This window comes from Rhizobium sp. O111, assembly GCF_055616315.1.
This window is the reverse complement of record NZ_JBSHXL010000001.1, coordinates 3102501-3216888: the sequence shown is the minus strand read 5'-3', so window position 1 is coordinate 3216888 and position 114388 is coordinate 3102501. Positions and strand designations below refer to the sequence as shown.

Below are 114388 nucleotides of genomic sequence, written 5' to 3'. Positions count from 1 at the left end.
GCAAGACGCGCCTCGACATTCATGTGAATGTCTTCCAGCTTGCGCGAGAATTCGAAGTTGCCGGCCTCGATCTCTGACAGGATCGTGTTTAGCCCTTCGACGATCTTGTCCTTATCATCGGCCGAAATGATAGCCTGGTGGGCGAGCATGGTGGCGTGGGCGATCGATCCGCGAATATCCTGCGCAAACAGCTTCTTGTCGAAACCGATCGAGGCATTTATCTCCTCCATGATCGCATCTGGGCCGGAAGCGAAACGTCCGCCCCACATCTGGTTGGAGGATTTGGTGTCCGTGCTGTCGGCCATGAAAGATGCCTGCCTTGAAGAACGCGTGTCCGGGAGAATGAAATGACAACAAGAACGCCCTTGCGCCTGCCATCCCTGAAACTGATCGGGATCGCGGTCGTCGCAGGCATCATTGCCGGTGCGGCAGCGGTTTACATTAAGGAGACGGGGTCTGGCAATGGCGGCGCCGATATGGCGGCGGGCGAATGCAAGGCCACGAAGGACATCGCGACCCGCATCAAGCCGTTCCTGAAGGGCGAAGTGGCCGCCATGGTCGCGCCCGAACAGCCGGTCCGGATGACATCGATCGCCTTCAAGGATGCCGACGGCAAGCCGATGACGCTCGACCATTTCGCCGGCAAGACGGTGCTCTTCAATCTCTGGGCGACATGGTGCGTGCCCTGCCGCGAGGAAATGCCGGCCTTGAACGCGCTGGAGAAGGAACTCGGCAGCGACAAATTCCAGGTCGTTCCCGTCAACATCGACACCGGCGACGACGAGAAGCCGAAGACGTTTCTCTCCGAGACGGGCGTCGATGCGCTGAAGCTTTACCGCGACGATACGATCGCGGTGTTCAACGGGCTGAAGAAACAGGGGCTGGCGTTCGGTCTGCCGGTGACGTTGCTGATCGACGACAAGGGCTGCCTGATCTCGGCGATGAACGGGCCGGCGGCCTGGGATAGCGCGGATGCCAAGGCGCTGATCAAGGGGGCTGTGGGGATTTAGTTTGTGGGGGGCGATCCCTTTTATAGATACGGACTGCTTGCGAGTTGAGCCCTACGTCGTAAAACAGCAGTTGAATGCGGGGCAGAATCAGACATGCAATCGAAGGTCGATCTATTCATCAGCCGCTGGCAAGGCCAGGAAGGCGGCCAGGAGCGTGCAAACTATGCGCTGTTTCTGACGGAGCTTTGCGATCTGCTTGATCTTCCGCACGCCGATCCGGCCTCTGCAACGACGGAAGGCAACGACTACGTCTTCTAGCGCGCAGTGAAGGAAGCCACTCGCGATGGTTTGGCCTCGACGAAGCGTATCGATCTCTACAAGCGTGATTGCTTTGTGCTCGAAGCCAAGCAAAGCCGCCTTTCAGGCGACAAGAAACTCGGCGACGCGCCCCAACTGCCCGGTTTCGAAAGCGTTCCGCGCGGCCGTCGCGCCAGCGCCAACCGTTCCTGGGACGTGTTGATGATGAATGCACGCGCGCAGGCGGAAAATTATGTTCGCCTGCTACCAGCGTCGCATGAACCGCCGCCTTTCGTGCTGGTTTGCGATGTGGGGCATTGCATAGAGGTCTATTCAAACTTCCGCCGCGACGGCAAGGCTTACGACCAGTTTCCCGACCGCCGGTCATTCCGTATCTATCTCGAAGACCTTCGACACGACGCGGTGCGTGACAGGTTGAGGGCGATCTGGTCCGACCCGCTGTCACTCGATCCCTCTCGGCACGCCGCCAAGGTTTCTCGCAAGATCGCAACGCGCATCGCCAAGGTTTCTCTAGCATTGGAGAAGGCTGGCTACGCGACTGAAGACGTCGCGATGTTCCTCATGCGGGTTCTTTTCACCATGTTCGCGGAGGATGTGGACCTTCTCCCGAAGGAAAGCTTCAAAAACCTGCTGAAAGACTGCGCGCAGAAGCCGGAAATTTTCCCTGGCATGATGGAAAATCTCTGGAAAGCGATGGACGAAGGCGGTGACGCTGCCGCGATCCGCGAGAAGGTCAGGAAGTTCAACGGCGCCTTCTTTAAGGATCGGCGCGCCCTGAAACTTGCCAAGGAGGAAATCGGCGAGCTTGCGGTGGCTGCATCCTATGACTGGCGAGATGTCGAGCCGGCGATCTTCGGTACCTTTCTAGAGCAGGCGCTTGACCCGAGTGACCGTCGGAGGCTCGGCGCGCATTATACGCCACGTGCCTATGTTGAACGCCTCGTTATCGCTACGGTCATCGATCCGTTACGCAACGAGTGGAATATTGCACGCAGCACGGCCGATCGACAGAAATCTGAAGGCAAGAATGAAGCTGCCATCAAGACAGTGCAGGCCTATCATAACAAGCTCTGCAATACGCGGGTGCTCGACCCAGCCTGCGGAACCGGCAATTTTCTTTATGTCTCACTGGAGCTAATGAAGCGCCTAGAGGGTGAGGTGCTGGAAGCCATCAACGACCTCGGTGGGCAGGAAGCCTTCGCGCTAGACCGACATACCGTCGATCCCCATCAGTTTCTTGGGATGGAGCTCAATCCACGTGCTGCCGTTATTGCGGAGTTGGTCCTCTGGATTGGTCACCTACAGTGGCATTTCCGCAATCGTGGTATTGCGCCTTCCGAGCCGATCCTAAAGGCTTTTCAAAACATACAGTGCATGGATGCGGTACTTTTGTGGGACGGTTACCCGATGCCGCAGGTGGTAGACCGCAAAGAAGTCTATCCAAATCCGCGTCGGCCAAAGTGGCCCGAAGCCGACTACATCGTTGGAAATCCGCCGTTCGTGGGCGGCAAGGACATCCGGGCTCGTATGGGCTCTGCCTATGCTGAGGCGCTGTGGAAAGCGCATGGCCACATGAACGAGAGTGCCGATTTCGTCATGTACTGGTGGGATCGTGCGGCTGAAATTCTGCTGAAGTCGAAGAGCGAGCTGAAGCGCTTCGGCTTCGTCACCACCAATTCGATAAGCCAGGTGTTTCAGCGCCGGGTGATGGAACCGTACCTCAAAGCGAAGAAGCCATTGTCGCTCGTCATGGCGGTCCCCGACCACCCATGGACAAAGGTGACACGGGATAGCGCCGCGGTGCGTATCGCCATGACTGTGGCCGAAGCCGGCAAGGAGGATGGTCTGCTTTTGGAGGTGAAGGCGGAGGAAGCGGTCGATAGCGATAGCCCAGTTATCCTGTTTGCGGAGAGGCCTGGCAAGATCAATCCGGATCTGACGGTCGGCGCGGATGTGACGGCTGCAGTCGAGCTGAAGGCGAACATGGCGATCTGTTCACCTGGTATGAAGCTTCATGGTTCTGGTTTCATCGTTACGCCGCAGGCGGCAGAGCATTTGGGTCTTGGTCGCCGTCCGGGCCTCGAACAGCATATACGGACCTATCGCAATGGCCGCGATCTGACTGATCGCCCGCGTGGCGTCATGGTTATCGACCTGTTCGGCCTTTCGGCGGATCAGGTGCGTACGCGCTATCCGGAGATATATCAGCACCTTCAAGCTACTGTAAAAATCGCCCGCGAACAGAACGTAGGATACGCTGCGAATCCAACAAAAGATGCCCTGTCTTATGCTGAAAAGTGGTGGCTGTTTGGAAAGCCGCGATCTGAACTTCGTCCAGCTCTCGCCAATCTTCCTCGTTACATCGCAACGGTGGAAACGGCAAAGCACCGCGTCTTCCAGTTCCTCGATGTCTCGATACTGCCGGACAACATGTTGGTTGCTATCGGCTTGAGCGACGGTTGCCCACTGGGCGTTCTATCCTCTCGATTTCATGTCTTGTGGGCACTTGCACAGGGCGGGACTCTTGAGGATCGTCCCAGATACTCAAAGTCATTGTGTTTCGATCCGTTTCCCTTCCCGCCTGCTGAAAAACTCAACCAGCTGGTTGATGAGGATGGATCTATCCTCTCAGAGAAGATCGCGAGCCTCGCCGAGGAACTGGACGCTCACCGCAAGCGCGTGCTCGCCGAGCACGCGCATTTGACGCTGACCGGCCTCTATAATGTACTGGAACGGCTGAAGGCCGGGGCGAAAGCTGACGATCTCGACGCAAAAGAGCGTCGCATCTTTGACGATGGACTCATTCTGATCCAGAAGGAACTGCACGAGAAACTCGATGCTGCCGTGGCTGAGGCCTATGGCTGGCCAGCCGATCTTGCCGAAGAGGAAGTGCTTGCTCGCCTCGTGGCCCTGAACCGCGAGCGGGCAAAGGAAGAAAAACGCGGGCTCGTGCGCTGGCTACGACCAGATTATCAGATCCCTCGGTTCGGCTCGGAAAAGGAAAAGGCCGAGCAGCTAGAAGCTGATCTCGGCGAGGCTGTACTTGCCGAGGCCGGGCCGCGGCCGAGCTTCCCAAGCGACGAGCGGGATCAGACGCCCGCCGTTCTGCATCAGTTGATGAATGCCGAAGAGCCGCTTGAAGCCACCGCTATCGCCGGCCGCTTTAAGCAGGGGCAGAAGGTGCGCAAATCTGTCGAGGCCGTGCTAGCCTCGCTCCATCGCATGGGTCTGGTTTCGACCACCGATAGCCGACGGTTTTCGTTCCGCCGGGCGGCTTGATGCCTGCGCCAAAACCCTACCGCGTCGGAACCGGAACCTCACCACGATAATCATAGAACCCACGCCCCGACTTCCGTCCAAGCCAGCCGGCTTCGACGTATTTCACCAGCAGCGGGCAAGGGCGGTACTTGCTGTCCGCCAGGCCGTCATGCAGCACCTGCATGATCGACAGGCAGGTGTCGAGGCCGATGAAGTCGGCGAGTTGCAGCGGGCCCATGGGGTGGTTGGCGCCCAGCTTCATGGCGGTGTCGATGGCATCGACGGTGCCGACGCCTTCGTAGAGCGTGTAGATCGCCTCGTTGATCATCGGCAGCAGGATGCGGTTGACGATGAAGGCCGGGAAGTCCTCGGCGACGGTGACGGTCTTTTCGAGCGAGGCCACGAATTCGCGGGCCTTCTTGAAGGTGGTCTCTTCGGTGGCGATCCCGCGCACCAGCTCGACCAGCTTCATGACAGGCACCGGGTTCATGAAGTGAATGCCCATGAAGCGCTCGGGGCGGTCGGTGGCCGATGCCAGGCGGGTGATCGAGAGAGAAGATGTGTTGGTGGCGATGATCGCTTCCGGCTTCAGGACTGGACAGACCGTGGCGTAGATCTTGCGCTTGACGCTTTCGTCCTCGGTCGCGGCCTCGATGACGAGATCGGAGGAGGCGAGGTCGTTGATGTCGGCGGAGCCGGATATCAAGGAGAGCGTGCTTGAGCGCTCCTCGTCGGTCATCTTGCCGCTGGTGACGTGGCGGGCGAGGTTGCCGTTGATGGTGGCGAGGCCGCGCTCGATGCGATCCTGGGTGAGATCGTAGATGTGGACCTTGTAGCCTGCGCTAGCCGAAACCTGCGCGATGCCGCAACCCATCTGGCCCGCGCCGATAATTCCGATTGTCTTGAACACCGCAGTCATCTCCACACCCCTGCTCGGCCTTCGCCCCCGCGATTGCCGTACCTATTCAACAAAACTGCCGGACGAATGATCGCCCGGCAGCAGTAGTAGCCCCTAAAAAGATAATTTTCCAGTCGCTCGCATGTGCGAAAGATGACACGCGATCATGGAAGCCCGGCGTCGCATGCGAAACCGGGCATCCACCGACTTAGAGAGCCTTCTGCAGCTCGGGCAGGGCGTCGAAGAGATCGGCGACGAGGCCGAAATCGGCGACCTGGAAGATCGGTGCTTCCTCGTCCTTGTTGATCGCGACGATGACCTTCGAATCCTTCATGCCGGCCAGATGCTGGATGGCGCCGGAGATGCCGCAGGCGATGTAGAGATCGGGCGCAACGACCTTGCCGGTCTGGCCGACCTGCCAGTCGTTCGGCGCGTAGCCGGCATCGACCGCCGCACGGCTCGCACCCACTGCAGCACCGAGCTTGTCGGCAACCGGCAGGATGACTTCCTGGAACTTCTCGGACGAACCGAGCGCGCGGCCGCCGGAGATGATGATCTTGGCGGATGTCAGTTCCGGACGGTCGGAGGTCGACAGCGCATCCTTGACGAAGGTCGAGAGACCCGGATCGGACACGGCGGGGATCGCCTCGACCGAAGCCGAACCGCCCTCGGGGGCAGCGGCGAAGGACGCGGTACGGACGGTGATGACCTTCTTGGCGTCGGTCGACTGCACCGTCTGGATGGCGTTGCCGGCATAGATCGGGCGCTTGAAGGTGTCGGCGGAGACGACTTCGATGATCTCGGAGACCTGGGCGACGTCGAGCAGGGCGGCCACGCGCGGCAGCACGTTCTTGCCGACCGAGGTGGCGGCCGAGATGATGGTGTCGTAGCTTGCGGCCAGCGAAACGATCAGGTCGGCCAGCGGCTCGGCCAGATTGTTGGCAAGCTCGTCGCTTTCGGCGAGCAGGACCTTGGAGACGCCCGACAGCTTTGCGGCGGCATCGGCTGCGGGCTTGGCGCCCTTGCCGGCGACCAGCACATGCACGTCGCCCCCGATTTTTGCGGCCGCTGTCAGCGTCTTGGCGGTCTGGTCGGAAAGGGTTGCGTTGTCGTGATCAGCCAGAAGAAGAATGGCCATGATGATATCTCCTTTCTCGAACCTTAGAGGGCGCCAGCGGACTTGAGCTTTTCGACGAGCTCAGAAACCGATGCGACCTTGACGCCTGCCTTGCGGCCGGAGGGTTCTTCTGTCTTCAGCACCTTGAGCTTTGGCGCGGTGGAAACGCCGAAATCGGCGGGTGCCTTCTTGTCGAGCGGCTTCTTCTTCGCCTTCATGATGTTGGGCAGCGAAGCGTAGCGCGGCTCGTTGAGGCGCAGGTCGGTGGTGACGACTGCAGGCAACTTGACCTCGATGGTCTGCAGGCCGCCGTCGACTTCGCGGGTCACGGTCGCCTTGCCCCCAGGGCCAGCGGAGTCGATCTCGATCTTCGAAGCGAAGGTGGCCTGTGCGGTGCCCAAGAGGGCCGCCAGCATCTGGCCAGTCTGGTTCGAATCGTCATCGATCGCCTGCTTGCCGACGATGATAAGGCCAGGCTGTTCGGCGTCGGCGACGCCCTTCAGGATCTTGGCGACGGCGAGCGGCTCGACCTGGTCGTCGGTCTCGACGAGAATGGCGCGGTCGGCACCCATGGCGAGCGCGGTGCGCAGCGTTTCTTCAGCCTTGGCCGGACCGATCGAGACCACGATCACTTCCTCGGCCTTGCCGGCTTCCTTCAGGCGAAGCGCCTCTTCCACCGAGATTTCGTCGAAGGGGTTCATCGACATCTTGATGTTGGCCAGTTCGACGCCCGTGCCATCCGGCTTCACGCGGATCTTCACGTTGTAATCAACCACCCGCTTTACTGGGACGAGAATCTTCATGTGGTCCTTCCTTCAACTCTTTCGCCAAGAAAATGCGCGTTTCCGCGCTGCTCCGATTGTCGAATGGCGACATGGATACGCGTTTTTCCTCCAAAGACAACGCTTCCATGACGCAGACAGGCAAATTCCATGGGGATTATATTACCTTTACGTTCACGTCAATATTTTCGGCTTCATTTGTCCCAGGGCAAGCGCGGGCGGGGTGGCTGGCCAGGGACGGTGATCATGGCGGGATTGGGCGTCGGCCGGTCGCGCACGGCCTTGGGCGTCACCACCTCGCTGTCGAAGAGCGGCACCCCGCGCCGGCGCATGACGAGCACCAGCAGAGCGCCTGCGATAATGCCGCCGACATGGGCGCCCCAGGAGACGTTGCCGTCAGGCTCCAGCGCCAGCATGACAAATTGCTGGCCGGTCCAGAGTATCAGCGGAACGAAGGCTGGAAGCGGCAGCGGCACGCGCATGAAGACCAGCACCCAGACTTTCACGCGCGGATGCAGCATGAGATAGGCCGCAACGACGCCCGATATGGCGCCGGACGCGCCGATCAGCGGTGCCTGGGAGGTCATGCCGATCAGGCCATGCACCAGCGCGCCCGATATGGCGCAAAGGAGATAGAAGACGAGGAAGCGCAGATGGCCCATCGCATCCTCGACATTGTCGCCGAAGACCCAGAGGAACAGCATGTTGGAGGCGAGGTGCCAGAAGCCGGAATGGACGAAGGCGTAGCTGACATAGGTCAGCGGCTCGGGCGTGATTGCGAGCGCCGGTTCGAGATGGGCGTAGTGGAAGGCGACGGCCGGGATATAGCCGAGGCCGACGAAGGCCGCCTGCGCGACCGATTCTGTCGCTATGACGCCGGTAAACAGCCAACCGACGATGTTGACCGCGATCAGCCCCATCGTCACCCATTGCAGCTTGATATGCTTCAGCGTGTTGGCATCGTGCAGCGGTATGAACATATGGGCCGGCGGTCCAGTTGCTTGATATCAGTCAAGCCTAGCGGTTTTTTCCGGGAACCCAAAGCACATCCGCATGGCCGCGATCATTGGCGTGGCGGGCGGCGACGAAGAGGAAATCGGAGAGGCGGTTCACGTATTTCAGTGCTGCGGCGCTGACGATCTCGCCCTCGCTGCGCGACAGCGTCACCATCAGCCGTTCGGCCCTGCGGGTGATGGTGCGCGCCAGATGCAGGTGGGCTGCGGCGGAGTGGCCGCCCGGCAGCACGAAGGATTTGAGCGGCTGCAGATCGGCGTTCAGATTGTCGATGTCGTTTTCGATGCGTGTCACCTGGCTTTCGACGATGCGCAGCGGCTCGTATTCCGGCGGCGTGCCGGTGTCGGGCGTGGCGAGATCGGCGCCGAGATCGAAGAGATCGTTCTGGATCGACATCAGCATCGCATCGAGCTCGGGCATGCCCTGCATGTGCAATCTCGCGATGCCGATCGCCGAATTGGCCTCGTCGATGGTGCCGAAGGCCTCGACGCGCAGATCATCCTTCAGCCGGCGCGGGCCGGCGACTAGCCCGGTCGTGCCGTCGTCGCCCGTCTTGGTGTAGATCTTGTTGAGCTTGACCATGCTTTATCTCCTCCTCTGTGGGGTGATCAGCTGGGGCGACCGCCGCCGGTCAGCCAGAGCGTCAGCATGATCAGGAGCACGGCCACCGCCTGCAAGAGCACGCGCAGCTGCATCAGCTTGTTGGACAGATTGGCGTCGCCGCCCTTCATCATGTTGAACAGGCCGCGGATCAGAACGATGGCGACAAGGCCCATCACGATGATGGCGAGAACGTAGACGACAGTTGACATTGGGTTTCCTCCTCCTCAATCGAACCTGCGCAGCAGCCGGTAGAAGAGGTCCGCGGGCAAGAGCTTTTTCAAGAACATGCCCTGCTTGGCCGGCCGCGTCACTGGGTAATGTGGTCGCGGGCGCGGGGCGTTCAATGCGTGCTTCAGGACATCATAGACCGCCTCGGGGCCGAGCTTGTGGCGGTTGGCCGGGCCGGAGCCATCGAGCCTTGCCAGCTGGCGGCGATAATCCACGGCATGTGCCGAGCCTCTTACATCGATGTGCTCGTTGATCTTCGCGAGCGAATTGGCAACGAAGCGCGAGGCGATCGGGCCGGGTTCGATCAGGCTGACATGAATGCCGCTGCCTTCGAGCTCCATGCGGAGCGTGATGCTCAAGCCCTCGAGCGCGAATTTCGACGCGGTATAGGCGCCGCGATAGCGGTAGGGCACGACGCCCAGAATGGACGAGCACTGGACGATGCGGCCGCGGCCGTGCTTGCGCATCAGCGGAATGATCTGCCGCGTCAGCTCGTGCCAGCCGAAGAAGTTGGTCTCGAACTGTTCGCGCAGCACGTCCGTCGTCAGGTCCTCGACAGCGCCCGGCTGGCCATAGGCGCCGTTGTTGAAGAGCGCGTCGATGCGGCCGCCGCTGAGCTCCGTGACCTCCCGGACGAAGTCGGCGATCGAATCGCTGCTGGTGTAATCCATGCGGAAGGCTTCGATGCCATCGGCCTGAAGCGGCGCCAGATCGTCGAACTTTCTGACAGTCGCGAGGACGCGCCAGCCGTCGGCCTTCAACGCACGGGCACAATAAGCACCGATCCCGGACGAACATCCGGTAATGATGATAGTGCGTTGATCCGACATGGAATGATTCCTGTACAAACTAGGACTCGTTTCCCATATTCGATCGGGCGACACAATGAGGAATGCCGGGAGCCGGAATGCCGAAAATTTTTCGCATCTTGTATGATGTGCTTTACGATGCGATCTGGCATTTCCTTGAAGATGACGGCTTCGCCATGGCAAGCCATGTCGCGCTTTCCACGCTGCTTGCCGTCTTCCCATTCCTGATTTTCGGCACCGCGCTTGCGAATTTCCTCGGCGCTGACCAGTTCTCGATGACCGCCGTGCACCTCGTCTTCGATACGTGGCCGGAGGCGATCGCCAAGCCGCTCGCCGATCAGGTGCTGCAGGTCTTGACCGTGCCGCGCGGCGGGTTGTTGACGATCTCGGTGCTGGCTGCCGCCTACTTCGCCTCCAACGGCGTCGAGGCGCTTCGCATCTCGCTCAACCGCGCCTACCGTGTGCAGGAAACGCGGCCGTGGTATTTCACCCGTCTCGCCAGCCTCGGCTTCGTGATGATCGCGGTAACGATCTTCGCGGCGATCAGCATCTTGCTCGTGGCGGTGCCGCTGGCGCTCGATTATGCCCGGCAATGGTTTCCGCTGTTTGCCGACACGCTCGACATCGTCTTCAACTGGCGTATCTACGGCACGCTGTTCGTGCTGACGGTCGGCCTGCTGGTCGTGCATCTGTGGCTTCCGGCCGGACGCAGGCGGGTGTTCGATGTCGTGCCGGGCGTGCTTCTGACGCTGATCCTGTGGTTCATCGGCGCGCTGATCTTCGCCTATTATCTCGCGACCTTCGCCAACTACGCCGCCACCTATGCGGGCCTGGCATCGGTGATGATCGTGCTGATCTTTCTCTACATGATCGGGGTGATCTTCATCATCGGCGCCGAGCTCAACGCGGCGCTTCTGAAATTCCGGGTGCGGGCGATCTTTTCGCACAACTTCCTGAGCGGCCAGGGCCAGAAGCCATCAAAGCCCGACGAGGTGACGAATATTGTCCGCCGGGACGCCTCGGGCTCGTAGGTCCGAGAGGCCGGTATCGCCGCTGCTTTTCGAGAGCTTGCGGCCGGCCGCGTCGGTGACAAGGCGATGGTGATGATAGGTGGGTGCCGGAAGATCAAGCAGCGTCTGCAGCACCCGGTGCACCGAAGTCGCGTGGAAGAGATCGAGGCCGCGCACGACATGGGTGACGCCCTGTAGCGCGTCGTCGACCACCACGGAAAGATGATAGCTCGACGGCGCATCCGAGCGCGACAGCACGACATCGCCCCAGGATGCAGGGTCGGCGGCGATCACGCCCCGGTCGCCGTCTCCAGTCTCCTGCCAGGAGAGCGGTTCGTCGATCAGGTCTAGCGCCTTTGCCATGTCCAGCCGCCAGGCGTGTTTCAGGCCGGAGGACAGCATTACCTGCCGCTCGGCTAAGGGGCGGTCGCGGTCGTCAGCGGGGTAGAGCGGCGAGCCATCGGGATCGCGCGGCCACGCGCTGCCTTGTGCCTCGGATGCCGCGACCCTGGTCTTGACCTCGCCGCGGGTGAGGAAGGCGGGGTAGGCGAGGCCGCGGTCGATCAGGTCGGCCAGGGCCGCTTGATAGGCCTCGAAATGCTCCGACTGCCGGCGCACCGGTTCTTCCCAGTCGATACCGAGCCATCTGAGATCGGTATAGATGCTCGCTTCGAATTCGGGTGTGCAGCGGGTGAGATCTATGTCTTCGATGCGCAACAGGAAGCGCCCATCGGCGGCGTCGGCCATGTCGCGGTTCAGGAAGGCCGAGAGCGCATGGCCGAGATGCAGCGCGCCGTTGGGGCTCGGAGCAAAACGGAAGACCGGCTTTTGACGGGGAATCGCGATCATGCTTTCTTCTGCCACGGATTCTAGAGCGCGTCGCGATCTTTCAGATTCGCTCATTGCGCTCTAGGTCTTTGTTTTTCCGCATGTCTTGATCCCGAAACCGGCGGCCACTTTCGGGAGACATGCTCTAAGATCGCGAGGAAGCGTGCATATCATTCGCAACGACGGGGACGTGGCCCAGGGACTGGCCGAACTCATCATCATCGACCCGCGTCTCGTTTCGATCGCCGCCGATGCCGGTCCACTTCCCTTGCGGCTCAGGGAACCCGGCTTCGAGGGGCTGGCGCATATCATCGTGTCGCAGATGGTGTCGCGGGCGAGTGCCGAGGCGATCTGGCGGCGGATGCGGCCTGGCGATGTCGTGTTGACGGCCGAGGCCTATGCAGGCCTACACCCCGAGGCATGGCGCGAGGTCGGCCTGTCGCGGGCCAAGGCGGAGACGCTGACACGGATCGCCGAGGCTGTCGCCTCCGGCGGGCTCGACCTGCAGGCTCTGTCCGGCCTGCCGCCGCAGCAGGCGTTGGCGGCGCTGACGGCGCTGAAGGGCGTCGGGCCATGGACGGCGGAGGTTTATCTGATGTTTTGCGGCGGCCATGCCGACGTCTTTCCATCCGGCGACGTGGCGCTGCAGAACGCGGTGGCGGCGGCCTTCGGTTTGGATGCGCGGCCGGGGGCGCGACAGCTGGCAAAACTTGCCATGGACTGGGCACCGTGGAGATCGGTGGCGGCGCGGCTTTTCTGGGCGTATTATGCAGCGAAACTGGGCCGCGGTCTGGTTCCGGTCGGCTGAACGGCAACACATACAAATGCCATTGTGTGGCTTGAATTTATTGGACTTCACAATGCCGTCACAACCGGCCTAATATAAGAGTGCAGATGCCGAATCGATCAGGAGAGTGCCTTGACGATTGCTGTTTCACCTCAGGCCCTGCCAGCGCTCGTTCTGAACGCTGACTATCGGCCGCTGAGTTATTATCCCTTGTCGCTCTGGTCCTGGCAGGACGCGATCAAGGCGGTCTTCCTTGACCGTGTGAATATCATCGCGGAATACGAACATTCGGTCTCCTCGCCGAGCTATTCGATGCGGCTTCCGAGCGTCGTGTGCCTGAAAACCTATGTGCAGCCTTCGCGCAATCCGGCTTTCACGCGCTTCAACGTGTTCCTTCGCGACAAGTTCGAGTGCCAGTATTGCGGCGATCATAACGACCTGACCTTCGATCACGTCATTCCGCGCGCCCATGGCGGCGAGACGACGTGGCAGAATGTCGTGGCGGCCTGCTCTCCCTGCAATCTCAGGAAGGGCAGCAAGCTCCCGAAGCAGGCAGGCATGTTCCCGCACCAGAAGCCCTACCAGCCGACCGTGCAGGACCTGCACAACAATGGCCGGCTTTTCCCGCCGAACTATCTGCACGACAGCTGGCTCGACTATCTCTACTGGGATAGCGAACTGCAGCCCTGATCTCCAGTCCGGCCCGTTTCCGGGCAGGACTGCTTCACGCTTCGATGGATCAGCCCGACTTGGTCGGGCCGACTTCTTTGATCAGGCAGACTTGCGCACGCCGATAAAGGCGAAGGCGGCGAGGATCAGGCTTGCGATCACGTTCCAACCAGCCATGGAGAGGCCAGCGACGCGAAGGGCTGCTTCCGTGCAGGAGGGGCCCTTGATGGTGTTGAGTTCGGTCAGGAGATCGCCGGCGTTCTGCGTCATGCTGCTGGCGCTGGTCGAGCAGGCGGTGGGGCCAGCCCAGAAGTGCCATTCGACACCGGCGTGATAGACGCCCATGCCGGCGCCGACGACCATCAGCAGGCCACCGGCGAGCAGGAAGGTGCGGCCGATCCAGTTGGGAAGGCCGAGCGCCGATGTGATGGCGCCGATGATGACCAACGGGATGCCGTAGTAATAGGGCTGGCGCTGCATCAGGCAGAGCTCGCAGGGAATATAGCCGCCGATATACTGGAAGCCGAGCGCGGAGCCGATGACCACGGCCATGCCGATCGCCAGCACGATGGAATAGATGAAGGTGGGACGGCGGACAGAGAAGGTCATGCGGGGGCTCCGGGCAAATGGCGCATGGGGACTATGGTGTTAGCGGATAATCAGTGGGCAAGCAGCTTGTAGCCGACACCTGCCACGATCAGCACGCCGGCAACGATCGCGGTGATCTGGCCGAGGCGCTTTTCGATGAAGTGGCGGATCGGTTCGCCATAGCGGCGCAGCAGCCAGGCGAGAAACAGGAAGCGTGCGCCACGGGCGATGATGGCCGAGATGATGAAGAAGCCGAGGTTCATGTGAATGACGCCGGCGAGAATGGTGACGATCTTGATCGGCGGCAGGTGCGCGAGACCTGACGTCACCAGCAACAGCAGCAGAATTTCCCATTCGTCGTGGATGTAGGTTCGCATCTGCTCGAAGGCATCGAGCTTGCCGTAGAATTCAAGGACAGGGCGGGCAATCGTGTCATAGGCATAATAGCCAAGCGCCCAGCCGGCGATGCCGCCGAGAACGGAGGCGACGGTCGCCACCAGCGCGTAGCGATAGGCGCGCTCGGGCTTGGCAAGCGCCATCGGCAGATAAAGGACATCGGCCGGAACGAGAAAGACGGAGCTTTCGACGAAGGCGATAACGGCAAGCCAGACTTCGGCCGATTTGCGAGATGCCAGCGACATGGTCCAGTCGTACAATCTGCGAAGCATTCCGGTCCTTTCAGGTTGCGTGCATGAGCTTTATGGGCCTGATATCGGCCTGTAAATGGCTGCTGTGTCAGTCATGCGGCAGTGCGATAAAAAACTCTTCGTGATCGTGTGAGGGAATTGTGCCGTGATCGCGCGGGATCAGGAGGCGACACCTGATGAGGGCACGCGCTTCTGGCGCATGACGTTCATCTCGGTGCGTTCGCGCGCCATCTCGCTCACCATCTGTCGGAGCGCCGGATGCTTGGCCGTGAACATGTTGAAATCGCGTCGTTCCAGCACGAAGAAATGGCAGAAATCGACGGCGACCACATCGGCATTGCGGCGCCCGCCGCTCAAAAGCGCCATCTCGCCGAAGAAGGCGCCGGGCTCCAGCCTTATCGCATCATCCGGCAGCTGCACTTCGACGGCGCCCGCCGACAGGAAATACATGCCGCCGCCGCGATCGCCCTTGCGCATGACGCGCTCGCCTGGGAGTGCCGATTTCGGGCGGAACAGCAGAAGCAGCTCTTCCTGCGAGTTCTCGTCGACATTGGCGAAGAGCGGGAAGGTTTCGCTGAGCTCGCGCATTTCCAGCTGATGCTGGTGTTCGCGCGCTTCGGTGATGGCGCGGATCTTGTCGAGCTCGTCGTTCAGCAGGTCGAAATTGGCGTGGCCGTGGCGCGCACTTTGCGGCCAGCGGCGCTGGATATAGCCATGCAGCGCTTCTGCGCCGGCGCAGACGATGGGGTTGAGCGTGATCGAGATGATGGCGCTGGCGAGAATGATGTCCTGACCGTCGGTCGGCAGCAGGCCGAGCGTGACGCCAAGGCCGGCGAGGATAAACGAGAATTCGCCGATCTGAGCCAGCCCGCCCGCCACCGTCAGGCCCATGCCGATCGGATAGCGCAGCAGCGTCACGACGACGAAAGAGATGATCCCCTTGCCGACGATGATGAGCAAGAGCGCGGAGAGAACGCCGAGCGGCTGGCGCAGGAGGATCGATGGATCGAACAGCATGCCGACCGACACGAAGAAGAGCACCGAGAACGCATTCTGCAGCGGCAGGGAATCGGCGGCCGCGCGATGGCTGAGGCTGGATTCGCTCATGACCACGCCGGCGAAGAAGGCGCCGAGCGCGAAGGACACACCGAAGATCTGCGCCGAGCCGAAGGCGATGCCGAGCGCCAGCGCCAGGACCGTCAGCGTGAAGAGCTCGCGCGAGCCGGTGCGGGCGACGCGGATCAGCAGCCACGGCACGACCTTGGGGCCGAGGAAGATCGCCATCGCGGCAAAAGCGCCAACCTGCAGAAGCGTCAGCGCGATGGTGAGCGGCAGCGGCATGGCGGCGCCATGCGCGCCTGTTGGCGCGTGGCCGCCGAGCAGCTCGGCCAAAGCAGGCAGCAGCACCAGCGCCAGCACCATGGCCAGATCCTCGACGATCAGCCAGCCGACGGCGACGCGGCCGCTGGCGGCATTGACCAGATTTCGCTCTTCCAGCGCCTTCAGGAGCACCACGGTGCTGGCGACCGAGAGGCTCAGCCCGAAGACGATGCCGGCGCCGAGGCTCCAACCCCACCATTCCGCCAGCCCGACGCCGAGCAGCGTCGCGACCAGGATCTGCACGATCGCGCCCGGAATGGCGACGCCGCGCACGGCAAGCAGGTCACGCGCCGAGAAATGCAACCCGACGCCAAACATCAGCAAGATCACCCCGATCTCGGCCAGCTGGCTCGCAAGCCCGGTATCGGCCACGAAACCCGGCGTGATCGGCCCCATCAAAATCCCGGCCAGCAGATAGCCCACCAGCGGCGGCAGCTGCAGGCGATCGGCAAGATAGCCAAGGATCGCCGCGAACCCGAAACTGACGGCAATGGTGGCGATGAGGGGGACGTCGTGATGCACGCTTATGTGTTCTCCTTTTGGGAGCCGGCACTTTGACCGATGTGCGGGGGAAATTAAACTGCTGATTTAAATTGAGCTATGTATGGGCGGGCGGAAAGCTGGAAAGCACCGTTTTTGCGCCTGCTTCTCTACAATCGAGCCGTAAGTCGGCGGCGTGGCTTTCGGGAGCGCCCGAATAACAGGGCGATGATCGTTCTCAACTTTAGATGATAGCGAAATGCAAAGGCCGGTCGGGTCTGCAGCAATCCAGTGGTGCCCCATGCCGGAGTCGAACCAGCACTTCTTTCGAAACTCGATTTTGAGTCGAGCGCGTCTACCAATTCCGCCAATGGGGCAACGGATACCGACGAGGCGGGTGTCTAGCATGCGTTTGACTGATGGCGCAAGACGGGGATGCGGGTATCGGGCTGATTTCGTGGGGCTTCCGGCCGAATGGCTTCGGCCGGAAGGATCTCTTCAGTGAGCGGCGGAGACGGCCGGGGTTGCTAGGCCGGATTTCTTGATCGTGATCGCCAGGATGGAGGCGAGCAGGCAGAAGGCGCCGGCGATGAAGAAGGCGGGGAGATAGCTCTGCAGCTCGGTGCGCGACAGGCCGGCGCCGTAGGCGGCCGTGGCGGCGCCCAGCTGGTGGCCGGTGAAGACCCAGCCGAAGACGATGCCGACCTTCTCCTTGCCGAAGCGCTCGGCGGCCAGCTTCACCGTCGGAGGCACGGTGGCGATCCAGTCCAGCCCGTAGAAGACGGCGAAGATCGACAGGCCGTAGAAGGAGAAATCGCTGAACGGCAGGAAGAGCAGCGACAGGCCGCGCAGGCCGTAATACCAGAAGAGCAGCCAGCGATTGTCGAAACGATCAGACAGCCAGCCGGAGCCGATCGTGCCGAAGAAATCGAAGATGCCCATGACGGCGAGCACACTGGCGGCGGCCACCGGCAGGATGCCGAAATCGCCGCAGAGTGTCACGAAATGTGTCTGGATCAGGCCGTTGGTGCTCAGGCCGCAGATGAAGAAGGTGGCGAACAGGATCCAGAAGGTCGAGGTCTTCGAGACCTCCTTGAGAACGACGATCGGGGCTGCAAGCATGGTGAGCAGGCCGCCGGTCTGTACGGGCGGCGGGGTGATGCGGTCCTCGCCGAAGGAGGGGAGGTTGAGATCCGACGGGCGGTCGCGCATGAAGGCGAGCACGACCAGGGCTGCGAAAAGGATCATGCCGCAGACGAAGAAGACGGTGGCGCGCCAGCCGTAGCTTTCCGTCAGCTGCGCCATCAGGGGCAGGAAGACCAACTGGCCGGTGGCCGAGCTCGCCGACAGCATGCCGACGACGAGGCCGCGGTGCTTGGTGAACCAGCGGGCCGAGACGGTGGCGGCGAGCACCATGGCGGTCAAGCCCGTTCCGAGGCCGACGACGATGCCCCAGAGCAGCAGCAACTGCCAGATCTCGGTCATGAACAGCGAGCCGACGAAGCCGCTGGAGATCAGGATCATGGCGAAGACGATGACCTTGCGGACGCCGAAATAATTCATGAAGGCGGCGGAGAAGGGGCCCATCAGGCCGAAGAGCAGCAGGCGGACGGCGAGCGCCGACGAAATCTGCGAGGTCTCCCAGCCGAACTCGTCCTGCAGCGGCTTGATCAGCACACCCGGCGCGCCCATGGCGCCTGCCGTGACCAGCATGGTGAGAAAGGTGGCGGCGACGACGACCCATCCGTAGTGGATGTTGCGCCGCGCCAGCGTGGAGGCAAGTGCAGTGGAGACCATGGGGGCTGTTCCGTTCGGGGTTGCCGGAAGGCTAATACAAATATTTAGATGACGATCATCATCATTGTTGATTATTGATGATGCGCGTCATATAAATTGTCAAGCGGTGTTTTTTAGGAGCCTTGGTATGCGCGTCAGCCGGGAGAAATTCGCGGAAAACCGGGAGAAAATCCTCGGTGTCGCGGGCGTGCTGTTTCGCGAGAAGGGGTTCGAATCCACCGGCGTGGCCGAGATCATGAAGGCCGCGGGGCTGACCCATGGCGGCTTCTACGGGCATTTCCAGTCGAAGGAAGATCTGGCGCTCGAAGTGAGCCGGGCGCTAATCGAGCGGGTGAAGATCCGCTGGAACGAGATTATAACAAGTGCCCCGAACGCGCCGCTCGATGCGCTCCTCAATCATTATCTCTCGCGCTGCAGCGTCGACGATCCCGGCGGCAGCTGCGTCTTCGCCTCGCTGGTGCAGGAGGTTAGTCGCAGCCAGGGTGCCGTGCGCTCGACCTTCAATGACGGGCTGTCGGCGCTGGTCGATATCCTCTCCGAGATCGTGCCCGGCGACAGCGCGCAAGAGCGCCGCGCCAAGGGGTTCACGACGCTGTCGGCGATGATGGGCGCGGTCATCCTGGCGCGCGCGGTGGAGAGCCGGGAGCTATCCGACAATTTCCTGTTCACGACGCGTGACGCTCTTTCGCCGGCTAAGAGCTAGCTGCGACGGGCGATCAGGCCGCTGATCTCGACCGTCTCGGCGAAGCGGCCATCCGGCGATAACCTTGCTAGTGCTGCGCGCAGCTCCGTTTCGAACGCTTCCGCTTTGTCTCCCAGCGTTTCCGGTGACGTCACCGAGGTCGAAAAGGCGCGGCCGATGATGTTGTCCGCGGTCAGCTGGCGCTCGCTTACGATGCCGATCCGCTCGAGATGGTTGAAGGGCGATTGCAGCAGCATCGTTTCGTGGGCGACCCAATCCGGGCCCTTGCGGCGCTCGCGGTCGGCGTTGCGCTCCGGCGCGAAGGTTTCCGACAGCGCGTTAACGGCTGTACGCCAATCGGGCGTGGAGGCTATGTGGCGGTCGCCGAAGAGCACGACGCAACCGTCGTCGACGGTGATCGCGTCGAGTGCCTTGAGCGTCGCCGGGCGGTCCATCCAGTGGAAGGAGCGGCCCATGACCGTCATCTTCAGCGGCGCAAGCGATGGGCTGAGATCGTAGGACGAACCCTGGATGAAATCGACGGCGACACCGGCCTTGTCGGCATCGGCGCGTGCGGTCTCCAGCATCTCCGGTTCGGGATCGATGCCGGTGACCTTTGCGCCTGTCATGCGGGCGAAGGCGATGCCGAGTTGGCCGGGGCCGCAGCCGAGGTCGAGCAGGCGCTGGCCAGCTTGCAGGCCGGCGTGCTCGGCGACGCGGGCGATCAGCTCGTCTGGATAGGGGACGCGGTAGCGGGTGTAATAGGCGGCCGTCGAGCGGAAGCGGCGGGCCTCGAAGGGGATGACGGTCATGGGGATATCCTCAAGGGGCGATATCTTGGGAAGGGTGGTCGGCCTGCCTGAGTGAGGCAGGCCGGTGTCCCGGCGACCTTACTTGAAGCCCTCGACGCGGTGCGGCACGTAGGGCTCTTCCAGCGCCGCGACATCCTCGGCCGAGAGCTTGACCGAGAGCGCGCCGACAGCGTCGTCGATATGACCGGATTTCGAGGCGCCGATGATTGGGGCGGTGACGGCGCTCTTTTGCAGGATCCAGGCGGTGGCGATCTGGGCGCGGGAGACGCCGTGCTTCTTGGCGAGATCGCCGACCACGCCGATGATCGCGCGGTCCGCATCCTCGGCCTGCTGGTAGAGCGTCTTGCCGAACTCGTCGGTCTCGCTGCGGGCGGTCTTTTCGTCGTAGTCGCGGGTCAGGCGGCCGCGCGCCAGCGGGCTCCAGGGGATGACGGCGATCTTCTGGTCCTGGCAGAAGGGCAGCATCTCGCGCTCTTCCTCGCGGTATAGCAGGTTCAGATGGTCCTGCATGCTGACGAAGGGCGTCCAGCCGTTGGCCCTTGAGGTGTAGATCATCTTGGCGAACTGCCAGGCATGCATGGATGAAGCGCCGATATAGCGCGCCTTGCCCGCCTTCACGACATCATGCAGCGCTTCCAGCGTCTCCTCGATCGGCGTCGTCGGGTCGAAGCGGTGGATCTGGTAGAGGTCGACATAATCGGTGCCGAGTCGACGCAGGCTGTTGTCGATCTCGTCGAAGATCGCCTTGCGCGACAGGCCGGCGCCGTTGGCGCCCGGGCGCATGCGGTTGAACACCTTGGTGGCGAGCACGATCTCGTCGCGCCGCGAAAAATCCCTTATGGCGCGGCCGACGATTTCCTCGGACGAGCCGTCGGAATAGGTGTTGGCGGTGTCGAGGAAATTGATGCCGGCTTCGAGCGCCTGTCTGATCAGCGCCCGGCTCGGCTCTTCGGCCTGCGTCCAGCTATGATTGCCGCGGCCGGGCTCGCCGAAGGTCATGCAGCCCAGGCAGATCTTCGAGACTTCGAGGCCGGTGCCGCCGAATTTGACGTATTCCATGAAATCGCTCCGTGATGTGAAAAGAAACCCTGGCGCTACCCCTATCTAGGGCGGTACCCGCCAGATTGGCAGCGGCTGCAGCAAACAACCACGCGTTCCCTGGGGTGGGAAGGGCGATCCGGGCTTCACGCTTGCGTGAGCCGCGCCCAGGGTGTTAGCTGCTGCAGCATAAACGGACTTTTGCCCCGAGACCGAGACTGGGACCCCATCGATGATCCTGCGCCCATGAAGCTGCCGCCGCGCGCTCGCTATGACGATCTCTACCGCGATTTCGCCTGGACGATCCCTGAGGATTTCAACATTGGCCGCGTGTGTTCGGACGATTGGGCGGCGCGCGAGCCGGAGCGGATCTGTCTCCAGCATTTCAGCCCGGATGGCAATCACCTGTCGCTGAACTATGGCGCGCTTGCGGCCCGCTCGGCCTCGCTTGCCAACGGGCTCGTCGCGCTCGGTCTGACAAAAGGCGACCGGGTGGCGCTGCTTCTGCCGCAATCCTTCGAGACCGTGATCGCCCATATGGCGATCTACAAGATGGGCGTGATCGCGGTGCCGCTGGCGCTGCTTTTCGGCGTCGAGGCGCTGGAATACAGGTTGAAGACGTCGGGTGCGGCCGCTGTCGTGACCAACGGCTTCGGCCTCGAGCGTATCCGTGAAATCCGTGACCGGCTGCCGGAGCTCAAGACGGTGATCAGTGTCGATGCTTCTGACGACAGCGATGGCGTCGTCTCCTTCGCCGGCCTTGTCGAACGCCATGCGCCCAGTTTCGACGTGCCGCCGACTGGGCCGGACGAGCCGGCGCTGATGATCTTCACCTCGGGCACAACGGGCGCGCCGAAGGGGGCGCTGCATGGGCATCGAGTGCTCGCCGGGCATATTCCGGGCATCCAGTTCGCGCACGATAATTTTCCGCAACCGGGCGACCGGATGTGGACGCCGTCTGACTGGGCATGGGCGGGCGGGCTGCTCAACGCGTTGCTGCCGAGCCTGATGCTCGGCGTGCCCGTCGTCTCGTCGCCGGCGCAGAAATTCGATGCCGACATGGCCTACAGGATCATGGCCGAGATGAAGGTGCGCAACGGCTTCATTCCGCCGACGGCCTTGCGGCTGATGAAATCCGTGCCCGATCCGCGTCAGCGATACGATCTCAAGCTGCGCACCATTGGCGCTGCCGGCGAGGCGCTGGGGGCGGAGACGCATGATTGGGCAAGCCGCACGCTCGGGATCGAGGTCAACGAATTCTACGGGCAGACGGAGTGCAATTTCGTGCTGTCCTCGAACGCCGCCCTCGGTGTGAGCAAGCCCGGGGCGATCGGCAAGGCGGTGCCGGGGCATCGGGTGGCGATCGTCGACGAGGCCGGCGCGGTGGTGCCGCCGGGCTCGGTCGGCCAGATCGCCATCGCGCGGCCCGATCCGGTGATGTTTCTCGGCTATTGGAACGACGAGGAGGCGACGGCGCGCAAATTCGCCGGCGACTGGTTGCTCACTGGCGATCTCGGCCGGCAGGACGAAGACGGCTACATCACCTTCCTCGGCCGCGACGACGACGTCATCACCTCATCCGGCTACCGCATCGGCCCGGCCGAAATCGAGGACTGCCTGACCGGCCATCCGGCCGTGCAGATGGCGGCGGCGGTCGGCAAGCCCGACGCGCTGCGTACCGAGATCGTCAAGGCCTATGTGGTTCTGGCGCCCGGGTTTGCTGAAAGCGACGCGCTGGCGGCGGAAATCCGCGACTGGGTGAAGATGCGGCTGTCGATGCACGAATATCCGCGCGAGGTGGCGTTCGTCGACGCGCTGCCGCTGACGACATCGGGCAAGGTGATCCGGCGCATGCTGCGGGAGCGGGCGGTGGGGGAGGGGTAGTACGGGGATAATAATCTTGCGCGGTGAAAGAAATCGCCTTGATATCAGCCGCTTGCTTATTCGGTTTTCCCCATCCATCCCCGCTGAAACCATCCAGCCGATACTGATGGCGTCATTGGACAGGGAGCCGGGTCGCGAACCGGATCTGACACATCAGGGCGCAAGCCCGGCGTCCGGTGATGGTTGTTGAGAGGTGGATGTTGAGGTCGTCAGGACCTCTCATCCATTCGGAAGCGAAAGGCCGAGAGACGCTCCTGTCGGCCTGGATATCCGGAAACCTCGATATGATCGGGCAGGCGATATTGCCTGACATTCCTATCTTACATCGACCGTCGCCTGCCCATTCCCAGTCTGTCATGCCGTCGCGGAGAGGTCTCCGGCGCGGGGATTTGGGGTGTGTGGTTGGCGCGCCGTCTGTGGCCGACGCCTTTCGTTCAGATTTTACCGCGTGATACCCCCCTCTGCCCTGCCGGGCATCTCCCCCACAAGGGGGGAGATCGACTCGTGGAGAGGTCTTCGCAAAACTTTGAGGCAGGAGCGAGCGGGTAAGCCTAGCCAATCTCCCCACCTGTGAGGGAGATGCCCGGCAGGGCAGAGGGGGGTACCACACGGCACAACATCAACGACGGCTTACTGTCGGCATCAGATGGGGCCGCTCTCGAGGCCGGCACCTCACCCCCGCCCAGCCAGCGACATGATCTTCTGCCGCAGCATCTTCGCGACATTGCGGGTGCTGCTGTAGAGGTGGAGCTGGGTGGCGACCTGGCGGACGTCGCGGTCGGCGTTTTGGTTGAGGCCGATCACGACGGTGCCCATCTCTTCGCGTTCCTGCCAGAAGCGGCTCATGATCGGATGGTCGGGGACGGCGCAGCTGTCGGAGCGGACGATGTTGGCGTCGTCGAGGTGCCATTCGGTGAGTTCGCCCATCAAGAGCTTGCCCGGCGAGTAGCGGGCGTAGGCCTCGTCATAGGCGGTCTTCCAGGTATAGGCCTCGCCACCCATCATCAGGACGACGGTGGAGGCGATGGATTTGCCGTTGAAGTCGATCGAGTGGATACGAACGGCATCGACGGCGGCCAGGTTGGAGATTGCCTCGCGGGCAAAGGCCATGTGCAGGCGGTCGGTCACAAGCGCGCTGCGCTTCTTGCCCTTCCAGCCGCCGGCTTCGAGCGCCAGGAACTCCTCGAAGCGCATATGGATGTCGCGCGGCTGGCGGGCGACGTTGTAGACGACGGTACCCTTTTCCTCCAGCAGCCGCCATTGCCGGCGCATTTCGCGCATGTGCGAGGAGGAGACCGACTGGCGCAGATAGGCGACGGCGTCCTCGTCGCTCTGCAGCATCGGGCGCAGATAGGGGTTGGTTGTCGTGATCGGCAGGTTGCGGCCGATGGCGACGGCGCGGATCATGCGGGCGAAGATGCCGTTCAAGCGGAGATCCGGCAGCACCAGGATGCCGGGCATGCGCAGGTCGCGGGCGGTCAGGCCCTCGAGGAAATTGTCGAGCGTTTCGGCGGCATCCTCGCCGTCGAGCAGCGGCGTACCCAATGGCGCGAAGCTGTTGGCCCAGACACGAATGATCGAGGGGCCGACGGCAAAGCCGGGCTTTTCGACCGAAAACGGCATCAGCACGCGCAGGCGGCTGCGGGTCTCGTTCTGGTCGCGCAGCAGCGCGAAGTTGACCTCGCGGTCATCGAGGCGCGGCATGGCGGGCGCCAGGAAGCGGCCGGTGAAGAAGACATTCGGCTCCAGCGCGCGGTTGGAGAGGAAGTCCAGCTCGTCCTGCAGGTCGTAGCCGAGCTTGCCGGAATAGACACAGAGCTCGCGGCCAGCGCGGCCGATCTCGACGCGGGCTTCGGCCTGCGGTGCATCGAATTCCAGAGATGCCAGCTCGTGGACCATGCGGTTGGCGGTCGAGTCTGTGGTCTGGGTTCCGGGAGGATTGCGCACCATACTGTCAGGCTTCCATATCGTTGCCGGCACTGGCCGGTCTGGCGAAGGCGAAGAGGGCGATGCCGAGCGTGCGGCGGACTGCGAGATGCAAGAGCACGGCCTCGACGCCCATGGCGGAGGCCGTGGCGATCGCCGCGCCCTCGATGCCGAAATGGGGGATGAGGAGAATGTTGAGGGTGACGTTTGAAGTCAGCGCGCCGGCATAGAGCGCGACGCAGATATTCTGCTTGCCGGCCATCATCAGCAGCGTTTCGGCAGGGCCCACCAGCGCCTTGGCGAGAATGCCGGCAAGCAGGATCGCCATCAGCACATAGCCTGCCGTAAAGGCGCCGCCGAACAGCGACAGCAGCAGATGTCCGGCCGCGAGCACCACGAGGCCGACCGCCAGTGCCGGCCAGAAGGTCCATCTGGCGGCATCGAAGGCGGCGGCGGCAAGCTCGGCGCGGGTGCCCTCCGCGATGATGCTGGAAAAGCGCGGGCCGGATGCGGCCTTGACCGAGAAGTTGATGAAGTGGACCAGCGCCATGGTTTTTGCGGCGGCGAAGTAGATGGCGACCTCGTGCGGCTCCAGGAAAATGCCGACGACGACGACATCGGAATTGGTGAGCAGGAAGCTGACGCCCTCGATCAGGAAGATCGGGAAGGCAACGCTTAGCCAGCTCAGGAAATCGACCTTGCTCGGACCCTGGTGATAGTGCCGGCGCAGGCGGATGAGGGTCGCGACATACTGGCCGAGCGCGGTGAGATAGGTTGCGACCAGCGCCGCCTGCATGGCGGTGACAGCCGTGTGCGGCGCGCCGAGGCCGATCGCAACCAGCATGCAGGTGATGATCAGGATCGGGCGGATGATATAGACGGGGCTCAGCGCCATGACGGGCCAGTGGTTGGCGCGCGAGGTGCCTTCCAATATGTCGCCCAGCGCGATCATCGGCATGGCGAGCAGGCCGAGGAAGATCGGCACGACATAATAGCTCTGGATGCGATCGCCGAAGAGATGCAGGCCGATCATGCCGATGGCGAGCACCGCGGTGCCGGACAGCAGGCCGAAGATCCGGGCGGTGCCGGTCAGGCCGCGAATTTCCTCGAAGGCGCCCGATGCCTTGTACTGCGGCAGGAAACGGACGATGGCGGTGTGAAAGCCGAGGCAGGAGAGGTCACCGAAGAGAACGATCAGCACCCAGACGAAGACGAAGATGCCGTATTCGTACTCGCCCATCAGGCGGGCCAGGATGATTTGCGAGAGAAAGGCGAGGGCGGCGCTGATGACGCGGATCGCAAATGCGGTGAGCGCCATGCGCTGGGCGGCGGCCTTTTCGCCACGTTTGGTCATGATATCGCCGAGCATGCGAAGCAGGCGACCGCCCGCAGGACGCAGGCTCGCCGGTAGCATCTTCTCCGCCGTCTCGATGACCGCCATAATGGACACGCAAAACTCTCTGGCAAATCGTGCCTAGAGTAGTGGCATGACACGGTTAAGAAACGGTTGTGACGAGGCCCTCAGGCTTAACCTGTCCCCAAGTCAGAGCGTCAGCCGCCACCGCGCGTCAACGCCCTGTCTATCAGGACATCCAGCACCTCGGCGTAGCTGACGCCCGATGCGGCCATCGCCTTGGCGTACATGCTGATATTGGTGAAGCCTGGGATGGTGTTGAGCTCGTTGACCACGAAGGACATGTCCTGCATCAAGAAGAAATCGACGCGCGCCATGCCGTCGCAGCCGAGCGCCTTGAAGGCCTGGCGGGCGGTCTTGCGCAGCTCGTCCTCGATCTCCTTCGGCAGCTGCGCGGGCACGCGGAGCGCTGCACCTGCCTCGTCGATATATTTCGCTTCGTAGCTGTAAAAACCGTGGCTTTCGGCCGGCGCGATCTCGCCTGGCAGCGAGACGGTGATGTCGCCATTTGCATGTTCGAGCACGCTGAACTCGATCTCGCGGCCGGCGATGAATTCCTCGGCGAGAAGCTTGGTGTCGTGCTTGAAGCCCTCGGCAAGCGCGGCGGCGAAATCCGCTTGCGTCCTGACCTTGCTGACGCCGACCGAGGAGCCTTGGCGGGCGGGCTTGATGAAGAGCGGTAGGCCGAGTTCGCGTGCGGCTGTTTCGAAGGAGGGAACGCTGTCTTCCTCGATGCAGAGCGCTTTCGCCACGGGTAGCTCAGCTTCCCGGAGCAGGCGTTTGGCGATGTCCTTGTCGATGGCGGTCACCGATCCGAGCAGGCCGCAGCCGGCGAGCGGCACGCGGGCAACGGAAGCCAGGCCCTGGATCGAGCCGTCCTCGCCATGCATTCCATGCAAAACGGGGAAGAGGACGTCGATCGCGGGGACTTCATAGGGCTGCGCGCCTTGCGGGATGGCGAGCATTCGGCCATGGCCGCCAGGCAGGAGGCTGACCTCGACGGCTTCCTCGACCTTGGCGGCGGAAGAAAGTGTCGTGTCCTTGGGCAGAAGCCGCCATTGTCCTTCCCTCGTTACGAAGATTGGCAGGACGTCGTAGCGCTCGGCATCGAGGGCTGCCACGACATTGGTGGCGGAGAGGATGGAGACATCGTGTTCGGGCGAGCGGCCGCCGAAAAGGATGGCGATGCGCGGGCGCGACGATGTAGGACGGGTGGGCTGTGTCGGCATGGCGGATGGGTCCCCCTGGATTGTTGTTATCGGTCGAGCCGGATGGCGACGCCGCGATTGGCGAAGAAGCGGTCGAAGATCTCGATCGGCAGCTCGACATCGGCCTGGCTGGCTTCGTCATGGCCGGATGGGTTGTGGAAGCGGATGGTATCGGCGCTTGCCGCCGTCACCAGCACAAGGTGGCCGCCCTTTGTGGGTGGCTGGCGGTCCGGCCAGCGGATCTGGCTGTTGACCGAGGCGATGAAGAAGGCGTTCTCCTTCAGGATATCGGCGATATCAGGTGTCGGAAGGCCTGTGATCGTTTTCGCGTCGAGGCCGAAGGTTTCGCCGACATAGGTGACGAAGGGCGCGTAGATCAGCCCCTTGATCGACTGGTCTTCCTCGTTGATTACATAGCCGCCGAAGCGGGTGCAGCCGCGCGCGAGATCGATGATGGGGTGGTGTTCACCCCTGGCGGCAAGGATCATTTTCAGGCAGGCCATGCCGCAGATATTGACGGCCCAGCGTGCATATTCCTCGACGGTGTCGGCGCCGGATCGCTGCCAGAGCGGATCATCGAGCAAGGCGGAAGTGCCGCGCTCCAGCACGGAGAGCGTCATCGATGCCGTTTCCCACTGGCTGAAATAGGGGGCCTTGCAGGCGGTACGGTTCATCGCGTGTCCCTGAAATCAATTCTGATATCGGCGCAAGCTCGGCGAACAAAGCGACTGTTTTGCGGCTGAATTTCGAGCGGATCATGAAATTGGAAGTTGTGGGCGGGTTCTGCTCATGGGCGGGCACGGGAGCGTGCTGCACACATGAAAAAGCCCTCGCGACGTCCAGGTCGCGAGGGCTTCGATCTCAGGTCTCGATCAGGTCTCAGGCCTGCTCGAAGGCACCGTGGCAGTGCTTGTACTTCTTGCCCGAACCGCAGGGGCAGACCTCGTTGCGGCCGACCTTGCCCCAGGTTGCGGGGTCGTCGGGGTTGCGGTTTTCGGGCGCAACGATGACTTCCGATGCCTGGTAGACCGAGCCGAACTCGTCTTCGCCGGTATTGGGGTCGATGTGGTGCGCCTGCATGGCCGGCGGTTCCGGCTGCTCCTGCTGCACCAGTTCGACACGCATCAGCTGGGCGGTGACGGCCTGGCGGAGGCTGTTGAGCAGCGTGTTGAAGAGCTCGAAAGCTTCCGACTTGTATTCCTGCAGCGGGTCACGCTGGGCGTAGCCACGGAAACCGACGACGGAACGCAGGTGGTCGAGATTGACGATGTGCTCGCGCCACAGCGCATCCAGCGTCTGCATGACGATCGAACGCTCGACGTAATGCATGATATCGTCGCCGAAGCGCTCGGCCTTTTCGGTGAAGACGGCGTTGGCCGCTTCCGTCAGGCGTTCGCGGATATCGTCTTCGCCGATGCCTTCTTCCTTGACCCAGTCCTCGATCGGCAGATCGAGATTGAGGAGCGCGTTGGCCTGCTCCTTGAGGCCGACGGCATCCCACTGTTCGGCATAGGCGCGCTCGGGAATGTGCTTTTGAACCAGATCCTCGATCACTTCGCGACGCATGTCGGAAACGGTCTCGGAAATGTTGGTTGCTTCCATCAGCTCGAGGCGCTGTTCGAAGACCACCTTGCGCTGGTCGTTCAGAACGTCGTCGTACTTCAGGAGGTTCTTGCGGATGTCGAAGTTGCGGGCTTCGACCTTCTTCTGCGCGCGTTCCAGAGCCTTGTTGATCCAGGGATGGACGATTGCCTCGCCTTCCTTGAGACCGAGCTTGGTCAGCATCGAATCCATGCGGTCCGAGCCGAAGATGCGCATCAGGTCGTCCTGAAGCGAGAGATAGAACTTCGAGCGGCCCGGGTCGCCCTGACGGCCGGAACGGCCTCGCAGCTGGTTGTCGATACGGCGGCTTTCGTGGCGTTCGGTCGCGATGACGTAGAGACCGCCGGCGGCCAGCGCCTTTTCCTTGAGTTGCTTGATCTCGTCGCGGATCGCCTCGATCCTGGCGTCGCGCTCCGGACCTTCCTCGACCTCGCCGAGCTCGCGCTCGACACGCATGTCGAGGTTGCCGCCGAGCTGAATGTCGGTGCCGCGACCCGCCATGTTGGTGGCGATGGTGACCGCGCCGGGAACGCCGGCCTGGGCGACGATATAGGCTTCCTGCTCGTGGTAGCGGGCGTTCAGAACCTGGAAGTTGTTGAAGCCCTGCTTGCGCATGAGGTCGGCGAGCAGTTCGGATTTTTCGATCGAGGTCGTACCGACGAGAACCGGCTGGCCGCGCTTTTGCGCATCCGCGATCTCGGCGATGATCGCCTTGTACTTCTCTTCGAAGGTCCGGTAGACCTCGTCGTCTTCGTCGATACGCTTGATCGGCAGGTTGGTCGGTACTTCGACGACGTCGAGACCGTAGATGTTGCCGAATTCTTCCGCTTCCGTCTGCGCGGTACCGGTCATGCCGCCGAGCTTGTCGTACATGCGGAAGTAGTTCTGGAAGGTGATCTGCGCCAGCGTCTGGTTCTCAGGCTGGATCTTCACATGTTCCTTGGCTTCCAGCGCCTGGTGCTGGCCTTCCGAATAACGGCGGCCCGGCATCATGCGGCCGGTGAATTCGTCGATGATGACGATCTCGTCGTTGCGGACGATGTAGTCCTTGTCGCGGGTGAAGAGCTTGTGGGCCTTCAGCGCGTTGTTGACGTGGTGAACGATCGCGACGTTCTCGATGTCGTAGAGACCGGCGCCCTTCAAGAGGCCGGCTTCACGCAGGAGATTTTCGAGCTTCTCGGTGCCTTCTTCGGAGAAGTTGGCCGAACGCTGCTTTTCGTCGATCTCGTAATCGCTTTCGACGAGCAGCGGGATGAAGGTGTCGATCGTGTTGTAGAGATCGGAGCGGTCGTCGAGCGGACCGGAGATGATCAGCGGCGTGCGCGCTTCGTCGACGAGGATCGAGTCCACTTCGTCGACGATGGCGTAGTTGTGGCCGCGCTGAACCATCTGGCCCTTCTCGTACTTCATGTTATCGCGCAGATAATCGAAGCCGAGTTCGTTGTTGGTCGCGTAGGTGATGTCGCAGCCATAGGCCGCCGCGCGTTCCTCGTCCGACAGGCCGTGGACGATCACGCCGGTGGTCAGGCCGAGGAAGCCGTAAAGGCGCGACATGGTGGCCGCGTCGCGCTGGGCGAGGTAGTCGTTGACGGTAACGACGTGGACGCCCTTGCCCGACAGCGCGTTCAGATAGACGGGAAGCGTTCCGACCAGCGTCTTGCCTTCACCCGTCTTCATTTCCGCGATGGCGTTGGAATGAAGGATCATGCCGCCGATCAGCTGGACGTCGAAGGGGCGCATGCCGAGCACGCGGCGCGATGCTTCGCGCACGACGGCAAAGGCCGGGACGAGGATGTCGTCGAGCGTCTTGCCTTCGGCGAGCAGCTTGCGGAATTCCACCGTCTGGGCGGCGAGCTGTTCGTCGGACAGCGCCTTGGTCTTTTCCTCAATCGCATTGATTGCGGCGACGTTCGGCTGGAAGGACCGCACGCGGCGATCATTGGCGGAGCCAAATAGTTTGCGGGCGATGCCGCCAAAGCTGACCATACGACTGGTCCTTTCTGAATATTCATCCCGGGCTTCTCGTAAGGGCGGCCCGGCCGAATTTCGGGCGCACGTATCGAAACGCCAGGAAACTTTTCTGGACGCGAGGTTGCGTGACAGATAAGAGGGGGGTCGAATGATGTCAACGGATTTGGCTGATATAGAAAGGCCACATTCCAGTGTTGATGCCTGTTTCAGGGCAGGATTCAAGAAGTTGAAGCCGGTGGGTTAACTGTGAAGGAATGTTTGATGTTGAACTACAACAGAATCGCCGTGATGGCACTCGCCACGTTCGTCGCCTTCCAGGCGCCGGTGCGGGCACAGGACGGCGCTGACGCCGTCGTTGCCAAGGTCGGCGATGTCGAAATCCACCAGTCGGAACTCGACCTGGCGATCGCCAACCTCGATCCGCAGCTGGCGCAGCTGCCTGACGACCAGAAGAAGGTCGCTGCACTTTCCGCCGCTATCGACGTGAAGCTGCTCGCCAAGGACGCGGCTGCTGAGAAGCTCGACCAGTCGGCTGAGTTCAAGAAGCGCATGCAGTACCTCGCCGATCGCGAACTGCACAACGCCTACTTCAAGAAGCACGTCGTCGACACCGTGACCGACGCTGAAGTCAAGGCACGCTACGACAAGGAAGTCGCAGCCCTTCCGAAGCAGGAAGAAGTTCACGCCCGCCACATCCTGGTGAAGACCGAAGACGAAGCCAAGGACGTCATCAAGCAGCTCGACGCCGGCAAGAACTTCGCCGACCTCGCCAAGGAAAAGTCCACCGACCCGAACAAGGCTGACGGCGGCGATCTCGGCTATTTCACCAAGGGCCGCATGGTCAAGGAATTCGAAGACGCGGCTTTCGCGCTCGACAAGGGTGCCTACACCAAGACCCCTGTTAAGACCGATTTCGGCTACCACGTCATCCTCGTCGAGGATAAGCGCGACGCCGCTCCTCCGGCTTACGACCAGGTCAAGGATCAGGTTCGTCAGCTCGTCATGCGCGACAAGTATCTTGCGCTTCTCGCCTCCGCCAAGGAAAAGTCCAAGATCGACATCACGGACGAGGCGCTCCGCAAGGGCTACGACGACGCCAACAAGCAGCCGCAGCCGGGTGACGCGCCCGCCGCAGCGCCGGCTCAGCAGTAATAGCATCCATCGAGGGCCCGGTTTTTCCGGGCCCTTCCGTATCCCCTTTCATGCCAGGTCGATGATCATGTCCGGTTCCGTTTCCCCGCTCGCTCCCAAAACCTTCGTGTCCATGCCAGCACTACGCGGTGTCCGCATGGCGACCGCCTCGGCGGGGATCAAGTACAAGAACCGCACCGACGTCCTGATGATGGTGTTCGACAAGCCGGCGGCCGTTGCCGGTGTCTTCACCCGTTCCAAGTGCCCGTCGGCGCCTGTCGATTTCTGCCGCGCAAACCTGCCCGGCGGCGTTGCGCGCGCCGTGGTCGTCAATTCCGGCAACGCCAACGCCTTTACCGGCGTGAAGGGCCGTGAAGCGACCGCGCTCACCGCCAAGTCGGCGGCGGCCGCCGTCGGTTGCAGCGAGAGCGAGATCTTCCTCGCCTCCACCGGCGTCATCGGCGAGCCGCTCGACGCCACCAAGTTTTCCGGCGTGCTCGACACGCTCTACTCCGACGCTACCGGCGATTTCTGGTTCGAGGCTGCCAAGGCGATCATGACCACCGACACCTATCCGAAGGTCGCGACCCGCACGGCCGAGATCGGCGGCGTTACGGTCTCGATCAACGGCATCGCCAAGGGTGCCGGCATGATCGCGCCCGACATGGCGACGATGCTTTCGTTCGTCGTCACCGACGCCGATATCGCGCCCGCAGCGCTGCAGGCGATGCTGTCGGCCGGTGTCGATCCGACTTTCAACTCGATGACCGTCGACAGCGACACCTCGACATCCGACACGCTGATGCTGTTTGCCACGGGTGCCGCCGCCGAAGACGGCCAGGTTCGCGTCGAGACCGCTGACGATCCGCGTCTGGCCTCGTTCCGCGCCGCGCTCAACGATCTCCTCAAGGATCTGGCGCTGCAGGTCGTGCGCGACGGCGAAGGCGCCACCAAGATGCTCGAGATCACCGTGACGGGCGCTGAAAGCGACGCCGCCGCCAAGACGATCGCGCTCTCGATCGCCAATTCGCCGCTCGTCAAAACGGCTGCCGCCGGCGAGGACGCCAACTGGGGCCGTATCGTCATGGCCGTCGGCAAATCAGGCGAAATGGCCGATCGCGACCGTCTCGCCATCTGGTTCGGCGACGTGCGCGTTGCCGTCAATGGCGAACGTGATGCCGACTACTCGGAAGAGGCCGCCTCCAACGTCATGAAAAAGCAGGACATTCCGGTGAAGGTCGAAATCGGCCTCGGAAACGGTACGGCAACGGTCTGGACGTGCGACCTCACAAAGGAGTATGTCGCCATCAACGGTGACTACCGGAGCTGATTTTTCATTGACTGAAGCATTCCCCAAGAAGGCAAATCTGCCGCTCGTGCGCAGGCTGGAAGCCGTCGGTTTCCGGGCCTGGCCTGCCTCGTCGGTTGTTTACGACGGCAGCTGGCAGGTGCGGCTGACGGCGGGGCATCCGTCCAACCGACTGAACTCGATCGTGCCGCTCGATCCGTCCGACCATCGCGACGTCGAGATCAGGCTGGCCAAGGCGAGCCGCAAGTTCGAGGCCTATGGTCGCCCGGCGGTGCTGCGGCAGACGCCGCTGGCCTCGCCGGTGCTGATCGATCTGGTGAAGGCCGAGGGTTGGACGCCGTTCGACGAAACCATCGTCATGACCTGCGATCTCGCCAATGCCGACCTGCCGGATACGCTCGATCATTTGCCGACACATGACATCAGCCGCTTCGTGGACGCCAATCTGGCGACCGACCAGGTCTCGACGAAGCTGAAGCCGGCACTCGCCGAAGTCATCAACGCGATCAAGCCGCCATCCGGCCTGTTCATGGTGGAAGATCCGGAAACGGGGCCGCTGGCGACCGTGCTCTGCGTGCAGGACAATGATCTGGCCGGCATCATGTCGCTCTCCGTCACGCCGTCGCGCCGCCGCGAGGGGCTGGGGCTCGAGATCCTGACGTCCGCTCTGCGCTGGGCGCGCATGCGCAGCGCCCGCTCGGCCTGGCTGCAGGTCAAGACCGGCAATGTGCCTGCCATCACGCTCTACGAGCGCCTCGGCTTCGTCGAGGCCTATCGCTATTCTTACTGGCGGCGGGATATTTGCCGATGAGCGGGACTGGCCACAGCATCCTTCTCGTCGTCGCCTGCGCCCTGATCGACGCGGATGGGCGCATCCTGTTGGCGCAGCGGCCTGAAGGCAAATCGCTCGCCGGTCTCTGGGAATTTCCCGGCGGGAAGATGGAGCCGGGCGAGACGCCCGAGGAAACGCTGGTGCGCGAGCTTCACGAAGAGCTCGGCATCACCACCAAGGTTGCGTGCCTGGCGCCGCTCACCTTCGCCAGCCATACCTACGAGAAATTCCACCTGCTGATGCCGCTTTACGTCTGCCGTCGTTTCGAGGGCATTCCCGTCGGCCGCGAAGGGCAAGCGATCAAATGGGTCAAGCCGCAGGCGCTGCGCGATTATCCGATGCCGCCGGCCGATGAGCCGCTGATCCCCATCCTGCAGGACTTACTTTAGAAATTTCTATTTTATAACTTTTTCTGTGCCAATCTGGCTGTGGATATTAATCGATCGTTTAACAGATTCTGGCAAAGATCGGCCTCAATCAAGCAACTGGCGTGTGTGTAGAAGGCTTGACGCATGGACGACGATTTCTGGAAAGCAGTTCGGGAGAAAGAGCAGGCTTCGGTTTCCTCGCGCAAGACGGGGGCGCTGAACATCGCCTTGCTGTTCGGCACGGCCGTCGTGGCACTGACGCTGATCCTGACACCGATGCTCGCCGACAAGTCGAAGTCGAGCGTTTTCGCCAGCGCGCCGTCTGAATTCGATTCCATCACGACGGGTTCAATTCCGAAGAGCGAGAACGGCCCGAAGAGCGAAAACGGCAAGCGTTATACGATCCGTCGCAGCATTCTGCAGGATACGCCGGGCTCCGTCTGCGTGGTGCAGGGCTATGGAAGCGGTGTTGGCTGCTGAGGGCTCGAGGCCTGAGGCAACGCAAGGAAATCGACTGTGATGTCGAGCGACGAGGGACGAATGACGAGACTTCTGAAAGCATTTGTCGCCGATCGCAACGGCGCTACCGCCATCGAATACGGCCTCATCGCCGCCCTGATCGCCACCGCGCTTATCACCGGCGTCGGCGCGCTCAGCGGACAGCTGAACAACGTCTTCACCATCATCGCAAGCAAGATACCGTCGCTCACCTGAGCGAGGTTAGAGCGAAAAGCTCTATTGCTTGAGCTTGTGCTCCTCGACCTTCAACGCGTCGGCGAGCCTGACCTTCGCCGAGCCCGGCCGCAGCGGCTTCTGCTGGCTCTCATGCGGCGCCCATCCCGAGACATAGATGATCGAGAAGGTGGCCCGGATGCGGCCATCCGGATCGGAATAGCGCTCCGCGTATAGCTCGGCGGCGCGCATGAAGAAGGCGCGCGTCAACGGCTTGCTGCTGCGCTCGGCAAGCGGGTTGGTCATGCCCATGGCGCGCAGGTCGCGCATCAGCGGAAAGATGGAATCGTAGCGGACCGTATAGGTCTCGGCGTCGATGACGGGCAGCGCGAAACCGGCGCGCTGCATCAGGCCGCCGACATCGCGGACATCGGCGAAGGGAATGACGCGCGGGCTGGCGCCGCCGGTCATTTCGATCTCGGTGGCGAGCAGGACCTCGCGCAGTTCCTGCAGCGTGCCGGAGCCGGGAATGGCGGCGAGGAACAGGCCGTCGGGGCGCAGCGCACGGCGGATCTGGATGAAGACGCCGGGTGTGTCGTTGGTCAGGTGCAGGCTGAGCGGCGCGATCACCAGATTGGCCGATTGCGGCTCCAGCGGAACCATCTCCAGCGGCGCCTCGATGAAGGCATCGTCGGAGGTGGCGTAGGCCTGTTCGCTTTCGACGCGGGTAAGGCTGCCGATCTTGCCCGTGGCCTTGGCGGCGCGGGCGGCTGCGCCGGTCGCGCCATGCAGTTCGACGGCATGCTCGAAGGTGCGCTCGACGACGGCGAGGCGTTCGCCCAGTTCGTCCGCTGCGATATCGAGCAGGAAGCTTGCCTTCGGATCGTTGTTGCGAAGCGCGCGGTGCCGGTTCGCCGCGATCCTGTTGGTATCGAAGATGATGTCCATGCCGACGTCAATAATCCTGCGAGGCCGGAGCGGCAAGGCGATTTTCCTGTTGCGCGAAATGCGTTATCGTTTCGCCATGGGGTTGCGCGGGTGGCAAGGTTTGGCGGGAATCGACCGGGCGCTGAGGCGTCCGCTCTCGGCTATGGTCGACCTCATCTACCCGCCCGCCTGCGCCGTCTGTGGGGTGTCGACGGGACAGCATCGCGGCGTCTGCCCAAAATGCTGGTCGGCGCTGCGCTTCATCGAGCGACCCTATTGCGAGGTTCTCGGCATTCCGTTTTCGCATGATCTCGGCCCGGGCATTTTGAGTGCTGCCGCCATCGCTAACCCGCCGCCTTTCGACCGCCTGCGCACGGCGGCCTTTCACGACGAGGCGGTGCGCAATCTCGTGCACGGGCTGAAATATCGCGACCGCACCGATCTGGCGCCGATGATGGCGGCGTGGCTGCTTCGGGCATCCGATGGCGCCGTGGAGCGCTGCGATGCGATCCTGCCGGTGCCGCTGCATCGCACACGCATCCTGTCGCGCCGGTTCAACCAGGCGGCGGAGCTGGCGCGCCACATGGCGAAGCAGGCCGAGCGGCCGCTGCTATCCGCGACGCTGCTGCGCGTTCGCCGAACGCGCCAGCAGGTCGGCCTCGGTGCTAAAGCGCGGCAGGAGAATGTGCGCGGCGCCTTTGCGATCGCTAAGGGGCGCGAGGGCGATGTGTTCGGAAAGCGGCTGGTGCTGATCGACGACGTCTATACGACGGGCGCGACGGTAGCGGCGGCGGCCAGGGTGCTCCGCCGCGCGGGTGCCGCCGATATCACGGTTTTGACCTTTGCAAGGGCCCTTTCCGAAACTATATGACAGGGAGATTACTGCCTTGTCTGGAGTTACGATGGTACCGGTTACGATCTATACGCGCGATGGCTGCGGTTTTTGCGTTCGCGCCAAGTCTCTTCTTTCCGAGAAGGGTGTCGATTTCGTCGAGCACAATGCGACCTCCACCCCTGCCTTCCGCGCCGAGATGATTGCGCGCGCCAATGGCGGCTCGACGTTCCCGCAGATTTTCATAGGCGACAAGCATCTCGGCGGGTGCGATGATCTCTATGCGCTGGAGCGTGCGGGCAAGCTCGACCCGCTGCTGGCCGCTTAGGATAAGCAGATGACCTTCAAGGCCGCCGCCATTCAGATGTGTTCGGGTATCGATCCGCAGCGCAACGCGGCCGCCATGGCGCGGCTGGTGCGCGAGGCCGCCGCCTCGGGCGCCACCTATGTGCAGACGCCCGAGATGACCGGGATGCTGCAGCGCGACCGCGCCGCCGGCAAGCTGCATCTGCGCGACGAGGCCAGCGACATCATCGTGCGCACCGCGCGCGAGCTCGCCGGCGAACTGCAGATTTACGTGCATGTCGGCTCCACCGCGATTGCGCTCGAGGACGGCAAGCTTGCCAATCGCGGCTATCTCTTCGGTCCCGACGGCAAGATCCTGAACCGCTACGACAAGATCCACATGTTCGACGTCGATCTCGACAATGGCGAGAGCTGGCGCGAGAGCGCTGCCTATCGGCCGGGGCAGGAGGCGCGCGTGGTGTCGCTGCCGTTTGCCGAGATGGGCTTTGCGATCTGCTACGACGTTCGCTTCCCGGCGCTGTTCCGCGCCCAGGCGGTGGCCGGAGCGCAGGTTATGACGGTGCCCGCCGCCTTCACCCGCCAGACCGGCGAGGCGCATTGGGAAATCCTGCTGCGGGCGCGTGCCATCGAGAACGGCATGTTCGTGATCGCCGCCGCGCAGGCCGGCGTGCATGAGGATGGGCGCGAGACCTTCGGGCACTCGATGATCATCGATCCCTGGGGCAGGATCCTGGCATCCGCTGGTGGCACCGGCGAGGCGATCGTGATCGCCGAGATCGATCCAGCCGCGGTGAAGGCCGCGCGCGACAAGATCCCGAATTTGAAGAATGCCCGCGAGTTCTCGATCGAGACGGTTGGCGGCGATGTGTCCGGAGGCGTGGCCGCTTGATCCGTTATTCGCTGCGTTGTGACAATGCCCATGAGTTCGAAGGCTGGTTTTCCGAAAGCGCCGATTTCGACCGCCAGGTCGCGTCCGGTTTTCTCACCTGTCCCACCTGCAATTCTGCCGCCGTCTCCAAGGTGCTGATGGCGCCGTCGGTCTCGACCGCGCGCAAGAAGGACCAGATGCAGACGGTTGCCATGGATGCCGTGCGCCGCGAGGCGTTCCAGAAGCTGAAAGAGGCGGTGACCGCGATCAAGGCCAATTCCGAGGATGTCGGCGAACGCTTCCCGGAGGAGGCGCGCAAGATCCATTACGGCGAGGCCGATGCGCGTGGGATCATCGGCCAGACGACGCCCGATGAAGCGCAGGCGCTTCTCGACGAAGGCATCGAAATCGCGGCATTGCCCGTTCTGCCCGACGACGTGCACTAGAATGGTTTTAGAGGCGCGCCTTGCGATGTATAACTTCGGTTTGCACGTGGCGCCCTTCGAGAGCGATGCCGTCGAGGGTTTTCGGCTGCGCGAACCGGCCAATTTCGAAGCGGCGCGGCGCGCCTGCGGCTTTGTCGGCCGCTCCGGCTATGCCGGCACGCCGGGCGTGCGAAGCTGGGGGCCGCAGGTCTTTCCGCGTTTCATCGAGGGTAGCGGCTTCGATAGCGCGCCATCGTCCCTGTCGCTCTGGGCCGATCTCGAATCGCTGATGGCGTTCAGCTATGACGGCGTGCACGCCGATGCGCTGAAGCACGCGCGCAACTGGAACGTCAAGCCGTCATGGCCGCCGCTCGTTCTCTGGTGGGTGGGGCCGCATCATCGGCCTGATTGGGCCGAGGCGGTCGAACGCTTCGAACATCTGGCGGATCACGGGCCGCGCGCGCGGGCCTTCACGTTCAAGATACCCTTTGGCCCTGATGGCGCGGCGGTCGAGATCGATCGCGGCCGCGTCAAGGAACTGGCGGCGCGCAATGCCGAGACGCAGGCCGATCTGCTTGCGCATGTCAGGACCTTGAAAGTCTAAAGCGTGTTGCGATCCTTCGGATTCGCTCGTCACGCTTTAAGTTCTTGTTCTGTCGCATGTCGGTGCCGCAAAACCGCTGCACACTTTTGCGCGACATGCTTTAGGCGAAATGCCGGCGGGTGCGCTTACGCCCCGCGCTTGGCGAGCAGCATGTAGTTCACGTCCATGTCGCGCGACAGGTTCCACTGGTTGGACAGCGGATTGAAGAACACGCCGGTGCGGTCGATGATGGTGAGGCCATCCGCCGTGACCGGCTTTTCGATCTCTTCCGGACGCACCAGCTTCTCATACTGGTGGGTGCCGCGCGGCAGCCAGCGCAGGACGTTTTCGGCGGCGAAGATGGCGAGTGCCGCTGCCTTCATCGTGCGGTTGATCGTGGCGACGAACATCAGCCCGCCGGGGCGGACCATTTTCGCGCAGGTGGTCATGAAGAAATCGACGTCGGCGACGTGTTCCACCACTTCCATGTTGAGGACGATGTCAAAGGTCTCACCGGCCTCGGCCAGCTGTTCGGCCGTCACCGCGCGGTAATCGACCGGGACGCCGGAGGCCTTTGCATGGGTCGAAGCGATGCCGATGTTCTTCTCGGAAGGATCGGCGCCGATAACGGTTGCGCCCATGCGGGCGACCGGCTCCGACAACAGGCCGCCGCCGCAGCCGATATCGAGCACCCGCAGGCCTTCCAGCGGGCGGGCCGAGCGCGGATCGCGGCCGAAGGTCTCGGCCGCCTTGTCTCTGATGTAGGCGAGGCGGACGGGGTTGAACTTGTGCAGCGGCTTGAACTTGCCGGTCGGGCTCCACCACTCGGCGGCCATGGCCGAGAAGCGGTCCACTTCGCTCTGGTCGATGGTGCTCTTCGCCGCTTCCGTCATGGTCCTGCTCCTTGATTGCTCAGGAGTGAAGTCGGACGAACGGTGCACGAAGTCAAGAGCCTGGGGCGGTGTCGCTTGGTCGCGGTAGTGCCCGGCTTTCCCGCTTGGCTACTACAAGTGGATAAGGCGACATACATCAACACATTGTGATATACTTAATATATTGTTGAGGGTAAGGGCGATGTTGCGTGTGCGTAATGCATTGGCCGCCATGCTCGGCCTGTCCATGTGTTTTCCATTGTGTTTCCCGTTTCCGGCGTACGCGGAGGTTGCGGTCGGCGAGGCGACTCTCATCAAGACAGAGGTGGCTGGGGAAAACGGGCCTCTGGTGGTCAAGGACCCTGTTCATCGCGACGAACGCATCCGCACCTCGATCGGCGGGCTTGGTCAATTCGTCTTTAGGGATGGTACCAAGCTTGCCGTCGGCGCCGGCTCGTCGGTGGTGATCGACAGCTACGTCTATGACGATGCCAACTCGGTCAAGAAGCTGACGATCAAGGCGGCGAAGGGCACGTTTCGCTGGATCAGCGGCAATTCCTCCTCATCGGCCTATTCGATCGTGACGCCGGCGGGAACGATCGGCGTGCGCGGCACGGCGTTCGATGTCTATGTCGCGCCCAACGGCACGACGGCCATGGTGCTTCTCAACGGCTCGGCGCAATTCTGCGGTGCCGGTGGGTGCAAGCAGCTGCGCGAGCAGTGCGACTGCGTGATCGCATCGCGCGGCGGAGGCGTGTCGGATCCGCGCAAGGTGGACGAGACGACGCTCAGGACACTGAGGAACAACAAGGCGCTGCCGTTCCTCTCGGGAAACCAGCAACTGTCGGGGCCGCTCGGCAATATTCGCACCAGCTGCGGCCTGCGCAGCATGCGCGCCGAGCGTCAGGACCGGCCGCAAGAGAGCACACCGGTGCCGACGCTGTTTCCACCGCGGGAAGAGGCGCCGCAGCAGACACCGCCAAAGACGCCGGACCGGCCACAGAAGCCGGACAAACCGCAAAAGCCGGACAAGCCGCATCATCATCGCCCCGACAAGCATCACCATGACAGGGACGACGATCATCACCACCATGATCGCGACGGGCATCACGGCCATTGGGGCGGGCGCGGAGGGGATCGCGACGGGCATCACGACCGGGGTAGTGACGGCGGCGGATGGGGTCAGCGCAGCGGGAATCATGACGGCCAAAATGGGCGTGGCTGGCGCGACGGTTGGGGCAACCGGCACGAGGGGGCGCGGGATCGTGGTGGGGACAATCACGGTGCGCGGGATCACGCCGATCGCGGCAGTGCCACTCGCGATGGAGGTCGCGATCATGCCGATCGAGATCGCGGAAGTCGGGACAATGGGGGCCGTGATCATGGCGGCCGGGATCGTGGGGGCCGATCCGATGACGGCAATGGCGAGCGCAATGGGCACGGCGGGCATCAGGGCGGTGCTTCGGCGGCGAATGATGGTCAGGCACAGTCCGGCGGGGCAGGGTCCGCTGCCGGCGATGGTGATCAGGGCGGTGCCGGGACAGGGGCTGGCGATGGGACCAGCTCGGGCGGGCATCGTGGCGGGTGGCGTGGTCGCAACGGCGACCAGGATGGTGGCTGGCAGGGCGGAGGTGGGCGCCATATGCGCGACCGCAGCGGCGGCGATGGCGGCAGCAGCGACTAGGCCGGCTTTATCCTGATATGGACGTCCTCACGACGCCTGCTCCGATAGCGGGGCGGGGTCTTCGGTCGGTGTTTCCCTGAAATGATCGGCGCGGCGGGCGAGGCGGCGGTAGAATTCCGGCAGGGTCGCCGGGTAGGGCTGTGCCCGCTGCCGGACACGAGCGAGCAGCTTGCGGCTGTCGGCGGAGCGGGTGGCGAAGGCTTCGACCAGGGCCTGATGCGCGGTCTCAAGCAGCGCGAAGGTCGCAGACAGGCCGACGGTCTCGTCGCCCAGCGTGGCGTAGAGGCGGGTGCGCGTGCTCTTGCCCTTGAGGCCGAGCGAGCCGGCATCGAGCAGGGCGAAGTGCGGCAGGGCCGCGGCTGTCGTCTCGGAGACCAGGATATCGAAGCCGACTTCCTTGCAGCAGCCCTCGATGCGGGCCGAGACATTCACCGCGTCGCCGACGGCGGAATAGTTGAAGCGGCTTTCGGCGCCCATGTTGCCGACGCAGGCAAGGCCCGTGTGGATGCCGATGCCGATCCCCACCTGGTATTCTTCGCCGAAGCCGAAGGCATCGGTCGCGTTCAACGTCGCCAGCGTCTCGCGCATGGCAAGGGCGGCGCGCACGGCCTTGGCGGGATGGTCGGCGACATCGACGGGCGCGTTCCAGAAGGCCATGATGCTGTCGCCGATGAACTTGTCGAGCGTGCCTTCATTGGCCACCACATGGCGGCTCAGCGCATCGAGCAGCGTGTTGAGGAAGCGGACGACCTCGGCCGGCTGGAGGCGCTCGCTCAGCGTCGTGAACCCGCGGACGTCGACGAACATGACCGTCAGCTCGCGATCGTCGCCACCGAGGCGCAGCGCATCCGGATTGTGCTCGATGCGGTGGAGCAGCGAGGGCGAGAGATATTGCCCGAATGCCTTGCGCACCTCGCGCCGCTCGCGGTCGATGACTAGGATGCGGAAGGAGGTGGCGGCGAAGTGGATGATCGAGGCGGCGACGATCGGGGCCAGCGGATCGAATAGCAGGCCCCATCGCGAAAAGGCGAACCAGGAGCTTGCGAAGGCGAGCGCGGTGACGATCAGGCCCCAGGCGAGGCCGACGGCGGGGCTGACGAAGGTGGTGACGATGACGAGGCAGGTGCCCAACACCGCGATCAGCAGGATCTCCATGCCATCGGCCCAATCCGGCCTGGAGAGGAAGTGGCCGGAGAGGATCTGCTCGACGGTCTGCGCATGGATGGAGACGCCGGGCACGTTTTCGCCGAGCGCTGTGGTGCGGATATCCTGCAGGCCGGCGGACGAGGTGCCGACGAAGACGATGCTGCCTTGCACGGCTGCGGCGACATCCGGCGCGAGGCCGTCGGGCGCCAGCACCTTGCCGGCGGAGATGTAGCGATCGGCGATATCGGGGCTGGTGTAGAGCCAGAGCTCGCCGGATGAGGTGACGGGCACCACGAAATCGCCGACCTTGATCGAGGTCAGCGTGTCGGGAATATCGGGTGCGGCCGCGACGATATAGGTCGAGGCGCCCTGGGCGACGCGCAGTGCTTCCAGCGCGAGGTTCGGATAGAGCTGTTCGCCATCGCTGAGCAGCAGCGGCACGCGGCGGACGGTGGCGGAATAGGTGCCGGGGTTGAGGCTGATATGGCCGAGGCCGGTGGCGTTGATCTGCAATTGCGGACGCACCGGCGTTGCCGCCGTCATGCGCGGCGGGGCGTTGAACGGGCTCTCGCCGGTGAAGGCGAAGCCCGCCTTGACAGGCGGCTTGTAGCTGCCGTCCATGGAGAGGCCGAAGCCGAGGACCACGGGCTTGTCGGCGATGGCTTGCGCGAAGAGCTGATCGTTGTCAGGTAGCCGGCTAAGAAGCGTTGGGTCGATGCCGGCGACATCGCGCATGATGGAGCGCGGCGACAGGCGGTCGGCCTCGGCGAAGAGCACGTCGAAGGCGATGGCCGCCGCCCCCATATCGGACAGGCGCTGCACCAGAAGCGCCAGCCGGTCACGCGGCCATGGCCACTGTCCGAATTCTCTCAGCGACGCCTCGTCGATATCGATGACGCGGACGGGGGTGTTTTCGAACTTGCGTGGGGTGATGCGCTGGTATTCGTCAAAGGTGATGTCGCGGATCTGGCGCAGCAGCGGCGGATCGGTGGCGCGCAGCAGCGTGAAGCTCGCGACGAGCGCAAGGCCGAGAACCACGCCGATTTTCTGCATGCGTGTCATGATCGGCCGGCCCCCGCGCCTGCAACCGCTTCACACTTTCGCGCGACATGCTCTAGGCTGCCCGTTTCCCAGGCGTGACGCAACTGCGTCTTTCGGGCGTTCGGCGTTGCTAGAGTTCAGTGCATGTCAGTTCGACTGCGCCGGAGTTGTTCCAGTACATGATGGGAATATCGTTGGCGAAGCAGTAGAGGACGCCGTTTTTCGGCGCTGTCCACGACGGATGGGACGCGCCGATCAGAAACGCCGTATCCGTGTCCTGATCGATTGACCCGATCAGAGCGAACCACTGCGCCTTGGGCATGACTTTCAATCCGGCAAACGGTCGCAGCCAAGCCCGGTCATAGCCGTTCGCGTCCTCATCGATCTTCCAATCCTGCTATCGGCCCGACGCCGTGAAGGCGTAGGTCGCGCCTTGCCTGATGTCGCAGACGCGCGTCCAGCGTTCTCTGGCCGGTATGGATTTCGTTATTGTGAATGGCATGATGACATCTCCCCACGATGCGCAGCCGCAAGCGGGAAGATTAGTTGCATTTTACAGTGTTGCAACAAATAATTGTGACGGCGTTCAACTCGCCATCATTACGCGACACTCAGCCCTGCGGCATCGCGTCGTTCTTGCTTGAGGCCGCGTGGGCTTCGAGTATTGCCGCCGCGATCACCTTGCGCAGTTCGTAGACCAGCGATCTGGAGCGCTTGCGGTCGAGGTCCTGCGCCGCCTTCGCAAGGTTAAGTCCCTCGTTCAACACAATGTGATGGGCGCGGGCCAGTGCCCAGGTTTCGATATCAAGATTTCCCATTCGGAATCTCCGCCAAATCATTCAGCATCAAAGACATTCGCGAATCAATCTACGCCGCATACTTACGATTGAAGAAGAATCACAGTTACCTATGCTTGGAAATATACGCGACACCCGAATTTTAGTGGTGTGACAAAATTGTTGCGCCGTGGCAGCGGGGGTGCCGCGCCACGGTTGTGCCCATGCCCAATCGATATCAGTGCAGGTTGATCGCTGTCGGATCGTCAGTCGTTGGCGGCCATCATCCGGTTGCTGGGACGTCCCGAAGACCAGCGCATCCATTGGTCGGGGCTGCCGTTGAAGACGTTGAGGTCGATCCTGCCTTCGACGCCATGCGACAGGCCAGAGCCGGAATACTGCCAGAAGAGCCACTTGCGGCCCGGATAGCGTTTGGACGGGTGGGCGGCGACGGAGCGCAGCCAGAAGGGATAGTTCTGGAAGGCGCCCTGCAGGTTATCGGCGTAGAAGTCTGGCGCCGTGTAGATCACGGGACGCTTGCCATAGTAGCGCTCGAGCTTGTCCATGAAGACCTGCATCTTCTCGAGCACGTTTTCGGTCGAGGGGCGACGCTTGCAGGCGGATTCGCCGTTCCACTCAACGTCGATGACGGGCGGGAGCGCATCGGGATCGCGCGGCACGTTGCGAATGAACCAGTCGGCCTGTTCGCCGGCTGTGCGGCACCAGTAGAAGAAGTGATAGGCGCCGCGCTTCAGGCCGGCTTCCTTGGCCTTGCGCCAGTTGGTGCGAAACATCGGATCGAGATGGTCGCCGCCGTCGGTGGCCTTGATATAGGCGAAGTTGGCGCCCTGGGTGCGCAGCCTCGGCCAGTCGATATCGCCCTGCCAACGCGAGACGTCGACGCCGTGAACGGCGAGCTTGTGCGGCGAGGAGCGGCCGAAGTTGATCGGCTTGGCGTCGCGGAACTGGCGGCTGTAGAGCTTGCTGCGGGTGCGCGGCTGCGCCGTCTCCTCCATATCGGGAAGATCGGGGCGCTGCATGATCGGGGCGGCAACCGGCGTGACAACGGGCGGGCGGGCCGGCGGCGTCATCATCGCGACCTCCGTAGCTGCCATCGGGCGCTCGGCGGGAAGCGGTGCGCCGACGGCGCGGTCGGCGGACTCGAAGGCCTTCGATTCCGGGATCGGACCGGCCCATGCCAGCACTTCCTGGTGTGGCGCGGCCTGCTGGCCCGCGGCGATATCGGCGGAGGGTACCGGTGCGGATGGAACGGCTGCGGGCGGGGCCACCGAGCTTGTCGTTTCTCGTGAGGGGGCGGCTGATGCCAAGACGTCGGGGCCAGACGTCGACGTGCAGCCCGCAAGGGTCAGACAGGCAAGGAAGATTGCTGGCACAGCCGAAAAACGCATTGGGAACCCGTTACTCATTACAGGCCGGACGCCGAACTTAGGTGGCGCCAGGAACATCAAAGGGTATTGCTAACGGGAAATTACCAAAAAAAGCTGAATCTAATCTTTACGCCGAAAAATGTGCGGGGACGGGGCAGCGTGCTTTGATGGGCCGGCGCCTCGCGGGATTGTCATAGTCATGTCACATGTGGTTCGGCGCTGCCTCGCGCGGCCTGCAAATTACACGCGCAATTGAGGCCGTCATTCTCCTTTCCCCACCTTGCCACCCCCTCACAAACTCGTTAAGAGACGCCGCAACTTGGGCCCTTGGGCGCAGGGCTTTAGAAGGGTTCCAGAACCTCCCAATTCCGGCTCTTCGGCCCGTGGCTTCCAAGGCTTCGTCGTGCCGGGTCTGGCGTTCGTCTCTCCCGGCGGTTTGCTGTGGTAGAGGCTTATGGCACGCATCGTAATGAAGTTCGGCGGAACATCCGTCGCTGACCTGGACCGTATCAAGAACGTTGCCCGCCACGTCAAACGCGAGGTCGATGCCGGTCATGAAGTGGCCGTCGTCGTTTCCGCCATGTCGGGCAAGACAAACGAGCTGGTCGGCTGGGTGCAGAACACGCCGAAGGTCGTCGGCGCAAGCTCGCCTTTCTATGATGCCCGCGAGTATGACGCCATCGTCGCCTCCGGCGAGCAGGTGACATCGGGTCTTCTGGCGATCGCGCTGCAGGCCATGGACGTCAACGCCCGCTCCTGGCAGGGCTGGCAGATCCCGATCCGCACCGACAACGCACATGGCGCCGCCCGTATCCTCGAGATCGACGGCTCGGAAATGATCAAGCGCATGGGCGAGGGCCAAGTGGCCGTTGTCGCCGGCTTCCAGGGTCTCGGCCCCGACAACCGCATCGCGACGCTCGGCCGTGGTGGTTCGGATACGTCGGCGGTCGCAATCGCCGCAGCCGTCAAGGCTGACCGTTGCGACATCTATACCGACGTCGACGGCGTCTACACGACCGATCCGCGCATCGTGCCGCAGGCGCGCCGCCTGAAGAAGATCGCCTTCGAGGAAATGCTCGAAATGGCATCGCTCGGCGCCAAGGTTCTGCAGGTTCGCTCGGTCGAGCTTGCCATGGTGCACAAGGTGCGCACTTTCGTGCGTTCGTCTTTTGAAGATCCCGATGCTCCGGGCATGGGTGATTTCTTGAATCCGCCCGGAACGCTGATTTGTGACGAGGAAGAAATCGTGGAACAGGAAGTAGTCACCGGCATCGCCTATGCCAAGGATGAAGCGCAGATCTCGCTTCGCCGTCTCGCCGACCGTCCGGGCGTCTCCGCCGCGATCTTCGGACCGCTGGCCGAGAACCACATCAATGTCGACATGATCGTCCAGAACATCTCGGAAGATGGCTCGAAGACCGACATGACCTTCACCGTGCCGTCGGGCGACGTGGACAAGGCCATCAAGGTGCTCGGCGAGCACAAGGATACGATCGGCTACGACGTCGTGCAGAACGAATCGGGCCTGGTGAAGGTGTCGGTCATCGGCATCGGCATGCGCAGCCACGCCGGTGTCGCGGCGACCGCTTTCAAGGCACTTGCCGATAAAGGCATCAACATCAAGGCGATCACCACCTCGGAAATCAAGATTTCCATCCTGATTGATGGTCCTTATGCGGAACTCGCTGTCAGGACTTTGCATTCCTGCTACGGTCTGGATAAGAATTGATTCCCAGCAGGGCCGCCGCGCGTACAAGTTGATTAGTGGCGCGGTGATCTGCCGGGCCACTTTGCCTTCTGTTTTTGGAGCTTGAGACGCAATGAGAGACCTTTCCGGCGGTCCGCGCGTGCTGCTCAAGCGGCTGCGCGAGTTGATGGCGGAGCCGCTGGAGCCACAAGAGCGTCTTGACCGGATCGTTCGCCAGATCGCCAGCAACATGGTGGCGGAGGTTTGCTCCGTCTACGTTCTGCGTTCCGACGGCGTGCTCGAACTCTATGCAACCGAAGGTCTGAACCGCGAAGCTGTCCACCTGGCGCAGCTGAAAATGGGGCAGGGCCTCGTTGGCACGATCGCCGCATCGGCCGCCCCTCTCAATCTCTCCGACGCGCAATCGCACCCCGCCTTCCGCTACCTGCCGGAGACGGGCGAAGAGATCTATCATTCGTTCCTCGGTGTGCCGATCCTGCGCGCCGGCCGCTCGCTCGGCGTTCTCGTCGTGCAGAACAAGGCCAGCCGCAACTATCGCGACGAGGAGCTGGAAGCGCTCGAAACGACGGCGATGGTGCTGGCCGAGATGATTGCCACCGGCGAGCTGAAGAAGCTCACCAAGCCGGGGCTCGAGCTCGATCTCACCCGCTCTGTCACCATCGATGGCGACACCTATAATGAAGGCATCGGCCTCGGCTATGTCGTGCTGCACGAGCCGCGCATCGTCGTCACCAATCTGCTCAACGACGATGCCGACAAGGAAATCCGCCGGCTTGCCGAAGCGCTGGGTTCGCTGCGCATCTCGATCGACGATCTCTTGTCGCAGCGCGACGTCTCGATGGAGGGTGAGCACCGCGAGGTGCTTGAGACCTACCGCATGTTCGCGCATGACCAGGGATGGGTGCGCAAGCTCGAAGAGGCGATCCGCAACGGCCTGACGGCGGAAGCCGCGGTCGAGAAGGTGCAGAGCGACACCAAGGCGCGGATGATGCGCCTGACGGACCCTTATCTGCGCGAGCGGATGCATGATTTCGAGGATCTGGCGAACCGCCTGCTGCGCCAGCTGACGGGCTATACCGGCCGCACCTCGGGCGATGGCTTCCCTGGGGACGCGATCATCCTGGCGCGCGCCATGGGTGCCGCCGAACTGCTCGACTATCCGCGCGCCAATGTGCGCGGCCTGGTGCTCGAAGAGGGCGCCGTGACCAGCCATGTCGTCATCGTCGCACGTGCCATGGGTATTCCCGTCATCGGCCAGGCGGCCGGGATCGTGGCGCTGGCCGACAATGGCGACGCCGTAATCATCGACAGCGATGGCGGCCATGTGCATCTGCGGCCGCTGCCGGAGCATCAGCGCTCCTACGAGGAGAAGGTGCGGTTCCGCGCCCGCCGTCAGGAGCAGTTCCGGGCCTTGCGCGCGGTCGAGCCGCTCACCAAGGACGGGCAGCGCGTGTCGCTGCAGATGAATGCCGGCCTGCTGGTCGATCTGCCGCAGCTGTCGGAATCGGGCGCCGAGGGCATCGGGCTCTTCCGCACCGAGCTGCAGTTCATGATCGCCTCCACGCTTCCGAAGGCGGAAGAGCAGGAGCAGTTTTACCGCAACGTCTTGAAGCAGGCCGCTGGCCGGTCGGTGACCTTCCGCACGCTCGATATCGGCGGCGACAAGGTCGTGCCCTATTTCCGCGGCCATGAGGAAGAGAATCCGGCGCTTGGCTGGCGGGCGATCCGCCTGTCGCTCGACCGCCCCGGTCTTCTGCGCACGCAGCTGCGCGCCATGCTGAAGGCAGCCGCCGGCATGGAACTGAAGCTGATGGTGCCGATGGTGACCGAGGTATCGGAGATCACCGCGGTGCGCGAACTGCTGCAGAAGGAAGTACAGCGTCTGTCGCGCTTCGGCCACGGGCTGCCGCGCAAGCTGCAGTTCGGCGCCATGCTGGAAGTGCCGGCTCTGCTGTGGCAGCTGGACGAGCTGATGGCGGCGGTCGATTTCGTGTCGGTCGGTTCCAACGATCTGTTCCAGTTCTCGATGGCCGTCGACCGTGGCAATGCCAGGGTCTCCGATCGTTTCGACACGCTGGACAAGCCGTTCCTGCGTATCCTGCGCGATATCGTGCGGGCAGGCGAGCGCAACAACACGCCGGTAACGCTCTGCGGCGAACTGGCGGGCAAGCCGATTTCGGCCATGGCGCTGCTTGGCATCGGCTTCCGCTCGGTGTCGATGTCGCCGGCCTCGATCGGCCCGGTCAAGGCAATGCTGCTCGGCCTCGACGTAGGCGCACTGTCCAAGGCGATGCACGAGGCGCTCGACGATACGACGACGCCGACATCGATCCGCGAACTGCTTGCCCATTTCGCCGAAACACACAACATCCCTCTGTAGCCAGAGACAAACAGAATTGGAGTGAGGGTGGCGAAGCTTCCCGTTGAAAAGATGCGCGAGCTGGAACGCCGCTTCGGCGAGATCGAAGCGCGCATGTCGGCCGGCCCTTCGGCCGACGTCTACGTCAAGCTTGCCTCCGAATATGCCGAGCTGCAGCCCGTCGTGACCAAGATCCGTGCCTACGAGAAGGCGCTGTCGGAGCTTGCCGATCTCGAGACGCTGCTCGACGACAAGTCCGTCGACCGCGAGATGCGGGATATGGCCGAGATGGAGCTTCCCGAGGTCAAGGAGCGGATCGAGGCGCTGGAACAGGAAATCCAGATCCTGCTGCTGCCCAAGGACGCGGCCGATGAAAAGAGCGCCATCCTCGAAATCCGCGCCGGCACCGGCGGCTCGGAGGCGGCGCTGTTCGCGGGCGATCTGTTTCGCATGTACGAGCGGTATGCGGCGGCGCACGGCTGGAAGGTCGAGGTTCTCTCTTCCAGCGAGGGTGAAGCCGGCGGCTTCAAGGAAATCATCGCGACGATCACCGGCAAGGGCGTGTTCGCCAAGCTGAAGTTCGAATCCGGCGTACACCGTGTGCAGCGCGTGCCGGAGACGGAAGCGGGCGGGCGTATCCATACGTCGGCTGCGACCGTTGCCGTGCTGCCGGAGGCCGAGGAGATCGACATCGAGATCCGGGCGGAAGATATCCGCATCGACACGATGCGCTCGTCGGGCGCCGGTGGCCAGCACGTCAACACGACCGACTCGGCTGTTCGTATCACCCATTTGCCGACGGGTATCGTCGTCACCAGCTCGGAGAAATCGCAGCACCAGAACCGCGCCAAGGCGATGCAGGTTCTTCGCTCGCGCCTTTACGACGCCGAACGCCAGCGCGCCGACAGCGAGCGCTCCGCCGATCGCAAGAGCCAGGTCGGCTCCGGCGACCGTTCCGAGCGTATCCGCACCTATAATTTCCCGCAGGGGCGCGTCACCGACCACCGCATCAACCTGACGCTCTACAAGCTCGACCGTATGATGGTCGGCGAAATCGACGAGATCGTCGATGCGCTGATGGCCGACTACCAGGCGAGCCAGCTGTCGCAGCTCGGCGAGCAGCAGCCATGAGCGATCAAGGGAAACAGGTCGGCGCGACGGTTTCCCAGCTTCTGGCCGAGGCGCGGCGACGCTTCACCGAGGCCGGCGTGGCCGATCCGGCCGCCGACGCGCGGGTGCTGATCTCGGGGCTGCTTGAGCTCACGACGACCGAGATGCTGACGCGGGGTGGTGATGTGGTCGAGGACGCGGCCGCCGTGCGGATCGAGGACGCGATCACCCGCAGGCTGGCGCATGAGCCGGTGCATCGAATCTTGGGCGAGCGCGAGTTCTACGGCCTGCCCTTGTCGCTTTCGGCGGAGACGCTGGAGCCGCGGCCGGATACCGAAATCCTCGTCGATACCATGCTTCCTTATATGAGAGACCTTGCGGGTAAGCATGGCGATCTCCATATACTGGATATGGGAACGGGAACCGGGGCGATATGCCTCGCGCTGCTCAAGGAATGTCCCGAGGCATCGGGCATCGGCAGCGATATATCCGTTGACGCGCTGAAGACGGCGCAATCCAACGCGGAAAGAAACGGGCTGCAGCAGCGCTTCAAGGCGGTGCGATCCAGCTGGTTTCAGGCCATAGACGGGAAGTTTCACGCTATTGTCTCAAATCCGCCCTATATAGCGTCCAGTGTCGTTGACACTCTTGCTCCCGAAGTGACAAAATTTGATCCGGCCGCCGCACTGGATGGCGGCATGGATGGGCTTGACGCCTACCGTTCCATTGCCAAGGATGCCGCAAGGTTCATGCATCCAGACGGTGTTATAGGGCTTGAGATAGGCTACGATCAGCGAACGGAAGTGACCGAAGTTTTTGAGGCTGAAGGCTTCAAATGCTTGGAATCGGTGAAGGATTACGGCCACAACGACCGTGTGCTCGTGTTCGCCCGTAGCTGATCGGCAACAAGCGGCTGAATAGACTAGTCCATTGGTGTCATTGCGAAGAAAAGGCTTGGATTTAAACGGGAAGCAATATAGGTTGCCCCCACGTATTGGAGAGATAGGTCAGAACGATTGTTCGTTCGAAGCTAGCTCGGCCTCGGGGGTCCACTCTCTTAAACGAGAGTTTCAAAGGTTGAAGACGACCCAATGCGTGAATCAGTCAAACTGACTTGAGAACAAGCGGCAGGTTGGCGCAAAGGCGCATTATGCTTGCGGCACGAATACCCTGAGTCGGACGAACGACCACGGTTGACGGTGCCATCACTCCACACAAACAGAGAATTCAGGTGAACGATCGATGAGGCCAGGACAGCAGAACAAACGCGGTCGCGGGCGTACCAACAATAACGGCGGCGGCGGCGGAAATAACAATAACAACAATAACAATTTCAACCGCAAGGGCGGCAATCCGCTGACGCGGACCTACGACAGCTCCGGCCCAGACGTGAAGATCCGCGGCACCGCGCAGCACATCGCTGAAAAATACTCGCAGCTCGGTCGCGATGCGCAGAGCTCCGGCGACCGTGTCATGGCTGAAAACTACCTGCAGCACGCCGAACACTACTACCGCATCATTGCCGCCGCACAGGCGCAGATGCAGGAACGCTTCCAGCGCGACGACCGCGGCGAATTCGACCGCGACGGCAGTGAGCGCGATGGCGACGAGATGGATGGCGGCGACAATGACGACGTCGTGGTCGTTCAGCCTCCGCGCCAGCAGCAGGAGCACCAGCAGCGCCGCAACAACGATGAGCAGCCGCGCCGTCAAAATGACGAGCAGCAGGGCCGCCGTTCGGACGAGCGCCGCTTCAACAACGAGCAGCGCCAGCGCCGCGACGAAGAGCAGCCACGCCGTCAGAGCGATGAGCAGCCGCGCAGCGAAGAGCAGCCCCAGCCGCAGCCGCGCGCCGAGGAGCAGCCCCGCAGCGAAGAGCGCCCGGCTCGCCAGCCGCGCCGTCGCGAGGAGCGTCCGGCACCGGTTGCAGCCGCAGCCCAGCCCCAGCCTGAAGTGATCGACGGTACCGGCCCGCAGCCGGAGATCGAAGGCATTCCGGCCGAGGTATCGATGGACGAGGAAAGCGGTGCGGCAACGACCCGCCAGCCGCGCCGCCGCGCAGCCACCCCGCGTCCGCGTCGTCCGCGTCGCGCCGAAGGCGAAGCGGCAGCTGAAGGCGATGCCGGCGCAGGTGAAGCGCCTGCCATGGCTGATGCGGCTTCGGAATAAGCCGTTACGGCTTGAGTAGTCGACATGTTCAAAAGGGCGTCCCTCGGGGCGCCCTTTTTCATTGGGCGGTCGCGCTGTCCCTGAAATATAAGAAATACACTATGAGTTTTCGCAGGGTTTCGACCTTAAATTAGATATTGGTTGTATACCGGGCGTTAACTCTCGCGGCATGATCATCGGTTGTGAGAGCTTCGGTGGATGCGATCTGAGATAGTTGTTATTTGCTGTCAGGATTTGCCCCATAGATCTTCGAAGGAACGCGTTCCCGATGCCTCTCCTAACAACGCGCAACGCCAATGGCTGGCGTCGCAGGCAAGGGGATGGGAATGTTCGGTCTGGCATCTGATGCGGGATATATCCTCGGTGCGATTTCAAAATCGCAAGCAATCATCGAGTTCGATCTGAAAGGCAATGTGCTGAAGGCGAACGAGAATTTCTGCAATGCTCTCGGCTACAGCCTTTCCGACATCGTCGGCAAGCACCACGCCATGTTCTGCGAGCCGGCGCTGGCGGCATCGCAGGAGTATCGCGATTTTTGGGCCCGGCTTGGCCGGGGCGAATATGATGCGGGCGCCTACAAGCGGCTGGCGAAGGGCGGGCGGGAGATCTGGATCCAGGCTTCCTACAACCCGGTTTTCAAGCACGGCAAGCCGTTCAAGGTGGTGAAGCTCGCGTCCGACATTACGGATGCCAAGAACAAGGCGGTCGAGGACGCCGGCAAGCTGGACGCGATCTCGCGTTCGCAGGCGGTCATCGAGTTCAAGCCGACAGGCGAGATCATCACGGCCAACGAAAACTTCTGCAACGGTCTCGGCTATTCGCTGAATGAGATCGTCGGCAAGCATCACAGCATGTTCTGCGAACCATCCTACGCGCGCACCGAGGAATACGCCAACTTCTGGCGCCGGCTGGCGGCGGGCGAGTTTATCGCCAACGAGTTCGTTCGCTATGGCAAGGGCGGCAAGGAGATCTGGATCCAGGCGGCCTATAATCCGATCACCGATGCCAATGGCCGGGTCTACAAGGTGGTGAAGTTCGCCACCGACGTGACGCAGCGCATGAGCGCCATCAGCCTGCTTGGGCAGGCGCTGCGCGGGCTTTCCGAGGGCGACCTGACGAAGACGGTGGAGACAGCCTTCGTGCCCTCGATGGAGCAGCTGCGGCATGATTTCAACGCGACGATCGCCCGGCTCTCCGAGACGATGAAGACCGTCGGCGAAAACGCGCATGCGATCGCGGCCGGCTCGCGGGAGATCGGCTCGACGGCCGATTCCTTCTCGAAGCGCACGGAACAGCAGGCGGCCTCCGTCGAGGAGACGGCGGCGGCGCTGGAGGAGATCACCACCACGGTCAACGATTCCAGCCATCGTGCCGACGAGGCCGGCAAGCTGGTATCGCAAACCAAGAAGGGGGCCGAGCAATCCGGCCAGGTCGTTCGCAGCGCCGTGGCGGCGATGGACCAGATCGAGCAATCGTCTCGTGAGATCACCAATATCATCGGCGTGATCGACGACATCGCGTTCCAGACCAATCTTCTCGCGCTGAACGCCGGTGTCGAGGCGGCGCGCGCGGGCGAGGCGGGCAAGGGCTTCGCGGTCGTGGCGCAGGAGGTGCGCGAACTGGCGCAGCGCTCCGCAAGTGCTGCCAAGGAGATCAAGTCTCTGATCACCAAGTCCAGCGAGTTGGTGCGCAACGGGGTCGATCTGGTCGGGCAGACCGGCAAGGCGCTGGAGACCATCGTCAGCCAGGTCAACGACATCAATGTCAATGTCGTGGCGATCGTCGAGGGCTCGAAGGAGCAGGCGACGGGGCTGAAGGAGATCAATCAGGCGGTCAACCAGCTCGACCAATCCACGCAGCAGAACGCAGCCATGGTCGAGGAGAGCACGGCGGCAAGCCACAAGCTGGCGGCCGAGGCCGAGACGCTGCGCGGGCTGATCGCGCAGTTCAAGCTCAGCGAGGCCTATGCCATCAGGCCACCGTCCAGGGCGGCGCAGAGCTCGCCGGCTCTGCATCTGGTTTCGCGCGTCGCCAGGGCGCACGGCATGGCGGCCCCGGTGGCGGACAGCTGGGAAGAATTCTGATCGTCATATCAGAATGATCGAGACGGCCGGCATCGCTTAAATGCGGTGCCGGCCGTTTCATTTTGGCGCGCGAGGTAAACGATGGAATGCGTATCATTGATTGCATAAATCGGCGCTTATATTCCAGGACGGGTACACATCGCACGCCCCTGTTTCGCCTCATTCCACCTGGCCGTCTCATCCTGCTGCAATCCGTCCCATTTGTGGCTTCATATGTCTGTGGTTGTGCCAGTATTCTCCATTAGCTGTTCATAATATGTTATCCGTCTTGCGAGGCTTACAAAACCTATACGCGAAACACATTGAAATGTTAGAATTTACGCATATGCTTGTTTTCATGTAGAGGCGGGCTGGCTTCCACTCTCGGTTACAGACCGCCGCTTCGGGAATGCGCGCTTCCCTTCATTGGTTTCGACTGCCTGGGCATTGGGTCCGGCAGCATCTCGTGGAGGTTGGAATGAACTATAGTGCATCGAAATATGCTGTCCTGGCAGTAAGTTGCGCCGCTTTGCTGGCTCCGCTGCCCGCGAGCGCCTTTGACGTCGGCGGCAGCAATGGTCTCAGCATCGGGACCAGCAATGGGCTGAGCGTATCGCTCGGCGGCGCCAATGGCGTCAATGCGAATGTCGGCGGAAACGGCAATGTTGCAACCGCATCGGTCGGCGGCGCCAGCGGCGTCAATGCAAACGTCGGTAGCAACTCGAGTGGTGGCCTCGGTGTCTCGGCGTCGGTCGGCGGCTCCAGCGGTGTCGGCACGAACACCTCTATAGGTGGTGGCAGTGGTGGCGGCCTCGGCGTCAGCAACACCGCAAGCGTCGGCGGATCGCGCGGGCTCAACACGGGCGTAAACGCCAATGTCGGCGGCTCCAGCCTGCTGGGGGCGAAGGCCAAGGTGGCGCTCGGCACCAACACGCTGCTGAACCTCAATCTCGGCCTGCCGGGTACCGATGATCCGCAGAACCCGAACAACCCGACCAATGGTACCAACGGCACCAACGGAACCAACGGGCGAAACAGCACCAACAACATGAATAGCAGGCAGCTTCAGGCCTTCAACGACATGTCATCAGGTGATCGGGCGAAGATGAAGGTGCGCTGCAAGGATATCCTCGCCGGTGGCGGTGGCGGCTTCGACGGCAGCCTCGTCAAGCTCTGCAAGATGGTCATCGCGATGCGCTAATCGGGCCTCGCCCGGCGATCCGGTTGCGAGATGTCTCCCAAGCAGCGAGTATCGCGCCGCCTCATCACCAACAGGCAGGCGTGCGCGATACGCCTGCTGGGCTTTTGAAGCCCGGGATCGTTAGGATCAGCGTTAGAAACAGAGGTGCGGCATGATTGCCGCACTTTTCATTTGTAGGCCGTTGACGTAGCCCGTAGTCGTTCCGTCAGCTTGCGCTGTATTTCACGGCCGTGATGGTCACCGGTCCGTACTGGGTCGGGATGCGAACGAAGACAGGCGCTATGACGTTGGCCGCATCGGCCTTGGCAAACCAGATTTCCATGCGGCTGCTCTTGCTCAGATACTCGATGTCGCTGCGGCCCTTCTTGTAGCCCGAGCGCGGCACGAAGCGCACGTTGCAGACGGTGGCCTTGCCGGTGAAGCCCTGGGTGGAGAAATCCTTCGATCCGCTCGGCGACAGAACGAGATCCATGCGCATCTCGCCGTCATAGATCGGCAGTTTCTGCGCGCAGACATTGGTGTTGGCTGGGAAGATCAGGCCGGAAATGGGGTCGAGCACGGCGCGCATGTCGCTTGCGGGCACGTCGACCCAATTCTGCGGCGGCTTGCGCGGGGGCTTCACGGTGGTCGAGGTGATGTTGCCGTTGGAGTAGCGGACATCATAGGTGCGGGCGCGCTTGCCGCTCTTGTAATAGAGCAGATAATGGTCTGCCTGCATGCGGTTGCCGCGCAGCCGGCCGTCGACGCTGGTCTTGGCCGATATGGTGGTGACGAGATCGGCGAGGCCGGCGGAGCTGATGTCGCCGGAGACGCGGTAGGTCTTGTCGTCCTCGATGCGGGTCATGAAGGCGGCGCGCGCGATGGTGATGATGCCGAGCGCGACCTTGTATTCCGTATGATGCACGACTTCGGCCGCGCCTGCCGGAATGGCCATCAGGCCCGCCAAGGCGGAAATGAAAATGCGTTTGCCCCAATGAGCCATGAATTGAACCTTGTTCGGTAAGCTGGTCAGGTCGCGAGATACGGTCTATACGCCTGTCGTGGCCTTTAGAGAACAAAAGCTTTTTGACGGAATTGCGAGGCTTTTGGACTGAATCGCCGGAAAGGCCAAGGTTTGGCTTGACGTGCACGGTCTGTCTGATTATAGAACCGCAACTTTCCAATCATGGCCTGATGGATTGCAAGCTCGACTTTGCGCGGGTCGGCAATCGATGGCCGAGAAAAACAAGAATAGGTGTCCCATGTCCCGCATGTGCGAATTGACCGGCAAGGCAGTCCTCGTTGGCAACAATGTCAGCCATGCCAACAACAAGACCAAGCGCCGGTTCCTCCCGAACCTGTGCCAGGTTACGCTGATCTCCGACGCGCTCGGCCAGCGTTACCGTCTTCGCGTTTCGGCTGCTGCTCTGCGTACCGTCGAGCATCGCGGTGGTCTCGATGCTTTCCTCATCAAGGCAAGCGAAAACGAACTGTCGATGCGCGCCCGTCTGCTGCGCCGCCAGATCGTCAAGAAGACCGCTGAAACGGCTGTTGCTGCCTAAGCAATAACCGACATTTAGCTATACGGCTTCAAAAGGCTTGCACGGATAATCCCGTTCAAGCCTTTTGCTTTGCCGGACTGTTCCTCCAACTGGTGGCATACCCCAGGATAAAAAAATGCTTCAGACGCGCTATACCCTTATCTACGTCGCCTTGATGACGCTTGTCGTCGTCTCGTCGAACTTCCTCGTGCAGTTCCCGCTGAACGTCACGTTCGCAGGCGTCAATCTCGCCGATCTTCTCACCTGGGGTGCTTTCACCTATCCGGTCGCCTTCCTGATCACCGATCTCACCAACCGTCAGTTCGGGCCGCAGGCGGCGCGCAAGGTGGTGTTTGCCGGCTTCCTCGTGGGCGTGGCGCTCTCCTTCTTCACATCGGTGCCGCGCATCGCGATCGCTTCCGGTACGGCCTATCTCGCCGGCCAGTTGCTCGATATCGCGCTGTTCAACCGGCTGCGCCGGCAGGCCTGGTGGCGGGCGCCGCTGGTCGGCTCGGTGCTGGGCTCGATGCTCGATACGGTGATCTTCTTCTCGCTGTCATTCGCGGCCTTCTTCGTCTTCCTTGGTCCGAACGAGCCGTTCGCGCTTGAGGCGTCGCCCGTTCTCGGCGTTTTCACCGCCGAGGCGCCGCGCTGGATTTCCTGGGCGATCGGCGATTTCTGGGTGAAGCTCCTGGTCGGTCTCGTGATGCTTCTGCCCTATGGCGCGCTGATGAGCGTGCTCAGGCCGATGCAGGGCGCCCGCGCGGCCAGCTGATCCTCGATAAAATCTAACGGCGGCGCTTCATCATGAAAGCGCCGTCGCCATTTTCGGGCGGTCGCGGACATATTGCCGGGGCGAGCAGCCCATGATCCGCTTGAAGGCCGTGCTGAAGGCCGCCTCGGACTCGTAGCCGAGCGAGGGCGCGATGACCGAGATCGGGTCGCGGGAGTTTTCCAGCCGGTTGCCGGCAAGCAGCATGCGCCATTGCGCCAGATACTCCATCGGCGAGGTGCCGACCGTTTCCCTGAATTTCTGCGCGAAAGTGGAGCGCGACATGCCGGCGCGCGAGGCAAGCGCCTGCAGCGTCCAGCGTTCGGCAGGGCTGTCGTGGATCGCCGATATCGCAGCACTCATCTGCCGGTCGGCCAGCGCGAAGAGCCAGCCGACGCCGGTGTTGGAGCGATCCGCCAGATGCAGCCGCAGCGCTTGCACGAGGATCATGTGCGCGAGGTGCTCGACGATCAGGAAGCCGCCCGGCTGCGGTGCGCGCAGCTCCTGCATCATCTGCTCGACGGCAAAGCGCAAGGCCGCCTGGCTCTGCTCGTCGCGCAGCAGGACGATGGGCGGCAGCATTCTCAGCAGGATATCGGCGTGACTGCCGGCAAGGCCGAAGCGGCAGCTGACGATCGAGAAATCGCGGCCGTCGTTCAAGGAGACGATGCCATCCTTGCGTGGGCCGAGGAAGATGGCTGCCGCCGGGAGCGGTTCGAGCGCGAGATCGGTGGCGAGCCTGAACGGCCGGCCGCGCGGGAGCAGAAAGCTGTCGCCGGGGCGCAGATGTACCGGATCCTCAATACCCTCGACGCTCAGCCAGCAGGTGCCAGAGACGATGGCGCCGCACTTGATGCCGCCTTGCTGGTCCGGAAACTGGATCGCCCAATCGCCGCCCGCCTCCATGCCGGCGGAGAGATAGTTCTGCGGCTTCAGCAGCGAGAGGACGTTTGACAGGGGATCCATTGAAAACTCCGGACGATCGCGAAGATATTCCGGACAATATAACATGGACCGTATCGCCTCAAGGTCCTAGCTTCTCCTCGACACGCCCGCACTCGACACGCTCGCATCGGCGGGCGCGTTGCAGCAAGCAAGGAGATGACCATGCGCGTTTTCGTTACCGGTGCCACCGGCTTTGTCGGCTCGGCCGTCGTTCAGGATCTCATTCAGGCCGGCCATCAGGTGCTCGGTCTCGCCCGCTCGGATGCTTCGGCTGCCTCGCTGGAGGCTACGGGGGCCAAGGCTCATCGCGGCGATCTTGAGGATCTCGACAGCCTGCGCCGGGGGGCTGATGCCTGCGACGGCGTGATCCATACGGGCTTCATCCACGACTTCTCCAAGTTCAAGGAGAATTGCGAGATCGACGGGCGCGCCATTGAGGCGATGGGCAAGGTGCTCTCGGGCTCCGGGCGGCATATGGTCGTGACCTCGGGCACGGGTCTGCTGGCGCCGGGCGCGGTCGCCACGGAAGAAATGGCTGCACCCTCGTCGTCGGCCATTCCGCGCGTCTCGGAGAAGGCCGCGCTGTCAATGGTGCCGGATGGCCTCAGCGCCTCGGTGGTCCGTCTTCCGCCCTCTGTGCATGGCGATGGCGACCATGGCTTCGTGCCTATCGTCATCGGCCTCGCGCGCGAGAAAGGCGCCTCGGCCCATATCGGCGAGGGCATGAACCATTGGCCGGCGGTGCATCGTCTCGATACCGGCAGCCTGTACCGTCTCGCTCTGGAGAAGGCGCAGGCGGGCGCGCGTTACCATGGCGTGGCGGAGGAGGGGATCCCGTTTCGCGAGATCGCCGGCGTCATCGGCAAGAGGCTTGGTCTGCCTGTCGTCTCAAAGTCGACTGAAGAGGCTGCGGAGCATTTCGGCTGGTTCACGCATTTCGCGTCAATCAACAACCGGGCGTCCAGCGCCTGGACGCGGGAAACGCTCGGCTGGGAGCCCAAGCATCAGGGGCTGATCGCCGATCTCGACCGACATGCTTACTTCGAGGGCTGACGCGCTCTCTTAATGCGAGGCGGCGGTGTCGGCCGATGGGCCGGGCCGCCGCTCGTCCAGCTTGAACTCCAGCATCAGGTTGCGCTGGAGGATCGAGTGGTTGTCGTCGGAGACGAGAATGACATGGGTGCTGCCGTCGGCGGCGGTGAAGGTGTCGAGACCTTCCATGTTGTCGATCTGGTAGCCGAAATCGCCCTGGATCAGGATCTCGCCATCCATGACGCTGCCGGGCTTGATATCGGCCGACTTGATGCGGCGGATGCGCATGCCGATGCCCTCAGCCAGATTGAAGCGGCGCTCCAGCAGCAGGAGATCGCCATTCGGCAGGAAGGCGCCGTCGGTTGCGTCGAAGTCGCCGTAATGGGCAAGCGCCAGCTTACCTTTCAGAGGTCCGTCCAGGATCGCGGCATAGGCGTTGCCATCATCGTCAAGGCTGCGCTCGGCGACGATCAGCGTGCCGCCTTTGAGCGGGCTTGACGCGGGCGAGACGGCGATCGTCTCGAAGCCGCGGTTGGCGCGCAGTTGCTTCTTCTCGAAAGGGATGGGGAGCGTGTCGAGCGCGCGCGAGGTCTCGAAACCGGGGTCGGGATAGAGATCGACGCGGTGAAACTGCTCATATGAGACCAGAACCTTGCCGTCCTTCAGCGCGACACCCTCGGCGTCCATCAATGCCTTGCCCTCGAGGATCTTGCCGACGCGGTCGCGCATCGGCGTGATCTCGACATCGGCAAGCCCGCTCAGGCTGCCGTCCGCGCCGCGCTCGATGCGGCCGGTCATCCAGTGGCCGGTATCGAGTACACCGAGGAAATGCTTCTGGTCATCGCGGAAACGGATGGAGGACAGCGAGCCGAAAAGACGGTTGGGGGAGACCATTTCCAGGCCGCCGACGAATTCGAAAGGCCCGAAGCGCTTCTCGTCTGAGCCGATCTTGAAGTTCGAGATGATGCTGCTTTTCACTTCCGCCGCCGGCGTTTCGGCCAAGGCGGGCGTGCCGGCCGCAAGTGAGGCGGCCAGCATGAGGGCTCCAGCGAAACGGGTTCGGAACGCCGGAGCCAGTTGCTTCATGGGCGATCAGCCGGCGCGGCGGGCGCGTCCGCCGCGCGGTTGCGCCGCCTGGTCCTCGAAGAGCGAGGCCAGCTGTTCGGTCATGGCGCCTGCCAACTCGTCGGCATCGACGATGGTCACGGCGCGGCGATAGTAGCGCGTGACGTCGTGGCCGATGCCGATGGCGAGGAGCTCGACCGGAGAGCGGGTCTCGATGCGCTCGATCACCGCGCGCAGGTGGCGCTCCAGATAGTTGCCTGGATTGACCGAGAGCGTGGAGTCGTCGACCGGCGCGCCGTCGGAGATCATCATCAGGATCTTGCGCTGCTCGCGCCGCGCGATCAGGCGGTTATGCGCCCACATCAGCGCCTCGCCGTCGATGTTTTCCTTGAGCAGGCCTTCGCGCATCATCAGGCCGAGATTGGTGCGCGAGCGGCGCCATGGGGCGTCGGCGGACTTGTAGATGATGTGGCGGAGGTCGTTGAGGCGGCCCGGCGTCTGCGGCTTGCCGTTGGCGAGCCACTGTTCACGCGCCTGTCCGCCCTTCCACGCCTTGGTGGTGAAGCCGAGGATCTCGACCTTGACGCCGCAGCGCTCGAGCGTGCGGGCAAGAATGTCGGCGCAGGTGGCGGCAACCGTGATCGGGCGGCCGCGCATGGAGCCGGAATTGTCGATCAGAAGCGTCACGACCGTATCGCGGAACTGCGTGTCGCGCTCCTTCTTGAAGGAGAGCGCCTGGGTGGGGTCGATGATCAGGCGCGTCAGGCGGGCCGGATCGAGATAGCCCTCTTCGAGGTCGAAATCCCAGGAGCGGTTCTGCTGCGCCATCAGGCGGCGCTGCAGGCGGTTGGCGAGGCGACCGACGGCGCCCTGGAGATGGGCGAGCTGCTTGTCGAGGAAGGCGCGCAGGCGCTCCAGCTCGGCGGCGTCACACAGTTCCTCGGCGGTGATGGTCTCGTCGAACTCCTCGGTGAAGACGTGGTAGTCGACCTTCTCGTTGAAGTCGTCGAAGGGCGTGTTGGGACGGCGGGTTTCGCCCGGCGTCTCCGAGTCGTCCTCGCCCTCTTCCTGCATGTCGTCGTCGGAGATCTCGGCGCCTTCGGTCTCGCCGTCCTCCATCTGCTCGTCGGCGACTTCGCTGTCCTCGACGGGGGCCGCATCCGAGCCGGCATCGTCCTCGACATCGTCGTCGTTCTGGTCTTCGCCGCTCGGCTTGTCTTCCTCGTCCTGCTGGTCGTCAGAGTCAGGATCGCTGTCGTCGTCGCCATACTCCTCGGCCATTTCCATGGCCGTGAGCATGTTGCGGATGACCTTGGAGAAGGCCTGCTGGTCGTTGATGACGCCCGTCAGGTTCTCGAGATCCTTGCCGGCCTTGTCCTCGATGAAGGAGCGCCAGAGATCGAGCACCTTGCCGGCCGATTCCGGCGGCTTTTCGCCTGTCAGCTTTTCGCGCACCATCATGGCGACGGCTTCGCCGACGGGCGCGTCTTCCTGGCGTTCGATGCCGGAGAAATTGGCCTTGGCGTATTTCTCCGTGGTCATCGAGCGCAGATTGCTGGCCACGCCTTCCATGCGCAGTGCACCGATCGATTCCACGCGCGCCTGCTCTACGGCATCGAAGATGGCGCGGGCGTCGGAGCCTTGCGGCGCCATCGTCGCGTGCACCTTCTCGTCATGGCAGGCGAGACGCAGCGCCATCGAATCGCCGAGCCCGCGGGTGACCGCAAGCTCGTGCATCGTCGGGCGCTTGGACAGTTCCGGCAGGCGGATGCGCTCGGCGGTCATGCCCGGCCGCTCGTTGGCGAAGGTCACCTCGACCTCGCCGTCGCCGGCGATCGCGCGCACGCTGCCGGTTATCGCCCGGCGCACCGGCTCCACGTCGACGGGCGCACCGGGCTTTGCTTTCGAATTGTCACCACGCGCTGCCATGATCCGTTAGCCTCAGGCCTCCAAGACGATGTTGGCGGCGCTTTCCTTCAGCTCGACACCGAAGGCGCGCTGATAGTGCTCGGCAACCAGCGGACGCTCCAGTTCGTCGCACTTGTTGAGGAAGGTGACGCGGAAGGCGAAGGCGAGATCGCCGAAGATCTCTGCATTCTCGGCCCAGGTGATGACGGTACGCGGGCTCATGACGGTCGAGAGATCGCCGTTCATGAAGGAGGCGCGGGTCAGATCGGCGACGCGGACCATCTTGGAGACGGTATCGCGGCCGTTCTTGTCCTTGCCGAAGCTCTTCACCTTGGCGGCCACGATGTTCACTTCGTGCTCGTGCGGCAGGTAGTTCAGCGTCGAGATGATCGACCAGCGGTCCATCTGCGCCTGGTTGATCTGCTGGGTGCCGTGATAGAGGCCGGTGGTGTCGCCGAGGCCGATGGTGTTGGCGGTGGCGAACAGGCGGAAGGCCGGGTGCGGGCGGATGACGCGGCTCTGGTCGAGCAGCGTCAGGCGGCCGGAAGATTCCAGAACGCGCTGGATGACGAACATGACGTCGGGGCGGCCGGCGTCGTATTCGTCGAAGACGAGCGCGACATTGTGCTGGTAGGCCCAGGGCAGGATGCCGTCCTTGAATTCGGTGACCTGCAGGCCGTCCTTGACGACGATTGCGTCCTTGCCGACGAGATCGATACGGCTGACGTGGCTGTCGAGGTTGATACGCACGCAAGGCCAGTTGAGGCGGGCGGCGACCTGCTCGATATGCGAGGACTTGCCGGTGCCGTGATAGCCGGAGATCATCACGCGTCGGTTATGAGCGAAGCCGGCAATGATGGCGAGCGTGGTTTCGCGATCGAAGAGATAGTCGGGATCGAGATCCGGAACATAGGCGCTGCCCTGGCTGTAGGCCGGAACGCGGATGTCGGAATCGATGCCGAAGACCTCCCTGACCGAAACGGTGGTGTCCGGAAGTTCCGAGATATCAAGGTCAATCTTGCTCATCATGTCTCCAAGGCGGGTGGCCGACACCCTGCCATACTGTCTCAGCTCGTTTCGCGATCATGGCGTTGTGGTATCCCACGCGCTCATGTCTGAACGTCGGCGATGCTTCTCCGGGACTGAAACGAAACCTCGGGGACGATCAAATCACCGCCTGCGAGCATTCTTGACGATAGTCCCGGACAAGAAACGCCGCGTCCGGAAGTGGCCGAGGCGCCTGTGAGACAAACGCGGAAAAAGGTGCCGCGGTTGCCTGCGGCCTCAGCCGATTTGGACCATACCCGATTGAAGACCAAGAGCAAGGACGGGAATTAACAAAAACCGTTCTGCTTCAATAATTGATAGGCCTGGATCACGGCGCGGAAGCGCTCTTCGGAACCGCGGTCGCCGCCGTTTGCGTCGGGATGGTGCTTCTTCACCAGTTCCTTGTAGCGGCTCTTGATCTCCGACGACGTGGCGTTGGCGGCCAGGTTCATCGTGTCGAAGGCCTTGGCTTCAAGGCTCTTCAGCTTTCGCTGCTCGGGAAAGCGCGGGCCGCTGCTCTTGTTTTCCTTGACGAAGCCGAAGGGATCGCGAACCCGTGTATAGGCGCCGGAGCGGATATCCGACTGGATCGGGCTATCCTTGGCCGACTTGTTGACGCCAACGGTCCAGGTCGGGCGGTGGCCCGTGATCGCTTCCTTCTGGTAGCGCGCGATTTCGCCGTCCGAGAGGCCGGAGAAATAGTTGTAGCCCTTGTTGTACTCTTTGACGTGCTCGAAGCAGAAGAGAAAGAACTGCCCCTCGGCATTGCGTCCGACGGGAGCGCGATGCACGCCTTTCTTGTCGCAGCCGTCCCACTGACAGGACGGGGGAGCCTGTTCGGGTTCCTGCTCGCGTTTGCGGCGGGTGCGGATGCGATCGAAATATTTGGAATCAAGTCTCATGACGGCGCTAATTATGGGGCTCAGAATGGGTGAGGACAAGAATTGACAAACGGGAATGTTGCTGGCTTGGTGGGAACCTTTTTCTCAAGGCAGCAAGATCGGCTCATGACAGTTCAATCCTCCATCGAAGAGAAGCTCACCGCGGCGTTCGCGCCGGAGCGGCTTGATGTCATCAACGAAAGCCACCTGCATGCCGGCCATCACCCTGACGTTACAGGGGAAGGCGAGACCCATATGCGGGTCAGAATCGTTTCCGCGTCGTTTGCCGGCATGACACGGCTGGCGCGTCACCGGGCGATCACGGAGCTTCTGAAACCTGAACTGGATGCGGGGTTGCATGCGCTGGCAGTGGAGCCGGCGGCGCCCGGAGAGCCGGTGCGCTGGTAAGCCGACACCGCGTCATATGGGCGCGGTGCGGCGGTTTCGCAAGGATGGCGGGTCGCCTCTAACGAATCAGAAGGGCCGTCGCATAGAGGCCGAAGCCGAAGACGGTGTGGGCGACGAGGCCGAGGAAGCGGACCTTGTTGGGGTTCGGCGTCTTCGATGCCGCCCAGCCGATGCCGAGGCCCGGCTGCAGCAGGAACCAGCCGCCGGCGATGGTGACGATGCCCCAGATCCAGGCGGGCAGGAAGGTCGGCGCGAGCAGCCAGTAAGGGCCGGTCAGGATCACCAGCATGATGCCGTAGATCGCGCCCACGACGTAGTGGAAGACCCAGCCGAGCGCGACTTCATGCTTATAGGGTTCGGCCTTGCCGATATCGTCGTGGAAGACCGTGCCCTTGGCGAAGAGATGCCAGAGCCAGCGGCCGGGCGGTCCCCAGTTCGGTATTGCGCCCTTGGCAAGCGCGATCGACCAGATGTCCATGAGAATGGTGGCGCCGATGCCGATGGCGATCGAGCGCCAGAGAAGATCAAACATATCAAATCCATAATGATGCTGCTCGCCGGGCTCCTCCCGCAGCGCGCAATGGGTGACAAGGGGATGACGGGAGATCAGGCGGGGTTGTTTTCGTTCTCCTCCGCCGGGCGGATGCGCAGTCTGGTGATGCGGTTCTTGTCGCGTTTCATGACAATGAAGCGCTTGCCGTAGAATGTGAAGGCCTGGCGCTCCTCGGGAATGGTCATGGATTCGTGGATGACGAGGCCGGCGATCGTCGTCGCCTCCTCGTCGGGCAGCTGCCAGTCGAGCGCGCGGTTCAGGTCGCGGATCGGCACGTTGCCATCGACCACTACCGAGCCATCCGCCTCCTGACGCACGCCCTGCATCTCGATGTCGTGCTCGTCGGAGATATCGCCGACGATCTCCTCGAGGATGTCTTCAAGCGTGACGATGCCCTGTACCTCGCCGTATTCGTCGACCACGACAGCGAAATGCTGCTTGCGGCGCAGGAAGGCGTTGAGCTGCGCTTCGAGATTGGTGCTGTCGGGCACGAACCAGGGCTTCTGGGCGATCTTGATGATGTCGAGCTGTTCGGGCTCGGCGTTCCGCTCGGCGAGCGCTCTCAGCAGGTCCTTGGAATGCACGACGCCGATGATGTTGTCGGTCGTGCCGCGCCAGAGCGGCATGCGGGTGAACGGGCTGTCGAGAATGGTGCGGACGACGACTTCGGGCGGATCGTCGGCGTTGATGCAGCGCATGGCCATGCGGTGAACCATGATGTCGGAGAGCTCAAGCTCGCCGAGATCGAGCACGCCGCCGAGCCGGTCGCGGTCGGCCTTCACGACCGATCCCTCGCGGTGCAGGAGATCGACGGCGCCGCGTAGTTCCTCGTGCGCCGACAACATGGACACCTCGCGCGACAGGTTGATGCCGAAGCGGGCGAGGATCCAGCGGACGATGAGGTTTACGAAGGAGGAGACTGGGCCGACGATGAAGACGAAGGCCTTGACGGCCTTGGCGACGGCGAGCGCGAAACGTTCGGGGATCGAGATCGCCCAGCTCTTCGGCAGCACTTCGGCGAAGATGACGAGAATGACCGTCATGGCGAGCGTCGCGAGCGCCACGCCCGAATTGCCGAACAGGCCGAGAAAGACGCTGGTGGCGATCGAGGACGAGAGGATGTTGGCGAGGTTGTTGCCGATCAGGAGCGCGCCGATCAGCCGGTCGCGGCGTTCGATCAGCTCGCGCACGATGCCGGCGCGTTCTTCGCCGTTGGCCTCAAGCGTGTGGATGCGGCTGCGCGATACGGCGGTCAGCGCCGTTTCGGAGCCGGAGAAGAAGGCGGACATGAGGACGAGGGCCACGATGGAAACGATTTCCGGCCAATATGCGGAAAGAAATGCCAGCGTGCCTTCGAGGGTCATTGCGGGTGTTTTTCCTTGAGGAAGCTCAATACTTCGGATGCCGGGACGTCGTTTGCGACGAAGGACTGGCCGATGCCGCGGGTGAGGATGAAGGTGAGCTTGCCACCCTTGACCTTCTTGTCCTGGGCGATCGCGTCCATCAGCACTTCGGCCGGCGGCAGCGTGCCCGGGATCTGCGACATGCGGGTCGGGAGGCCGACTTCTTTCAGATGGTGCTCGACGCGCTTTGCATCGTCAGGGCTTGCGAGGTTCATGCGGGCCGAGAATTCGTGGGCGAGCACCATGCCGATCGCGACGCCTTCGCCATGAACGAGGCGGCTGCTGTCATAGGCGGTCGCGGCTTCCAGCGCGTGGCCGAAGGTGTGGCCGAGATTGAGCAAGGCGCGCTGGCCGTTTTCATGCTCGTCGGCGACGACCACGTCCGATTTCGCCTGACAGCTTGCGGCAATCGCCTCGATGCGGGCGGCGCCGCCGGAGAAGACGGACTGCCAGTTTTTTTCCAGCCAGGCGAAGAAATCGGGCTTGTCGATCAGGCCATATTTGGCGACTTCGGCGTACCCGGCGCGGAATTCGCGTTCGGAGAGCGTGTTCAGCACATCGGCATCGGCCAGCACGAGGTCCGGCTGGTGGAAGACGCCGATCAGGTTCTTGCCGTGGCGGCTGTTGATGCCGGTCTTGCCGCCGACGGAACTGTCGACCTGCGACAGCAGCGATGTCGGAATCTGCACGAAGCGGACACCACGTCTGATAATGCCGGCCACGAAGCCGGAGAGGTCACCAATGACGCCCCCGCCGAGCGCGATCACGTAATCGTTACGCTCGACGCGGGCTTCCAGAACCTTGTCGCAGGCGGTGATCAGATGCTCGAAGCTCTTGGTCTTTTCGCCGGCCGGCAAGACCAGCGAAGACGAGGCGATGCCCGATGCCGTCAGGCTCTCGACGAGGGCGCTCAGATAAAGCGGCGCGACGTTCTCGTCGGTGATGATAGCGGCCTTGCGGCCCTTGAGGCGGGCGGCGATCTCGGCGCCGGCGCGCGCGATCAGGCCGGGGCCGATCAGAATGTCGTAGGCGCGGTCGCCCAGCGGCACGTGAACCTTGCATTCGGCAGAGGCGGCAATCGCATTCATCAGGCTGCACTTTCGGTTCTGCTGTCGATCACGGCTTTCAGCACTTCGTCGGCCATCACTTCCTTGCGCACATCGCGCGACAAGACGGTGAGGTCTGCCTGCTCGTAGATCGGGTATCTTGCGTTCATCAGGTTTTCGAGCGTCTGCTTCGGATTTTCGGTCTTCAGCAGCGGGCGGGTGTCGCGTTTGTTGACGCGCTCCCAGAGCACATCGAGATCGGCCTTCAGCCAGACCGACAGGCCGCCTCGCTTGATATGCTTGCGGGTGCGGTCGTTGATGAAGGCGCCGCCGCCGGTGGAAACGAGGCGCGGGCCGCCCTTCAGCAGCCGCTTCATCACCCGTCCTTCTAGCGCGCGGAACTCGTCCTCGCCGTAGGCCGCGAAAAGCTCGCTGATCGACATGCGCGACACGCGCTCGATTTCCGCATCGCTATCGATGAAGGGGATGCCCAGCTGGGTGGCGACGATGCGGCCCACCGACGACTTGCCGGCGCCCATCAGACCAACGAGGATCAGATTGCGCGAACCGAGCGCAGCACGAGCTCTGTCCCTCAGGCTATCGGCAACGATCAGAACTGGGTCGTTCATTGGTCCATTCACACTTTGTTTGCGAACGGTATCAACAAATGCAGGTGTAGCGTCAAGTCAGAGGTAAGGGAATCATGGTTCAAAAGCTGCTTCTTGCACTTGCAAACGCGCTTCTTCATAAAGAAGCAAAGCCATGGAGTTGTTGAATGCCGAGCCTGTTCCGATTTCTCGCCATATTGGCGGTCATCGCCGGAGCGATATACGGAACGATGTGGGCGCTCGTGACTTTCGTCGAGCCGAAGGAGCGCGACGTGACGATCCGCATTCCGTCCGAGCGGATCAATCCGCCCGCCACCGGCGCGATCAGCCCGGCGAAGAAGTGACGCGATGAGGGATCTCAGCCGCGTTCAGGTCGAGTCCTTTCTCGAAATGATGAGCGCCGAGCGGGGTGCCGCGGCCAATACGCTTTCCTCCTATGAGCGTGATCTCGACGACCTGCATTCCTTTTTGAACGGCAGAAGCGTGCGGCTGACCGAGGCGGCGTCCGCCGATCTTTCCGCCTATCTGGCATCGCTCGCCGCGCAAGGATTCAAGCCCTCGTCGCAGGCGAGGCGGCTGGCGGCGATGCGGCAGTTCTACAAGTTCCTCTATGCCGAGGGCCTGCGCACCGACGATCCGACCGGCATTCTCGACGCGCCGAAGAAGGGGCGGGCGCTGCCGAAGACGATGGGCGTCGATGAAGTCGGGCGGCTTTTGGAGAAGGCCGAAGAGGAGGCGCAGGACGAGGCGCCCGGGCAATTGCAGCGGCTGCGCATGCTGGCGCTCTTGGAACTGCTTTACGCCACCGGCATGCGCGTCAGCGAGCTGGTATCGCTTCCCGCTCGCGTGCTCGATCAGGAAGGGCGTTTCCTGATCATTCGCGGCAAGGGCAACAAGGAGCGGCTGGTGCCGCTGTCGCAATCGGCGATCGCAGCGCTGAAGCTCTATGGCCGGATGCTGGCTGAGGAGATGGCAAAAGCCGAAAATCCACAGGAAAGCCCGTGGCTGTTTCCGGCGGCCTCGAAGGAGGGGTATCTCGCCCGGCAGGTCTTTGCCCGCGACCTCAAGAATCTGGCGATCCGGGCGGGGCTGACCCCATCGATGATCTCGCCGCACGTGATGCGGCACGCCTTTGCCAGCCATCTGCTGGCCAACGGCGCCGATCTGCGCGTGGTGCAGGAACTGCTTGGCCATTCGGACATTTCCACCACGCAAATCTACACGCATGTGCTGGAAGAAAGGCTCCAGCAACTGGTCCAAACGCATCACCCCCTTGCCAAACAGGCGAAAAAGCAGGATTAGGACCGGCGACAAGGGCAGCCAAAAGACAAATGCCCCGGGCACAAGGAACGGAAACGCACCTCATGCACAATTATCTCGACTTCGAAAAGCCGATCTCCGACCTCGAAGGCAAGATCATCGAATTGAAGAAGATTGCCTCGGAAGACGAGAGCATCGACACATCCGATGAAATCGGCAGGCTCGAAGTTCGTGTTCGCGAAGCGACGGTCGAAATCTATTCGAAGCTCAACGCCTGGCAGAAGACCCAGGTCGCGCGTCATCCGCAGCGGCCGCACTTCGTCGACTACGCCAAGACGCTGTTCCAGGAATTCACGCCGCTCGCCGGCGACCGCAAGTTTTCCGAGGATGCCGCGATCCAGGCGGGTCTCGCACGCTTCCGCGGCCAGCCTGTTGCCGTCATCGGCCAGGAAAAGGGCAACGACACGAAGAGCCGCCTGAAGCACAATTTCGGCAGCGCGCGCCCCGAGGGTTACCGCAAGGCGATCCGCGTGCTTGAGATGGCCGACCGCTTCGGTCTGCCGGTCATCACGCTGGTCGATACGGCTGGTGCCTATCCCGGCGTCGGCGCCGAAGAGCGCGGCCAGGCGGAAGCCATCGCCCGCTCGACGGAAATGTGCCTCGGCCTCAAGGTTCCGATCATCTCCGTCGTCATCGGCGAAGGCGGTTCGGGCGGTGCGATCGCGATCGCCACCGGCAACCGGGTCTACATGCTCGAACATGCGATCTACAGCGTGATCTCGCCTGAAGGGGCGGCCTCGATCCTGTGGCGCGATTCCGCGCGCGCCAAGGAAGCGGCCACCAACATGAAGATCACCTCGGATGATCTGAAGGCGCTCGGTATCATCGACGGCATCATTGGTGAACCGCTCGGCGGCGCGCATCGCGATCCTGATAGCGTGATTGCTTCGACCGGCGACGTCATCGCCAATGCGCTCGGCGAAATGGCCAGCCGCACCGGCGAGCAGATCCGCAACGATCGCCGCCAGAAGTTCCTGAACATGGGCCGCAACCTCTAAGGGGGGCTGCGAAGCAGGCTTGGGTGAGGCCGCGGATTGCGGCCAAACCTTGGCCACATTAGTGTTATCAATAGCTTTTGTGCTTGCGGGGGTCGTGGGTGCGCGGCATGGTCGTTAAGGTTTTATAAACCAGATTGGGCCAATGATTCGCTTCACTTCGAACCCGTTCAACGGATTGGGTCGCATCTCGTAATTGGGCTAGATTGAATGCGCTTTCGTCATTTTGCCTATGTTTCCCTGATGGCGCTGGCTTTGGCCGGCTGCAACGACGCGTTGGAAACCACGCAGATCGACCTGTCCAAGGTCAAGAACAAGGTCGAACAGCCGCTTCCGCCGCGCATCCTCAACGAAATGGCCGCGAAGAGCATGGATCGCAATTCGCCGATCCTGATCCGCATCTTCAAGGAAGAAGGCCAGCTCGAGATCTGGAAGGCGAAGACGGACAACCGCTACGACAAGATCGCCAGCTACAAGATCTGCGCCTGGTCGGGCCGTCTCGGTCCCAAGGTGAAACAGGGTGACCGGCAGGCGCCGGAAGGTTTCTACAACCTGACCAAGGCGAACCTGAACCCGAACTCGAAATATTATCTCGCCATCAATACCGGCTTCCCGAACCGCTACGACGCCGTCAACGGCCGCACCGGCACGGATCTGATGATCCACGGCGCATGCTCGTCGTCGGGCTGCTATTCGATGACGGACGAGCAGGTGCTCGAGATTTACGCATTCGCGCGTGACGCCTTCAAGGGCGGCCAGACGGGCGTGCAGCTGCAGGCCTTTCCGTTCCGGATGACGGCCGAGAACATGTTCAAGCACCGGATGAACGAGAACTTCGACTTCTGGAAGATGCTGAAGGTCGGCTACGACAATTTCGAAGTCACCAAGCGTCCGCCGGAAGTGAATTTCTGCGAGAAGAAATACGTCTTCAACCAGCAGTCCTCAGGCGCGTTCAATCCCGGTGGCAAGTGCCCCGAGATGTCGACGCCGCCGGCGCTGACTGCAGCGCTCGCCTCCTACGACAAGACCTATGAGCTGGCCTACACCAAGGCGTCGAAGGAATTCGACGGCATGGCGTGGTACGACCCGTCGGAAGCCGAGCGCAAGGCCGTCGTTGCCAAGCAGCGCAAGGGCCGCGAGCTTGCCTATGCGCCGACCGGCACCTCGCTGGAAGCCGGCAAGATGATGAAGGTCGCCGACCTCGAAGGCATGGCTGCCGCCAAGACCGCGACCACGGTTGCGGCCAACACGGTGACCGGCTCGACACCTGCCGATGCGACCGCCGCCGTGAAGACGGCCGATGCCGCGATCGTCAACCCGGCATCCGTGCCGGTGCCGACGCCGAACCCGATGGAATCGGCTCCGACCACCGCGACGGCGTTCGCGCCTGTCGAGCAGCCTGAATCGGTCGAGGTCGCCTCCAAGAAGCCTTTCTGGAAGTTCTGGGGCCGGGATTAATCGCGCGTGAGCGCCACTTCCTACGATCTGCGCGGGCTGAAATGCCCGCTGCCCGTGATCAAGACACGCAAGAAGATGTCTTCGCTGCCTTCAGGCGCGACGATCCGTGTCGAGACGACCGATCCCCTGGCGGGGATCGATATTCCGCATTTTTGCCATGAGGATGGTCACGAGCTGATCGAGACCGAGAAGACCGAGAGCGGTCATCGCTTTCTGATCCGCAAGCGATAGCTCTAAAAACGCATTCCGGGGATGGCCAGCGGGTTGTCGTTGAGGGCCGTGCGGTCGGCGGTGTCGATGCGCGGCTTGCCTAAGAAGGCGTCGAACAGGTCCTTGACGAAGGCTTCCGGCAGATCCTTGGTGATCAGCACCATGCGAGTGCGCCGGTCCTGAGGATCCGGCCATGCCGGCAGGCGGATCGGCGGGTGGAAAATGCTCTGTACCCCATGCAGCACCAGCGGCCGGTCGGGACGATCCGACATCGCAACGATCGCCTTCATCCGCAGCAGCTTCTCGCCGTGCGCCGAGCGCAGGAGATCGACGAACATGTCGAGCGCCATCGGGTCGATCGGCTTGTCCTCGACGATCGAGAAGGAACGGATCGAGGCGTCGTGACGGTTCACGTCGTGCGCGTGCTGGTGGTCGTGGTGGTCATCATGATGATGGTGGTGATGCCCATGATCATGGTCGTGGTGACCGTGATGATGATGGCCGTGATCGTGCCCATGGTGGTCATGGTGATGCCCGTGATCGTGAGCATCTTCGTCGCGCAGCCAGCGACCGACATCGGCGCTCTTGGTGGCAGGATCGTAAATGCCGTTGACGAGGGTGGTGGCGGTGCCGGTCGCGGCGTCGTCGGCATCCATCAGGGCGGCGCGTGGGTTGAGCGCGCGCAGGCGGGCTTCAAGCTTTTCCAGTATGGCCGGGGAGGCGAGCGTCTTCTTCGAGATGATTACGCGATCGGCGACGGCGGCCTGCTTGACGGCTTCCACGTGGTTGTCGAGTGTCTGCAGCCCGTTGGCGGCGTCGACGACGGTGACGACGCCATCGAGCGAGAAGCTTTCGGCAATGATCGGATTGCCCATGATCGCCTGCATGACCGGCGCCGGATCGGCAAGGCCCGTGGTCTCGACGACGACGCGCTTCACCGGCTTGACGCGGCCGGTCTGGATCGCATCCATCAGGTTGGCGAGCGTATCCACCAGTTCACCGCGCACGGTGCAGCACAGGCAGCCATCCGACAGCTCGATGATCGCGTCGCCGGAGCTTTCGACGAGCAGATGGTCGATGCCGACATCGCCGAATTCGTTGATGATCACGGCCGCATCCTTCATGGCCGGATCCTTGAGGATGCGGTTCAGAAGGGTCGATTTGCCCGCGCCGAGAAAGCCGGTGAGGATGGTGACCGGAATGCGATCCGCAACTGCGCTCATGCCTGTGTGCCTTGGATGTGTCGATGCCTTAGAGGTCTGAAAGCCTTAGAAGCCGGAGGTGGGCCGCGGTGTCGGGATCGGCACGTTGGCGATGTCGCCGACGCCGGCCGCCGTTGCCAACTTGTCGGGCTGCGGCTCGTTCTGGCCGGGAATCAGGCCGGCATAGACGAAGTTCGGCTCGTGATCCATTTCCTGGATATAGGGAGAATGGATCTTCATGCGGCCCACTTCGTCGCGCGTTTCGCTGCGGATCTTGGCGCCCTTGGCGCTGCAGATCTCGGCCGTGAGGTCGGCGACTTCCTGGGTTTCGCGATAGGGCTTCAGCGAGCCCAGCGTATCGTTGCCTGTCGGCTGCGTGGTGAAGCCGCGCTGGAGCATGTCGGCGGAGGCGTCCGCACGGGCGGCGAGGCTGTCGGTGCCGAGCACGACGGAAACCAGCGTGCGGCCGTTGCGGGTCGCCGAGCTGATCTGGTTGAAGCCCGATGCGCAGATGAAGCCGGTCTTCATGCCATCGGCGCCGGCGAAGCGGCCGATCAGCATGTTGATGGCGGGGATGTTCTGCTTGCCTGTCGTGATCCCCTCCAGCGAGAAGTAGCTGGCATATTGCGGGAAATCGCGGCGCAGCGCGACCGACAGGATCGCCAGATCGCGCGCCGTCGTGTACTGGCCCTTGCCGGGCAGGCCGTTCGGATTGACGAAGTGGGTGTCGCTCATGCCGAGCTTGGCGGCTTCGGCGTTCATTCTGAGAACGAAGGCGTCCTGCGTGCCGCCGACTGCTTCGGCGACGGCGACAGCGATATCATTGGCGGACTTGACGATCAGGATCTTCAGCGCGCTGTCGAGCGTCAGCTTCTGGCCCGGCTTGAAATACATCTTGGCCGGCGGCTGGGCGGCGGCGGTCTTGCTCATGACGATCGGCGTATCGACGCTGATCTGGCCGGAGCGGATCGCATCGAAGGTGGTGTAGATGGTCATCAGCTTGGTGAGCGAGGCCGGATACCACTTGCGGAAGGCATCCTCATGCTCGAGCACGCGGCCGCTCTGCACATCGACCAGGATATGCGGATTGGCATAGGCCTGCGACGTCGCGGAAAAAGCGATGGCGGCTGCGGAAGCGGCGATGGTGATCGGCCGCAAGGCGGCAAGCAGGCGTTTCTGGCGCGTCGACACGGTTTGTCCTTAAAGATGTCCTGATGTCTCGAAAGTTTCCCCTATTTAACGTATATGGCCATGACATGGCAAAGGTCATTGTCTAACTTATTTGCGAGCCGTGGTATCAATCCCGTTATTGCCGCCGTTTTCGATTTTCATCAGGGAAGCAAGCATGCCGATTTTGAACAGAGCCGCCGAACTTCAGGACGAAGTGACCGAGTGGCGCCGGCACATTCACGAGCGGCCGGGCCTGCTCTATGCGGTGGAAGAGACGGCCGCCTTCGTGGCCGAGAAGCTCAAGGAGTTCGGCGTCGACGAAATCGTCACCGGCATCGGCCGCACCGGCGTCGTCGGGCTGATCAAGGGCAATGGCGCGGGATCGCGCACGATCGGCCTGCGCGCCGACATGGACGCGCTGCCGCTCACCGAAATCTCGGGCAAGCCATGGGCATCGAAGATAGCGGGCAAGATGCACGCTTGCGGCCATGACGGCCACACGGCGATGCTGCTGGGTGCCGCGAAGTATCTGGCCGAGACCCGTAATTTCAACGGCAATGTCGCGGTCATCTTCCAGCCGGCGGAAGAAGGTGGCGCCGGCGGCGACCTGATGGTCAAGGACGGCATGATGGAGCGCTTCGGCATCCAGGAGGTCTACGGCATGCACAACATGCCAGGCCTTCCCGTCGGTCATTTCGCCATCCGCAAGGGGCCGATCATGGCCGCGACCGACGAGTTCACCGTCACGGTCAAGGGGCGTGGCGGGCATGCCGCGCAGCCGAACCGCACGATCGACCCGATCGCGATCGGCACGCAGATCGTCACCAACCTGCAGATGATCGCATCCCGCAATGTCGATCCGCTGCGCTCGGTCGTGGTGTCGGTCACCAAGTTCAATGCCGGCTTCGCGCATAACGTCATTCCCAACGAGGCGACGTTTGCCGGAACCGTGCGCACGCTCGACGAGGCCGTGCGCGATCTCGCCGAGAAGCGCTTCCGGCAGATCGTTGCCGGCGTGGCCGAGGCGCATGACGCCGAGGCCGATATTCATTTCCAGCGCAACTATCCCGTCACATCCAATCATGCGAGTGAGACGGAGCATGCGACGGCGGTGGCAACCGACATCGCGGGTGCCGGCAACGTCAATCCCGATATCGATCCGATGATGGGCGGCGAGGATTTCTCCTACATGCTGAACGCCCGCCCGGGCGCCTTCATCTTCATCGGCAATGGCGACACCGCCGGCCTGCACAATCCGGCCTACGACTTCAACGACGACGTCATCAGCCACGGCATCTCCTACTGGGTGCGGCTCGCAGAACAGCGGCTGGGCGAATGAGCGCTGCCGCTGCGCTTTGCGGCGAAAGCCGAAATGTCGACCATTATACTTCCATTAGACTAGGCGGAAGAGCGTGAGGAATGATGTATATCTGTGAATAGTATTGCAGGGCGTTAAGCATTTCGACTTCACCAAAGATGTCTATCGCAGCTGCAGGATCGCATGTTGAAGGCATTGGGGGTAGATTTGCCAAACATTGCAGCGTTTACTCCGACATTCCGGCGCGATCTCGCCTGCTTCGGCGAATTGCACAAGTCCGTTCTGCGCTTCACGCCCGAGGAAGTCGTCCATCACATCGTCGTGCCCCGTGAGGACGTCGCACTGTTTTCCCGCTGGAAATCAAGCAGGCTGGTCATTCACACGACAAACGAAGTCTTGCCGCCCAGCTTCCTCTCGGTTTCGCTTTTGTCGAAAGCTCTTTACTCTGTTTCCGGACTTCACGATATCAAGGCGCTGAAAGCGCTTGGCCGCGGCGAGCTTTTCGTCAATCTGCGGCGCCCATGGCCACCCATTCGCGGTTGGGTTCTGCAGCAGATCATCAAGTTCTCGGCAGTCGGGGCAATGCAGGCCGATGCGGTGATCATGCTCGATTCGGATGTGGTCCTGATCAACGAGGTGAAACCCTCCTACCTGATCGAGAACGGCGCGGTTCGACATTATCGCAAGCCGAATTCCGTTTCGTCCGACATGAAAAATCACATCGCCTGGCACAAGGGCGCTCACAGGTTGCTGGGGATTGCTCCCGAGCCGGGAAGCGATTTTGCTGACTATGTCTCGTCGTTCGTTGTCTGGGACCCCGCCATCGTGCGCGCGATACAAAGCCGTATCGAACAGGTGAACGCAGCAAGCTGGCCTTCCGTTCTTGCATCTGAAATGCGGCTTTCTGAATGGACGATCTACGGTGCCTACGTCGATCACATCGGCACGCCGAGGGATCGGTCATTCACATCGGATCTGTCGCTTTGCCATAGCCACTGGGACACGAATGCGTTGGTCGCGGGCGATGTCGAACGTTTTGTCGAATCTCTCGACAGTTCCGACCTCGCCATCCTCGTCCAGTCGACGTCCGAGACGTCACTGGAGGTCAGGTCAAAGATCATCGCGGCGGCTCTGGAGAAGTTCGGCCGAGGCAAGTTCTCTGCTCTGGAGGGTGGCGTCTCACACGCATAGAAACGGTGCCTGTGGGGGCGGGGCGAGATGCCTGTCTGCGGGTAGTGCATGCGCCTTTCTGGTATGCTGCGCATGCCGCGTACCTCTGAAGAAGCGGTGGTCGAAATTGCAATTTAAGCCTAGCTTCTCAGGGGGTTCAGATATGAGACGGGGCAGGTGCCGACCGTCGCAAAAAGGATTGTCGTACCGCGATATGTTCAAGCCGCTCTCCAACGACGGGGTCATTTCCCCCAACGGCAAATGCTGATGCCCGTGCGTGAAGCACAAATGGCGAGGCGTCGTACTGCGGTTGCGATGCCGTCGCCGCGCTCCGCTGAGCCGCCTTCGCGGACCGCCGGACATGCCGAAGCCCGACCAAAGCAGCAACGTTCGGCGTCGATCCCGTTTCACATGTATTTTCTGCTGGTGCTGATTGCCTTTCTCGGGCTTCCCTGGGTCTTTCATATAGGCCCGATGCGCATGTCTTCCTATCGGATCGTTCTTTGCCTGGCGGTCCTTCCGAGCCTTATCTATTGGGTTCGCGGCAAAGCAGGCGGTATCAAGGTTGCCGACCTTTGCGTTATCGCTTTCAGTGGTTGGATCGCGCTCTCGATGATCATGCTGAACGGTTCTGTCGGAGTGCAGTCGGCCGGGATAACGGTGCTTGAGACTATCGCACCCTATTTTTTGGCGCGATGCTGCATCCGAAGCGCGGACGATTTTCGCCTATTCGGCAAAGCGTTGTTCCTGCTGATCGCGATGTTGCTGCCACTTGTGGCAATCGAGGCCGTCACCGGTGTGAACGTGATTTTCCGGGTGCTTGGATCCTTGTTTCCAACCTATGACATGGTGGGGATGACGCGCTCGGGGCTCTTCAGGGCCCAAGGACCGTTCGCGCATCCCATCTTGCTGGGATTGGTCTGCAGCACTTCGTTCTCGATCGCCTACCTCGTGCTTGGCTACGGCGCGAGCATGATGGGTCGATGCGTGCTGGCCGGCACAGTGGCACTGGCAACCATGTGCGCGATCTCTTCGGGGCCGCTGCTTGGGGTTGCCCTGCAGTGCATGCTCATCGCCTGGAAGCGCCTTGCCGACAAGATCGGACTGCAGGTGGTCTGGAGCACGACGCTGTTGCTTTATTCCGCAGCGCAGATCATTTGCTGGGTAACGGGACGCTCGCTGCTTACCGTGACGATCAGTCGTCTCACCTTCGATCCCATGTCGTATTGGTTTCGTAACCTGATCTGGGAATATGGCTGGTCGTCGGTGCTGAACAATCCGTGGCTTGGGACCGGCTTGAATGAATGGGCGCGGCCGTCCTGGATGCCCAGCAGTATCGATAACATCTGGCTATATTTCGCGGTCAAGCACGGCTTGCCGGCGTCGTTTTTGCTTGCGTTGTCGGTTATATGCTGCTTGCTGCTGGTCGGCTTGAAGCGTGGGCTGGACTGCAAGCACAAGGATTATCGATGCGCATATCTGGCGACTGTGATCAGTTGCTGCTTGGTTGGCCTCACCGTGCATTTCTGGGACGGAGCCTATGTGCTGATGTTCTGCATACTCGGCAGCGGCATCTGGATCGCTGACGTGAAAACGGTTGCGGCCAAGCCACAGAGGCTGCAGCGCCGGGTGGCGAGTGTCGGTACCGAAAAGCCAGACGTCCGGCTTGAAGATGGTCGGCGACAGCAGTTGGCTCGTCAGATGTGATATCAGGCCTATCAATTCGGAACAGGCAAGCCATCAAACAATCAGCGCTCCGTTCGGCACGAGGTTGTCACCTATGTCTTAGGTGCCGATTAGTACCTATGTGTCCGGGTCGGACAAGCAGGAAAATGGTGTCCACGAGAGGATTCGAACCTCCGACCCCAGGATTCATACCACTTCGGCTTTGGCCGCCGCCCGTGGGCGTTCGTGGTCTGGACTGTCCCTTCACCATGGACCGAAGCCTTTAGGTGCTGCCCATCCAGTCTCTACACCTTCAACGGATTTCTCCGAAGCTTGGCTCGGGATTGGCATGCTGAGAGTTCAGCGAAGCGTTCCCCGACTTTGAGCAGATCGATCGCGCCGTTTCCTTGCGCAACCCCCAATTTCATAGGAATCCTGTGCTCTATCCTGCTGAGCTACGTGGACGTGGCCCCTGCATAGCTCGACTGCTTCGCCCAATCAACAGGCTTTTCATCGCCCGCCTCAATTAGTGACGGCATTCCCGATTGAAGCCTTCGCCTCTGGGCCGGATCGCGGTGGCAAAACAACACGATCGCTCCGGTGATGGAGCCTGTCCGGAAACAGGGTAAAAAGGCGTATTTGTTGGAAATGATAATACCATTAGATGTGCGCTATAACAAATATAACCGATCTTGAAAACGAGCCTGCTTCGGTATTATCGCGACGGTCGTAGCGTTGCGTTTCCTTTTCACGACCACTTTCATCTGTGTTTGCATCGCGCTTGACGGCGGTCGGCCATCGTCAAGCGATGCGGTTGCAATTGTGCCTGGTGGGCGCCGGGCCATGTTTGAGTGCGTGCGGGACTGGGATCAGCGCCACAAGCGGGCGCAACCGAATGGGGGGCGTGCCGTGAATGTCGAAGTGAAAAAGGTTTATTCGTGTCCCGAGGTCCTTGGCGAGCGGATCGTTAAGATGGCCAGTGTGTATCCGGATTTTCCGGCCGTCTGCTCCGACGATGCAACGCTTACGTTCGGCGCGCTGCTGAAGCAGTCTCTTTCGCTGGCGCATGTTCTGCAGGCGCGCATCGGTGATGCCGGTGAAGCCGTCGCCATCCTGGGACAGAGGCGGGTGGAGACACCGCTGGCGATGGTCGCCTGTCTTCTGGCCGGCGTTCCCTTTCTGGTCATCGACGCATCCTACCCGCTGCGCCGGGTCATCGACCTGTGGCAGCTGTCCAACTGCGCGGCATTGCTTTACTGCGAACAGGGAGCTACGGCCGATCTTCCAGCGCTGGCCGGCGAGATCGATCCGGAACGGCTGATCGCCATCGATCATGCATGGCCGCCCAACGACGACGTGCCGCGGCCTTTCCACAACGAGACGGCCTACTTCCTTATGACGTCGGGTACCACGGGACAGCCCAAGCGCGTCAGGGTGGGCGAGGCACCCCTAGTGCATTCATCGACTGGTATGTCTCGACATTTCATGTGGAGCCGCGATCCCGCTTCACGATGCTTTCAGGCCTGAGCCACGACCCGATCATGCGCGATGTCTTCGTTCCGCTGCTGACCGGCGGCGAGCTTCACATTCCGCGCCAGGAGATCTTGCTCAAGCCCGACCAGCTGGCCTTTTGGCTTGCGGAAAGCCGGATTGAATATGCCCATCTGACGCCCCAGATGGTGGGCCTGCTGTCAGCCGTTCGAGGCACGAACGTTGCGCTGAATGATCTCAGATACGTGTTCTGCGGCGGCGATGTCCTGTTGCCGAGCCATGCGGAGTGCTTGAGGGCGATTGCGCCGAACGCCACGCTGGTAAATTTCTACGGGACATCGGAGACGCCGCAGGCGATGGCTTATCAGATCATCGGCACAGGCCTCGATGCGCCCTATCCGCTGGGCCTGCCGATCGACGACGTGCAGATCCACATCACCGACGAGACCCAGCAGATACTTCCGCCCGGAGAGCAGGGAGAGATCGTTGTCGAGACCCGATTTCTCTCGCTGGGTTACGCTGGCGCCGCGATTGCGCCGTCCGATGTCCTGGCCGGGCCGCCGACTGCTGCGACATTTCTCGCGTCACTGACCAGCGATGATCCCGAAGTCCGCGCCTACCGGACCGGAGACATGGGCTTCAAGGACGACGAGGGCCGGATTCATTTTTGCGGACGCCGTGACGATCAGGTCAAGATAAGAGGGTATCGCGTCAACTGCCGGGAAATCGCAGAAACGCTCGAGCGTCACGGCTTGGCCGGAAATGCGCTGGTTCTGCCGGAGAAGGACGAAGACGGGCAGACATCGCTGGTCGCCTATCTCGTCGATGCGCCGTCAACGACGCGCAACAGGATGGCTGAATGGCTGCCTTCATACATGGTGCCGGCCGAGATCGTCCATGTCGACGAAATGCCCCTTTTGCCCAACGGGAAGATCGACCGAGCTGCGCTCAGGCGCAAGCGGCAGAGTGGGACGTCCGACGTCTCCCGGGATCAGCAATCGCCCCTGACGGTGGCGTTGCTCGAGATCCTGCGCCGGCCCGGTGCAGACCCCAAGCAGACGTTTGTCGACCTGGGAGGCGATTCGCTGTCGTTCATCACGGCTTCGCTGATGATCGAGGATCATCTCGGGTTTCTTCCCGAAAACTGGGAGAACATGCCGATTGAGCGCATCATCGACCTGCGCAGGCAGATGCCGTCCGGATCGCGCAGTCTGTCGCGCTGGTTCGGCGCGCACAGGATCGAGCTGTCCGTCGCGCTGAGAGCGATCAGCATCATCACCATCGTTTTGTCGCATGCGGGTGCGGTCTATTCCAGCGGATCACCGGTGCTGTTTGTGATATCGGGAATAAGCTTTGCCCGATTCCGCCTGTCGGGGATTATCGCCAACCTCACGATCGGCCCGGTTGTCAATCTCGTGCTCAAATACGGTATTCCCGCCGGCTTATGGCAGATCTTCAGATCGTTTTATCTGAACGAGAAGCTGTGGATCCCCGACGTGTTCCTGATGGGAACCATGTGGCAGCGGGTCCCGGTCGGACATTTCACATTCTGGTTCCTCGACATATTGACCGCCTGCATTCTCATCCTGACGGGGCTGGGGCTCGCTTTCGGCTATGCGAGGCGGCGGCTGCACGCGCCGCTGCCGCTTGGGGACATGATGATGCCTTTCTCGCTGGCGGCGCTGGCCATCGCACTCGCCCTCTTTGGAGTTCAGGCCTATACCGGCTGGTGGGACGGCGAGCTTGGCGCGACCAGCACCGGGCCGTTTCGCTGGCTATGGGTCTTCGTTTTCGGGGCATGCATCCACGCTGCTTCGGTCCGCTTGCAGAAATGGGCCGCCGTCGGCGCCTTTGCCGTCACCATGGCGATCGTCGGTCTGGTGGGCGGCGACTACACCACATGGTCGTTTTTCTTCGTTGCAAGCGTGCTCGCGCTGATCTTCGTCAAATCCGTTCCCATCCCCCGGATCGCCGCCAAGGTCGTCGCGATCATCGCCTCCAACTCGCTCTACATCTATATCGTCAATGCCAGTGTCATCTCTCATGTCTTGCCCAAGCTCGGGATCGAGCATTCGCCCGTGGCCGGCCTCTCGATGTCTCTGGCGGTCGGCATCGGCGTCGGAATTTTCTGGGAAAAACTGATGGCAATCACCGGCAAGGCGGTGCGCCTTGTCAGACATGGGCGCCGGTCTTCGCAGCAAAACGACAGGGTGGCGACACTCCCGCAGACTTGAGAGGCACCTACACGCCGTAGACCCGCCTCTGGCGACGCATCTGCTTTGGTCTCCGAGGCAGATGCGCGGCTGTTGAAGTCCGCAATCGGTCGGCGTTGAATATTAAGCCTATGCTAAATAATGAAAATTTCGGCAGGCGTGCCGTTCCGGGGCGGGTGTGCGTCATAATGGAACGATCGCTAATATGGAACGAAACTCGCGTTAACAGAGAATTTTATTAGATAAAAGCAACCATAGAAAGAGCGCGACCGGAGCGATCGATCTGGTTCATGCTTGGGCAACTGGCGAACAGAATCGAGAGGCCAATTGTCCACGTCCGACACCGGAACATCCGCGCCGTTCCTGATATCAGCCGTCTCGTCCGTGCGGGGCACGCTGATCGGGATCGGAATGACGAGCTGCTTCATCAATATCCTGGCGTTGACCGGCTCGTTCTTCATGCTGCAGGTCTATGACCGCGTCATTCCCGCCCGCAGCCTGCCGACGCTGGTCGGGCTCGGCATGATCACGCTGACGCTTTTCGCCTTCCTGGGGCTGCTCGAACTTTTGCGCTCACTGGTGCTGGCGCGGCTGGGGCAATCGGTCGACGAGCGCTTCGGCCCGATCGTTTTCCGCTCCTTCGCCACCGCGCCCTCGCGGCGCAGCGTCGAGGAAAACGGGCTGCAGCCGATGCGCGATATCGACATGGTGCGCGCCTTTCTCTCCGGGCCGGGGCCGACGGCGCTGTTCGATCTGCCCTGGATGCCGTTCTACCTCGGCCTCTGCTTCCTGTTTCATGTCTGGATCGGGGCGGTGGCGCTGGCGGGTGCGCTTGTTCTCATCGGTCTCACGATCATCGCCGAAATCCGCACACGGGCGCCGACGCAGGCCGCGGCCAGGATCGGGCTGGAGCGGACGGCGCTTGCCGAAGCTACCCGCCGCAATGCCGAGACGGTGGCGTCGATGGGTTTTGCGCGGCGGCTGGAGGAGCGCTGGTCGGCGATCAATCTGCGCTACCGCGACACGCAGTTCAAGGCGAGCGGGATCACCGTGTCGCTGTCGACGCTGTCGCGTGTCGTGCGGCTGGTGCTGCAGTCCGGCGTGCTGGCTGTCGGGGCCGTTCTCGTCATTCGCCAGGAGGCGACGGGCGGGATCATGATCGCGAGCTCGATCCTGATCAGCCGGGCGCTGGCGCCGGTGGAACTGGCGATCGGCCAGTGGCGAGGCTTTGCCGCGGCGCGTCAGAGCTGGGCGCGGCTTCTTCGGTTGAGCGAGGCGGATGAGGTCAGCGACCCGGACGTGCGGCTGCCGGCACCGGTTAAGGGCCTTAAGGTGGAGAACCTGCATCTTTCAGCACCCGGTTCGGCCGTGCCGCTGCTGCGCGGCATCTCGTTCGAAGCCAAGGCCGGTGAGGCGATCGGGATCGTCGGGCCGAGCGCATCAGGCAAGTCGTCGCTGGCGCGCGGGCTGGTCGGGATCTGGGCGGCGCGCATGGGGGCCGTGCGGCTCGACGATGCGTCGCTGTCGCAATGGGAGCCGGAGGCGCTCGGGCGGCACATCGGCTACCTGCCGCAGGAGATCGGGCTCTTCGATGGAACGATCGCCGACAATATCGCCCGGTTTGATCCGACGGCGTCGTCGGATGCCGTGATCGCGGCGGCGAGGGCCGCCGGGATCTATGAGATGATCGTGCGGATGCCAGAGGGTTTCGATACCGAGATCGGTGAAGAGGGGGCAGTGCTTTCCGCAGGCCAGCGGCAGCGGCTGGCATTGGCGCGCGCGCTTTATGGCGATCCCTTCCTGGTCGTACTCGATGAACCGAATGCCAATCTCGACACTGACGGCGATGCGGCGCTGACCCGCGCCATCGAGGGGGTGCGTGAGCGCGGCGGAGTGGCGATCGTCATCGCGCACCGGCCGAGCGCGCTTGCCGGTATCGACAAGGTGCTGGTGCTGGCGGACGGCCAGGTGCGTGGCTTCGGGCCGAAGGAAGAGGTGCTCGGGAGGCCGGTGGCGGCGGTGTCGGCGGCATTCTCGCCGGTGCGCTTCGGGCGGGTGAGCGAGGGGAGGGCGGCGCGATGAAGCCTCTCGCAAATGGTGCGGGCGCGCCGATCGCCGAACGGGCCATCCGGCGGCTGGCGCTTGTGGCGCTGGCGGCGGTGCTGGTTCTCGTCGGCGTGCTCGGCAGCCTTGCGGCCACCATCCATCTCAACGGCGCGGTGATCGCCTCGGGCACGCTGGTCGTGGACAGCTATGTGAAGCCGATCCAGCATCTGAAGGGCGGGACCGTCGGCGAAATCCTCGTTCGCAATGGCGACAAGGTGGAGGCGGGGCAGGTGCTGCTGCGGCTCGACGATACGCAGGCGCGGGCGACGGTTTCGATCGTGTCGCGGCGGTTGCGGCAGCTGGCTGCACGAACGGCACGGCTTTCGGCCGAGCGGGAGGGGCGGGAGACGTTCGCGTTTCCCGATCTTGTGAAGCAAGCGCCCCCGGAGGAGCGGGAGACGCTGATGCAGGGCGAGCAGCGGCTGTTCGAGGACAGGCGGGCTTCGCTTGGCGGACAGGTGGCGCAGCTGCGCGAGCGCATCCGCCAACTCGGCCAGCAGGCGGGTGGGCTGGTGGCGCAGCAGGACGGCAAGCGGCAGGCGATCGAGATCATCGGCAAGGAGCTGGCGAGCCTCGAGCCGCTGTTGAAGCAGGGCATCATTCCGGCAACGCGGGTCTACGCGCTGCAGCGCGACGCGGCCGATCTCACTGGCGAGCTCGGCAACCTCGTGGCATCGGCAGCCGAGGTGAAGGGCAAGATCGCGGAGACCGAACTGCAGATCATCCAGCTTGGCGACGACAGGCGGAGCGAAGTCTCCGACCAGCTGCGGCAGGCGCAAAGCGATACCGGCGAGTATGCCGAGCGGCTGGTCGCGGTCGAGGACGATCTCAAGCATATCGACATCCGCGCCCCGCAGGCGGGCATCGTTCACCAGCTTTCGGTGCATGCATCCGGTGCCGTGGTGCAGGCGGGAGCAGCGATCATGGAGATCGTGCCCGATGGCGATGCGCTGACGCCGGATCTCAGGCTTTCGCCTGGAGATATCGATCAGGTCGCGGTGGGGCAGGCTGTGGTGCTGCGGCTGTCTGCCTTCAACCAGCGCACCACCATGGAGCTCAATGGCCGTGTTGAGCGCATAGCGGCCGATCTCACCACCGATCAGAAAACCGGCCAGAGCTACTACGGCGTGCGCGTTCATATCGAGGACGGCGAATGGCGAAGGCTTGGAAAGCTGACGCCGGTGGCCGGCATGCCGGTGGAGGCTTTCATCGAAACGGGGGAACGAACGGCGCTGGCCTATCTCGCCAAGCCGTTCACCGATCAGGCGGCCCGTGCCTTTAGGGAGGAATAAGGGGCCTGTGCCTGATGGCGCCTGGGAGGAGGCGCGTCGGGCAAGGGAGGAGCGTTCGGCCATCAGGGCATCGTGTGGATGCCCTTGGCAATGTTTCAATCACGAAAACCCTAGGAGATGAACCATGCCACAGTCGATTCAGAACGCAGTCGGCACAAGCCTGTTCTACAGCGGCGCTTCCACCGGCTGGCTGTCGGCGACAGGATCCGGACCGGTGCTCAACGGCACAGCCGGCAATGACAGCATTTGGGGTGACAGCTCGGTCAACGTGACCATGCATGGCGGTGCGGGTGACGATATCTATTATCTCTACTCTGCCATCAACCGCGCGGCCGAAGAGCCGGGTGGCGGGATCGATACGATCAACACCTGGATGAGCTATACGCTGCCCGAAAACTTCGAGAACCTGACGGTAACAGGCGCTGGGCGCTATGCCTTCGGCAACAGCGCCGACAACATCATCTCCGGTGCCGCGGGCAGCCAGACGATCGATGGCGGCGCGGGCAATGACGTGCTGATCGGTGGCGGCGGGGCGGATACCTTCCTGTTCACGCGCGGCAATGGCAGCGACCTCATCGTCGATTTCAGCAGCGACGACACGATCCGCTTCAACGGCTATTCGCTGACGAGTTTCGATCAGGTCGTCAGCCACTCGACACAGGAGGGTGCCAATCTCCGGATCGATCTCGGTGGTGGCGAAAGCCTCGTGCTGGCCAATACCACGGCCTCGGCGCTGCATGCCGACCAGTTCCAGCTGACGCTCGATCGCTCGGCGCTGACGATGACCTTCGCCGACGAGTTCGACAGCCTGTCGCTCCATAGCGGTGGCCAGGGAACCTGGGACGCCAAGTTCTGGTGGGCGTCCGAGAAGGGCAGCACATTGCCCGATAACGCCGAGGAGCAATGGTACATCAACCCGTCTTATGCCGGCACGGCGTTGGTCAATCCGTTCTCCGTGCATGACGGCGTGCTGACGATCACGGCGGCGCAAACGCCGGCGGCGCTTGCAGGCCAGCTCGAGGGTTTCGACTATACGTCGGGGATGCTGAACACCCACTCCACCTTCGCCCAGACCTACGGGTACTTCGAAATCCGCGCCGACATGCCGACAGAGCAGGGTGTGTGGCCGGCCTTCTGGCTGTTGCCGGAGGACGGCTCCTGGCCGCCGGAGCTCGACGTGGTGGAAATGCGCGGGCAGGACCCCAACACCGTTCACGTGACGGCGCATTCGGCGGCGAGCGGCAGCCATACGATGGACCAGACGGCGGTCAATGTCGCGAGCACCGAGGGCTTCCATACCTATGGCGTGCTCTGGGATCAGGACCAGATCGTCTGGTACTTCGACGACGTGGCGATCGCCCATGCGGATACGCCGGACGATATGCACGACCCGATGTACATGATCGTCAATCTTGCCGTCGGAGGGATTGCCGGATCGCCGGCGGATGGTCTGCCCAATGGGTCGGAAATGAAGATCGACTATATTCACGCCTATTCGCTGGCTGACAGCCCGGTTTCTTCGACCGCGCATACGGCGACGGACGACTGGCAGACCTGAGGCGGTGCTTTCGGATGCTTTTGGATACGGGCGCTCGATGCGCCCTTTTTTTTTTGCCCGTATTTTTTGGGAACGATGAAAGCCCTCTGTCGTTGACCCCATGTCGATACGAAAGAAGGAGAAGCATCATGAAAGCGAAACTGATCGCGGCATCGATCCTGGCACTTGGTCTGGCAACAGGCGGGGCAATGGCCCAGTCCAACCCGAGCCCGGCTGGATCGACGATCGGCAGCAGCACGGTCGATAGCGGCGGTGGCGCAAACGCGGATGCTCCGAATACGACTGGAACATCGCCAACGGTGGTCGATCCGAACGCCACCTACAGCACCACGCCCGGCACGATGAGCACGGGACCGAACACCAATACGACAGGGACCGTCGACCGCACGCGCTGCCCGGCGCAGCCGATGCCGGGCACGACGGCCGCCCAGGGTGGCAACAGCGGCGCTTCCGAGAGCGAGGCATGCCCTGACTTCAAGTAATCATCGCATTGCGATCAAGGATCCCGGCGCAGCCCGGGGTCCTTTTTTGTGCGCGGAAACCGCCAATTCGTCGTGCTTCAGAAGACAAGAACGCGTGATGACGGTGGAACAACAGGCCATGACAGGGATTTATTCAGGCGCCGCCTGATTGACGCCCGAAATCAGCCAGAAATCGGGATGCATGTAGCGAATCAAACCCCACACATTTGCTTTTGAGCATTTGTTAATTTTGTTCATACAGCCGGGGTTGGTAAGTTATAACAAGGCACTATGTTTTTCGTCAGGATACTAAGGAGACCACAATGAACAAGACAATCGCATCGATCGTCGCAGCAGCCTCGCTGGCTCAAGTCTTCGCTACTTCGGTGGCGGCAGCGGATCTCGTGACGACTTATGAAGAGCCGGATCAGCGCGATGGCGTCAAGATCGGCGTTCTGACCTGCGACGTCGGCGGCGGCGTCGGCTACGTCTTGGGTTCGGCGAAGTCCGTCGATTGCGTCTTCAACGGTACGCGCGGCTCCGTCGATCACTACAGCGGCACCATCCGCAAGATGGGCGTCGACCTCGGCTTCACCACGCGCGGCCGCCTCGTCTGGGCAGTGTTCGCTCCGACCGCCGGCTATCACCGTGGTTCGCTCGGCGGCCTCTACCAGGGCATTACCGCTGAAGCCACGCTTGCTGGCGGCGTCGGCGCCAACGTGCTGTTCGGCGGCACCGCCGGCTCGATCCAGCTGCAGACCATCAGCGTCACCGGCCAGCTCGGCCTCAACGTCGCTGCAACCGGCACCTCGGTTACGCTTACGCCTGCCGGCTGATTTTATCATTTGATTTCAATGGAAAAGCCGTCCCGTCTGGGGCGGCTTTTTCGTTTCGTGGGTGCCGTGTGGGTGGCTCATTTCGGGAAGGGAACCTACGGCCGATCGTCGCGTTGTTCTGGTCAAAGGAGATCAAGCTCATGACCATGAAACTCTCGATGCTCGCGGTTGCCTATCTCTTGATCGGTGGCCTTTTGATCGCCGTCAGCTATCAGCCGAGCGGCCCCATTACGACGCAGAAGACTGATCGAGTCGCCACTGGCTTCCTGACGGAACGCTTTGCCGGCTAATCGCTCAGACGGCTTCGCCGAGGTTGTCGAGCACGGATTGGGCGACGACGATCCGGTTGCGGACCGTGTGGTCGCTTGCCGTCGTCTCGGCGACGATGATGGCGCTGGCGAGGTCCGCCTTGGTGGCGACCAGTCCGGTGAGAACGATTTCATCTTGCTCGACTGACACCGCGATGTGCGAGGCGTCGAAGCCGCTGGCGACCGCCAGCGCGGTCGATACATCCGCTGTCAGCGCTGCCTCTTCGCTGATGTCCGTCTTTCGTGCGGATGGTGATATCTCGTAACTTGCCATGTCATGCCTTCCTTCCTCCCCTTCGACTAAAAAACCTATGTCGACGGCGTCGCGTTCGCGGTCACCAGCTGACCCGGTAGTTCAGGTTAATGCTTCCCGAGCGGGTGGATGATCCAGGATTGCTGATTGTTGCGCTCAAATTAAGGTCGGGGAGGATCAGCTGGTTCAGCGCCAGCGAACTCGTCACATCGCCATTGAAGCCCGACACGGTGGCTGCCGCGGAAAATGAGGTTCCTGTCCAGGGCTGGATCAGCTTCAGCGCCTGCGAGGTATCGACGAATGTCTGGCGCGTGTCGACGGCGTCGTAGCGGACCTGCACGAAGCGGGTCGAGACCATGTCCAGCGAATCGGAGAAGATCCAGCTGCGGGAACGGCTGAGCATCAACGCGCCGCTGCCCCTCAAGGTATCGACGCGCACGCTCGCCGAGCGCTCGGCGCGGGCGGCGGGTGTGACGCTGACCTTGGTGATCTTGCCCCAGAGCGAGGCCTGTTCGGAGCCGCCGAGGAGCACGCCGCCTTTCGATGCCGCAAGGCCGATATCGGCGCCGGCGCTGGTTTCCCATTCGGCCGGCAGGCGAAAGCCCATCGTTGCCTTGTAGGAGCGTTCGGACACTTTCACAGGTGTCCAGATGACGAGGTTTTCTGCGTTGACGCGCGGTGCGAATGAAATGAGCGCGGCGGGCAGAAGCAATAAACTGCTTGTCGCTTTCATGGCCATTTGTCCCTTCGTAACGGTCAGGGTCTTCTGGTCGATGCGGGTTTGAAGCGGAAACGCACGAAAGCGCGCAGGATTTCGCCTTGCAAACCCGACATCTCGTTCTGGTTTTTATCGCGTCCGGCCTTTGGCGCGGATACGGAAGCGGGCGCGAAATTTGCGCCGCCGGAGCTTGAAAATTGCAACCGATACGATTGCCAACGCTCCTATCCCTGAGGATTGTTGTCAGGATCACATCGACCGGCGGGGATGTAAACCCCTCGGGCTCAAAAATCTGCTGCACTGCACACTTGCCGGTCATTCCAATCCCCTGTAGAGCCGAGGGAAATGACGGAACGCAGGCAAAATCGCGCATGATCACGGGCAGAAACGGGCCTCGGCGCCTCTCCATCTTCGGTTCGACCGGCTCGATCGGGCAGAACACGCTTGATGTGGTGAAGCATCTCGGCGGTCTCGAAAACTTCGAAATTTCCGTGCTGACGGGCAACGAGAATGTCGATCTGCTGGCAAAGCAGGCGCGCGCGGCCGGTGCCAAACTCGCCGTGACGGCGAGTGACAGCCATTACGAAGCGCTGAAGAGCGCGCTGTCTGGAAGCGGGATTGCGGTTGCCGCCGGCCAATCCGGATTGATGGAAGCCGCCGACCTTGAGGCCGAATGGGTGATGGCGGCGATCGTCGGGACGGCAGGCCTTGCGCCGACGCTGGCCGCCGCCCGCAAGGGCGCCGATATCGCGCTTGCCAACAAGGAATGCCTGGTTTCCGCCGGCGACCTCTTCGTACAATCCGTACGGCGTGGCGGCGGCAAGCTCTTGCCCGTCGACAGCGAACACAATGCGATTTTCCAGGTGCTGGAGGAAAACCAGCGCCATGCCGTCGAGCGTATCATCCTGACGGCGTCGGGCGGACCGTTCCGCAACGCCTCGCTGGAGGAGATGGCCGGTGTGACCGTGGAGACGGCGCGCGCGCATCCGAACTGGTCGATGGGTCTGAAGATCTCGATCGACAGCGCCTCGATGTTCAACAAGGCGCTCGAGATGATCGAGGCCAAGCACCTGTTCGGGCTGACGCCCGAGCAGATCGAGGTCATCGTGCATCCGCAATCGGTGATCCATTCGATGGTGGGTTATACCGATGGCTCGGTGCTGGCACAGCTCGGCGCGCCTGATATGCGCACTGCGATCGGCTACGCGCTGGCGCATCCCCGCCGGCCGAACCTGCCGATCGAGCGGCTCGATTTCGCCAAGCTGGCGCGACTGGATTTCGAAGCACCCGACGAGACGCGCTTTCCGGCGCTGCGGCTCGCTCGCCTTGCGATGACGCGCGGTGGCGTGCAGGGCGCGGTTTTGAACGCGGCCAAGGAAGTGGCGCTCGAAGCCTTTATCGCCGGACGCCTGTCGTTCCTCGCCATGGCCGATGTGACCGAGACGGTGATGGACCAGCTGGCGCATCTGCCGGAGGCTGCGACGATGGACGATGTGTTTGCCGTCGACAAAGAAGCCCGGCAGCGAGCTGCGGTCTTGGTGGCGACACGGGAGAAGGCTGCCTGAGGGGCTGGTTGCGGACGGTCCGCGACGTACGCGAGTGTGCGGCACTGTTTTCGTCGAATAGGTTACGGCGTTCCCAAACCCACAGCCGTCATACTCGGTCTTGTGCCGAGCATCTGCTGAGCGGCCAACTTGCTCGACGTGGGTGGACACTTGGGGAGGCGGGAGATGCGGGTTGGCGATAGAGCGGAGAGCCTGCTTCACCCCTTCCATGCGCTCAGCACCGTTGCATTCTCGGCGATGTGCTTAGATCCTCGGCTCGTTGGCCGAGGATGACGTCGAGAGTGGGATTGGCGCCTTGTTTCAACAGGTTATGCCACTCTATCCGCAGCCGTTCCCAAACCCGCCGCCGTCATGCTCGGTCTTGTGCCGAGCATCTGCTGAGCGGCAAACTTGCTCGACGTGGATGGACACTTGGCGAGGCGAGAGACGCGGGTTGGCGGCGGAATGAGGAGCCTGCGTCACCCCTTCCATGCGCTCAGCACCGTTGCATTCGCGGCAGCGTGCTTAGATCCTCGGCTTCTTGGCCGAGGATGACGCCGAGAGTGGGGCGCCGTTTTCGTTCAACAGGTTATGCCCACTCTATCCGCAGCCACCCCCAAACTCACCGCCGTCATGCTCGGTCTTGTGCCGAGCATCTGCTGAGCGGCCAACTTGCTCGACGCGAGTGGACACTTGGCGAGGCGGGAGACGCGGGTTGGCAGTAGAGTGAAGAGCTTGCTTCGCCCCTCCATGCACCCAGCACCGTTGCATTCCGGGCAACGTGCTTAGATCCTCGGGACGAGCCCGAGGATGACGCGGCGAGTGGGGTTTCCGCGTTCTTTCAATAAGTTATGACTCTCGCTGCCTGCCGTCGTCTCCAAGCCGAGACTGCAGCGCCGTCGAGAGTGGCGTTACGCGACGTGCCGTGCGAGTGCGCAGCGCGACCACAGCGAATGCAGCGCTTCGACCAGGTGCTCGATGTCGGCATCGGTGTGCAGCGGCGTGGGCGTGATGCGCAGGCGTTCGGTCTTGACCGGAACCGTCGGGTAATTGATCGGCTGGACGTAGACGTTGCAATTGTCGAGCAACAGGTCCGAGATCCACTTGCACTTGGCGGCGTCGCCGACCATCACGGGGACGATGTGGCTCGGGTTCGGCATATGCGGGATGCCGGCCTTGTCGAGTTGGGCGCGGAGCAGGCGAACGCGGTCCTGGTGGCGGGCGCGCTCGAAGGGGCTGACCTTCAGGTGCTGGATCGAGGCAACGGCGCCGGCGGCGAGCGTCGGCGGCAGCGCCGTGGTGAAGATGAAGCCGGAGGCGAAGGAGCGGATGAAGTCGCAGAGCGCGGTGGATGCCGCGATATAGCCGCCCATGACGCCGAAGGCCTTGCCGAGCGTGCCTTCGATGACCGTCAGGCGGTCCATCAGGCCTTCGCGTTCGGCGATGCCGCCGCCGCGCGGGCCGTACATGCCGACAGCGTGGACTTCGTCGAGATAGGTCATGGCGCCGTACTTGTCGGCGAGGTCACAGATTTCCTTGATCGGCGCGATATCGCCATCCATCGAGTAGACGCTCTCGAAGGCGATCATCTTCGGCGCCTTCGGATCGGCAGCGGCGAGCTTGGCTTCCAGATCCTGCAGGTCGTTGTGCTTCCAGATGACGCGATCGCACTTGGCGTAGCGAATGCCCTCGATCATTGAGGCGTGGTTCAGCGCATCCGAGAAGATGATCATGCCGGGGATCTTGGCGCCGAGCGTGCCGAGTGCCGCCCAGTTGGATACATAGCCCGAGGTGAAGACCAGGGCCGATTCCTTGCCGTGCAGATCGGCGAGCTCGCGCTCGAGGAGAACGTGGTAGTGCGTGGTGCCAGAAATATTCCGGGTGCCTCCCGCACCCGCGCCACAGTGGTCAATGGCGTTCTTCATCGCCTCGATCACCTTGGGGTTCTGGCCCATGCCGAGATAGTCGTTGGAACACCAGACGGTCACATCCTTCGGCCCCTCGGGGGTGTGGCGCGTGGCACGCGGGAAATTGCCGCGGTGACGTTCAAGATCGGCGAACACGCGGTAACGACCTTCGTTGTGAAGGCCTTCCAGCTCGCTCTTGAAGAATGCTTCGAAATCCATCTCATGCTCCAGTATCGTGCAGGCGTTCTCCGCCCAATGACGACTGCACGTCAACCCATTTGGTCCGATTTAGCACCATGTGCGTCAAATCGTCCCTAGTTTCGAATTACTTTAATTTGAAATTGGCGTGCTTGACCAGATCAATCGTGCATTGCAGCCCTGCGCGCAGTGCTTCGCATGGTTCTTGGTGACCGATTTGCCAGTCGATTTTCATGGCCGCCGACCAATTGAAATCGATTGGAGCGGTTGCTTGCCCCTTTTTGCGCCATAGTTTGCGGTCTAGGTTACAAAAAAGACAGGAATCAGGGACGGCCACCGCCCGCTCGGGCGAACAATCAGGAGTTATTGATGAAAAAGATTATTGCGCTCGCCTTCATCGGCCTATCGATTGCAAGCTGCACGCCCACGCAACAGGGTGCGGGCATCGGTGCGGCATCCGGCGCTGTCATCGGCGGCGCTGTTACGGGCAATGTTCGCGGTGCCGCCGTGGGTGCTGCCGTCGGCGGCGTCTCCGGCGCGCTCATCGGCCGTGTGTCCGAACAGCCCGGCCAGTGCTACTACCGCGACGAATATGGTCGCCGCTATATCGACGATTGCCGCGGCTGATCCTTCGCCAAAACCTTTCAAATCCCGGGTCTCTGGCCCGGGATTTTTGTTTTTTTCCGCTAAATCAGCAATCATGCGGTTTAAAACGGTACAACAAAATGAATTTTGCCGCTAAGGTCGCATCAGGCCGGGGGGCGCAGAGCTTAAATCCAGTGTAACCAAAAAGCGGCGGATGCAGATTAGACGGAAGGCACCGAAACCGGGTATTGCGTATCGGCGAGCAGGCATCGTGACAATGGTCGCGGTGGCGACTGCCTTGTCACCGGCACTCGTGTCGAATGCTTACGCCTTCAAGCTTTTCGGGATCAACTTCTTCGGCAAGGACGATACGGACGCCAACCAGGTGCCCGACCCCGTTCGCTATGAGGTGACGCTGACATCGGACGCGGATGATCCCGACCTCAAGGAGGCGCTTGAGAACAGCTCACGCCTGGTCGGAGACAAGGAGCAGCCGGTTTCGGGCGATCTCGGTGTCGTCGTCAAGGCGCGCGACGATCGCGAACGGCTGATCGCGGCTCTCTATGAAAAGGCGCGCTATGGCGGCGTCGTGACCATCACCGTCGATGGCCGCAATATCGACGACCTGCCGCCGAACCCCACTTTCAATCGCTCGCGCCCGGTTCCCGTCAATGTCAGCGTTGCGGCCGGGCCGGTGTTCCATGTGCGCGAAGTGCAATTCGGCGGCGATGCGGCCAACCGAAATCCCGCCGATTACGATCTCGGGTCCGGCGCTTCGGCCGGGTCGCTGACGATCATCAAGGCCGGCGACAAGATCGTCGAGCAGTTGAAGAGCGAGGGGCGGCCGCTGGCGAAGCTGACGACGCGCAAGGTGGTGGCCGACCACAAGACCGATACAGTCGATGTCGTGCTCGCCGCCGAGGGCGGGCCGGTCGCGCCGATCGGGACGGTGGGCGTGACGGGTGCCAAGGCGGTGCGGTCCGATTTCATCGAGCGCTATTCGCGCATCAACAAGGGCGATCGCTATTCTCCGGAGGCGCTGAAGAAGGCCGGCGAGCGGCTGCGGGCGCTCGGCGTATTCTCCAGCGTCACCATTCATGAGGGCGACCAGCTGGCCGGCGACGGCAGCCTGCCGATGATCATCGAGGTGTCGGAGGGCAAGCAGCGCTATTTCGGCGTCGGCGCGCAGTATTCGACAATCGACGGTTTCGGGGTCAACGGCTATTGGGGCCATCGCAATCTGTTCGGTGGAGCGGAAGGGTTGCGCGTCGAGGGTGCCGTCGGGCGGCTCGGGGATGCGACGGCTCTGGGCGATCTCGATTTCTCGGCGGGCATCACCTTCACCAAGCCCGGCGCCTTTGTGCCATCGGGGACGTTGATCGCCAGCATTCTCGCCAAGACCGAAAATCCCGATGCCTATAGCGCCAAGCTGGTGACGGCATCGCTCGGCTATTCCTACGAACTCAACGATACCGACACGTTTACCGGTGCGGGCGAAGTCAGCTGGGAAAAGGATGACGACGCGTTCGGGGACAACACCTACCTGACCTTCGCGGCTCCCCTCCAGTTCGATCGCGACGCGCGCGACAACAAGCTCGACCCGACATCCGGTTACCGGCTGATGGGCAAGGTCACGCCGAGCTACGAGGCCTATAACGGCACGTTCTTCTCTGCGTTCGAGGGATCGGTCTCCGGTTATTACGGCCTTGGCGCCGAAGATCGGATCGTGCTCGCCGGCAAGCTTTCGGCCGGGTTCCTGCTTGGCGCCGACGATCTTGAGAACATTCCCGCCACCCGCCGCTTCTTTGCTGGCGGTGGTGGGTCGGTGCGCGGCTACGGTTATCAGGAAATCTCTCCCTATAACGCCGCCAATGAGGCGACGGGCGGGGCTTCCTTCATGACGGCGTCGTTCGAGACGCGCGTGAAGATCACCGACACGATCGGCATCGTGCCGTTTATCGATGTCGGGGTGGTTTCCGCCGATGTTGCGCCCGATTTTTCGGATATCAGGGCGGGTGCCGGTATCGGTCTGCGCTACGCCACCCCATTCGGGCCGATCCGGCTTGATTTCGCCGTTCCCCTCAACAAGTTCGAGGGTGGGACGGATTACGGCATTTACGCTGGCATCGGTCAGTCGTTCTAACGAGGTTCAGGCTCGCAGCGAGATTGCGATAGCCGCGCAGAAAACGGGATAGCTCCGGGTCCATGCTTACGCTGACGAACATCTTCAAGTGGATTGCACGACTGCTCGGTTACGGAGCCGGCGTTCTCGTCATCCTGCTTGCCGTGGCCATCGGCATCTTCGGCTTCACCGGCTTCGGCGCCCGCATTCTGGTCGACAAGGTGACGTCGACCATCTCCAACCGCGACATGACCATCCGGGTGATGGACCCGCAGGGGCTGCTGACAGGCGGCCTCGGCGCCACCCGCATCGTGCTGTCGGATACGCGCGGCACGTTTGCCGATGTCGACGGCCTGTCGATCAACTGGAATCCGCTGGCGCTTTTCACCGGGCGCTTCCATGCGACGCGGCTGGCGGCTGATTCCATCCGCGTTCTGCGTAAGCCGGTCCGCACATTGCCTTCGCGGCCGGCTGCGGAAGGGGAGGCCAGCGGCGGGTTCTCGCTACCGATCAAGATCGATATCGATCAGATATCGCTGCCGAAGATCAGCCTGTCGCAGCCCCTGATCGGGCGCGCCTTCACGCTGTCTGCGGACGGTAGCGTGCGTGCCGACTCGAAGGGCGGCGATGCAAATATCACGGTTCACCGCCACGACGTGCCGGATGCCAAGCTGACGGCCGACGTCGCCTTCCTGCCGGAAAACAGCCAGCTGACGGTCAAGGCCAAGCTCAACGAACCGAAGGGCGGGTTGCTCGCCGGCGTGCTCGCCTTGCCGAACAATCCGGCCGTCGAGATCAGCCTCAATGGCGATGGCCCGATCTCCGACTGGAAAGCCAAATTGCAGGCCTCGCTCGATGGCCAGCAGCGCGCCGCGATCGAGGCGCATCACACGCTGACGCCGGACCAGGCTCTGCATCATGTCGAGCTCAAGGGCGGCGGCGATCTGAGCTCGCTGATGCCGGCGGCGTTCCGGCCGCTTTTCGCGGGGCAGACGAACATCGATCTCGCGGCGAATTTCGACAACGCCGGCAAGATCGATATCCAGACCGGCAATGTGGCGACGGGCGCCGTCGTGATCGCCGCCTCCGGCACGCTGGACCCGAAGGGCAAGAACAGCCTGAATGCGAACGTGCTCGGCACATCCGGCCCGGTCGATTTCCGCTGGCCGCTGGCGGAAGGCGAAGCGCGCTTCATGATTTCGGGCGTCAACCTCGCGCTGACGGGGGATGCCAAGGCGTCGCGGCTCAATGCCAGCGCCTCGCTCGATACCGCCGTGCTGCCGCAGGCGACGATCGGTAACGTCAAGCTGACCGCCAAGAGCGACAACTTCAATCTCAGCGGCCGCTCCGGCGCCGTGCAGATCCGCCTTGTCGCCGGCGACATGACCTTCGCCAATCCCGATATCAACAGGGCGGTTCAGGGGCCGGTGACGATCGTTCTGCCGCTGCAGATCTCGCCGGCGGCGATCGGCTTCAACGGCGCGACGATCGAAAGCGCGTCGGCGAATGCCGGCCTCAATGGTGCGTATCAGCTCACCGACAACTCGCTCACCGGTAATGCCAAGCTGACCGTCGAGCCGCCGGCAATGCCGCCGGCCGTCGCGGCGCGCTTCAAGACGCCCGTGACGATCGAGGGCCAAGTGGCGGGCACCATTCCCGACAAGATCAACCTGTCGAACCTCAGCATCAAGTCGGACCTCACGGTCGCCACGGGCAATATCGTTCTCGACGGAACGACGCTCGATGCGACGCTTGCCGGCCGCGTGCCTGATATCAAGCCGCTGCTCGATACCGCCTCGGGTGCCGTGACCTACAGCCTGAAGGCCGGCGGCGATCTCTCGGCGCTGGCGCTTTCGGCCAATCTCAATGCACCCGCGATCGACATGGCTGGCCGTGGGCTGAGCGATCTTGCTGTCGCGCTCAACGCGACTGCCGATCCGAAGGCGCCCAAGGCGCAGGTGAAGGCGACCGGCAAGATCGATGGCCAGGCGATCGATATCAGCACCGACGTGTTGTCCGAGGGCGGGCAGACGACGCTGCCGTCGATCAAGGCCAATGTCGGCAACAACAGCCTGACCGGTCACGTCGCGCTGTCCGAAAGCTTCGCGCCGACGGGCGCTTTGACATTCGACCTGCCCGACCTCAACCTGATTGCGGCGCTGGCCGGCCAGAAGGCGGAGGGCGATCTCAAGGGATCGGTCGACATCAGCAACGATGCCGGCAAGATCGGCCTGAAGGTCGCGGCGACGGGCAGTGGCCTGAAGCAGGGCAATTTCGCGATCGTGAGCCCCAATGTCGATGTCACCGTCACCGATCTCTCGGCCTTCGCGGCAACCGGGGCAATCAAGGCCGACGAGGTCGCATCCGGCACCAACAAGATCGACAGCCTGGCGGTGAATTTCACGCAGCTTGGGAACCGCACGAATTTCAGCCTCGACGGCTATTACGACAACCACCCGCTGGTGGCGGGCGGCGGTGTCGAAACCAACGACGGCACGACGCTCGTTCAGCTCGACCGCTTCTCGGCCAAGCCGCACGATATTGCGGTGGATCTCGCCGCGCCGTCGCAGCTGTCGATCACTGACGGTACGGTCACGCTCGATGGTCTCGAGATCAAGACCGGTGACGGCGCGATCAACGTGACCGGCTCGGCCGGGCAAGCGCTTGATATCAATGCCGTGGTCAAGCAATTGCCGGCGAGCCTTGCCAACAGCTTCGTGCCCGATCTCGATGCCGCGGGCGCGATCTCGGGCAAGGTCGCGGTGTCGGGTACGCCGGCAGCACCCGTGGCCGATTTCACGCTCGACTGGAAGAACGCCGCGACCAGCCAGACGAAGGGCGCCGGCCTTTCCGCGCTTGCGATCGGCGCGGATGGCAAGTTCGCGGATAACAAGCTCGATTTCAAAACGGATCTGAGCGGCAAGGGCGGCGTTTCGCTGAAGGCGGCCGGCAATTTCGTGACAGCAGGGCCGAATGCGCAGTCGCTGCAGGTCGATGCCGATATCGTCAACATTCCGGCCGGATTGGCCAATGCCTTCGTGCCTGGGCTGAACGCCGAAGGCGCCATCACCGGCAGCGTCACCGCTTCGGGCAAGCTGCCCGCACCGGCGCTCGATTTCAAGCTGAACTGGAAGAACGCGGCCACCAGCCAGACGAAGGTCGCCAAGCTTTCCTCGCTCGGGCTGACGGCAAGCGGCAAGCTCGAAAACAACATCCTCAATTTCAACGCGAATGCCGGCGGCAGCGGTGGATTTGCGATCAAGGCCGATGGCAGCTTCGTCGTCACCGGCAATGACGCTCAGACGCTGAAGGTGGACGGGACGCTTGCCAATATTCCGGCGGCGCTCGCCAACGCCTTCGCGCCCGATCTTGCCGCGCAGGGCATGATATCGGGCAGCTTCGGCGCATCCGGCAAGCTGCCGATGCCGGCCGCGCAGTTCCAGCTGGATTGGAAGAACGCCTCGACCAGCCAGATCAAGGCGGCCGGCCTTTCGGGCGTCGGCGCTTCGGTGAACGGGACGTTCGCGGACAATACGCTCACCTTCGACAGCAACGTCTCGGCCACCGGCGGCATGTCGGTGAAGGCGGCGGGTAATCTCAAGCTTCAAGGCTCGGCGATCGGCGATCTCAAGGTCGATGCGACGCTGAGCGGAGTTCCGGCCGGGCTCGCCAATGGTTTCGTCGATGGCCTTGGCGCGAGCGGCACGATTTCGGGCACGGCTTCGGCATCCGGCACGCTGCAGCAGCCGAAGGCTAGCTTCGATCTCGCTTGGGCCGATGTCGCGACCAGCCAGACGAAGGCGGCGAAGCTGCCCTCCATGGCGCTCGCGCTGAAGGGAACGCTTGAGGATAAGGCGCTCGATTTCACCACCAAGCTTGATGGTCAGGCCGGTGCGGCGCTCGAGGCGGCGGGCAAGGTCGGGATCGAAGGGACCAAGCCGACGACGATCGAGGCCAATGCGACGCTCAACAACCTGCCGGCAGCACTTGTCAGCAGCTTCGTGCCAAATCTCGATGCCGGCGGCATGATTTCGGGCACTGCCAAGGTTTCCGGCGCGCTGCCGCTGCCATCCGTCGATTTCAAGCTCAACTGGGCGAACGCGACCACGCGGCAGACCAAGAGCGCAAACCTTTCGGCGCTCAGCCTCGATGCGACGGGCAAGTTCGCCGACAACAAAATCAATTTCGACGCCAATCTGGCCAGCAACAGCAAGACATTGCTTAAGGCCAAGGGGACGGCGGCGCTGGTTGGCGCCAACATCCAGGGCCTTTCCGTCGATGCCGATATCACCGATCTGCCGGCGAGCCTCGCCAACGGCTTCGTGCCTGGCCTTGGCGCCGAGGGCACGATTTCGGGTCGGGCGAAGACATCGGGAACGCCTGCCAATCCCATCATCGACTTCAATCTCGATTGGAAGAACGCGGCGACGACGCAGACGCGGGCCGCGGGCGTCGGCTCGCTGTCGGCCAATGCCAATGGCAAGCTCGCCGACAACAAGCTCGACTTCACCACCAATCTTACCGGCAACAACGTGGCGCTGAAGGCGGCGGGCAATTTCGTGGTCGCGGGCGCCAATGCGCAATCGCTTGCCGTGAAGGCCGACATATCGAACCTGCCGGCGGGCCTCGCCAACGCCTTCGTTCCGGGGCTCGCCGCCGAGGGCAATATCTCGGGCACTGTTTCAGCTTCCGGCAAGCTGCCGCTGCCGGATGTCGACTTCAAGCTCGATTGGCGCAATGCCGCGACCAGCCAGACGCGCGGCGCCGGTGTCTCGCCGCTGGCGATCGGCGCGAACGGCAAGCTCGCCTCGGGCAGGCTCACCATCGACACGACCGTTACCGGCGATGCGGGCCTGTCGCTGCGGGGCGGCGGCAACCTCGCCATTTCAGGGAACCGGGCGCTCGACATGCGTTTCTCCGGCAACCTGCCGTTTGCCGTTCTCGGTGCGCAGCTAGCCGCGCAAGGCTTCGTGGCGGAAGGCAACGCCAACTTCAATCTGCAGGTCGGCGGCACGGCGGCCGCGCCCGTGATCAACGGGACGGTCGCCACCAGCGGCGCCAAGGTCATCGACGTCCGGCGCAATCTGGAGATCAACAGCCTGACGGCCGATATCCGCTTCGACGGGCAGCGCGCGGTGATTTCGCGCCTGACCGGGCAGCTTGCGAGCGGCGGCAATATCGCGGTCACCGGCGATGTCGGCATTCAGCCGGCGGCGAACTTCCCTGCCAATATCGACGTCAGGCTCAACAAGGCCGTCTATGTCGACGGCACGCTCGTCGTCGCAACGGTTGACGGCACGATCGGCCTGCGCGGACCGCTTCTTGCCAATCCGACGCTGAACGGCAAGCTCACGCTTGAGAAGGCGTCGATCACCGTTCCGGAGAAGCTTCCGACATCGCTGCGCGAGATCGATATCCGCCACAAGAATGCGCCGAAAGCCGTTCTCGCCCAGATACGCGACACGACGCAGGAAGGCGCGAGGGGCAAATCGAGTACGCTCAATCTGGATATCCAGGTCGATGCGCCCTCGCAGATCTTCGTGCGCGGACGCGGCATCGACGCCGAGCTCGGCGGCAGCGTGACCATTCGTGGCACGGCATCCGTGCCTGTGGTTTCCGGCGGCTTCACCATGCGACGCGGGCGTCTCACCATCCTCAACCGTCGCCTCGACTTCTCCGACAAGAGCCGCATCACCTTTGCCGGCGATCTGACGCCGGCGCTGCAGATGGCGGCGACCTCGACCTCGGGCACGACGACGCTCACCGTCGACGTGGCGGGACTGGCGACCGACCCCGCCATCACCTTCTCCTCCTCGCCGGCGCTGCCGCAGGATGAAGTGCTGGCGCAGCTGATCTTCGGGCAGTCGATGTCGAAGCTCTCGGCGATCCAGATCGCCCAGCTCGCCGATGCCGTCAGCCAGCTTGCGGGCGGTCGCTCGACCTCGCTGTTCCAGGGATTGCGCAACCAGCTGGGTGTCGACGATTTCGATATCAGCACCGATGCCAACGGCCAGACCAATGTCGGCGTTGGCCGCTATCTCAACGAGCGCACCTATATCGAGCTGCAGCAGAACACCAAGGACGGCGCTAAGGCGATCATCAACCTCGATGTCGGCCGCGGCGTGAAGCTGCGCGGGGCAGCCGGCGCCAATGGTGCCGGCGAGGCGGGCGTGGTGTACGAGAAGGAATATTGAGGGTGGGGGCGCCCTAAGCCCCCTCCCAGCCTATCGAGCGATGCGAACGGGATATTAACCGCGCTCACCAAAAAGAGATTTGCGATAACGCAACCGAAACTGGCGGAAGCTACCTGTGTCGACAAAAGACCAGGACGCCAAAGTGACCACACGCTTCACCCATCTCAAGCTGGTAGGACCGGCTCTCATTCTCACGGCGATCGTTATTACGGGGTTGGCGGCAATCCCGTCGTTTGGCGTTGCCCGGCTGGATGCCGAGAGCCGCCAGCGCCAGGAGACCCTGGTCAAGCGCAACATCGCGGTCTGGACCTCCGACCTCGAATTCGCGCTGACGGCCTGGACGATCTGGGATGAATCAATCGCCAAACTCGACAACACGTTCGATTTCGAATGGGCCGACAGGAACATCGGCCAGTCGCTGATCGGGACGTCCAGGACGCGTTTTGCCGCGGTCCTCAACCATGACGACACCCTCATCTATTCGAGAACCGCCGACGAGATGAAGGATCGGGCATTCTTCGTGCGCGGGCCTGAGGTCATTGTCGACGATGCTCGCACCCTTGTCGACCGCGTTAGGTCCGAGGAAGCAAAGCCGCGGCCCGAGGGAATTCCCAACCCCATCGCCTTCAGCAGGGTCGAGGTCGTGAACAATGATGCGGTTCTGCTCACCGCAAGCCTGTTTCAATCCGACTTCAAGACATCCATGCCACGCGGGAGCCGGGCGCCGATCCTCATATCCGCCGTGCCGATCGCCGGCAGCCTGCCGGAATTCATGGGCAATCGTTTCGTCCTCGACGATGCGAGCGTCGGTCCGCTCAAGACGGTTGGCGCCGACCGGGCGCGCGTGGAAATAGCGACGCGACCTGACGGTGAGACCGAGGTGCTTTCATGGCGATCGCCCACGCCCGCCAGGGATCTGCTTCGCCAATCGCTGCCGTTGGCGGTGGTGGTGACCGTGGTTCTCGTTTTCGGCGGCCTGTTTTCGTTGCGGCTTTCGAGGAGGGCGATTTCTTCGATCCTGGAATCCGAGAAGCAGATGCGCCATGCCGCGACGCATGATTTCCTGACCGGGCTGGCGAACAGGTCGCTGCTTGCCCCGGAATTCGCACGACTAAGCTCGGCTCGGCCGATGACTGTCGTCTGCATCGATCTCGATGGCTTCAAATCCGTCAACGACAGACACGGGCATGCGGCCGGCGACGAGCTGCTGCAGCAGGTTGCCGCTCGCCTTCAGGGCGGATGCAAGGAAGACGACATCGTATTCCGATTGGGCGGAGACGAATTTGCCGTCCTCATGCCGCATATCTCGCTCGCCGACGCCGAATGGCACTGCCGCCGCCTGTCCTCGATCCTTTCGCAGCCATATCCATTATCGGCCGGCAAAGTGGTGATCGGTGCATCGTTCGGAATAGCGGAGGTCACCAATGGAGGCGGCGAGAGCTGCGAAGTGGCTCTGCGACGCGCGGACCAGGCGCTCTATCAGGCAAAGGGAACTGGCCGAGGGAACGTCGTTTCGGCGACCGCGAACGATCTGGCGCTTGCGGTTGGCTAGAGCGTAGCCGGCGGGCGCTGACCGTCCGCCGTCCTTGCTACTTATTCTTCTCTTGATCGCGATGCCACTTGATGGCGAAGAACATGCCCGTGCCGAGCACGATGATCTTAAGCGGAAAGAAGATGATCGGGAACCAATCCCACATTTCGAATAATCCAGGCTGTTGCGTGGCGCTTTCTAGCGTGAGGAAGTGATACTGCAAAACAGCTGTGTGCGACATCAGCCATGTTGACGCATATGAGACAAGCTATTCGTGCCTAGCCGTCGCCCCCGTTGACGGCTGATTTCCGCCCGAAGCGGCCATGGAACGCGAGGCGCCTCCCATGGCCGCTCCGGCGCGCAAACGCTGCCGTCAGGCCGGGTTCACGGCGGCAAACAGGTCGTCAAAGGTACCGTCACGCTCGGCGAAGCGACGAGGTTCATCTCGCTGCAGCAGAAGTTCTCCACGCGGGTGCTGGCCCTTCTCCAGCATCTCCATCACCGCCTCCACATAAGAAGCCAAGGGCATCGCACGAGGGTCACTCGCCTGTGCGTGTCCGGTCAGCTCGGTCTGGACATAAGGCGGCGACAATTCCAGAACGTCGACAGGCATGTTGCGCAACTGGTGACGCAGTGAGATGAGCCACGTGTGCAGGAAGGCCTTGCTCGCGCAGTATACGGGAAAATCGGCTCGCGGCACGAAGGCAAGCGCGGAGCTTGTCGCCATGATGGTCGCCGATTTCTGCAACTTCAAAATCGGCAGGAAGGCAGCCACCGTCCGCAGCACACCCAGGATGTTGGTCTCTACGATGTCTTCGCCGGCAGAGGCGTTCCAGTCCGCCGATGTCACGTCTTCGCTACGGGAAACCCCGGCATTGGCAATCAGAACATTCAGATCGGGGAAGCGGTCGCGGACGGCACTCGCGGCGACCTCGATGGAGCGGCTATCATTGAGGTCGAGATGAAGTCCCACGATGTCAGGGCGCCGATTGCAGATTTCCGTCAGCAGATCGCGACGCCGCCCTGTCACGATAACTTGGTTCCCCCGGTCGTGAAATGCTTCTGCAAGCGCACGTCCGATCCCGCTTGTGCCGCCAGTTATGAGGATGGTGTTGTCAGTCATTTGCATTGTCGGTGTCTTTCCCAAATGTTGCAGGAAAGGCCACGGCATCGTCATCCGGCCGACACGGCTCCTCGCGCGCCTGGGTTCTGCCAGCTGCGAAGATACGTGGGAAAGATGTGAACTCACCGCGCCTTCATTCGCGAGATTTCCCTGCTGGGACCTTCTTCGCAAAGGACGCGTTGGATGACGGTAACGCCTACGACAGCGTGATTGAACCGCTGCGGCGCAAGAGGTAGCTGACGCGGCATCCGGCGTCAACCGGTTCCGAAGTCACGACCGCTATTGGCGCGAAGCGGAAGACCGAAGTCGGGCCGATTGAACATGACATCTGCGACGATTAGATTTGAGCCATGGGAAACCTGCACAAAGCAATTACGATCATTTTAAGCATAATCGGGCTGATCCTCGGCGGTTGGTTTGGCTATGAACTCGCAGGCCCGATTGGGGTGTTGGTATTCACACCGCTGGGCGCTCTGGCTGGGTTGGTTGTGAGCTTTCTCAATTGGAGATTGCTCTATTTTCTGGGGTGACCGCTTCTGACGCTTTGCGCACGAGGCGCTCTCGTTTGCTCGGCCCCTTTGCGGGCACATAATCTACCTGTAGATTCAACCAGTGGGTATCGACGTAGCGGAGACTTGCATGAGCGAAATTGCCCTGACGTCCATCGTCCCGATCCTCTTTGTGCGTGATGTGCCGGCGAGCGCCCAATTCTTCAACGAGAAACTCGGATTTGAAGTCGATTTCCTCCACGGCACGCCGCCGTTTTACGGCGCTGTGTCGCGCGGCGCGGCCTGCCTGCATCTTCGGTGTGTCAGCAAACCGAATTTTGCCGATCTGGCAGCACGCGAGGTCTCGCTTATTCTCGCGGCAATTGAGGTTTCGGACGTGCACGGATTGTTTGAGGAACTGCGGGAGCGCGGCGCGGAGTTTGCGCAGGAGCCAACCAGCCAGCCCTGGGGTGGAACAGACTTCCATGTCCGTGACCCGGATGGGAACGTGATCTCGTTCGTCGCCTACGAGTGATGGAACCATAGCAGTATCAGTCGTGAAACGACTGCTTCTGGCGGCAAAGCCGCCGCCTTGAGCGCCTCTCCCGCTCCCGCCTCTAAAAGCTGGTCTTCCGCGTCTTCAGCAATATGTTCGTCTCAGTCGTGTTGATGCCGTCGATCAGTCTTATGCGGCGCAGGGTTTCGTCGAAGGAGACGAGGTCGCGGTCTTCGAGTTCGGCGATGAAGTCCCATTTGCCGTTGGTGCTGTGGAGCGCACGCACCTGTGGGAGGCCGCGCAGTTGGTCGGCGACCTTGTCGGCCAGCTTGCCGAGCACCTCGATCATGACGATGGCGCGCACGCCGGCGGCGCGGGTCTCGTGGCCGGTGCGGATGGTGAAGGAAGTGATGGTGCCGTTGGCGACCAGTCTGTCGATGCGCGCGGCGACGGTGGCGCGTGAGGCGCCGGTCATGGCGGCAAGCGAGGAGACGGGCGCGCGGGCATTGTGGCGCAGGGCGCTCAGAAGTTCCTGATCGAGGTCGTCCATGGTCTTACTTTGTGAGAGCGGGGTTTCACTTTGTATGGTTGAACTTGGCAAACTGTCAAATCATGCTGTGAAATTGGCATTTTTTCATCTTTTTGTCGCCGTGGCGATGTCAGATATTCAACCGAAGCAGTGAGCAGGAGAACAAGATGCAGGCACAGTCGCGATCGGTCACTCTTATCGGTGCGCCTTTGGAAGAGGGCTCCGGCCGCAGGGGGGCCGCGATGGGGCCGACGGCGCTGAGGATCGCCGGTGTCGACCGCGCGCTTGTCGATCTCGGCCACGATGTCGCTGACGCCGGAGACGTGCAGATCGTGCCGGCCCGTGACCTGCCGACCAACCCGAAGGCGCATAATCTGCGCACCGTCGGCGCCTTCACGCGGGCGCTTGAAGCCGGCGTCTACGAGATTGCCGATGCCGGCCGTTTCCCGATCATTCTCGGCGGCGACCACAGCCTGTCGATGGGCACGGTGTCGGGCATGGCGCGCTATGCCGCCAAGCAGAAGCGGCCGCTTTTCGTGCTCTGGCTCGACGCGCATTCGGATTTCAACACGCCCGAGACATCGCCGTCTGGCAATATTCACGGCATGCCCGTCGCCTATTATTGCGGCCAGGCCGATCTCTCCGACATCCTGCCGCGCGACCGGCCGCTGGTCGATCCGAAGAATGTCTTCCAGGTCGGGATCCGTTCGGTCGACGCTCCGGAGCGCGAGCTGATCAAGGAGCATGGCGTCAACGTCTTCGACATGCGCTCGATCGACGAGCAGGGGGTGGCGGCGATCATGCGCGACATTCTCTCCAAGGTCGAAGCGGCGAATGCGCTGTTTCATGTCAGCCTTGATGTCGATTTCCTCGATCCTGACGTTGCACCGGGTGTCGGCACGACGGTGCCTGGGGGAGCGACCTTCCGCGAGGCGCATCTGATCATGGAGATGCTCTGCGACAGCGGGCTCGTCTCCTCGCTCGATCTGGTCGAACTCAACCCGTTTCTCGACGATCGCGGCAAGAGCGCCCGCGTTCTCGTCGAATTGACGGCAAGCCTGTTCGGCCGGCGCATCTTCGACCGCCCGACGCGCGCTGCATAAGAAACCGCATAACAGAAGGGGACGACCATGAGCAGTTCAGCCAGATTGATCGATACCGAGCAGCGCCTGGGCGCCCATAATTACAAGCCGCTCGACGTCGTCCTGACGCGCGGCGAGGGCGTTTATGTCTGGGATACGGATGGCAAGCGCTATCTCGATTGCCTCTCGGCCTATTCGGCCGTCAACCAGGGGCATTGCCACCCGAAGATCCTCGCAGCCATGGTCGAGCAGGCGGGCAAGCTGACGCTCACCTCGCGTGCCTTCCGCAACGACCAGCTGGCGCATCTCTACGAGGAACTCGCGGCGCTGACGGGATCGCACAAGATCCTGCCGATGAACTCCGGCGCCGAGGCCGTCGAGACCGCGATCAAGGCGGTGCGCAAATGGGGGTACGAGGTCAAGGGCGTGCCGGAGGGCAAGGCCGAGATCATCGTCTGCTCCGACAATTTCCATGGCCGGACGCTGAGCATCATCAGCTTCTCCACCGATCCGGATGCGCGCTCAGGCTTCGGCCCCTATACGCCGGGCTTCCGCATCGTTCCCTTCGGTGACGCGGAAGCGTTCGCGGCGGCGATCAACGAGAACACGGTGGCGGCGCTGATCGAGCCGATCCAGGGCGAGGCGGGCGTCATCATCCCGCAGCCGGGTTACTTCAAGACGGTGCGCCAGCTCTGCACCGACAACAAGGTGACGCTCATCCTCGACGAGATCCAGACCGGGCTCGGGCGCACCGGCAAGCTGCTGGCCGAGGAGCATGAGGGCATCGAGGCAGACGTGACGCTGATCGGCAAGGCGCTGTCGGGCGGCTTCTATCCTGTTTCCGCCGTGCTTTCGAATTCCGAAGTGCTGGGCGTCTTGAAGCCCGGCCAGCACGGCTCGACCTTTGGCGGCAATCCGCTTGCCTGCGCCGTTGCCCGCGCGGCGCTGAAGGTGCTGACGGAAGAAGACATGATCGGCAATGCCGAACGGACGGGAAACTACTTCCTCGAGGGTCTGCGGTCGATCCGCTCGAACATCGTGAAAGAGGTGCGCGGGCGCGGGCTGATGATGGCGGTCGAGCTGGTGCCGGAAGCCGGCGGCGCGCGGCAGTATTGCTACGCGCTCAAGGACCTCGGGCTTCTCGCCAAGGACACCCACGAAAACACCATCCGCCTGGCGCCACCGCTCGTCATCACCAAGGAGCAGGTCGATTGGGCGGTGGAGCAGATCGAGAAGACCATCGTCTGAGGCTTAGCCGCGTTGAACGGGTCCGTGATCCGTTCGACGCCTTCTCCTCGGCTGCATTCCCGTTCTCACCGGGCGAAAAATCCTGCCGGCCGGTTTAGATTTGGGAAACACTCTTTCTTTACAGTCCTCAGTAACCGTAACGGTACTCTTCATATTCAGAGAACTGGCGGCTTGAAGGCAAAGTGCATCGACGCCAATGGTGGCGTGGTTGCTTCTGCCCTGGCTTTCGACAGTTGGGACATTTTTAATGACGACGATCAATTCTCCGAGCTTCAGTGGCGATACGCTTGAGATCATTGCCTTCCGCCTGCACGACCAGGAATTCTGCGTGAAGACGACGACCATCCGCGAAATCCGCGGCTGGGCGCCTTCGACGCCGATCCCGCATTCGCCGGCCGATGTCATCGGCGTCATGAACCTGCGCGGCTCGGTCATTCCGATCATCGATCTCGCCTTCAAGCTCGGCATGAAGAGCACCGTCGCCAATGAGCGCAGCGCCATCGTCGTCGCCGAAGTGCACAACATGGTCATCGGCATGCTGGTTGATCGCGTCTCCGACATCCTCACGATCTCGGCTGATCAGGTGCAGCCGGTTCCCGAGGTTACCGCTTCCTTCGACCGCGCCTTCTGCGAGGGCATCATCGCTTCCGAAAACGGCATGATCTGCTTCCTGAACCTCGCCAAGATGTTCAAGGAAAACGAGACGGACGATCTGGTCGCCGCCTAAGCGCCATTCGATACAATCCGATCCCGCCCCGCCCGAGCAGTCCTCCGGCGGGGCGATCTCGTTTTGCCCCTCGGTCGCCGCTCGCCGGCCGGCTGCGGCTTGCTCGCAGGCGCGGTTTTTTGGGCGTGCCACCTCTTTAAACTTTCGCGGCTTCCCACCATATCCTGAGCAAGTTCTTCGCCTTGGTTTCGGCCATTGGCGAAGAGGCATGGCTCGCCTCTTGAGGGAGCTCAATCTCAGTCATCGGTCTGTGCCTTATGAGGGCAGGGCGATTTAAGGAGGTCTATTTATGAATATTGAAAAATACTCCGAGCGGGTGCGCGGTTTCATCCAGTCGGCGCAGACCTATGCGCTGGCCCAGGGTCACCAGCAGTTCGCTCCCGAGCATGTGCTGAAAGTGCTGCTCGACGACGACCAGGGCATGGCGGCTTCGCTCATCGAGCGCGCCGGCGGCGACGCCAAGGCCGCCCGCCTTGCAAACGATGCCGCCCTTGCCAAGCTGCCGAAGGTCTCCGGCGGCAACGGCCAGATCTATCTTGCCGCACCGCTCGCCAAGGTTCTCTCGACTGCCGAGGAGGCATCGAAGAAGGCCGGCGACAGCTTCGTCACGGTCGAGCGTCTGTTGCAGGCGCTGGCGATGGAATCGTCGACCGCGATCACGCTGAAGAATGCCGGCGTGACGGCGGTGACGCTCAACCAGGTCATCAACGAAATCCGCAAGGGCCGCACGGCCGACAGCGCCAATGCCGAACAGGGCTTCGACGCGCTGAAGAAATTCGCCCGCGACCTGACGGCGGAAGCCCGCGATGGCCGGCTCGATCCCGTGATCGGCCGCGACGACGAAATCCGCCGCACCATCCAGGTGCTCTCGCGCCGTACCAAGAACAACCCCGTTCTCATCGGTGAACCCGGCGTCGGCAAGACGGCGATCGCCGAAGGCTTGGCGTTGCGTATCGTCAATGGCGACGTGCCGGAATCGCTGAAAGACAAGAAGCTGATGGCGCTCGACATGGGCGCTCTGATTGCCGGCGCGAAATATCGCGGCGAGTTCGAAGAGCGGCTGAAGAGCGTGCTCAACGAGGTGCAGGCCGAAAACGGCGAGATCATCCTCTTCATCGACGAGATGCATACGCTCGTCGGTGCCGGCAAGGGTGACGGCGCCATGGATGCCTCGAACCTGTTGAAGCCGGCGCTTGCGCGCGGCGAGCTGCATTGCGTCGGCGCGACCACGCTCGACGAATACCGCAAGCATGTCGAGAAGGACCCGGCGCTTGCCCGTCGTTTCCAGCCGATCGTCGTCGAAGAGCCAACGGTCGAAGACACGATCTCGATCCTGCGCGGCCTGAAAGAGAAATACGAGCAGCACCACAAGGTCCGCATCTCGGATTCGTCGCTTGTGGCGGCCGCCACGCTGTCGAACCGCTACATCACCGATCGCTTTCTGCCCGACAAGGCGATCGACCTGATGGACGAGGCGGCTGCGCGCCTGCGCATGCAGGTGGATTCCAAGCCGGAAGAGCTCGACGAACTCGATCGCCGCATCATGCAGCTGAAGATCGAGCGCGAAGCGCTGAAGAAGGAAACCGATGTCGCATCGGCCGACCGGCTGGTGCGGCTGGAGACCGAGCTCACCGATCTGGAAGAAAGCGCCGATGCGCTGACGGCCCGCTGGCAGGCGGAAAAGCAGAAGCTCGGCCTGGCAGCAGACCTGAAGAAGGAACTCGACGATGCCCGCAACGATCTGGCGATCGCCCAGCGCAAGGGCGAGTTCCAGCGCGCCGGCGAGCTGACTTACGGCGTCATTCCGGAGCTTGAAAAGAAGCTTTCGGAGGCCGAAGCGCAGGACAATGATCGCAGCGCCATGGTGCAGGAGGTCGTGACCCCTGATAACATCGCGCATGTCGTCTCCCGCTGGACCGGCATTCCGGTCGAGAAGATGCTGGAAGGCGACCGCGAGAAGCTGTTGCGGATGGAAGACGAGCTGGCGAAGTCGGTGATCGGCCAGGGTGACGCGGTTCAGGCCGTGTCGCGGGCGGTGCGCCGTGCGCGCGCCGGCCTGCAGGATCCGAACCGGCCGCTCGGCTCGTTCATCTTCCTCGGCCCGACCGGCGTCGGCAAGACGGAGCTGACCAAGGCATTGGCCCGCTTCCTCTTCGACGACGAGACGGCGATGGTGCGCATGGATATGTCCGAGTACATGGAGAAGCACTCCGTGGCTCGGCTGATCGGCGCTCCTCCCGGCTATGTCGGCTATGAGGAAGGCGGTTCGCTGACGGAAGCGGTGCGTCGCCGGCCCTATCAGGTCGTGCTGTTCGACGAGATCGAAAAGGCGCATCCCGATGTCTTCAACGTGCTGCTGCAGGTGCTCGACGATGGCCGCCTGACCGATGGTCAGGGCCGCACCGTCGACTTCCGCAACACGATGATCATCATGACGTCGAACCTCGGCGCCGAATATCTGACGCAGCTGAAGGATGGCGACGACAGCGATCTGGTGCGCGAGCAGGTGATGGAGATGGTGCGCGGCCACTTCCGGCCGGAGTTCCTGAACCGCATCGACGAGATCATCCTCTTCCACCGCCTGAAGCGGGACGAGATGGGCGCGATCGTCGACATCCAGCTGCAGCGTCTGGTCAAGCTGCTCGCCGAGCGCAAGATCACGATCGAACTCGACGACGAGGCCACGCATTGGCTCGCCAACAAGGGCTACGATCCTGTTTATGGCGCGAGGCCGCTGAAGCGGGTGATCCAGAAGTACGTCCAGGACCCGCTCGCCGAGCAGATCCTCGGCGGACAGGTGCCGGATGGTTCGACGGTGAAGATCACCGGCGGGACCGATCGGTTGCTGTTCCGGACTAGGAGTGCTGGTGTCAGCGAAGCGGCGTAAGCGGACTGGCGATTGAGATGAGAGACGGCGGCTTCGGCCGCCGTTTTTGTGTTTGGTGGGGTGAATCGCTGACGTCGGCGCTCGGCATACCCCCCTCTGTCCTGCCGGACATCTCCCCCACAAGGGGGGAGATCGACCCGCGGTTGAGGTCTGCGCCAAACAATTGAGGTGTAGCGAGCGGTCACCCCCAGCCAATCTCCCCACCTGTGGGGGAGATGCCCGGCAGGGCAGAGGGGGGTAACACACGGAAAAACGTTGCCTACAGCGACCGGCTCACCTCACCGAGCCGAAATCCCGGACCAACCCAAAAAAACCGCTACTTGCT

Annotated in this window: 102 protein-coding genes, 1 tRNA gene and 1 pseudogene (2 of these 104 only partly in view); 58 read left to right on the top strand and 46 right to left on the bottom strand. The window is 62.4% G+C overall.

Annotation, left to right across the window (positions count from 1 at the left end):
* Positions 1-305 carry the 5' end (the start) of an argininosuccinate lyase gene (argH, locus tag ACVTFQ_RS16105; protein ID WP_111565131.1) on the bottom strand. 1096 nt of this gene lie to the left of the window's left edge, so only the first 305 of its 1401 coding nucleotides appear in the window; its start codon is at positions 303-305; its stop codon lies off the left edge, out of view.
* A gap of 42 nt (positions 306-347) precedes the next feature.
* Here argH and tlpA point away from each other — a divergent pair, with 42 nt between their 5' ends.
* From tlpA to ACVTFQ_RS16090, 3 genes are all read left to right on the top strand, one after another.
* A complete protein-coding gene (gene tlpA, locus ACVTFQ_RS16100) occupies positions 348-1010 on the top strand; it encodes a thiol:disulfide interchange protein TlpA (protein ID WP_111565130.1) in 663 nt (220 codons plus the stop codon).
* A 93-nt stretch (positions 1011-1103) separates the two neighbouring features.
* Positions 1104-1268 carry a hypothetical protein gene (locus ACVTFQ_RS16095; protein ID WP_313760160.1) on the top strand — a complete coding sequence of 55 codons (165 nt, stop codon included), beginning with the start codon at positions 1104-1106 and terminating at the stop codon, positions 1266-1268.
* A 30-nt stretch (positions 1269-1298) separates the two neighbouring features.
* Positions 1299-4547 carry a class I SAM-dependent DNA methyltransferase gene (locus tag ACVTFQ_RS16090; RefSeq protein WP_313760161.1) on the top strand — a complete coding sequence of 1083 codons (3249 nt, stop codon included), beginning with the start codon at positions 1299-1301 and terminating at the stop codon, positions 4545-4547.
* A gap of 16 nt (positions 4548-4563) precedes the next feature.
* On the opposite strand, the gene ACVTFQ_RS16085 is transcribed toward ACVTFQ_RS16090, so the two are convergent.
* The 7 genes from ACVTFQ_RS16085 to ACVTFQ_RS16055 all read right to left on the bottom strand — a co-directional run bounded on the left by ACVTFQ_RS16085 (position 4564) and on the right by ACVTFQ_RS16055 (position 9998).
* Complete coding sequence (locus ACVTFQ_RS16085; protein WP_026283550.1) at positions 4564-5445, bottom strand: 3-hydroxybutyryl-CoA dehydrogenase; 882 nt, start codon at positions 5443-5445, stop codon at positions 4564-4566.
* Between the two features lie 187 nt (positions 5446-5632).
* Positions 5633-6562 carry an electron transfer flavoprotein subunit alpha/FixB family protein gene (locus tag ACVTFQ_RS16080; protein ID WP_112437029.1) on the bottom strand — a complete coding sequence of 310 codons (930 nt, stop codon included), beginning with the start codon at positions 6560-6562 and terminating at the stop codon, positions 5633-5635.
* Positions 6563-6585: 23 nt separating this feature from the next.
* Positions 6586-7344, bottom strand: coding sequence for an electron transfer flavoprotein subunit beta/FixA family protein (locus ACVTFQ_RS16075; protein ID WP_112437030.1), 759 nt, complete (start codon positions 7342-7344; stop codon positions 6586-6588).
* A 173-nt stretch (positions 7345-7517) separates the two neighbouring features.
* Entirely contained in the window at positions 7518-8303 is a 786-nt protein-coding gene (locus ACVTFQ_RS16070; protein WP_111565127.1) for a rhomboid family intramembrane serine protease, read from the bottom strand.
* Between the two features lie 37 nt (positions 8304-8340).
* A complete protein-coding gene (locus ACVTFQ_RS16065) occupies positions 8341-8919 on the bottom strand; it encodes a cob(I)yrinic acid a,c-diamide adenosyltransferase (protein ID WP_111565126.1) in 579 nt (192 codons plus the stop codon).
* A 26-nt stretch (positions 8920-8945) separates the two neighbouring features.
* Complete coding sequence (locus ACVTFQ_RS16060; protein WP_018901506.1) at positions 8946-9149, bottom strand: twin transmembrane helix small protein; 204 nt, start codon at positions 9147-9149, stop codon at positions 8946-8948.
* A gap of 15 nt (positions 9150-9164) precedes the next feature.
* Positions 9165-9998 carry an SDR family oxidoreductase gene (locus ACVTFQ_RS16055; protein WP_111565125.1) on the bottom strand — a complete coding sequence of 278 codons (834 nt, stop codon included), beginning with the start codon at positions 9996-9998 and terminating at the stop codon, positions 9165-9167.
* 77 nt (positions 9999-10075) lie between these two features.
* Here ACVTFQ_RS16055 and ACVTFQ_RS16050 point away from each other — a divergent pair, with 77 nt between their 5' ends.
* Positions 10076-11008, top strand: a complete 933-nt coding sequence (locus ACVTFQ_RS16050) for a YihY/virulence factor BrkB family protein (RefSeq protein ID WP_111565124.1) — start codon at positions 10076-10078, stop codon at positions 11006-11008.
* Here ACVTFQ_RS16050 and gluQRS read toward each other — a convergent pair.
* Entirely contained in the window at positions 10955-11836 is an 882-nt protein-coding gene (gene gluQRS, locus ACVTFQ_RS16045) for a tRNA glutamyl-Q(34) synthetase GluQRS (RefSeq protein WP_112437032.1), read from the bottom strand. The genes ACVTFQ_RS16050 and gluQRS overlap by 54 nt on opposite strands.
* Positions 11837-11978: 142 nt before the next feature.
* Between gluQRS and ACVTFQ_RS16040 the strand changes: the two genes are divergently transcribed.
* Together ACVTFQ_RS16040 and ACVTFQ_RS16035 are read left to right on the top strand one after the other, a co-directional pair.
* A complete protein-coding gene (locus ACVTFQ_RS16040; protein WP_111565123.1) occupies positions 11979-12623 on the top strand; it encodes a DNA-3-methyladenine glycosylase family protein in 645 nt (214 codons plus the stop codon).
* Between the two features lie 111 nt (positions 12624-12734).
* On the top strand, positions 12735-13292 hold the full coding sequence (locus tag ACVTFQ_RS16035) for an HNH endonuclease (protein WP_018901511.1): 558 nt from the start codon (positions 12735-12737) through the stop codon (positions 13290-13292).
* An 81-nt stretch (positions 13293-13373) separates the two neighbouring features.
* Here ACVTFQ_RS16035 and ACVTFQ_RS16030 read toward each other — a convergent pair whose 3' ends face one another.
* The 5 genes from ACVTFQ_RS16030 to ACVTFQ_RS16010 form a co-directional block, all read right to left on the bottom strand.
* Positions 13374-13880, bottom strand: a complete 507-nt coding sequence (locus ACVTFQ_RS16030; RefSeq protein ID WP_111565122.1) for a disulfide bond formation protein B — start codon at positions 13878-13880, stop codon at positions 13374-13376.
* 50 nt (positions 13881-13930) lie between these two features.
* On the bottom strand, positions 13931-14527 hold the full coding sequence (locus ACVTFQ_RS16025) for a YqaA family protein (protein WP_018901513.1): 597 nt from the start codon (positions 14525-14527) through the stop codon (positions 13931-13933).
* Between the two features lie 138 nt (positions 14528-14665).
* Positions 14666-16408 carry a cation:proton antiporter domain-containing protein gene (locus ACVTFQ_RS16020; protein ID WP_111565121.1) on the bottom strand — a complete coding sequence of 581 codons (1743 nt, stop codon included), beginning with the start codon at positions 16406-16408 and terminating at the stop codon, positions 14666-14668.
* Between the two features lie 250 nt (positions 16409-16658).
* Positions 16659-16743 (bottom strand) — tRNA-Leu (locus ACVTFQ_RS16015).
* Between the two features lie 121 nt (positions 16744-16864).
* Positions 16865-18163: an MFS transporter gene (locus ACVTFQ_RS16010; RefSeq protein WP_112437031.1), complete on the bottom strand. Its 1299-nt coding sequence runs from the start codon at positions 18161-18163 to the stop codon at positions 16865-16867.
* A 127-nt stretch (positions 18164-18290) separates the two neighbouring features.
* On the opposite strand from ACVTFQ_RS16010, the gene ACVTFQ_RS16005 reads away from it, so the two are divergent.
* Positions 18291-18866 (top strand): TetR/AcrR family transcriptional regulator, encoded by a 576-nt coding sequence (locus ACVTFQ_RS16005; protein WP_111564827.1) that lies wholly within the window; start codon positions 18291-18293, stop codon positions 18864-18866.
* On the opposite strand, the gene ACVTFQ_RS16000 is transcribed toward ACVTFQ_RS16005, so the two are convergent.
* Both ACVTFQ_RS16000 and ACVTFQ_RS15995 read right to left on the bottom strand, forming a co-directional pair.
* Positions 18863-19657, bottom strand: coding sequence for a class I SAM-dependent methyltransferase (locus ACVTFQ_RS16000; RefSeq protein WP_111564828.1), 795 nt, complete (start codon positions 19655-19657; stop codon positions 18863-18865). The two genes, ACVTFQ_RS16005 and ACVTFQ_RS16000, sit on opposite strands and share 4 nt — an antisense overlap.
* Positions 19658-19735: 78 nt before the next feature.
* On the bottom strand, positions 19736-20716 hold the full coding sequence (locus tag ACVTFQ_RS15995; RefSeq protein WP_111564829.1) for an aldo/keto reductase: 981 nt from the start codon (positions 20714-20716) through the stop codon (positions 19736-19738).
* Between the two features lie 225 nt (positions 20717-20941).
* Here ACVTFQ_RS15995 and ACVTFQ_RS15990 point away from each other — a divergent pair, with 225 nt between their 5' ends.
* Positions 20942-22579 (top strand): AMP-binding protein, encoded by a 1638-nt coding sequence (locus ACVTFQ_RS15990; protein WP_111564830.1) that lies wholly within the window; start codon positions 20942-20944, stop codon positions 22577-22579.
* A gap of 672 nt (positions 22580-23251) precedes the next feature.
* Here the strand turns inward: ACVTFQ_RS15990 and ACVTFQ_RS15985 are convergent.
* The 5 genes from ACVTFQ_RS15985 to secA all read right to left on the bottom strand — a co-directional run bounded on the left by ACVTFQ_RS15985 (position 23252) and on the right by secA (position 30715).
* The gene (locus ACVTFQ_RS15985) at positions 23252-24529 is read right to left on the bottom strand and encodes a GNAT family N-acetyltransferase (protein WP_111564831.1); all 1278 of its coding nucleotides are present in this window, start codon (positions 24527-24529) and stop codon (positions 23252-23254) included.
* 4 nt (positions 24530-24533) lie between these two features.
* Positions 24534-25946, bottom strand: a complete 1413-nt coding sequence (locus ACVTFQ_RS15980; protein ID WP_111564832.1) for a lipopolysaccharide biosynthesis protein — start codon at positions 25944-25946, stop codon at positions 24534-24536.
* A gap of 110 nt (positions 25947-26056) precedes the next feature.
* Positions 26057-27148: a D-alanine--D-alanine ligase family protein gene (locus tag ACVTFQ_RS15975; RefSeq protein WP_111564833.1), complete on the bottom strand. Its 1092-nt coding sequence runs from the start codon at positions 27146-27148 to the stop codon at positions 26057-26059.
* Positions 27149-27174: 26 nt separating this feature from the next.
* Entirely contained in the window at positions 27175-27801 is a 627-nt protein-coding gene (locus ACVTFQ_RS15970) for a C39 family peptidase (protein WP_111564834.1), read from the bottom strand.
* Between the two features lie 205 nt (positions 27802-28006).
* Positions 28007-30715 carry a preprotein translocase subunit SecA gene (secA, locus tag ACVTFQ_RS15965; protein WP_111564835.1) on the bottom strand — a complete coding sequence of 903 codons (2709 nt, stop codon included), beginning with the start codon at positions 30713-30715 and terminating at the stop codon, positions 28007-28009.
* 246 nt (positions 30716-30961) lie between these two features.
* Between secA and ACVTFQ_RS15960 the strand changes: the two genes are divergently transcribed.
* From ACVTFQ_RS15960 to ACVTFQ_RS15935, 6 genes are all read left to right on the top strand, one after another.
* A complete protein-coding gene (locus ACVTFQ_RS15960; RefSeq protein ID WP_111564836.1) occupies positions 30962-31852 on the top strand; it encodes a peptidylprolyl isomerase in 891 nt (296 codons plus the stop codon).
* A 67-nt stretch (positions 31853-31919) separates the two neighbouring features.
* Complete coding sequence (gene argJ, locus ACVTFQ_RS15955; protein WP_112437033.1) at positions 31920-33161, top strand: bifunctional glutamate N-acetyltransferase/amino-acid acetyltransferase ArgJ; 1242 nt, start codon at positions 31920-31922, stop codon at positions 33159-33161.
* Entirely contained in the window at positions 33130-33951 is an 822-nt protein-coding gene (locus ACVTFQ_RS15950; RefSeq protein WP_409527901.1) for a GNAT family N-acetyltransferase, read from the top strand. The genes argJ and ACVTFQ_RS15950 overlap by 32 nt, the downstream gene beginning before the upstream one ends.
* Positions 33948-34361, top strand: a complete 414-nt coding sequence (mutT, locus tag ACVTFQ_RS15945; protein ID WP_047508596.1) for an 8-oxo-dGTP diphosphatase MutT — start codon at positions 33948-33950, stop codon at positions 34359-34361. Before ACVTFQ_RS15950 ends, mutT begins: the two co-directional genes overlap by 4 nt.
* 123 nt (positions 34362-34484) lie before the next feature.
* Entirely contained in the window at positions 34485-34820 is a 336-nt protein-coding gene (locus ACVTFQ_RS15940; RefSeq protein WP_111564838.1) for a hypothetical protein, read from the top strand.
* A gap of 60 nt (positions 34821-34880) precedes the next feature.
* Positions 34881-35054 carry a Flp family type IVb pilin gene (locus ACVTFQ_RS15935; RefSeq protein ID WP_052214040.1) on the top strand — a complete coding sequence of 58 codons (174 nt, stop codon included), beginning with the start codon at positions 34881-34883 and terminating at the stop codon, positions 35052-35054.
* Positions 35055-35075: 21 nt separating this feature from the next.
* Here the strand turns inward: ACVTFQ_RS15935 and ACVTFQ_RS15930 are convergent, their stop codons facing one another.
* Entirely contained in the window at positions 35076-35960 is an 885-nt protein-coding gene (locus ACVTFQ_RS15930; RefSeq protein WP_111564839.1) for a class I SAM-dependent methyltransferase, read from the bottom strand.
* 76 nt (positions 35961-36036) lie between these two features.
* Between ACVTFQ_RS15930 and ACVTFQ_RS15925 the strand changes: the two genes are divergently transcribed.
* The 5 genes from ACVTFQ_RS15925 to ACVTFQ_RS15905 are packed head-to-tail and all read left to right on the top strand — an operon-like array spanning position 36037 to position 38974.
* Positions 36037-36810, top strand: a complete 774-nt coding sequence (locus ACVTFQ_RS15925) for a ComF family protein (protein WP_111564886.1) — start codon at positions 36037-36039, stop codon at positions 36808-36810.
* A gap of 31 nt (positions 36811-36841) precedes the next feature.
* Positions 36842-37099 carry a glutaredoxin 3 gene (gene grxC, locus ACVTFQ_RS15920; RefSeq protein WP_470423910.1) on the top strand — a complete coding sequence of 86 codons (258 nt, stop codon included), beginning with the start codon at positions 36842-36844 and terminating at the stop codon, positions 37097-37099.
* Positions 37100-37108: 9 nt separating this feature from the next.
* Positions 37109-37966, top strand: coding sequence for a carbon-nitrogen hydrolase family protein (locus ACVTFQ_RS15915; protein ID WP_111564840.1), 858 nt, complete (start codon positions 37109-37111; stop codon positions 37964-37966).
* On the top strand, positions 37963-38391 hold the full coding sequence (locus ACVTFQ_RS15910) for a DUF1178 family protein (RefSeq protein WP_018901536.1): 429 nt from the start codon (positions 37963-37965) through the stop codon (positions 38389-38391). The genes ACVTFQ_RS15915 and ACVTFQ_RS15910 overlap by 4 nt, the downstream gene beginning before the upstream one ends.
* A gap of 25 nt (positions 38392-38416) precedes the next feature.
* On the top strand, positions 38417-38974 hold the full coding sequence (locus ACVTFQ_RS15905) for a DUF3291 domain-containing protein (RefSeq protein WP_111564841.1): 558 nt from the start codon (positions 38417-38419) through the stop codon (positions 38972-38974).
* Between the two features lie 125 nt (positions 38975-39099).
* Here ACVTFQ_RS15905 and ubiG read toward each other — a convergent pair whose 3' ends face one another.
* Positions 39100-39846, bottom strand: coding sequence for a bifunctional 2-polyprenyl-6-hydroxyphenol methylase/3-demethylubiquinol 3-O-methyltransferase UbiG (ubiG, locus tag ACVTFQ_RS15900; protein ID WP_111564842.1), 747 nt, complete (start codon positions 39844-39846; stop codon positions 39100-39102).
* A gap of 181 nt (positions 39847-40027) precedes the next feature.
* On the opposite strand from ubiG, the pseudogene ACVTFQ_RS15895 reads away from it, so the two are divergent.
* A pseudogene (locus ACVTFQ_RS15895) lies at positions 40028-41014 on the top strand (FecR family protein); the annotation flags it as partial.
* Positions 41015-41536: 522 nt separating this feature from the next.
* Here ACVTFQ_RS15895 and ACVTFQ_RS15890 read toward each other — a convergent pair.
* From ACVTFQ_RS15890 to ACVTFQ_RS15875, 4 genes are all read right to left on the bottom strand, one after another.
* Entirely contained in the window at positions 41537-43717 is a 2181-nt protein-coding gene (locus ACVTFQ_RS15890) for an adenylate/guanylate cyclase domain-containing protein (RefSeq protein WP_111564844.1), read from the bottom strand.
* A 109-nt stretch (positions 43718-43826) separates the two neighbouring features.
* A complete protein-coding gene (locus ACVTFQ_RS15885) occupies positions 43827-44018 on the bottom strand; it encodes a hypothetical protein (RefSeq protein ID WP_313760883.1) in 192 nt (63 codons plus the stop codon).
* Positions 44019-44307: 289 nt separating this feature from the next.
* Positions 44308-44514: a hypothetical protein gene (locus ACVTFQ_RS15880; protein ID WP_018901542.1), complete on the bottom strand. Its 207-nt coding sequence runs from the start codon at positions 44512-44514 to the stop codon at positions 44308-44310.
* 224 nt (positions 44515-44738) lie between these two features.
* On the bottom strand, positions 44739-45881 hold the full coding sequence (locus ACVTFQ_RS15875; protein ID WP_111564845.1) for a glycoside hydrolase family 25 protein: 1143 nt from the start codon (positions 45879-45881) through the stop codon (positions 44739-44741).
* A 433-nt stretch (positions 45882-46314) separates the two neighbouring features.
* Here ACVTFQ_RS15875 and ACVTFQ_RS15870 point away from each other — a divergent pair, with 433 nt between their 5' ends.
* The 7 genes from ACVTFQ_RS15870 to ACVTFQ_RS15840 all read left to right on the top strand — a co-directional run bounded on the left by ACVTFQ_RS15870 (position 46315) and on the right by ACVTFQ_RS15840 (position 56470).
* A complete protein-coding gene (locus ACVTFQ_RS15870; protein WP_026283559.1) occupies positions 46315-47589 on the top strand; it encodes an aspartate kinase in 1275 nt (424 codons plus the stop codon).
* Positions 47590-47680: 91 nt separating this feature from the next.
* Complete coding sequence (gene ptsP / locus ACVTFQ_RS15865) at positions 47681-49948, top strand: phosphoenolpyruvate--protein phosphotransferase (RefSeq protein ID WP_111564846.1); 2268 nt, start codon at positions 47681-47683, stop codon at positions 49946-49948.
* A gap of 27 nt (positions 49949-49975) precedes the next feature.
* Positions 49976-51058, top strand: coding sequence for a peptide chain release factor 1 (gene prfA, locus ACVTFQ_RS15860; protein WP_047508567.1), 1083 nt, complete (start codon positions 49976-49978; stop codon positions 51056-51058).
* Positions 51055-51936, top strand: coding sequence for a peptide chain release factor N(5)-glutamine methyltransferase (prmC, locus tag ACVTFQ_RS15855; RefSeq protein ID WP_111564847.1), 882 nt, complete (start codon positions 51055-51057; stop codon positions 51934-51936). Before prfA ends, prmC begins: the two co-directional genes overlap by 4 nt.
* 343 nt (positions 51937-52279) lie before the next feature.
* Entirely contained in the window at positions 52280-53206 is a 927-nt protein-coding gene (locus ACVTFQ_RS15850) for a DUF4167 domain-containing protein (RefSeq protein WP_111564848.1), read from the top strand.
* A 326-nt stretch (positions 53207-53532) separates the two neighbouring features.
* A complete protein-coding gene (locus ACVTFQ_RS15845) occupies positions 53533-55290 on the top strand; it encodes a methyl-accepting chemotaxis protein (RefSeq protein ID WP_047508561.1) in 1758 nt (585 codons plus the stop codon).
* A 457-nt stretch (positions 55291-55747) separates the two neighbouring features.
* Positions 55748-56470, top strand: coding sequence for a hypothetical protein (locus ACVTFQ_RS15840; protein ID WP_111564849.1), 723 nt, complete (start codon positions 55748-55750; stop codon positions 56468-56470).
* A gap of 205 nt (positions 56471-56675) precedes the next feature.
* On the opposite strand, the gene ACVTFQ_RS15835 is transcribed toward ACVTFQ_RS15840, so the two are convergent.
* Positions 56676-57452 carry a DUF3108 domain-containing protein gene (locus tag ACVTFQ_RS15835; protein WP_111564850.1) on the bottom strand — a complete coding sequence of 259 codons (777 nt, stop codon included), beginning with the start codon at positions 57450-57452 and terminating at the stop codon, positions 56676-56678.
* 259 nt (positions 57453-57711) lie between these two features.
* Here ACVTFQ_RS15835 and rpmB point away from each other — a divergent pair, with 259 nt between their 5' ends.
* Positions 57712-58011, top strand: coding sequence for a 50S ribosomal protein L28 (gene rpmB / locus ACVTFQ_RS15830; protein ID WP_026283561.1), 300 nt, complete (start codon positions 57712-57714; stop codon positions 58009-58011).
* Positions 58012-58126: 115 nt separating this feature from the next.
* Positions 58127-58765, top strand: a complete 639-nt coding sequence (locus ACVTFQ_RS15825; protein ID WP_111564851.1) for a queuosine precursor transporter — start codon at positions 58127-58129, stop codon at positions 58763-58765.
* A gap of 30 nt (positions 58766-58795) precedes the next feature.
* On the opposite strand, the gene ACVTFQ_RS15820 is transcribed toward ACVTFQ_RS15825, so the two are convergent.
* Complete coding sequence (locus ACVTFQ_RS15820; RefSeq protein ID WP_111564852.1) at positions 58796-59728, bottom strand: AraC family transcriptional regulator; 933 nt, start codon at positions 59726-59728, stop codon at positions 58796-58798.
* A gap of 141 nt (positions 59729-59869) precedes the next feature.
* Here ACVTFQ_RS15820 and ACVTFQ_RS15815 point away from each other — a divergent pair, with 141 nt between their 5' ends.
* Entirely contained in the window at positions 59870-60760 is an 891-nt protein-coding gene (locus ACVTFQ_RS15815) for an SDR family oxidoreductase (RefSeq protein ID WP_111564853.1), read from the top strand.
* 9 nt (positions 60761-60769) lie between these two features.
* Here the strand turns inward: ACVTFQ_RS15815 and ACVTFQ_RS15810 are convergent, their stop codons facing one another.
* From ACVTFQ_RS15810 to ACVTFQ_RS15795, 4 genes are all read right to left on the bottom strand, one after another.
* Positions 60770-61777 carry an esterase-like activity of phytase family protein gene (locus ACVTFQ_RS15810; protein WP_111564854.1) on the bottom strand — a complete coding sequence of 336 codons (1008 nt, stop codon included), beginning with the start codon at positions 61775-61777 and terminating at the stop codon, positions 60770-60772.
* A gap of 54 nt (positions 61778-61831) precedes the next feature.
* Complete coding sequence (cobT, locus tag ACVTFQ_RS15805) at positions 61832-63733, bottom strand: cobaltochelatase subunit CobT (RefSeq protein ID WP_111564855.1); 1902 nt, start codon at positions 63731-63733, stop codon at positions 61832-61834.
* 12 nt (positions 63734-63745) lie between these two features.
* Positions 63746-64738, bottom strand: coding sequence for a cobaltochelatase subunit CobS (cobS, locus tag ACVTFQ_RS15800; RefSeq protein WP_018901558.1), 993 nt, complete (start codon positions 64736-64738; stop codon positions 63746-63748).
* Positions 64739-65046: 308 nt separating this feature from the next.
* Positions 65047-65661: a J domain-containing protein gene (locus ACVTFQ_RS15795; protein WP_018901559.1), complete on the bottom strand. Its 615-nt coding sequence runs from the start codon at positions 65659-65661 to the stop codon at positions 65047-65049.
* A 105-nt stretch (positions 65662-65766) separates the two neighbouring features.
* Between ACVTFQ_RS15795 and ACVTFQ_RS15790 the strand changes: the two genes are divergently transcribed.
* The gene (locus ACVTFQ_RS15790) at positions 65767-66048 is read left to right on the top strand and encodes a BolA family protein (RefSeq protein ID WP_047508549.1); all 282 of its coding nucleotides are present in this window, start codon (positions 65767-65769) and stop codon (positions 66046-66048) included.
* A gap of 58 nt (positions 66049-66106) precedes the next feature.
* Here the strand turns inward: ACVTFQ_RS15790 and ACVTFQ_RS15785 are convergent, their stop codons facing one another.
* The 4 genes from ACVTFQ_RS15785 to ACVTFQ_RS15770 all read right to left on the bottom strand — a co-directional run bounded on the left by ACVTFQ_RS15785 (position 66107) and on the right by ACVTFQ_RS15770 (position 69679).
* Complete coding sequence (locus ACVTFQ_RS15785; RefSeq protein WP_111564856.1) at positions 66107-66580, bottom strand: DUF2938 domain-containing protein; 474 nt, start codon at positions 66578-66580, stop codon at positions 66107-66109.
* 74 nt (positions 66581-66654) lie between these two features.
* Complete coding sequence (locus tag ACVTFQ_RS15780) at positions 66655-67965, bottom strand: HlyC/CorC family transporter (protein WP_018901562.1); 1311 nt, start codon at positions 67963-67965, stop codon at positions 66655-66657.
* On the bottom strand, positions 67962-69092 hold the full coding sequence (gene aroB / locus ACVTFQ_RS15775; RefSeq protein ID WP_111564857.1) for a 3-dehydroquinate synthase: 1131 nt from the start codon (positions 69090-69092) through the stop codon (positions 67962-67964). The genes ACVTFQ_RS15780 and aroB overlap by 4 nt, the downstream gene beginning before the upstream one ends.
* A complete protein-coding gene (locus ACVTFQ_RS15770) occupies positions 69092-69679 on the bottom strand; it encodes a shikimate kinase (protein WP_018901564.1) in 588 nt (195 codons plus the stop codon). Before ACVTFQ_RS15770 ends, aroB begins: the two co-directional genes overlap by 1 nt.
* 146 nt (positions 69680-69825) lie before the next feature.
* On the opposite strand from ACVTFQ_RS15770, the gene ACVTFQ_RS15765 reads away from it, so the two are divergent.
* The 5 genes from ACVTFQ_RS15765 to ACVTFQ_RS15745 all read left to right on the top strand — a co-directional run bounded on the left by ACVTFQ_RS15765 (position 69826) and on the right by ACVTFQ_RS15745 (position 73662).
* Positions 69826-70002, top strand: coding sequence for a hypothetical protein (locus tag ACVTFQ_RS15765; RefSeq protein ID WP_018901565.1), 177 nt, complete (start codon positions 69826-69828; stop codon positions 70000-70002).
* 4 nt (positions 70003-70006) lie between these two features.
* The gene (xerD, locus tag ACVTFQ_RS15760; RefSeq protein ID WP_111564858.1) at positions 70007-70960 is read left to right on the top strand and encodes a site-specific tyrosine recombinase XerD; all 954 of its coding nucleotides are present in this window, start codon (positions 70007-70009) and stop codon (positions 70958-70960) included.
* Positions 70961-71022: 62 nt separating this feature from the next.
* The gene (locus ACVTFQ_RS15755; protein WP_018901567.1) at positions 71023-71976 is read left to right on the top strand and encodes an acetyl-CoA carboxylase carboxyltransferase subunit alpha; all 954 of its coding nucleotides are present in this window, start codon (positions 71023-71025) and stop codon (positions 71974-71976) included.
* 207 nt (positions 71977-72183) lie between these two features.
* A complete protein-coding gene (locus ACVTFQ_RS15750) occupies positions 72184-73431 on the top strand; it encodes a L,D-transpeptidase family protein (RefSeq protein WP_111564859.1) in 1248 nt (415 codons plus the stop codon).
* 6 nt (positions 73432-73437) lie between these two features.
* The gene (locus tag ACVTFQ_RS15745; protein WP_111564860.1) at positions 73438-73662 is read left to right on the top strand and encodes a sulfurtransferase TusA family protein; all 225 of its coding nucleotides are present in this window, start codon (positions 73438-73440) and stop codon (positions 73660-73662) included.
* Between the two features lie 2 nt (positions 73663-73664).
* Here the strand turns inward: ACVTFQ_RS15745 and ACVTFQ_RS15740 are convergent, their stop codons facing one another.
* Both ACVTFQ_RS15740 and ACVTFQ_RS15735 read right to left on the bottom strand, forming a co-directional pair.
* The gene (locus ACVTFQ_RS15740; protein WP_111564861.1) at positions 73665-74864 is read right to left on the bottom strand and encodes a CobW family GTP-binding protein; all 1200 of its coding nucleotides are present in this window, start codon (positions 74862-74864) and stop codon (positions 73665-73667) included.
* 45 nt (positions 74865-74909) lie between these two features.
* Positions 74910-76034 carry a D-alanyl-D-alanine carboxypeptidase family protein gene (locus tag ACVTFQ_RS15735; protein ID WP_111564862.1) on the bottom strand — a complete coding sequence of 375 codons (1125 nt, stop codon included), beginning with the start codon at positions 76032-76034 and terminating at the stop codon, positions 74910-74912.
* A 154-nt stretch (positions 76035-76188) separates the two neighbouring features.
* Between ACVTFQ_RS15735 and ACVTFQ_RS15730 the strand changes: the two genes are divergently transcribed.
* The 11 genes from ACVTFQ_RS15730 to ACVTFQ_RS15680 all read left to right on the top strand — a co-directional run bounded on the left by ACVTFQ_RS15730 (position 76189) and on the right by ACVTFQ_RS15680 (position 90413).
* A complete protein-coding gene (locus ACVTFQ_RS15730) occupies positions 76189-77352 on the top strand; it encodes a M20 aminoacylase family protein (RefSeq protein ID WP_111564863.1) in 1164 nt (387 codons plus the stop codon).
* 186 nt (positions 77353-77538) lie between these two features.
* On the top strand, positions 77539-78522 hold the full coding sequence (locus tag ACVTFQ_RS15725) for a DUF6492 family protein (protein WP_111564864.1): 984 nt from the start codon (positions 77539-77541) through the stop codon (positions 78520-78522).
* Positions 78523-78768: 246 nt separating this feature from the next.
* The gene (locus ACVTFQ_RS15720) at positions 78769-80208 is read left to right on the top strand and encodes an O-antigen ligase family protein (protein WP_146618551.1); all 1440 of its coding nucleotides are present in this window, start codon (positions 78769-78771) and stop codon (positions 80206-80208) included.
* Between the two features lie 930 nt (positions 80209-81138).
* Positions 81139-81693, top strand: coding sequence for an AMP-binding protein (locus ACVTFQ_RS15715; protein WP_162718218.1), 555 nt, complete (start codon positions 81139-81141; stop codon positions 81691-81693).
* Positions 81678-83891: a non-ribosomal peptide synthetase gene (locus tag ACVTFQ_RS15710; protein WP_112437113.1), complete on the top strand. Its 2214-nt coding sequence runs from the start codon at positions 81678-81680 to the stop codon at positions 83889-83891. Before ACVTFQ_RS15715 ends, ACVTFQ_RS15710 begins: the two co-directional genes overlap by 16 nt.
* 306 nt (positions 83892-84197) lie before the next feature.
* A complete protein-coding gene (locus ACVTFQ_RS15705) occupies positions 84198-85952 on the top strand; it encodes a type I secretion system permease/ATPase (RefSeq protein WP_111564868.1) in 1755 nt (584 codons plus the stop codon).
* Complete coding sequence (locus tag ACVTFQ_RS15700) at positions 85949-87268, top strand: HlyD family type I secretion periplasmic adaptor subunit (RefSeq protein WP_111564869.1); 1320 nt, start codon at positions 85949-85951, stop codon at positions 87266-87268. Before ACVTFQ_RS15705 ends, ACVTFQ_RS15700 begins: the two co-directional genes overlap by 4 nt.
* A 124-nt stretch (positions 87269-87392) precedes the next feature.
* Positions 87393-88826: an endo-1,3-1,4-beta-glycanase EglC gene (eglC, locus tag ACVTFQ_RS15695; RefSeq protein WP_111564870.1), complete on the top strand. Its 1434-nt coding sequence runs from the start codon at positions 87393-87395 to the stop codon at positions 88824-88826.
* Between the two features lie 128 nt (positions 88827-88954).
* Positions 88955-89308, top strand: coding sequence for a hypothetical protein (locus ACVTFQ_RS15690; protein WP_047508517.1), 354 nt, complete (start codon positions 88955-88957; stop codon positions 89306-89308).
* 302 nt (positions 89309-89610) lie between these two features.
* Positions 89611-90123, top strand: coding sequence for a DUF992 domain-containing protein (locus ACVTFQ_RS15685; protein WP_018901578.1), 513 nt, complete (start codon positions 89611-89613; stop codon positions 90121-90123).
* 140 nt (positions 90124-90263) lie between these two features.
* Positions 90264-90413, top strand: coding sequence for a hypothetical protein (locus tag ACVTFQ_RS15680; protein ID WP_181459346.1), 150 nt, complete (start codon positions 90264-90266; stop codon positions 90411-90413).
* 4 nt (positions 90414-90417) lie between these two features.
* Here ACVTFQ_RS15680 and ACVTFQ_RS15675 read toward each other — a convergent pair whose 3' ends face one another.
* Both ACVTFQ_RS15675 and ACVTFQ_RS15670 read right to left on the bottom strand, forming a co-directional pair.
* A complete protein-coding gene (locus ACVTFQ_RS15675) occupies positions 90418-90705 on the bottom strand; it encodes a BON domain-containing protein (RefSeq protein WP_111564871.1) in 288 nt (95 codons plus the stop codon).
* Positions 90706-90766: 61 nt separating this feature from the next.
* Positions 90767-91417 carry a hypothetical protein gene (locus ACVTFQ_RS15670; protein WP_313760508.1) on the bottom strand — a complete coding sequence of 217 codons (651 nt, stop codon included), beginning with the start codon at positions 91415-91417 and terminating at the stop codon, positions 90767-90769.
* Between the two features lie 356 nt (positions 91418-91773).
* On the opposite strand from ACVTFQ_RS15670, the gene dxr reads away from it, so the two are divergent.
* Complete coding sequence (dxr, locus tag ACVTFQ_RS15665; RefSeq protein WP_111564873.1) at positions 91774-92967, top strand: 1-deoxy-D-xylulose-5-phosphate reductoisomerase; 1194 nt, start codon at positions 91774-91776, stop codon at positions 92965-92967.
* Positions 92968-93857: 890 nt separating this feature from the next.
* Here dxr and hemA read toward each other — a convergent pair.
* Complete coding sequence (gene hemA / locus ACVTFQ_RS15660; RefSeq protein WP_047508509.1) at positions 93858-95072, bottom strand: 5-aminolevulinate synthase; 1215 nt, start codon at positions 95070-95072, stop codon at positions 93858-93860.
* A gap of 348 nt (positions 95073-95420) precedes the next feature.
* Between hemA and ACVTFQ_RS15655 the strand changes: the two genes are divergently transcribed.
* From ACVTFQ_RS15655 to ACVTFQ_RS15640, 4 genes are all read left to right on the top strand, one after another.
* Positions 95421-95678 carry a YMGG-like glycine zipper-containing protein gene (locus ACVTFQ_RS15655; RefSeq protein WP_018901584.1) on the top strand — a complete coding sequence of 86 codons (258 nt, stop codon included), beginning with the start codon at positions 95421-95423 and terminating at the stop codon, positions 95676-95678.
* Between the two features lie 172 nt (positions 95679-95850).
* The gene (locus tag ACVTFQ_RS15650; RefSeq protein WP_181459347.1) at positions 95851-97779 is read left to right on the top strand and encodes an autotransporter assembly complex protein TamA; all 1929 of its coding nucleotides are present in this window, start codon (positions 95851-95853) and stop codon (positions 97777-97779) included.
* A 62-nt stretch (positions 97780-97841) separates the two neighbouring features.
* Positions 97842-103952, top strand: coding sequence for a translocation/assembly module TamB domain-containing protein (locus tag ACVTFQ_RS15645; RefSeq protein WP_112949621.1), 6111 nt, complete (start codon positions 97842-97844; stop codon positions 103950-103952).
* A gap of 142 nt (positions 103953-104094) precedes the next feature.
* Entirely contained in the window at positions 104095-105504 is a 1410-nt protein-coding gene (locus tag ACVTFQ_RS15640) for a sensor domain-containing diguanylate cyclase (protein WP_162718069.1), read from the top strand.
* A 37-nt stretch (positions 105505-105541) separates the two neighbouring features.
* Here the strand turns inward: ACVTFQ_RS15640 and ACVTFQ_RS15635 are convergent, their stop codons facing one another.
* Together ACVTFQ_RS15635 and ACVTFQ_RS15630 are read right to left on the bottom strand one after the other, a co-directional pair.
* Positions 105542-105724, bottom strand: a complete 183-nt coding sequence (locus ACVTFQ_RS15635; RefSeq protein ID WP_146618553.1) for a hypothetical protein — start codon at positions 105722-105724, stop codon at positions 105542-105544.
* A 132-nt stretch (positions 105725-105856) separates the two neighbouring features.
* Complete coding sequence (locus ACVTFQ_RS15630; protein ID WP_313760766.1) at positions 105857-106606, bottom strand: SDR family oxidoreductase; 750 nt, start codon at positions 106604-106606, stop codon at positions 105857-105859.
* A gap of 350 nt (positions 106607-106956) precedes the next feature.
* Between ACVTFQ_RS15630 and ACVTFQ_RS15625 the strand changes: the two genes are divergently transcribed.
* The gene (locus tag ACVTFQ_RS15625) at positions 106957-107136 is read left to right on the top strand and encodes a hypothetical protein (RefSeq protein ID WP_111564878.1); all 180 of its coding nucleotides are present in this window, start codon (positions 106957-106959) and stop codon (positions 107134-107136) included.
* Positions 107137-107245: 109 nt separating this feature from the next.
* Complete coding sequence (locus ACVTFQ_RS15620) at positions 107246-107629, top strand: glyoxalase superfamily protein (protein ID WP_111564879.1); 384 nt, start codon at positions 107246-107248, stop codon at positions 107627-107629.
* An 82-nt stretch (positions 107630-107711) separates the two neighbouring features.
* On the opposite strand, the gene ACVTFQ_RS15615 is transcribed toward ACVTFQ_RS15620, so the two are convergent.
* A complete protein-coding gene (locus ACVTFQ_RS15615; protein ID WP_111564880.1) occupies positions 107712-108140 on the bottom strand; it encodes an Lrp/AsnC family transcriptional regulator in 429 nt (142 codons plus the stop codon).
* 146 nt (positions 108141-108286) lie between these two features.
* Between ACVTFQ_RS15615 and rocF the strand changes: the two genes are divergently transcribed.
* The 4 genes from rocF to clpB all read left to right on the top strand — a co-directional run bounded on the left by rocF (position 108287) and on the right by clpB (position 114063).
* Positions 108287-109222, top strand: a complete 936-nt coding sequence (rocF, locus tag ACVTFQ_RS15610; protein ID WP_111564881.1) for an arginase — start codon at positions 108287-108289, stop codon at positions 109220-109222.
* Positions 109223-109249: 27 nt separating this feature from the next.
* On the top strand, positions 109250-110449 hold the full coding sequence (gene rocD / locus ACVTFQ_RS15605) for an ornithine--oxo-acid transaminase (protein ID WP_112435953.1): 1200 nt from the start codon (positions 109250-109252) through the stop codon (positions 110447-110449).
* Between the two features lie 247 nt (positions 110450-110696).
* The gene (locus tag ACVTFQ_RS15600) at positions 110697-111176 is read left to right on the top strand and encodes a chemotaxis protein CheW (protein ID WP_047508497.1); all 480 of its coding nucleotides are present in this window, start codon (positions 110697-110699) and stop codon (positions 111174-111176) included.
* Positions 111177-111465: 289 nt separating this feature from the next.
* Positions 111466-114063, top strand: coding sequence for an ATP-dependent chaperone ClpB (gene clpB, locus ACVTFQ_RS15595; RefSeq protein ID WP_111564883.1), 2598 nt, complete (start codon positions 111466-111468; stop codon positions 114061-114063).
* Positions 114064-114379: 316 nt separating this feature from the next.
* Here the strand turns inward: clpB and ACVTFQ_RS15590 are convergent, their stop codons facing one another.
* A protein-coding gene (locus tag ACVTFQ_RS15590; protein ID WP_112435954.1) for a M23 family metallopeptidase crosses the window boundary here: on the bottom strand, positions 114380-114388 show its 3' portion. It continues 1932 nt past the right edge of the window; 9 of the gene's 1941 nt are visible here — the last part of the coding sequence; its start codon lies off the right edge, out of view; its stop codon occupies positions 114380-114382.

Excerpts from the sequence above, each read along its gene's own strand:
- tlpA (WP_111565130.1), top strand. The coding sequence starts at position 348 with ATGACAACAAGAACGCCCTTGCGCCTGCCATCCCTGAAACTGATCGGG.
- ACVTFQ_RS16095 (WP_313760160.1), top strand. The coding sequence starts at position 1,104 with ATGCAATCGAAGGTCGATCTATTCATCAGCCGCTGGCAAGGCCAGGAA.
- ACVTFQ_RS16085 (WP_026283550.1), bottom strand. The coding sequence starts at position 5,445 with ATGACTGCGGTGTTCAAGACAATCGGAATTATCGGCGCGGGCCAGATG.
- ACVTFQ_RS16080 (WP_112437029.1), bottom strand. The coding sequence starts at position 6,562 with ATGGCCATTCTTCTTCTGGCTGATCACGACAACGCAACCCTTTCCGAC.
- ACVTFQ_RS16075 (WP_112437030.1), bottom strand. The coding sequence starts at position 7,344 with ATGAAGATTCTCGTCCCAGTAAAGCGGGTGGTTGATTACAACGTGAAG.
- ACVTFQ_RS16070 (WP_111565127.1), bottom strand. The coding sequence starts at position 8,303 with ATGTTCATACCGCTGCACGATGCCAACACGCTGAAGCATATCAAGCTG.
- ACVTFQ_RS16065 (WP_111565126.1), bottom strand. The coding sequence starts at position 8,919 with ATGGTCAAGCTCAACAAGATCTACACCAAGACGGGCGACGACGGCACG.
- ACVTFQ_RS16060 (WP_018901506.1), bottom strand. The coding sequence starts at position 9,149 with ATGTCAACTGTCGTCTACGTTCTCGCCATCATCGTGATGGGCCTTGTC.
- ACVTFQ_RS16055 (WP_111565125.1), bottom strand. The coding sequence starts at position 9,998 with ATGTCGGATCAACGCACTATCATCATTACCGGATGTTCGTCCGGGATC.
- ACVTFQ_RS16050 (WP_111565124.1), top strand. The coding sequence starts at position 10,076 with ATGCCGAAAATTTTTCGCATCTTGTATGATGTGCTTTACGATGCGATC.
- gluQRS (WP_112437032.1), bottom strand. The coding sequence starts at position 11,836 with ATGATCGCGATTCCCCGTCAAAAGCCGGTCTTCCGTTTTGCTCCGAGC.
- ACVTFQ_RS16030 (WP_111565122.1), bottom strand. The coding sequence starts at position 13,880 with ATGACCTTCTCTGTCCGCCGTCCCACCTTCATCTATTCCATCGTGCTG.
- ACVTFQ_RS16025 (WP_018901513.1), bottom strand. The coding sequence starts at position 14,527 with ATGCTTCGCAGATTGTACGACTGGACCATGTCGCTGGCATCTCGCAAA.
- ACVTFQ_RS16010 (WP_112437031.1), bottom strand. The coding sequence starts at position 18,163 with ATGGTCTCCACTGCACTTGCCTCCACGCTGGCGCGGCGCAACATCCAC.
- ACVTFQ_RS16005 (WP_111564827.1), top strand. The coding sequence starts at position 18,291 with ATGCGCGTCAGCCGGGAGAAATTCGCGGAAAACCGGGAGAAAATCCTC.
- ACVTFQ_RS16000 (WP_111564828.1), bottom strand. The coding sequence starts at position 19,657 with ATGACCGTCATCCCCTTCGAGGCCCGCCGCTTCCGCTCGACGGCCGCC.
- ACVTFQ_RS15995 (WP_111564829.1), bottom strand. The coding sequence starts at position 20,716 with ATGGAATACGTCAAATTCGGCGGCACCGGCCTCGAAGTCTCGAAGATC.
- ACVTFQ_RS15990 (WP_111564830.1), top strand. The coding sequence starts at position 20,942 with ATGAAGCTGCCGCCGCGCGCTCGCTATGACGATCTCTACCGCGATTTC.
- ACVTFQ_RS15985 (WP_111564831.1), bottom strand. The coding sequence starts at position 24,529 with ATGGTGCGCAATCCTCCCGGAACCCAGACCACAGACTCGACCGCCAAC.
- ACVTFQ_RS15980 (WP_111564832.1), bottom strand. The coding sequence starts at position 25,946 with ATGGCGGTCATCGAGACGGCGGAGAAGATGCTACCGGCGAGCCTGCGT.
- ACVTFQ_RS15975 (WP_111564833.1), bottom strand. The coding sequence starts at position 27,148 with ATGCCGACACAGCCCACCCGTCCTACATCGTCGCGCCCGCGCATCGCC.
- ACVTFQ_RS15970 (WP_111564834.1), bottom strand. The coding sequence starts at position 27,801 with ATGAACCGTACCGCCTGCAAGGCCCCCTATTTCAGCCAGTGGGAAACG.
- secA (WP_111564835.1), bottom strand. The coding sequence starts at position 30,715 with ATGGTCAGCTTTGGCGGCATCGCCCGCAAACTATTTGGCTCCGCCAAT.
- ACVTFQ_RS15960 (WP_111564836.1), top strand. The coding sequence starts at position 30,962 with ATGTTGAACTACAACAGAATCGCCGTGATGGCACTCGCCACGTTCGTC.
- argJ (WP_112437033.1), top strand. The coding sequence starts at position 31,920 with ATGTCCGGTTCCGTTTCCCCGCTCGCTCCCAAAACCTTCGTGTCCATG.
- ACVTFQ_RS15950 (WP_409527901.1), top strand. The coding sequence starts at position 33,130 with ATGTCGCCATCAACGGTGACTACCGGAGCTGATTTTTCATTGACTGAA.
- mutT (WP_047508596.1), top strand. The coding sequence starts at position 33,948 with ATGAGCGGGACTGGCCACAGCATCCTTCTCGTCGTCGCCTGCGCCCTG.
- ACVTFQ_RS15940 (WP_111564838.1), top strand. The coding sequence starts at position 34,485 with ATGGACGACGATTTCTGGAAAGCAGTTCGGGAGAAAGAGCAGGCTTCG.
- ACVTFQ_RS15935 (WP_052214040.1), top strand. The coding sequence starts at position 34,881 with ATGACGAGACTTCTGAAAGCATTTGTCGCCGATCGCAACGGCGCTACC.
- ACVTFQ_RS15930 (WP_111564839.1), bottom strand. The coding sequence starts at position 35,960 with ATGGACATCATCTTCGATACCAACAGGATCGCGGCGAACCGGCACCGC.
- ACVTFQ_RS15925 (WP_111564886.1), top strand. The coding sequence starts at position 36,037 with ATGGGGTTGCGCGGGTGGCAAGGTTTGGCGGGAATCGACCGGGCGCTG.
- grxC (WP_470423910.1), top strand. The coding sequence starts at position 36,842 with ATGGTACCGGTTACGATCTATACGCGCGATGGCTGCGGTTTTTGCGTT.
- ACVTFQ_RS15915 (WP_111564840.1), top strand. The coding sequence starts at position 37,109 with ATGACCTTCAAGGCCGCCGCCATTCAGATGTGTTCGGGTATCGATCCG.
- ACVTFQ_RS15905 (WP_111564841.1), top strand. The coding sequence starts at position 38,417 with ATGTATAACTTCGGTTTGCACGTGGCGCCCTTCGAGAGCGATGCCGTC.
- ubiG (WP_111564842.1), bottom strand. The coding sequence starts at position 39,846 with ATGACGGAAGCGGCGAAGAGCACCATCGACCAGAGCGAAGTGGACCGC.
- ACVTFQ_RS15890 (WP_111564844.1), bottom strand. The coding sequence starts at position 43,717 with ATGACACGCATGCAGAAAATCGGCGTGGTTCTCGGCCTTGCGCTCGTC.
- ACVTFQ_RS15885 (WP_313760883.1), bottom strand. The coding sequence starts at position 44,018 with ATGCCCAAGGCGCAGTGGTTCGCTCTGATCGGGTCAATCGATCAGGAC.
- ACVTFQ_RS15880 (WP_018901542.1), bottom strand. The coding sequence starts at position 44,514 with ATGGGAAATCTTGATATCGAAACCTGGGCACTGGCCCGCGCCCATCAC.
- ACVTFQ_RS15875 (WP_111564845.1), bottom strand. The coding sequence starts at position 45,881 with ATGCGTTTTTCGGCTGTGCCAGCAATCTTCCTTGCCTGTCTGACCCTT.
- ACVTFQ_RS15870 (WP_026283559.1), top strand. The coding sequence starts at position 46,315 with ATGGCACGCATCGTAATGAAGTTCGGCGGAACATCCGTCGCTGACCTG.
- ptsP (WP_111564846.1), top strand. The coding sequence starts at position 47,681 with ATGAGAGACCTTTCCGGCGGTCCGCGCGTGCTGCTCAAGCGGCTGCGC.
- prmC (WP_111564847.1), top strand. The coding sequence starts at position 51,055 with ATGAGCGATCAAGGGAAACAGGTCGGCGCGACGGTTTCCCAGCTTCTG.
- ACVTFQ_RS15850 (WP_111564848.1), top strand. The coding sequence starts at position 52,280 with ATGAGGCCAGGACAGCAGAACAAACGCGGTCGCGGGCGTACCAACAAT.
- ACVTFQ_RS15845 (WP_047508561.1), top strand. The coding sequence starts at position 53,533 with ATGTTCGGTCTGGCATCTGATGCGGGATATATCCTCGGTGCGATTTCA.
- ACVTFQ_RS15840 (WP_111564849.1), top strand. The coding sequence starts at position 55,748 with ATGAACTATAGTGCATCGAAATATGCTGTCCTGGCAGTAAGTTGCGCC.
- ACVTFQ_RS15835 (WP_111564850.1), bottom strand. The coding sequence starts at position 57,452 with ATGGCTCATTGGGGCAAACGCATTTTCATTTCCGCCTTGGCGGGCCTG.
- rpmB (WP_026283561.1), top strand. The coding sequence starts at position 57,712 with ATGTCCCGCATGTGCGAATTGACCGGCAAGGCAGTCCTCGTTGGCAAC.
- ACVTFQ_RS15825 (WP_111564851.1), top strand. The coding sequence starts at position 58,127 with ATGCTTCAGACGCGCTATACCCTTATCTACGTCGCCTTGATGACGCTT.
- ACVTFQ_RS15820 (WP_111564852.1), bottom strand. The coding sequence starts at position 59,728 with ATGGATCCCCTGTCAAACGTCCTCTCGCTGCTGAAGCCGCAGAACTAT.
- ACVTFQ_RS15815 (WP_111564853.1), top strand. The coding sequence starts at position 59,870 with ATGCGCGTTTTCGTTACCGGTGCCACCGGCTTTGTCGGCTCGGCCGTC.
- ACVTFQ_RS15810 (WP_111564854.1), bottom strand. The coding sequence starts at position 61,777 with ATGCTGGCCGCCTCACTTGCGGCCGGCACGCCCGCCTTGGCCGAAACG.
- cobT (WP_111564855.1), bottom strand. The coding sequence starts at position 63,733 with ATGGCAGCGCGTGGTGACAATTCGAAAGCAAAGCCCGGTGCGCCCGTC.
- cobS (WP_018901558.1), bottom strand. The coding sequence starts at position 64,738 with ATGAGCAAGATTGACCTTGATATCTCGGAACTTCCGGACACCACCGTT.
- ACVTFQ_RS15795 (WP_018901559.1), bottom strand. The coding sequence starts at position 65,661 with ATGAGACTTGATTCCAAATATTTCGATCGCATCCGCACCCGCCGCAAA.
- ACVTFQ_RS15790 (WP_047508549.1), top strand. The coding sequence starts at position 65,767 with ATGACAGTTCAATCCTCCATCGAAGAGAAGCTCACCGCGGCGTTCGCG.
- ACVTFQ_RS15785 (WP_111564856.1), bottom strand. The coding sequence starts at position 66,580 with ATGTTTGATCTTCTCTGGCGCTCGATCGCCATCGGCATCGGCGCCACC.
- ACVTFQ_RS15780 (WP_018901562.1), bottom strand. The coding sequence starts at position 67,965 with ATGACCCTCGAAGGCACGCTGGCATTTCTTTCCGCATATTGGCCGGAA.
- aroB (WP_111564857.1), bottom strand. The coding sequence starts at position 69,092 with ATGAATGCGATTGCCGCCTCTGCCGAATGCAAGGTTCACGTGCCGCTG.
- ACVTFQ_RS15770 (WP_018901564.1), bottom strand. The coding sequence starts at position 69,679 with ATGAACGACCCAGTTCTGATCGTTGCCGATAGCCTGAGGGACAGAGCT.
- ACVTFQ_RS15765 (WP_018901565.1), top strand. The coding sequence starts at position 69,826 with ATGCCGAGCCTGTTCCGATTTCTCGCCATATTGGCGGTCATCGCCGGA.
- xerD (WP_111564858.1), top strand. The coding sequence starts at position 70,007 with ATGAGGGATCTCAGCCGCGTTCAGGTCGAGTCCTTTCTCGAAATGATG.
- ACVTFQ_RS15755 (WP_018901567.1), top strand. The coding sequence starts at position 71,023 with ATGCACAATTATCTCGACTTCGAAAAGCCGATCTCCGACCTCGAAGGC.
- ACVTFQ_RS15750 (WP_111564859.1), top strand. The coding sequence starts at position 72,184 with ATGCGCTTTCGTCATTTTGCCTATGTTTCCCTGATGGCGCTGGCTTTG.
- ACVTFQ_RS15740 (WP_111564861.1), bottom strand. The coding sequence starts at position 74,864 with ATGAGCGCAGTTGCGGATCGCATTCCGGTCACCATCCTCACCGGCTTT.
- ACVTFQ_RS15730 (WP_111564863.1), top strand. The coding sequence starts at position 76,189 with ATGCCGATTTTGAACAGAGCCGCCGAACTTCAGGACGAAGTGACCGAG.
- ACVTFQ_RS15720 (WP_146618551.1), top strand. The coding sequence starts at position 78,769 with ATGCCCGTGCGTGAAGCACAAATGGCGAGGCGTCGTACTGCGGTTGCG.
- ACVTFQ_RS15715 (WP_162718218.1), top strand. The coding sequence starts at position 81,139 with ATGGCCAGTGTGTATCCGGATTTTCCGGCCGTCTGCTCCGACGATGCA.
- ACVTFQ_RS15710 (WP_112437113.1), top strand. The coding sequence starts at position 81,678 with ATGCTTTCAGGCCTGAGCCACGACCCGATCATGCGCGATGTCTTCGTT.
- ACVTFQ_RS15700 (WP_111564869.1), top strand. The coding sequence starts at position 85,949 with ATGAAGCCTCTCGCAAATGGTGCGGGCGCGCCGATCGCCGAACGGGCC.
- eglC (WP_111564870.1), top strand. The coding sequence starts at position 87,393 with ATGCCACAGTCGATTCAGAACGCAGTCGGCACAAGCCTGTTCTACAGC.
- ACVTFQ_RS15690 (WP_047508517.1), top strand. The coding sequence starts at position 88,955 with ATGAAAGCGAAACTGATCGCGGCATCGATCCTGGCACTTGGTCTGGCA.
- ACVTFQ_RS15685 (WP_018901578.1), top strand. The coding sequence starts at position 89,611 with ATGAACAAGACAATCGCATCGATCGTCGCAGCAGCCTCGCTGGCTCAA.
- ACVTFQ_RS15680 (WP_181459346.1), top strand. The coding sequence starts at position 90,264 with ATGACCATGAAACTCTCGATGCTCGCGGTTGCCTATCTCTTGATCGGT.
- ACVTFQ_RS15675 (WP_111564871.1), bottom strand. The coding sequence starts at position 90,705 with ATGGCAAGTTACGAGATATCACCATCCGCACGAAAGACGGACATCAGC.
- ACVTFQ_RS15670 (WP_313760508.1), bottom strand. The coding sequence starts at position 91,417 with ATGAAAGCGACAAGCAGTTTATTGCTTCTGCCCGCCGCGCTCATTTCA.
- dxr (WP_111564873.1), top strand. The coding sequence starts at position 91,774 with ATGATCACGGGCAGAAACGGGCCTCGGCGCCTCTCCATCTTCGGTTCG.
- hemA (WP_047508509.1), bottom strand. The coding sequence starts at position 95,072 with ATGGATTTCGAAGCATTCTTCAAGAGCGAGCTGGAAGGCCTTCACAAC.
- ACVTFQ_RS15655 (WP_018901584.1), top strand. The coding sequence starts at position 95,421 with ATGAAAAAGATTATTGCGCTCGCCTTCATCGGCCTATCGATTGCAAGC.
- ACVTFQ_RS15650 (WP_181459347.1), top strand. The coding sequence starts at position 95,851 with ATGCAGATTAGACGGAAGGCACCGAAACCGGGTATTGCGTATCGGCGA.
- ACVTFQ_RS15645 (WP_112949621.1), top strand. The coding sequence starts at position 97,842 with ATGCTTACGCTGACGAACATCTTCAAGTGGATTGCACGACTGCTCGGT.
- ACVTFQ_RS15635 (WP_146618553.1), bottom strand. The coding sequence starts at position 105,724 with ATGTCGCACACAGCTGTTTTGCAGTATCACTTCCTCACGCTAGAAAGC.
- ACVTFQ_RS15630 (WP_313760766.1), bottom strand. The coding sequence starts at position 106,606 with ATGACTGACAACACCATCCTCATAACTGGCGGCACAAGCGGGATCGGA.
- ACVTFQ_RS15625 (WP_111564878.1), top strand. The coding sequence starts at position 106,957 with ATGGGAAACCTGCACAAAGCAATTACGATCATTTTAAGCATAATCGGG.
- ACVTFQ_RS15620 (WP_111564879.1), top strand. The coding sequence starts at position 107,246 with ATGAGCGAAATTGCCCTGACGTCCATCGTCCCGATCCTCTTTGTGCGT.
- ACVTFQ_RS15615 (WP_111564880.1), bottom strand. The coding sequence starts at position 108,140 with ATGGACGACCTCGATCAGGAACTTCTGAGCGCCCTGCGCCACAATGCC.
- rocF (WP_111564881.1), top strand. The coding sequence starts at position 108,287 with ATGCAGGCACAGTCGCGATCGGTCACTCTTATCGGTGCGCCTTTGGAA.
- rocD (WP_112435953.1), top strand. The coding sequence starts at position 109,250 with ATGAGCAGTTCAGCCAGATTGATCGATACCGAGCAGCGCCTGGGCGCC.
- ACVTFQ_RS15600 (WP_047508497.1), top strand. The coding sequence starts at position 110,697 with ATGACGACGATCAATTCTCCGAGCTTCAGTGGCGATACGCTTGAGATC.
- clpB (WP_111564883.1), top strand. The coding sequence starts at position 111,466 with ATGAATATTGAAAAATACTCCGAGCGGGTGCGCGGTTTCATCCAGTCG.